Raw genomic sequence first — 112562 nt, 5'->3', positions numbered from 1 at the left:
GCCCTGGCACCCCTCGCGGACTACGGCTGGGCAGTGGGCCTCGGCACCTCCCTGGTGCTGTACCTGGCCCTCACCCTGGCCTCCGGGCGGCGCGCCGGCGGCTGAGCGGACCGGCACCCTGAGGGGGGCGCGGCGCCCGGGCAGTCGTCGACCGCGGTCAACGGCCTCGGCCCGGGCCGGCCGCGTGCGCCACGGCGACCCGCGTCGGATCAGGCCACCGGGGTCGCCGGCGGCCGGCTCAGCCCCCGCCGCCGTCCAGCGCGGCCACCGCGGACTTCGCCGCCTTGATGGCGCCCTTGTTGATCTCGTCCGTACCGGGGGCCTTCTTGTTCTCGAAGTCGCTGCCGTTGTAGGTGACGACGACGAGGGCGTTGGCGGCGCGGACCAGCACCACGCCCTCCCGGGTCTGCTGTCCGTCCTCCGTGGTGAGGTTGACGACGGAGTAGGCGCTGTCCCCGAGCCCGGGGACGGCCCCGCCGCCGCTCTTCTCGGCGACCCGCTGCTCGTACTCCTTCTTCGTCTGCTGGTCGGACTCGCCGATCTCGAAGGACACGTCGAGCCAGCGGTAGTCGTAGCCCTGGAGCGCGTTCCAGGAGCAGGTGCGGCGCAGCGCGGTGTCCGTGGACGGGATCTCCTTGCCGGCCGTCTTCGCCCCGGGCACCAGGGACTTGACGGTGCCGGCGGGCACGGCGGAGCAGGGGGCGGGCGCGGTGCCGTACGTCTTCGCCGCCGTGGTGGACGACGGGGCGGCGGTGGAGGACCCGGCGGGCGTCTTCTGGGCCGTCGGGTGTCCGGCGGAGGCCGGCGGCGCGGCCGGACCGGACGTCAGCGCCCAGCCGGCACAGGCGAGTACCGCGACCGGCGTCAGACGCGCGGTGAGAGCGAGCGGCAGAGGAAGGGAACGCACGGCGCACTTCTCGTGGGGGAGGGGTGCGGAAGGGGTCCGCATGGTGGACGGGGACGACAGTGTCACACGACTCCCTGTGCGGCGGAAGGGCCAACTCGCTGCGTACCCGGCCGGTCACGGCCGCACGTTCACGACGTACTGCTCTGCCCTTTATGCCCCGCCGCCCGACCCCGGGCACCACGATCCGCCGGCGGCGGCCGGCGCGACGCGGGTACGGCTACGGCACCCTCGCCGTCCACTCCGGCGACGAGAACTTGGTGCGGGCCAGCTCCTCGGCCAGGGCCAGCTCCTCGTCGGTGACCTTGCCCCGCTCCAGGCCGTACCGCGCGCGGAAGGAGGCGATCATCCGGTCGATGACGGCCTCGCGCGGCAGTCCCGTCTGCCGCCGCAGCGGGTCGACCCGCTTCTTCGCGCTCCGGGTCCCCTTGTCGGACAGCTTCTCCCGCCCGATCCGCAGCACCTCGACCATCTTGTCCGCGTCGATGTCGTACGACATGGTCACGTGGTGCAGTACGGCACCCGGGCCGCCGCCGGGGCCGACGATCCGCTTCTGCGCGGCGCCCGCGATCTTGCCCTGGTCCGTCGCGATGTCGTTCAGCGGCTGGTACCAGGCCCGGATGCCCATGTCGCCGAGGGCGCCCAGCACCCAGTCGTCCAGATAGGCGTAGCTGTCCTGGAAGGACAGGCCCTGCACCAGGGACTCGGGCACCGACAGGGAGTAGGTGATCGTGTTGCCAGGCTCCACGAACATCGCGCCGCCGCCGGAGATCCGCCGCACCACCTCGATGCCGTGCCGGGCGGCGCCCCGCGGGTCCACCTCGTTGCGCAGCGACTGGAAGCTGCCGATGATCACCGCCGGGGCGCCCCACTCCCACACCCGCAGCGTCGGCGGCCGCCGGCCCGCGGCCACCTCGGCGGTCAGCACCTCGTCCAGCGCCATGTGCAGGGCGGGCGGCTGCGGGGCCTCGTGGATCAGCTGCCAGTCGTAGTCCGTCCAGTCGGTGGCGTGCGCGAGCGCGCGGCGCACCGCGGTGCCGACGCCCTCCGGCGTCAGCCCGTACATCACCGTCCCCGCCGGCAGCGCCGCCTCGATCCGCGCAGCCAGTCCCGCCGCGTCGGTGTCCGCCGGGGCGCCCTCCAGCGCGCGGTCCACCGCCTCCAGCGCCTCGTCCGGCTCCAGGAAGAAGTCGCCCGCGACACGCACGTGCCGCAGCACGCCGTCCTCCACGTCCACGTCCACGACGACGAGCTTGCCGCCGGGCACCTTGTACTCACCGTGCACTGCCTGGGCCTCCGTTCCTCCGAAGGGGATCAACGCGGAGGCCGGCCCTGCTGTTCCCCCCTCGGCATCGCCGGCACCGGCCGGGCGCGCCGGTCACCCCCTCTTCGGTACGGGAGCGACCGCCGCCCGGGCGCGGCCCTCGCCGAAACGCCGCGGCGCCGGTTCGGCGACCGGTGTGCGGCCTCCCTGGCTGCGGTCGGCTACTCGTGCCCGTCCTGCGTCTGCTCGCCGACCGGTCAGAGCGCCTGGGGATTGAGGGCGCCGAGCATGCGCCGGAGGTGGGCGCGGACCTGTTCCTGTTCGTGGGGCGGGAAGGGCTCCAGGACCTCCTGTTCGCACGGCTGGACGGCGGTTTCGGCCCGCAGTGCGAGTTCCACGCCGGCGGCCGTGACGGACATCTCGACCATCTTCCCGTGCGTCGGACGGGCCTGCCGTTCGACAAGGCCGCGCTCCACCAGGTCCCGCAGCGCCGTGCCCATGGACTGTGCGGTGATGCCGCAGCGGCGGGCGAGTTCGGCGCTGCACAGGGCCCCGTCCCGGCTCAGCCGGACGAGGGCGCTGAACTGCGCCTGGGTCAGCTTGAGCGGGCGCAGTGCCTGGTCCAGGCGCTGGACGTACGCCTGCGAGAGCTGCCAGATCAGATAGCCGACGCGCTCGCCGGGGTCCTTCATCGTCATCCACGCCTCCGACGTCTCTGTTAACTTATATAAGTTACCTTACATAACGAGCGACGAGGGACCATGTCCGCTACCGCGTCCACCAGCCGAAGTCATCCCGCCGACACCGACCCGGGGCCGGGCCGGCACCGTCACCACCCGGGTCCCCAGACGGACGCTCCCCCCGAGCGCCGGGGACTGACCGGTCCGAAGGCGGTGCTCAAGCCCGTGATCACCGTGCTGACCATCGGTCTGGTCTTCGTCAGCGTCTTCCTCGCCGCCTTCCACACCCCCCAGGCGCACCGCCTGCCGATCGCCGTCGCCGCGTCCGACAAGACCGCGGCACTCTTCGACGTCCGGCTCCAGCGCGTCTCGCCGGACGCTTTCCAGGTCGACCGGTACCCGGACGACGCCTCGGCCCGCCGGGCGGTCGAACACCGCCGCGCGTACGCCGCGCTGCTGGCCGACGGCGGCAAGCCCGGCATCGTGTACGCGGGTGCCAACGGCCCCGCCGTGTCCGCGCTCGTGGCACCCCTCGGCAGTCTGTGCGCCCCCGCCTGCCACACCGCGGAGCAGAAGCTGCCCGTCACCGACATCCTTCCCCTGTCGCGGGGGGACAGCCGGGGTCTGTCGGTCTTCTACGCGTCTTTCGGCCTGGTGCTGGCAGGCTTCCTCTTCGGCCAGATGACCTACCAAGTGGCACCGCGGCTGTCCTTCGGCCAGCGCCTGTGCAGTCTGACGCTGTTCGCGGTCGTCGGGGGACTGGCGGCCACGCTGATCGCGAGCACGGCCTTCGGTGCCATACCCGGCCCCTTCCTGGGCATCGCCGGACTCGTGGTGCTGATGGCGGGGGCCGTGGCGGCGGCCACCGTGCTGCTGATCCGCGTCTTCGGCCCCGCCGGGGTTCCGCTGGCGTCGATCTTCATGCTGGTCATGGGGAACGCCACGAGCGGTGGGGTGCTGCCGCCCGAGTTCCTGCCGGGCTGGCTGAGGCCCCTCGCCTCGGTGATGCCCGCGGGCGTCGGCGTCCGCGCACTGGACGGGATCGCCTACTTCCACCACGACGGACTGACCAGCGGCATCCTGGTGCTGTCCGCCTGGATCGCCCTGTGCGTCACGGCGCTGTACTTCCTCGACCGGATCGCCGCGTCCGCCGCGATCATGCACGCGGTGAGACCGTGAGGCACGCCGTCCGGAACAGGATTCGGACGGCGTGCGGACCGGAACGGTGATCGCGGGACGTGCCGGCCCTTCCCGGATCTGCGCACGGCCGGTTTTGATGTCGGACATCGCCACCGAACCGCCGAACAACGAGGTGAGAGATGCAGTCCACGACCCGTCCCACACTCCAGGGCACCTTCGGCATGGTGTCCTCCACCCACTGGCTCGCCTCCCAGTCGGCGATGGCGGTGCTGGAGGACGGGGGCAACGCGTTCGACGCCGCCGTGGCCGGGGCGTTCGTGCTGCACGTCGTGGAGCCGCACCTCAACGGGCCGGCCGGCGAGGTGCCGATCCTGCTCGCCCCGGCGGGCGGCGCGGTGCGCGTGCTGTGCGGGCAGGGCGTGGCCCCGGCGGGCGCGACGGCGGCCCACTACCGGGGACTCGGGCTGGACCTCGTACCGGGCACCGGACCGCTCGCCGCCGCCGTGCCCGGTGCCTTCGACGCCTGGCTGCTGCTCCTGCGCGACCACGGCACCAAGTCGCTGGACGACGTCCTGAAGTACGCCATCGGCTACGCCGAACACGGGCACGCGCCCGTGGAGAACGTCGGCCTGACCGTCGAGAGCGTACGGAGGCTGTTCGAGACCGAGTGGACCTCCTCGGCGGAGCTGTACCTGCCGGGCGGCCGGGCACCCCGTCCGGGCGCCCTGCTGCGCAACCCCGCCCTGGCCGCCACCTGGAAGCGGCTGCTGGCCGAGACCGCCCGCGCGGGCGGCCGGGAGGCCCGGATCGACGCCGCGCGCGAGGTGTGGCGCTCCGGCTTCATCGCCGAGGCCCTGGTACGGCAGTCCCGCCGGCCCACCCTGGACACCAGCGGCGAGCGGCACACCGGCACCCTCACCGAGGCCGACCTCGCCGGCTGGTCGGCGGCCTACGAGACGCCGGTGACGTACGACTGGAACGGCTGGACGGTGTGCAAGGCCGGCCCCTGGAGCCAGGGCCCGGTGCTGCTCCAGCAACTCGCCCTGCTCCCGCCGGAGCTGCCCGCCTACGGTTCCGCCGACTACGTCCACCTGCTGATCGAGGGCTGCAAGCTCGCCATGGCCGACCGCGAAGCCTGGTACGGGGACGCCGCCGAGGTGCCCCTCGCGGACCTGCTGTCGGACGGGTACAACGCGGCCCGGCGCGCCCTCGTCGGGGAGAAGGCGGACCACGGGCTGCGCCCCGGCAGCCCCGGCGGCCGTACCCCGCGGCTGCCCGCACAGGCACGCGCGCGCGTGCGGGACGGCGCGGAACACGGCTTCGACCCGATGGGCGCCGGCGAACCCACCGTGGCGGGGCTGCCCGGCGATCTCGAGGTCGCCGCCGACGGCACGACCCGCGGCGACACCTGCCACCTGGACGTCGTCGACCGCTGGGGCAACATGATCGCGGCCACCCCCAGCGGCGGCTGGCTCCAGTCCAACCCCGTCGTCCCCGAGCTGGGCTTCCCGCTCGGCACCCGCCTGCAGATGACCTGGCTGGAGGAGGGCCTGCCGGGCACCCTCACCCCCGGCCGCCGCCCCCGCACCACCCTCACCCCGTCCCTCGCGCTGCGCGACGGCGTGCCGGTCATGGCGTTCGGCACGCCCGGCGGCGACCAGCAGGACCAGTGGCAGATGCACTTCTTCCTGGCCGCCGCCCTGCGCGCCCCCGTCCGCGGCGGCCTCGACCTCCAGGGCGCCATCGACGCCCCCAACTGGCACAACGACAACCACCCCAGCTCCTTCCACCCGCGCGGCCGGCATGCCGGGGGCGTCACCGTGGAGTCCCGCATGGACGCCGGGGTGATCGAGGAGCTGCGGCGACGCGGCCACGACGTCACCGTCGGCCCCGCCTGGTCCGAGGGGCGGCTGTGCGCGGTGGCCCGGGACCCGGAGACCGGCGTCCTGTCGGCGGCGGCCAATCCGCGCGGCATGCAGGGGTACGCCGTCGGCCGCTGACGGCCCTGCCCGGCCCCGCGGTGCCGGCCCTCGCTCTTCATCCCGAATCCACCCCGGGTACACCGGACGGGGGCCGGGATTGTCAGCGGGCCGTGCTCTCATGGGAGGCATGATCGAAGAGACGGAAACCATCGAGGAGTTTCTCGCCCGCTGCTCGGCCGACGTGGAGGAGGCGGTCCGCAAGGCCGCCGCGGCCGAGATCCTGCCCCGATTCCGCCGCCTGGCCGCGCACGAGGTCGACCAGAAGAGCGGCCCGCACGACCTGGTGACGGACGCCGACCGCCTCGCCGAGGTGCGGCTCACCGAGGACCTCGGCGCCCTGCTGCCCGGCTCGGTCGTCGTCGGCGAGGAGGCGGTGCACGCCGACCCGGCGGTGTACCGGGCGCTCCAGGACGACGGACCGGTGTGGATCGTCGACCCGGTCGACGGCACCCGCCAGTTCGTCCACGGTGACGACGGCTTCTGCACCCTGGTCGCGCTCGTCCGGCGGGGCACCGTGCTCGCCTCCTGGACCTACGCGGCGGCACGCGACCAGTTCGCCACCGCCGTCCGCGGCCAGGGCGCCCGCCTCGACGGCGAGCGGCTGTTCGCCGGGCCGCCCACGCCCGGCCGGGACCTCGTCGTCGCCACCTCCCACCCTGACTACACCACCGACGAGCAGAAGCGCGCGCTGCGCCCCCTGTGGACCGAGGGCATCGCCCCGCGCGCGTGCGGCTCGGCGGGCCTGGAGTACCTCGCCGTGGCCCGGGGCGAGCTGGACGCCGTGGCGTTCTCCTGGGAGGCCGCCTGGGACCACGCGGCCGGTCTGCTCCTGGTCGAGGAGGCGGGCGGTACGCACCTCACCCTGACCGGCGAGCCGTTCCGCGTCACCGGGGGCAACGCCCTGCCGTTCACGGCCGCCCGGGACGCCGCCACCGCCCGCCGGGTGGCGGACCTGCTGCGCACCGGGTCCTGACCTGCCGGGACCACCCGGGCCGGGGGAGTGTCAGACCCCCGGCATATCCTGATCCCGAATGGCCGTCGGCTGACGAAGGGGTCCGAAGGTGCCGTCGATGCTCGATGCGGTCGTGGTGGGTGCGGGACCGAACGGACTGACCGCAGCCGTGGAGCTGGCCCGCCGCGGCTTCTCCGTGGCCCTGTTCGAGGCGAAGCCCACCGTCGGCGGCGGCGCCCGCACCGAGGAGCTGACGCTGCCCGGCTTCCGGCACGACCCGTGCTCGGCCGCGCACCCCCTCGGCATCAACTCCCCGGCGTTCCGCGCCCTTCCGCTCGACCGGTACGGCCTGGAGTGGCTGGACGCCCCCCTGCCCATGGCCCACCCGTTCCCGGACGGCACCGCGGCCGTGCTCTCCCGCTCGGTCGCCCAGACCGCCGCCTCCTTCGGACCGCGCGACGCCGGGACGTACCGCAGACTGGTCGAGCCGCTCCTCGCCCACTGGGACACCCTCGTCCGGGACTTCATGTCCCTGCCGCTGACCGCGCTGCCCCGCGACCCCGTCACCCTGGCCCGCTTCGGCCTGGCCGGGCTCCCGCCGTCCACCTGGCTGATGCGCCGCTTCAAGGACGAACGGTTCAAGACCCTGTTCGCCGGTCTGGTCGGCCATGTGATGGCACCGCTGGGCGGCGTGGCCACCAGCGCCATCGGGCTCGTCTTCGCCCTCTCCGCCCACGCCCGCGGCTGGCCGGTGCCCCGCGGCGGCTCCCAGGCCATCTCCGACGCCCTCGCCGCCTACCTGACCGACCTGGGCGGCGCCGTGCACACCGACTACGAGGTCAAGCGCCTCGACGACCTGCCGCCCGCGCGCGCGTACGTCTTCGACACCTCGCCCTCCGCGCTCGCCCGGATCGCCGGCTTCGGCGACCACTACGCGGGCTACCGCTACGGCCCCGGCGTCTTCAAGATCGACTACGCGCTGGACGGCCCGGTGCCCTGGACCGCGCCCGAGGCCCGCACCGCCGGCACCGTCCAGATCGGCGCGAGCCACACCGAGATCGGCACCGCCCTGCGCGCCGTCTCCCGCGAGGGCCGCGCCCCCGACCGGCCCTTCATGATCACCGTGCAGCCCAGCCTGGTGGACCCCACCCGCGCCCCCGAGGGCAAGCACGTCTTCTGGGCCTACGGCCATGTGCCGAACGGCTGGTCCGGCGACCTCACCGACGCCATGGAACGCCAGCTCGAGCGCTACGCCCCCGGCTTCCGCGACCGCGTGCTCGCCCGCGCCACCGCCGGACCCGCCGAGATGGCCGCCCGCAACGCCAACTACGTCGGCGGTGACATCGCCTGCGGCGCGGCCTCCGGACTCCAGTTGCTGCTGCGCCCCAAGCCGACCCTGTTCCCGTACCACACCCCCCACCCGGCCGTCTTCATCTGCTCCTCGGCCACCCCGCCCGGCCCCGGTGTCCACGGCATGTCCGGACACAACGCGGCCAAGGCCGTCTGGCGGAGACTGAGACAGACCTGACGACCACCAGCCGAGGCAGACATGACCGTCATCACCCTCGTCCAGGGCGACATCACCCGGCAGCACGCCGACGCCATCGTCAACGCGGCGAACTCCTCCCTGCTCGGCGGCGGAGGCGTGGACGGCGCGATCCACCGCCGGGGCGGCCCCGCCATCCTCGAGGAGTGCCGCGCCCTGCGCGCCTCCCGGTACGGAAAGGGCCTGCCCACGGGCCGGGCGGTCGCCACCACGGCGGGCGAACTGGACGCCCGCTGGGTGATCCACACCGTGGGACCCGTCTGGTCCGCCACCGAGGACCGCTCCGACCTGCTCGCCTCCTGCTACCGCGAGTCCCTGCGCGTCGCCGACGAGCTCGGCGCCCGGACCGTCGCCTTCCCGGCCGTCTCCACCGGCGTCTACCGGTGGCCGATGCGGGACGCGGCCCGCATCGCGGTGGAGACCGTACGGAACACGCCGACGGCGGTGGAGGAGGCACGGTTCGTGCTCTTCGACGAACAGGCGTACGCGGCGTTCGCCCGGCAGGCCGGCTGACGCGCGCCGCCGCCGGCCGGCCCCGGCCGATCGACCGTGAGTCACCCGAACGGCGTACCCCTCGGTGCGCCCGGCGGCTGCCTGGCCAACGCTCGGAGTGCCCGCCCGCTCCCCGGGAGCGCGCGGGCATCCGGCGAACGGGGAGGCAGAAAGGACACGCTCATGAGCCAGGCAGCGCAGCCCACCGGACCGACCAGCCCGGGCGGCGAGTGGCCGCCGCGGCAACCCGGCGCCCGCGGCGGCGCCTGGGCGACCGGCGGCGTCACGTTCGCCGGCGTCCTGATGGTGTGCAGCGGCCTCCTCGCCCTCTTCCAGGGGATCGCCGCCGTCACCGCGGACGCCGTCTACTACCGCATCGGCAGCTACATCTACAAGATGAACCTCACCGGCTGGGGCACGATCCACATCGTCATCGGCGCCCTGGTCCTGGCGACGGGCGTGGGCCTGCTCATGCACGTGCCCTGGGCCCGCGTCGTCGGCATGGTCCTCGTCGCGTTCAGCCTCATCACCCAGTTCCTGTTCCTGCCGTACGCGCCCGTCTGGTCACTGGTCCTGCTGGCCATCGACGTCTTCGTGCTCTGGGCGCTGGCATCCGGTCACGAATCCCGTCAGGAAGCGGTGGGCTGAGACCCCGCCGGCATCCGGCCCGTCCCCCTCACCCCAGCTCACGCAGGGTCCTGCCGAGCAGTGCCACGCCCTGCGCCACGACACCCGGCGCGGTGGCCGCGTAACCGAGGACCAGACCGGGCGGGCCGGGCGTCTGCCGGTGCCAGGACAGCGGCTGGCACTTCACACCACGGGCGAGCGCGGCCGCCGCGAACTCCGTGTCGGGCACGTCCGGGGCGTACGTCACCGTCAGGTGCAGGCCCGCCGCGGCCCCGTGCACCCGCGCCCCCGGCAGATGCTCGGCGAGCGCGGCGATCATCGCGTCCCTGCGCCTGCGGTGGCGCCCGCGCAGCAGTCGCAGATGCCGCTCCAGTTCCCCGGACTCCATCAGCCGGGCGAGCACCAGCTGCGGCAGCACCGCGTTGCCGAGGTCGTTGAAGCGTTTGGCGTCGGTCAGCGCCATGCGGTACCGGGCCGGTGCCACCAGCCAGCCGATCCGCAGCGCCGGCGCGAGCAGTTTCGACACACTGCCCAGGTAGCAGACCCGGTCGGCCAGCAGGGCGCGCAGCGCGGGGATCGGGGGCCGGTCGTAGCGGTGTTCCGCGTCGTAGTCGTCCTCCAGGATCAGCCCCCCGTCCCGCGCCCACTCCAGCAGCTCCCGCCGGCGCTCGCCGCTGGTCACCACGCCGGTGGGGAACTGATGGGCGGGCGTGAGGAGGACGGCCCGGGCGCCGGTCGCCCGCAGCGCGTCGACGTGTACGCCCTCCTCGTCGACCGGTACCGGCGGGGTGGCGAGGCCACCGTTGCGCAGGTGCTGGCGGGCGCCCAGCGAGCCGGGCTCCTCCACCGCGACCGCGTGGACGCCGTCCGCCCGCAGCACCGGGTGCAGCAGGGTGAGCGCCTGGGCGGTGCCCGCGACGATCAGCACCGCGTCCGGCTCCACGCGCACCCCCCGCACCCGTGCGAGCCAGTCGGCGACGGCCCGCCGCAGCCGGGGCGCGCCGCGCGGGTCGCCGTAGCCGAGCTGCTCGGCGGAGAGTCCGGCCAGCACGGCCCGCTCGGCCCGCAGCCAGGCGGCGCGGGGAAAGGTGGTGAGGTCGGGCCGGCCGGGAGTGAAGTCGACGGCGGCCGGGGCGGCCCGCAACGCGTCGAACACGTCCGCGCCGGGGTCCCCGCCGAACAGCCCGCCGGGTCCGCCGTCCTCCGGACCACCGGCCTCAGGGGCGTACGGCCGGCCGCGCCCACCGGCGCCCGGACCGGGGGAGCCGGCGGTGGCCGGAACGGGGTACGGCCCGGCGGACCCGCCGGCGCGGTGACCGGCGCACGGCCGGGCGGGCCCGTCCGCGCCCTGACCGGCGTACCGCCCTCCCGGCCCGCCGGCGCGCCCACGCGCGGACGGCCCACCGGCGACTCCGGCGCCGGCACTGTCCCCGCCGCCGCGTGCGATCCCGCCGCCCACCCCACGCGCAGCCGGCGACCCGCTCGCACCCGCAGCGTCCACCGTCCCCGGCGAGCCCGCGGCCCCGGGCCGGGCACCGGCGGCCGGCGGGGGCACGGTGGTGAACGGCGCCGCCACCACCACCGTGCCGCCGCGGCGGCGGCCCGCCACCTGGCCGTCCTCGGCGAGGCGCCGGTACGCCTCGGTCACCACGCCCCGCGACACGCGCAGTTCCGCGGCGAGCACCCGGGTCGGCGGCAGTCTGCTGCCCACCGTCAGCCGGCCGTCGGCTATGGCCTGCCGCAGCCGTCCGGCCAGCCACTCCGCCTTCCCCCCGGCGGGCACGTCGGCGACCGCCAGTTGCAGGAAGTCCGAGCCGCGCGCCGGCATCTCCACCGTGTCCCGCCCCTCGTCCACCCCGCCCATACTGCCCCGGCCGGTCAGTCGCCGAAGACGAACTCCGCGGCGGCCGGGGTGAGGACGGCCGCCGCCGTGGTGGCCGCCCAGTGCGCCGCCACCTCCTCCTCGACCGTCTTCAGCACCTCGGCCACGCTCTCCGCGCCGCCCTCGTGCATCGCCTCCGTCACCACCAGCACCCGCCCGGTGTGCGTGCCGACCGCCGAGTGGCCGCTCTGCCGGTGCGTCCAGCGGCGGGCGTGGGCCCGGCCCGCGGAGTCGACGAAGGTCACCTCGCCGGGTGCCGGGTGCTCGACGGCGCCGCCGAACGCCGTGTACGTCTCGTTCCCGAGGGCGGGGCGCACCTCCAGCAGCGGCCCGGTGATCCGGTCGACGTCGAGGACGGCCACCGGAACGGCGTACGCCACCGAGATCGCGTTGCACAGGTCCACCAGCGGATGGATGCGCGGCAGCGCGCCCTCCTTCCGCAGCCGCCGCAGCAGTGACTCGGAGGCGGACCGGTACTGCGTCGGCTTCAGCCCCATCCGGGCGAAGGCCCGCCGCCAGGCCAGCACCTCGGGGAACTCGCCCTCGGTGGCTCCGGTCAGCCGTGCGGCGGCCCGGGAGATGTACGCGGCGGCGCGGGGCCCGGTGTCCACGGGGGCGCCGACGCCGGCGGCGTACAGCGCACCGGCGGACAGGTCGGGGAAGGCGGCCCGGACCGGTTCGGCATGCCGGAATCGCACGGTCACGCCACCACCGCCCGGGCAGCCGGGTTCGACGAAACGCTCAACGGGACCTCCTCGACGATCGGAACCCCCACCCTGCCCACCCCTTGGCCCGACGACCAGAACCAAACAAGGCCCGCTTCACCGGTCCATAACCCGGCGGGCCGAGAGGCCGGCCCGCCCGGGCGCGCGTTCCGTACGCAGGAACCCCGCGCGGGCCGGGGCACGGGCCCCCAGGGCGGAATGCCGCGTTCCGCCGTTCCCGGCCCCCCCGGCCTCGTCCCGCGCCCCAGCCCACCGGCCGTCCCCGCCCCCTGCCCCCTGAGACACCGCCCCCACGTGACATCATCGGCCGGGCCCGCACCCCGCCCGTGGCTACTGCGGTGCGCCGTGTCGCGGTACGAGGAGCACGAGGAGTACGAGGAACACGATGGACCCCGCGCTGCTGGACGACTTCTCACTGGAGATGACCGGCAAGGACGTGCCCGGGCTGGAGGAGGCGCGGGACGGCATCCCGCCCGGCACCCGGATCAACATCACGTTCCTGGCCGGCGAGGACACCGGGACCCGGCTGGCCGCCGCCCGCGCGGTCAGACGGCTCGGCTTCGTCCCCGTACCGCACATCGCCGCCCGCCGCCTGCCCTCCCGGTCCGCCCTGGAGGAGTTCCTCGCCGGGCTGGCGGCCGACGGCACCGCGGGGAACGTGTTCGTCGTCGGCGGCGACCCGGCCCGGCCCGAGGGTCCCTACGAGGACGCCCTCGCCGTCCTGCGCACCGGGCTGCTGCGGCCCCACGGCGTCCGGCACGTGGGTGTCGCAGGCTACCCGGAGGGCCACCCCGGCATAGCCGACCGGCTGCTGTGGCCGGCGCTCACGGACAAGGCGGCGGCCCTCGGGGCCGACGGGTTCACCGGCGACGTCATCACCCAGTTCGGCTTCGACGTCGACCCGGTGCTCGCCTGGCTGGAGGCCCTGCGCGCGCGGGGCGTCACCCTGCCCGTCCGCGTCGGCGTCCCCGGACCGGCGGGGGTGCGCCGGCTGCTGCGCTACGCGGGCCGGTTCGGCGTCGGCACCAGCGCCTCCGTGGCCCGCAAGTACGGCTTGTCGCTGACCAACCTCATGGGCACGGCCGGCCCGGACCGCTTCCTGCACGCACTGGCCGACCGCTACGACCCGGCACGGCACGGCACGGTGAAGGTGCACTTCTACACGTTCGGCGGCCTGCGGACCACCGCCGACTGGATCACCCGCTTCCGCCGTGCAACCGAACACCTCAGTGAGGCGCGACAGACCGCTCGATCATGAGATGAGCGACCCGGGGGCCCTGGCCAGGCCCACATTGATGTCGGATTCCCGCCAGCGGCCGGGCCGCGCGGTGGGCCATGCTGGTCGTATGCAGACAGGGATGCCCCTCGACCGGGAGCACTGCGTACGCGCCGTGCGGTCCAAGGACGCGCGCTTCGACGGATGGTTCTTCACAGCCGTCCTGACCACCCGGATCTACTGCCGGCCGAGCTGCCCGGTCGTGCCGCCCAAGCCGGAGAACATGACGTTCTACCCGAGCGCCGCCGCCTGCCAGAACGCCGGGTTCCGTGCCTGCAAGCGCTGCCGCCCCGACACCAGCCCCGGCTCCCCCGAGTGGAACGCGCGCGCCGACCTCGTGGCCCGGGCCATGCGGCTGATCGCCGACGGGGTCGTGGACCGCGAGGGCGTGCCCGGACTCGCCGCCCGGCTCGGCTACAGCACCCGGCAGGTGGAGCGGCAGCTCCTCGCCGAGCTGGGCGCCGGCCCGCTCGCGCTCGCCCGCGCGCAGCGGGCCCAGACCGCGCGGCTGCTCATCGAGACCACGGCCCTGCCGATGGCGGAGATCGCGTTCGCGGCCGGATTCGCCTCCGTCCGCGCCTTCAACGACACCGTGCGCGAGGTCTTCGCCCTGTCCCCGAGCGAGCTGCGCGCCCGGGCCCCGAAGGGCGGCGCGGGCACCCCCGGCGTGCTCTCCCTGCGGCTGCCGTTCCGTGCCCCGCTGAACCCGTCCAACCTTTTCGGCCACCTCGCCGCCACCGCCGTACCCGGCGTCGAGGAGTGGCGCGACGGCGCCTACCGCCGCACCCTGCGACTGCCGTACGGCCACGGCATCGCCGCGCTCGCGCCCCGCCCCGACCACATCGCCTGCCGTCTCACCCTGAGCGACCTGCGCGATCTGACCGTGGCCATCAGCCGCTGCCGCCGCCTGCTCGACCTGGACGCCGACCCGCTGGCGGTCGACGGCCATCTGCGCACCGACCCGTCCCTCGCGCCCCTGGTCGACCAGGGCCCGGGCCGCCGCGTGCCGCGCACGGTCGACGAGGCCGAGTTCGCCGTCCGGGCCGTACTCGGACAGCAGGTGTCCACGGCCGCCGCCCGCACCCACGCGGCGCGCCTGGTCACCGCGCACGGCAAGCCACTGGACGACCCCGAGGGCGGCCTCACCCACCTCTTCCCCTCACCCGAGGCGCTGGCCGCCGTCGACCCCGAGACCCTGGCGATGCCCCGGACCCGGCGCACCACCTTCACCACCCTCGTCCGTGAACTCGCCGACGGCCGACTGCACCTGGGCGTGGAGGCCGACTGGGCCGAGGCGAGGGCCCGGCTGCTCGCGCTGCCCGGCTTCGGGCCCTGGACGGTGGACGTCATCGCCATGCGCGCCCTCGGTGACCCCGACGCCTTCCTCCCCACCGACCTCGGCATCCGGCGCGCCGCGAAGGAGCTGGGCCTGCCGGCCACCCCGGCCGCGCTCACCGCCCGCGCGGAGACGTGGCGGCCCTGGCGGTCGTACGCGGTGCAGTACCTGTGGGCGACGGACAGCCACCCGATCAACTTCCTCCCGGCCTGAAGGGCTCCGATGAACCACCACACCGTGATCGACAGCCCCTACGGGCCGCTCACCCTCGTCGCCGACGCCGACGGCGCCCTGTGCGGCCTGTACATGGTGGACCAGCGGCACCGCCCCGGCGAGGAGCGGTTCGGCCCGCGCGACGACAGCCTGCCCGTCTTCGCCGAGACGGCCGAGCAGCTGACGGCGTACTTCGCGGGCGAGACCAAGGAGTTCACCGTCCGGCTCGGCCTGCACGGCACACCGTTCCAGCGCTGCGTCTGGCAGCAGCTGAGCGCCATCCCGTACGGCGAGACCCGCACCTACGGCGAACTGGCCGACGCCCTCGGCAACCCCCGGGCCTCCCGCGCCGTGGGCCTCGCCAACGGCCGCAATCCCGTGGGCATCATCGTCCCTTGCCACCGTGTGATCGGCTCCGACGGCAGCCTCACCGGCTACGGCGGCGGCCTCGACCGCAAGCGCCGCCTGCTGGACTTCGAACGGGGGGCCGTGCTGTTCTGACCCCCGCGCCGACGGCGCCGGCCGGGCGTCCTCAGCCGCTCAGCGTGCCCAGGAGCGCGGGCAGCGCGGTGCCGATCGGTTCCCGGACGACCTCGTCGGCCCGGTCGTCGTAGGGAGTCGGCTCGGCGTTCACGATGACGAGGCGTGCGCCGTGGTCGGCGGCCACGGCGGCGAGACCGGCGGCGGGCTGCACCTGGAGGCTGCTGCCCACGGCGATGAACACCTGGCAGGCCTTGGTGACCGCCACGGCCTGCCCGAGGACCACCGGATCCAGCCGCTCGCCGAACATCACCGTCGCCGGCTTCAGGATGCCGCCGCACTCCAGGCACGGCGGGTCCGCCTCGCCGGCCTCCACCCGGGCCAGGGCGTCCTCCATCGGCCCCCGGGCCCCGCACCCGGTGCACACCACGGCGCGGGCGCTGCCGTGGAGTTCGAGCACCTTGCGGGCGGGCATACCGGCGAGCTGGTGCAGGCCGTCCACGTTCTGCGTGATGACCCGGACCGGGACGCCGGACCTCTCCAGTTCGGCGACGGCCCGGTGCGCCGCGTTCGGCCGGGCCTGGAGCGTCCCGTTCTCGCGGCGCATCCGCCAGGACCGCCGCCGGATCTCCGGGTCCGTCATGTAGTACTCGTACGTCACGAGCTTCTCGGCCTCCGGATCGCGCCGCCACAGTCCGTTCGGCCCGCGGTAGTCCGGGATGCCGGAGTCGGTGGAGATACCGGCCCCGCTGAGCAGGGCGACGAGGGGCTTGGCCATGGCACCGAGGGTAGGGCGGGCGGCGTGGCCGCCGCGAGCGGATAACCACCGGCCGCACGGCGGGCCGGGCGGTCAGGCCACGCGGTGGCCGTTCTCCAGCTCCGCCGTGCCGGAGCCGTCCGCGAGGACGTCCAGCGCGGCCAGCACGCGACGGCCCAGCGCCCCGGGCAGATGGGCGGTGAGGTCCTCGCGGGCCACCAGGCGCCAGGAGAGCAGCTCCTCCTCCTGGAGCCGGATGGCCTTCAGCTCGTCCGCGGTCAGGACACCGCCGTCGTACAGGTACGCCACCAGCGGCGGCCGGCCCGCGCCGTGCACCCAGTCCACGGCCAGCAGCCTGCCGAGTTCCCGGTCGAGCCCGATCTCCTCCAGCGTCTCCCGGCGGGCGCCCTGGCGCGGCGTCTCCCCGGCGTCGGACTCGATGGTCCCGCCCGGAAGGGCCCAGCCGTCACGGTAGTTGGGTTCGACGAGCAGCACCCGCCCCTCGGCGTCCCGGAAGAGGGCGGCGGCCCCGGCGAGGACACGGGGCAGGCTCGCGATGTACGCGGCGAAATCCTGGGTCGTGGTCATTGGGGAAGGGTAACCAGCCGGCTGCCGGCTACGTCCCGCTCGTCACCAGGCGCAGGGTGCGTTCGGCCAGCGCGCTGATCCGTACGCCGTCGAAGCCGAACACCGCGCTGCGCACCGTGTCCTCCAGCGGGTCCCGCCAGCGCGCCGGAATGGCCCGCGCCCCGGTGAGGACCCCGGCCACCGACCCGGCCGTCGCCCCGTTGGAGTCGGTGTCCAGGCCGCCGCGCACGGTCAGGGCGATGGTCCGGGTGAAGTCCCCGTCGCCGTACAGCAGTCCGGCGGTGAGGACGGCGGCGTTCGGGACCGTGTGGATCCAGCCGAGCCCCGCGGTCTCGGCGGACACCGTGGCCAGGGTCTCCTCCCAGGGCAGCCGCGCCTCGTGCAGGCTCGCCACCCGCCGCACGGTCCGGGCCAGCCGGCTGCTCGCCGGGACGACCGAGAGCGCGGTGTCCAGGGCGTCCCGGACACCCGGGGCGGTGAACGCGGCCGAGATCAGCGCGGCGGCCCACATCGCGCCGTACACGCCGTTGCCGGTGTGCGAGAGCACCGCGTCCCGGCGGGCCAGACCGGCGGCCCGGACGGGATCGCCGGGACAGGTCCAGCCGTAGACGTCGGCGCGGATCAGCGCGCCGATCCACTCCTGGTAGGGGTTGTCGTACGTCGCCGTCAGCGGCGGTTTCAGCCCGTTGGCGAGGTTGCGGTACGCGGCCCGTTCCGCCGTGAAGGTCTGCAGGTACGGCAGTCTGAGCAGCCACAGGTCGCCGACCTGCTCGGTGCTGAAGCCGAAGCCGTGGGTCTCCAGCAGGTGCAGACCGAGGATCGCGTAGTCGACGTCGTCGTCCCGGCAGCTGCCGTGGATCCGGCCGCGTACGCAGGCGCGCCACTCCGGGCGCAGGACGGCGGCCTCCTCCGCGTCGGCAGGCTCGGGCAGGTAGTCGGTCAGCGGCAGGGCCGCGGCCCGGCGCAGGTAGCGGTCGATGCGGTCGCGCGTCCACACCTCGCCCTGCTCGACCGGCTTGCCGAGCATGTTGCCCGCGATCCGGCCGAGCCAGCCGCCGTGGACGCGGTCGGCCAGGTCCGGACCGCTGCGCTGCGTGCTCATGGCAGGGGTGTACCCACTTCGCCCGGCCGTCTCCCAGCGGCTCGACCACGGTCCGGGCGGGGCATGACGGCGGGGGTGTCCTGCGGTTATGGTCACAGCGGCGCGACTGGCCCTGGCGTGCCCGGGGCCCGGAGAGCAAGGGGAAGACAAGGTGGCGGACGCTGCAGGGAACGAGACCCGTCGGGTGCTCATCGCCGCGGACAAGTTCAAGGGCTCGCTGACGGCCGTGCAGGTCGCCGAGCGGGTGACGGCCGGGCTGCGCCGGGTCGTGCCGGATCTCCGGGTGGAGGCGCTGCCCGTGGCCGACGGCGGCGACGGGACCGTGGACGCTGCGGTCGCGGCCGGGTTCGAGCGCCGGGAGGTGCGGGTCGCCGGGCCGCTCGGCGAGGAGGTCACGGCCGCTTTCGCGCTGCGCGGCGGCACGGCGGTGGTGGAGATGGCCGAGGCGAGCGGCCTGCAACGGCTGCCGGCCGGGGTCTTCGCGCCGCTGACCGCCTCGACGTACGGCTCCGGGGAGCTGCTGCGCGCCGCGCTGGACGCGGGCGCGCGGACGATCGTGTTCGGCGTCGGCGGCAGCGCGACGACGGACGGCGGCGCGGGCATGCTGTCCGCGCTGGGCGCGCGGTTCCTCACCGAGGGGGGCGAGCCGGTGCCGCCGGGCGGCGGCGGACTCGCCGGCCTGGCGCGGGCGGACCTGTCCGGCCTCGACCCGCGGCTGTCCTCGGTCGAGCTGGTACTGGCCAGCGACGTCGACAACCCGCTGACCGGTCCGAAGGGCGCGCCGGCGGTGTACGGCCCGCAGAAGGGGGCCTCGCCGGACGACGTGGAGACGCTGGACGCGGCGCTGGCCCACTTCGCGAAGGTGCTGGAGGCGCAGACCGGGCCGCGGGCCGCCGAGTACGCTGCGGCGCCGGGTGCGGGTGCGGCCGGGGGCATCGGCTACGGCGCCCTGCTGCTCGGTGCGCGGTTCCGCCCCGGCATCGAGGTGATGCTGGACGTGCTGGGCTTCGCGCCCGCCCTGGAGCGGGCCTCGCTGGTGATCACCGGGGAGGGGTCGCTCGACGAGCAGACGCTGCACGGCAAGGCGCCGGCGGGGGTCGCCGCGGCGGCGCGTGCGGCGGGCAAGGAGGTCGTGGCGGTGTGCGGGCGGCTGGCGCTGCCGGCGGAGGCGCTGCTGCGGGCCGGCATCGCCCGGGCCTACCCCCTGACATCCGTCGAGCCCGACGTCGCCAGGTGCATCGCGGACGCGGGGCCGATCCTGGAACGGGTCGCGGCGCGGCTGGCCGAGGACCACTTGGCCCGAGGCCACTGATCGGCGGCACGAACGAGGGGCCCCCTACCCGACCCGGGTAGGGGGCCCCTCGTCCACGTACCGCTACGGCAACTGTGCCGCACGGGCCTCACGACGGTTGTCGCGGAAGTTGTTCACCCGCCGCGCGGTGGCGAACAGCGGAATCACCGCGCCCATCACCAGCTGCAGCGCGCAGCCCGTCTGGAGGAGCAGCTGTCCGCTGGGCGCGTCGAAGGCCCACGCCGCCAGCAGCCCCATCGACAGCACGATCCAGGAGAGCATCGCGCCCGCGAGACGGCCCCGCGGCTTCGGGTACTCCACCCGGCTCACCATCAGCCAGGCGGTCCCGAGGATCGCCAGCAGCGTCGCCACGAACGGCAGCTCCAGCAGCACGATCGAGACGACCGTCAGCGCGCCGAACGGCGAGGGCATGCCCTGGAACATGCCGTCCTTCATGGTCACGCAGCTGAAGCGGGCCAGTCTGAGCACCACGGCGAGCAGCACCACGATCGCGCCCACCGCCGCGACCCGCTGGTGCGCGTCGTCGGCGACCATGCCGTAGACGAGCACGAAGTACGCGGGCGCGAGGCCGAAGCTGATCAGGTCGGACAGGTTGTCCAGCTCCGCGCCCATCGGGGACGAGCGCAGCTTGCGGGCCACCAGCCCGTCGAACAGGTCGAAGACCGCCGCGCAGAGCATCAGGATGACCGCCGTGGCCGCGCTGTGGCGGGCCATGCCGGACTCCTGGCTGCCGGTGAGGTGCGGGATCAGGATGCCGGTGGTGGTGAAGTACACCGCCATGAAGCCGCACGTGGCGTTGCCCAGCGTCAGGGTGTCCGCTATCGACAGGCGGAGAGAAAGAGGCATCTCCTCCTCGTCGTCCACCTCGTCCGCCTCGGGCACCCAGCCCGCCTGGGTCTCCGGATCAATCACGGTCAATGCGAGTCACCCCAGCCACGGTCTTCTGGCCGACCTCGACCGCGACCTCCACGCCCTCGGGCAGGTAGAGGTCGACACGCGAGCCGAACCGGATCAGACCGATACGGTCGCCCTGCTCGACCTTCGTGCCCTGGGGGAGGTAGGGCACGATGCGGCGGGCCACCGCGCCGGCGATCTGGATCATCTCGATGTCGCCGAGTTCGGTGTCGAAATGCCAGACTACGCGCTCGTTGTTCTCGCTCTCCTTGTTGAAAGCCGGAACAAAGCCGCCGGGGATGTGCTCGACGGACGTTACGGTGCCCGCGAGGGGCGCGCGGTTGACGTGCACGTTGAGCGGGCTCATGAAGATGGCGACGCGGGTACGCCCGTCCTTCCACGGCATGATGCTCTGCACCACACCGTCGGCGGGCGAGATGACCCGGCCCGGGGCGATCTCGCGCTCGGGGTCGCGGAAGAACCACAGCATGCCCGCCGCGAGCGCGGTGGCGGGCACGGCGACGGCCTTGGCGACGCCCGAGCGGCGAGCGCGGGCCAGGCTGAGGGCTGCGGTGGCGACGGTCGGGAGAAGCCACGGCGATGCTCCGCGCGCGAGGCGTACGCCGGCTCGGCTGTCGCGAGGTGCAGAGGTTTGGCTGTGGGGCATGGATGACCTTCGTAGCGGATGATGCCGCGCTCTGACGGGGGACGGCGGCTTTCCCGGGATCGTACCGGTCGCGGGCCACAACTGGGCAAGCCAGGAAGCCGAGTCGGCGGCCGAAGAGTGTCTACGGGGTGTGATCTTCTTCTCGAAGAAAACACCCCGTACCCGGACAATCAGCCCTGGAATCGATACTCTTCGAGCAGCCTGCGCCCGATGATCATTTTCTGGATCTCGGCGGTGCCTTCACCGATGAGCAGCATCGGGGCCTCGCGGTAGAGGCGCTCGATCTCGTACTCCTTGGAGAAGCCGTAGCCGCCGTGGATCCGGAAGGCATCCTCCACGACCTCCTTGCAGTACTCGGAGGCGAGGTACTTCGCCATCCCCGCTTCCAGGTCGTTTCGCTCCCCGGAATCCTTTTTGCGTGCCGCGTTGACCATCATCGCATGCGCGGCCTCGACCTTGGTCGCCATCTCCGCCAGCTTGAACTGGATGGCCTGGTGCTGGGCGATCGGCTTGCCGAACGTGTGCCGCTGCTGGGCGTAGCGGACCCCCAGCTCGAAGGCGCGCTGGGCGACGCCGCAGCCGCGCGCCGCCACGTTGACGCGACCCACCTCGACGCCGTCCATCATTTGGTAAAAACCTCGGCCGGTGACCCCGCCGAGCACCCGATCGGCCGGAACGCGCAGTCCGTCCATGATCAGCTCGGTCGTGTCGACGCCCTTGTAGCCCATCTTGTCGATCTTGCCGGGGATGGTGAGGCCCGGGCGGACCTCGCCGAAGCCCGGCTCCTTCTCGACCAGGAAGGTCGTCATCGACTTGTGCGGCGCCGTGCCCTCGGGGTGTCCTTCGTCACTGCGGACCAGAACGGCCACGAGCGAGGACGTGCCGCCGTTCGTCAGCCACATCTTCTGGCCGTTCAGGACGTACTCGTCGCCGTCCCTGACCGCCTTCGACGTGATCGCCGACACGTCCGAGCCCAGCCCGGGCTCCGACATCGAGAAGGCGCCACGGATGTCGCCGGCCGCCATCCTCGGCAGGAAGTGGTCCTTCTGCTCCTGCGTGCCGTGCTGCTTGAGCATGTACGCGACGATGAAGTGGGTGTTGATGATGCCGGACACCGACATCCAGCCGCGGGCGATCTCCTCCACGCACAGCGCGTAGGTGAGCAGCGACTCGCCCAGGCCGCCGTACTCCTCGGGGATCATCAGGCCGAAGAGGCCGAGCTCCTTCAGGCCGTCCACGATCTGCTGGGGGTACTCGTCGCGGTGCTCCAGCTCGGTCGCGACCGGAATGATCTCTTTGTCGACAAAGTCCCGGACGGTGGAGAGGATCTCCTGCTGGACGTCGGTCAGACCGGCGGTCTGGGCGAGACGGGCCATGGCTACTTCTCCTGCTCCTCGAGCTCGGGGCGGCCCGGCTGCTCGCCGCCGCGCTCCTTGATGTACGTCTCGGTGGGCACCATCACCTTGCGGCGGAAGACGCACACCAGGGTGCCGTCCTGCTTGTAGCCCTTGGTCTCGACGTAGACGATCCCGCGGTCGCCCTTCGACTTCGACGGCCACTTGTCCAGCACGGTCGTCTCGCCGTAGACCGTGTCGCCGTGGAAGGTCGGCGCCACGTGCCTGAGCGACTCGATCTCCAGGTTGGCGATCGCCTTGCCGGAGACGTCCGGGACGGACATGCCGAGCAGCAGGGAGTAGATGTAGTTCCCGACCACCACGTTCTTGCCGAAGTCGGTCGTCTTCTCGGCGTAGTTGGTGTCCATGTGGAGCGGGTGGTGGTTCATGGTGAGGAGACAGAACAGGTGGTCGTCGTACTCCGTGACCGTCTTGCCCGGCCAGTGCTTGTACGTCGCCCCGACCTCGAACTCCTCGTACGTGCGTCCGAACTGCATCGCCGTCACGCCTCCGGGATCTCGAACGTGCTGGTGCGCCGCATGCCGGCGGCCCGGCCCTTGCCGGCGATGACCAGGGCCATCTTGCGGCTGGCCTCGTCGATCATCTCGTCGCCGAGCATCGCGGAGCCCTTCTTGCCGCCCGCCTCGGACGTGTAGTAGTCGTACGCGTCCAGGATCAGCTCGGCGTGGTCGTAGTCCTCCTGCGACGGCGAGAAGACCTCGTTGGCGGCGTCGACCTGGCCGGGGTGCAGCACCCACTTGCCGTCGAAGCCCAGCGCGGCGGCGCGGCCGGCGACCTCGCGGAAGCCGTCGACGTTGCGGATCTGCAGGTAGGGGCCGTCGATCGCCTGGAGGTCGTTGGCGCGGGCGGCCATCAGGATCTTCATCAGGATGTAGTGGTAGGCGTCCGCCGGGTAGCCGGGCGGCTGCTCGCCCACGACCAGGGACTTCATGTTGATGGAGGCCATGAAGTCGGCCGGGCCGAAGATGATGGTCTCCACGCGCGGGGAGGCCTGCGCGATCTCGTTGACGTTGTTCAGGCCCTGCGCGTTCTCGATCTGCGCCTCGATGCCGATCCGGCCGACCTCGAAGCCCATCGTCTTCTCGATCTGCGTCAGCAGCAGGTCCAGGGCGACGACCTGCTGGGCGTTCTGCACCTTCGGCAGCATGATGCAGTCCAGGTTCGGACCCGCGCCCTCCACCACCGTGACGACGTCCCGGTACGTCCATTCGGTCGTCCAGTCGTTGACCCGGACCACCCGCGTCTTGCCCGTCCAGTCGCCCTCGTTGAGGAACTTGACGATGGTGTGCCGCGCCTCGGGCTTGGCGAGCGGCGCGCACGCGTCCTCCAGGTCCAGGAAGACCTGGTCCGCGGGGAGGCCCTGCGCCTTCTCCAGGAAGCGCGGGTTGCTGCCCGGTACGGCCAGGCAGGAGCGCCGCGGGCGAAGGCGGTTGACAGGGGACGTCATGCGGGGACCTCCAGGGGGTCGAGCTTGTTCGCTGTGCGGATCTCGTCGACGATGCGGCCGATGATCCCGGTGATGTCGAAGTCCTTCGGAGTGAAGACGGCGGCCACTCCCGCTTCCCTCAGCTGCTCGGCGTCACCGCCTGGGATGATGCCACCGGCGATCACCGGTATATCTGTGGCACCGGCCACACGCAGCCTCTGGAGCACATCGGGGACCAGCCGGGCGTGTGAACCGGACAGGATCGACAGGCCCACGGCGTGCACGTCCTCGGCCAGGGCCGCGTCCACTATCTGCTCGGGCGTCAGCCGGATGCCCTGGTACACCACCTCGAAGCCGGCGTCCCGCGCGCGGACGGCGATCTGCTCGGCGCCGTTGGAGTGCCCGTCCAGGCCCGGCTTGCCGACCAGGAAACGCAGTTTGCCGACGCCCAGCTCTCGGGCGGTGGCGTCCACCCTGGCGCGGACCTCGGCGAGCGCCGAGCCGGCCTCGGCGGCGACGGCCACCGGCGCGGAGGAGACCCCGGTGGGCGCCCGGTACTCGCCGAACACCTCGCGCAGGGCGCCCGCCCACTCGCCGGTGGTGACCCCGGCGCGGGCGCACTCCAGGGTCGCCTCCATCAGGTTGTCGGTGCCCTTGGCGGCCTCCTTCAGCCGCTCCAGCGCCTTGCACGGACGCGGGTGGTTGAAGGGCGGCTGGTAGCGGGTGTCCCGCCAGTGCTGGAGCGACTCGATGACGCGGGCCTCCACCGCCGGATCGACCGTCATGATGGCCGTGTCCAGGTCGGCGGTGAGGGGGTTGGGCTCGGTGCCCTCGAAGACGTTGACGCCGACGATCTTCTCGTCGCCGGACTCGATCCGTGCCCGGCGCTCGGCGTGCGAGGCGACCAGCTGCGACTTGAGGTAGCCGGACTCCACGGCGGCCAGCGCGCCGCCCATCTCCTGGATGCGGCCGATCTCCGCCAGGGTGTCCTCGACCAGCTGGTCCACCTTGGCCTCGATCACCTTCGAGCCCTCGAAGATGTCGTCGTACTCCAGCAGGTCGCTCTCGTAGGCGAGGACCTGCTGGATGCGCAGGCTCCACTGCTGGTCCCAGGGCCGGGGCAGGCCCAGCGCCTCGTTCCAGGCGGGAAGCTGCACGGCACGCGCGCGTGCGTCCTTGGAGAGGGTGACCGCCAGCATCTCCAGCACGATCCGCTGGACGTTGTTCTCGGGCTGCGCCTCGGTCAGGCCGAGCGAGTTGACCTGGACGCCGTAGCGGAACCGGCGCTGCTTGGGGTCCTCGATGCCGTACCGCTCCCGGGTGATCTTGTCCCAGATGCGGCCGAAGGCGCGCATCTTGCACATCTCCTCGATGAAGCGGACCCCCGCGTTCACGAAGAAGGAGATGCGGGCGACGACGTCCCCCATGCGCTCCGGCGGCACCTGACCGGAGTCGCGCACGGCGTCGAGGACGGCGACGGCGGTGGACATCGCGTACGCGATCTCCTGCACCGGCGTGGCCCCGGCCTCCTGCAGGTGGTAGCTGCAGATGTTGATCGGGTTCCACTTCGGGATGTGGGAGACCGTGTACGCGATCATGTCCGTCGTCAGGCGGAGCGAGGGTTCCGGCGGGAACACATGGGTGCCCCGGGACAGGTACTCCTTGACGATGTCGTTCTGGGTCGTGCCCTGGAGCCTGGTGATGTCCGCGCCCTGCTCCTCCGCGACGACCTGGTAGAGCGCCAGCAGCCACATGGCGGTGGCGTTGATGGTCATCGAGGTGTTCATCTGCTCCAGGGGGATGTCCTGGAACAGCCGGCGCATGTCACCGAGGTGCGCGACGGGCACGCCCACCCGGCCGACCTCGCCGCGCGCGAGGATGTGGTCGGGGTCGTAGCCGGTCTGCGTCGGCAGGTCGAACGCCACCGACAGACCGGTCTGGCCCTTGGCGAGGTTGCGCCGGTACAGCTCGTTGGACGCCTCCGCCGTGGAGTGACCGGCGTACGTCCGCATCAGCCACGGCCGGTCCTTCTGACGCTCTGTCATCTGTGACCTCCCGGTTCTCAGACGTTCCGGAAGCGGTTGATGGCGTCGATGTGCTTGGCGCGCATCTCCTCGTCGCGCACGCCCAGGCCCTCCTCGGGGGCGAGGCACAGCACGCCGACCTTGCCCTGGTGCAGGTTGCGGTGCACGTCGTAGGCCGCCTGGCCGGTCTCCTCCAGGGAGTACGTCTTCGACAGCGTCGGGTGGATCCTGCCCTTGGCGATCAGGCGGTTGGCCTCGTACGCCTCGCGGTAGTTGGCGAAGTGCGAGCCGATGATCCGCTTCAGGGACATCCACAGGTAGCGGTTGTCGTACTCGTGCATGTAGCCCGAGGTGGACGCGCAGGTGGTGATGGTGCCGCCCTTGCGGGTGACGTAGACGGAGGCGCCGAAGGTCTCGCGGCCGGGGTGCTCGAAGACGATGTCGATGTCCTCGCCGCCGGTGAGTTCGCGGATGCGCTTGCCGAAGCGCTTCCACTCCTTGGGGTCCTGGGTGTGCTCGTCCTTCCAGAACTTATAGCCCTCGGCGTTGCGGTCGATGATCGCCTCGGCGCCCATCGCGCGGCAGATCTCCGCCTTCTGGGGCGAGGAGACGACACAGATCGGGTTGGCGCCGCCGGCGAGCGCGAACTGCGTGGCGTACGAGCCGAGGCCGCCGCTCGCGCCCCAGATCAGGACGTTGTCGCCCTGCTTCATGGCGGCGCCGTTGCGGGAGACCAGCTGGCGGTAGGCGGTGGAGTTCACCAGGCCCGGGGCCGCGGCCTCCTCCCAGCTGAGGTGCTTCGGCTTGGGCATCAGCTGGTTCGTCTTCACCAGGGCGATCTCGGCGAGACCGCCGAAGTTGGTCTCGAAGCCCCAGATGCGCTGCTCGGGGTCGAGCATGGTGTCGTCATGGCCGTCGGGCGACTCCAGCTCGACGCTCAGGCAGTGCGCGACGACCTCGTCACCGGGCTGCCAGGCGTTGACGCCGGGGCCGGTGCGCAGGACGACGCCCGCGAGGTCGGAGCCGATGATGTGGTACGGCAGGTCGTGGCGCTTGGTCAGCGGCGACAGCCTGCCGTAGCGCTCCAGGAAGGCGAACGTCGACACCGGCTCGAAGATCGAGGTCCACACCGAGTTGTAGTTCACCGAGGAGGCCATGACGGCCACCAGGGCCTCGCCCGGGCCCAGCTCGGGGACGGGGACCTCGTCCAGGTGGATCGACTTGCGCGGGTCCTTGTCGCGGGTCTCCAGGCCCGCGAACATCTCCGTCTCGTCCTTGTGGACGGTGATCGCCCGGTAGGAGTCGGGGAGCGGCAGGGCGGCGAAGTCGGCGGACGTGGCGTCCTTCGACTGGATCGCGTCCAGGATGTCCTTCACGGTCACGGTGTTGCCTCCGGCGGGTGAGCGCCCTGAGGGAAGGGCGCCTAAAGGATTCGTCGGTGCTGTCAGTGCTGCTGAGGGTGGTGAGGGTGTGCCGTCGGTTCGGCTCGGTGGTGCTTCGGCAGCGCTTTGTGGCGCGGGAGGTTGCCTGTGACGCAGGCGTCCGGGCGCGCAGGCCGTGGGCTTGCTGGGACAGCCGGCGAGCGAATGGTCTCTGCTCGCCGGCCGCCCGGACTCCTCCAACGTATGACACCGCGTGTCACCCCGCAAGGCACTGAGTGCCAGAACGTGCTCTCAGATGAAATCTTTACTTGACAGATGAGCGATGATCGATCGAACGGGCCTCCCGTGGCGCCTCAAAAAGGGCGCTGACATGCAAAAACGGCCACCCGGAGGGTGGCCGTTGTCACAGCGGGGAAGGGCGGGTCAGCGTTCCTTGAGAGCTTGTTCGATGGTGCGCATGACCTCTTCCAGGGGCGCGTCGGTGCGGGCGACGGTCACCAGCACCTCGCCCTCGACGGAGGCCGCCGCGGGCGCGGGGGCGGCCGGCCGGGGAGCCGTGCCGCGGCCCGCCCCGATCCCCGTACCGAAGGTCTTGCGCACGATGGCGAAGGCGTGGTCCAGCTGGGCCTCCACGTCGCCCTGCCCGCCCGCCCGCAGCCAGCGCCGGAGGACGTGGTTGTGCGCGGTGACGACCGCGGAGGCGGCGACCTCGGCCAGCAGCGGATCGTCGTTGGCGTCGTCGGCGTGCGCGTGCTCGTCGAAGTGGCCGAGCAGATACCGCGTGAACAGGCGCTCGTAGCGGGCCACGGAGGCGATCTCGGCCTCGCGCAGGGTGGGCACCTCGCGGGTGAGCTTGTAGCGGGCGACCGAGATCTCCGGCCGCGCCGCGTACATCTTCATGACCTCTTTGATGCCCCGGCACACGGTGTCGAGCGGGTGCTCGTGTGCGGGCGCGGCGTTGAGGACCGCCTCCGCGCGGATCAGCGTGTCGTCGTGGTCCGGGAAGATCGCCTCTTCCTTGGAGCGGAAGTGGCGGAAGAAGGTCCGCCGGGCGACTCCGGCGGCGGCGGCGATCTCGTCGACGGTGGTGGCCTCGTACCCCTTGGTCGCGAACAGCTCCATGGCTGCTGCCGCCAGTTCCCGGCGCATCTTGAGCCGCTGGGCGGCCGCGCGGCTGCCTGCGGCACTCTCCGGCGCGTCGGGCGTAGCTGGTGTACGTGAGGACTTGGCGGGCTGGGACATGACCCGAACGTACTGCATGCGCGCGGCCCGATGCGCAGGTCCGGGGTGTCCCCCGCCCCCGGGGGACGGGGGGCCGCCGCGCCGGGCGGGCGGGGCAGGGCCGCCCGGGTCGAGCAGCCCGCCCCACTCCGGCTCCGTCCGGGACCAGTCGCCGACGCCGTCAGCGGCGGGCATACTCGCGGAAGCCGCGGCCGGTCTTGCGCCCGAGGCAGCCCGCGGCCACCAGGTGCTCCAGCAGCGGTGCCGGGGCGAGACCGGGGTCGCGGAACTCCCGGTGCAGCACCTTCTCGATGGCCAGCGAGACGTCCAGCCCGACCACGTCCAGCAGCTCGAACGGGCCCATCGGGTAGCCGCCGCCCAGCTTCATCGCCGCGTCGATGTCGTCGAGGGACGCGTAGTGCTCCTGCACCATCTTGATCGCGTTGTTGAGGTACGGGAACAGCAGCGCGTTCACGATGAAACCGGCGCGGTCGCCGCAGTCCACCGCGTGCTTCCCGATCCTCGCGCAGACCTCGCGCACGGTCGCGTGCGCGTCGTCCGCCGTCAGCACCGTCCGCACGACCTCGACCAGCTTCATCGCCGGTGCCGGGTTGAAGAAGTGCATGCCGATCACGTCCTGCGGGCGCGAGGTGGCGCGGGCGCAGGCGACCACGGGCAGCGACGAGGTGGTGGTGGCCAGGACCGCGCCCGGCTTGCACACCTTGTCCAGCGCGGCGAACAGCTGCCGCTTGACCTCCAGGTCCTCGGCGATCGCCTCGACCGCGAGGTCGACCTCGGCGAAGGCGTCGTAGGAGCCGGCCGGCGTGATCCGGTCCAGGATCCCGGCGGCGGCCTCGGCGGTCAGCCGGCCCTTGTCGACGGAACGGGAGAGCGACTTGCCGATACGGGCCTTGGCGGCCTGCGCCTTCTCCTCGCTGCGGGCGGCCAGGACGACGTCGTAACCGGCCTTGGCGAACACCTCGGCGATGCCGGAGGCCATGGTGCCGGAGCCGGCGACGCCCACCGAGCGCACCTCGCGGCCCGCGACCGGCGAGGCGCCCGCCGCCGGGGTCAGCGCGTCCGGCACGACCGTCCCGCTGCCCGGCGCCTCGTAGGTGTAGAAGCCGCGCCCGGCCTTCCGGCCGGTCAGGCCCGCCTCGCTGAGCTGCTTGAGGATCGGCGCGGGGGCGTGCAGCCGGTCCCGGGACTCGGCGTACATGGCCTCCAGGACCGTCCGCGCGGTGTCGACGCCGATCAGGTCCAGCAGGGCGAGCGGGCCCATGGGCAGGCCGCAGCCGAGCCGCATGGCGGCGTCGATGTCCTCGCGGGAGGCGTACCTGGCCTCGTACATGGCGGCGGCCTGGTTGAGGTAGCCGAACAGCAGCCCGTCCGCGACGAAGCCGGGCCGGTCGCCGACCGCGACCGGCTCCTTGCCCAGCTCGATCGCGAGGTCGGTGACGGCGGCCACGGCCTGCGGCGCGGTCAGCACCGAGGAGACGACCTCCACCAGCCGCATCGCGGGCGCCGGGTTGAAGAAGTGCAGTCCGAGGACGCGCTCGGGACGGGCGGAGTCGGCCGCCAGCCGGGTCACCGACAGCGCGTTGGTGCCGGTCGCGAGGATCGTCTCCGGGCGGACGATGCCGTCCAGCTCGCGGAAGATCTGGTGCTTGATCTCGTACGACTCCGGGGCCACCTCGATGACGAGGTCGGCGTCGGCCGCCGCGGTGAGGTCGGTCGCGGTGCGGACCCGGGCCAGCGCGCGGGCACGCTCCTCCTCGGTGAGCCGGCCGCGGGCCACGGCGCGGGCGGTGGCGGCCTCCAGCGCGGCGAGGGCCTGCGCGGTCCGCGCCTCGCTGATGTCGATGCCGATCACCTCGCGGCCGGCCTTCGCGAGGACCTCGGTGATGCCGGTGCCCATGGTGCCGAGGCCGACCACGGCGATCGTCTTGAGCGGGGACAGAGCTGAGTCGGACAGGGGAGTGGCCATCGCGGGACTCCAGGAATGAGGTGACGACGAGGAGCGCGCCGGGTGCGCCGGAGGGCGCACCGCGGAGCGGGAGAGTGCGGGTGTTGCCGGGCTGCGAGCGCACACGCCCGGGGGCGCCGGCGCCACGGGCGTGCACACGCCCGGGAGCGGCGGAACTTCCGACCGGCTCTGTCCCGAAGCCGGGTCGTACTGCGGTACACACGGCGTACCGAACCGACCTGCTCGCTCGCGACGGCCGCGTCACCAAACCGTCGCCAGCGGAGATGCGAGAGGGTTACTCGCTCGTATGAGCTTAACCGGCGGGTAACGAGCGCGCTAGTCCCGCGCGGGAACCGACTTTGTGAGGTGGCTCCCCTCGTCCGCCGTCACCCGCCTACGCTGGACCTCGTGGACGAAGAGTTGCGATCGCTCACGGAGCGCTTACGGCAGGAGTCGGGCGGCTCGGCCGCGTTCGAGCACCTGCTGGCCACCGGGGACCACGGCGAACTGGCGGAGGTGCTCACCGCGCCCGGACAGCCCCTGTGGGCCAGGGAGCTGGCCGCGTTCCGCCTCGGCCGGGGCGGCGACCGGCGCGCCTTCGAGTCCCTGGTGCTGCTGCTCAACCACCGCGACCCGCCGCGCTGCGCCTCCGCCGCGCACGCCCTCGCCCGGCTCGGCGACCCCCGCACGGCCCGGGCCGCCGCGGCCCTCGCCACCAACGAACTCCGCGTCGCCTACGCCCTGCACCCGGTACGGCTCCTGGTCGCCCTGCGCGCCCCGGAGTCCGTGCCCGCGCTGATCACCACGCTGGAGCGGCGGCTGCGCCCGCACGACCCCTACCGCCGGGTGGCCCTCGCCTGCGTGGAGGGCCTGGGCGCGCTCGGTGACGCCCGCGCCCGGCGGGTCCTCGCCGAGGCCCTCGCGCACCCCGCGCTCGCCGAGGCCGCGGTGCACGCGCTGGCGCGGATACCGGAGCAGCAGCCGAGCTGACGTCCGGTCAGCCGCCCAGCGTCCGCACGTACCGCACCTCGGGCACCGCCACGCCGTCCACCTCGAAGGGCTCCTCGGCCCCGTCGGGCCGGAACCCCGCGCGCTCGTAGAAGCGGCGGGCGGAGGCGTTCTCCTTGAGGACCCACAGGAACATGCGGGGATACGCCCGGCACCGCTCGGCCGACTCGGTCAGCAGCGCCCGCCCGATCCCGCCGCCGAGCCGGGCGGGATCCACGTAGAGCGCGTACAGCTCGGCGTCGCCGGTGCGTCTCCCGCCGTCCCGGTACGGCCCGTACGCCGCCCACCCGACCACCGCGCCGTCCCGCTCGGCGACCAGGTTCACCACGGAGCCGTTGCCCTCGGCGAACCGGGCCCGGCGCCGCTCGGCGTCCGCGCCGACGCTGAGCCGGTCCAGGTACGGCTGCGGCATGAGCCCCCGGTAGGCGTGCTGCCAGCCGCGGACCCGTATCCCGGAGACACGGTCGCAGTCGGCCAGGGTCATCTCCCGGACCGTCAGGGCACCTGCCGGGGGGCCACCACCGCCCGGGGCGGGGGCGCGGAGCGGTCCATCCCCGCCGCGAGTCGTCTCGTCCATGACCCCCATGATGGCCCCTCCCACTGACAACGCCCCGAGCGGACGGCCCCGTTGCCGAAGCGTTCGCGCGGCCCTGGTGGCGGAGGCCCGCATCGTGGTGGCAGGGCCGGGCACGGCCCGGGCGTCCTCACAGGAGACTGAGCTGGACCGGCTCCTCCCCGGTGGGGGCCGGTGCCGGCTCGGCCGGGCGGATCCGCCGGGCCAGCCCCGCGCGCGCGGGCCCGATGCCGTACTCCTGCGCCAGCTCGTGCACCTGGCGGGTGATCCGGCGCTGGTACCACTTGGGCGCGTAGGCGCCCTCCGCGTACAGCCGCTCGTAGCGCCGCACCAGGTGCGGATGGTGCTGCCCGAGCCAGTGCATGAACCACTCGCGGGCGCCGGGGCGCAGGTGCAGCACCAGCGGTGTGACGGAGGTGGCCCCGGCCGCCGCGATGGCCCGTACCGTGGCCCGCAGCTGGGCCGGGTGGTCGCTCAGGAACGGGATCACCGGCGCCATCAGCACCCCGCAGCCGATCCCGTGCTCCCCGAAGGCGCGGACGACGTCCAGCCGGCGCTCGGGCGCGGGCGTGCCCGGCTCCACCGTGCGCCACAGCTCGGCGTCCAGGAAGCCCACGGACACCGAGACGCCCACGTCCGTCACCTCCGCGGCCCGGACCAGCAGGTCCAGGTCGCGCAGGATCAGGGTGCCCTTGGTGAGGATCGAGAACGGGTTGGCGTGGTCGGTGAGCGCCGAGATGATGCCCGGCATCAGCCGGTAGCGGCCCTCGGCGCGCTGGTAGCAGTCGACGTTGGTGCCCATCGCCACGTGGTCGCCCTGCCAGCGGCGGGAGCCGAGCTGGCGGCGCAGCACCTCGGGCGCGTTGATCTTGACCACGATCTGGGAGTCGAAGCCGATGCCCGTGTCCAGGTCCAGGTAGCTGTGCGTCTTGCGGGCGAAACAGTAGACGCACGCGTGCGTGCAGCCCCGGTAGGGGTTGACCGTCCACTCGAACGGCATGCGCGAGGCACCCGGCACCCGGTTCAGCACCGAGCGCGCCCGGACCTCGTGGAAGGTGATGCCCTGGAACTCGGGCGTGTCGAAGGTCCGGGTGGTGACGGCGTCCGCGCCGAACAGCGCGGTGTCGGCGGCCCGGCCGTGTTCGCTCTCGTCTGTGAGGTTCTCCCAGCGCATGACGCCTCCTCGCTCGCGCTGCCCACACAATAGAACAAACGTTCCCATGATCGTGCGAACCCCGATTTGGGCGGCCGGGCGCCGGGGTGGTTGGCTTGCCCCAACCCCGAGGAACCAGGTCGTGGAGGAACGCAATGGCGCAGGTCGAGGCCACTACGGAGCGGGTCGTCGCGGCGGACGCGGAGAAGGTGTTCGACGCCCTCGCCGACTACCGCGGCACGCGGCAGAGGCTGCTGCCCGAGCAGTTCAGCGAGTACGAGGTGCGTGAGGGCGGCGACGGCGAGGGCACCCTCGTCCACTGGAAGCTCCAGGCCACCAGCAAGCGGGTGCGCGACTGCCTGCTCGAGGTCAGCGAGCCCACCGACGGCGAGCTCGTCGAGAAGGACCGCAACTCCTCCATGGTCACCACCTGGCGCGTCACCCCCGCCGGCGAGGGCTCCTCGCGCGTGGTCGTCACCACCACCTGGCAGGGCGCCGGCGGCATCGGCGGCTTCTTCGAGAAGACGTTCGCGCCCAAGGGCCTCGGCCGGATCTACGACGCCCTGCTCGCCAGGCTCGCCGCCGAGGTCGAGAAGTAGCCCAAGCGCCCGTCGGTGAAGGGGGGTTGACCGCCGGTCGGCCCCTTCACCGGTTCGAGTGCATCTCCGGTCCGTAACGGATCGTGCCGTAACTCGCCGCAGTTGTTCGCAGTTGTCGCCTTACGCGGGAAATGTGAACGAGTGTGACGAGGGGAGCGGTACGTGGGCGGGACGACACTGGTGAAGCCCGAGCCGGTCGCGGCACCGGCCGCCGGCGAGGAGACCGCGGCCGCACCGCCGCCTCCCGCGCCGCCCGCGGGCATCGGGCCCCGCCGGGTGCGGCTGGTGTTCCTCGGGCTGATGCTGGCCCTGCTGCTGGCCGCCCTCGACCAGATGATCGTGGCCACCGCCCTGCCGAAGATCGTCGGTGAGCTGCACGGCCTGGACAAGATGTCCTGGGCGATCACCTCCTACCTGCTCACCTCCACCATCGGCCTGCCGGTCTACGGCAAACTCGGCGACCTGATCGGCCGCAAGGGCGTCTTCCAGTTCGCCATCGCCGTCTTCGTCCTCGGCTCCGCCCTCGCCGGCCGGGCCGGGACCATGGACCAGCTGATCGCCTTCCGCGCGGTCCAGGGCGTCGGCGCCGGCGGCCTCATGATCGGGGTGCAGGCGATCATCGCCGACATCGTGCCGCCCCGGGAACGCGGCCGGTACATGGGCCTGATCGGCGCCGTCTTCGGTCTCGCCTCCGTCGCCGGACCACTGCTCGGCGGCTACTTCACCGACCACCTCTCCTGGCGCTGGTGCTTCTACGTCAACGTCCCCTTCGGCCTGGTCACCCTGGCCGTCATCGCCGTCGTCCTCAAACTCCCGAGGCCGCGCACGCGCGCCCGGCTCGACGTCCTCGGCACCCTGCTGCTCGCCGCCGCCTCGACCTGCCTGGTCCTGCTCACCAGCTGGGGCGGCACCGAGTACGCCTGGGGCTCCCGGCAGATCCTCGGCCTCGGTGCCGGCGCCCTCCTCGCCACCGTCCTCTTCCTGGTCGCCGAGCGCTTCGCCGCCGAACCCCTGATCCCGCTCAGGCTCTACCGCGACCCCGTGTTCACCCTCAGCAGCCTGGTCGGCCTGGTGATCGGCGTCGCCCTGTTCGGCGCCGCCAGCTATCTGCCGACCTTCCTGCAGATGGTCGACGGCGCCAGCGCCACCGAGTCCGGGCTGCTGATGCTGCCGATGATGGCCGGGATCGTCGGCGCCTCCATCATCGGCGGACAGCTCATCAGCCGCACCGGCCGCTACAAGATCTACCCCGTGCTCGGCTGCGCCGTCGCCACCGTCGGCATGTGGCTGCTGTCCCGGCTTCAGACCGACACGCCCCGGCTGCACTACAGCGTCTGGATGGCCGTCCTCGGCACCGGGATCGGCCTGGTCATGCCCGTCCTCGTGCTCGCCGTGCAGAACTCCGTCCGCCCCGCCGACCTCGGCACCGCCACCAGCGCCAACAACTACTTCCGGCAGATCGGCGGCAGCGTCGGCGCCGCCGTCTTCGGCACCCTCTTCGCCGACCGGCTCACCTCCTCGCTGCGCGAGGAACTGCCCCCGCGCGCGGGCAGCGGACTGCCCGCCGCCGACTCGATCACCCCGCAGCTCGTCCACGCGCTGCCCCCGGCCCTGCGCGACGCCTACATCCGCGCCTACGCCGACGCGATGCCCCGGATCTTCCTCTACCTGGTCCCGGTGCTCGCCCTCGGCCTGCTCATCGCCTTCTTCCTCAAGGAGAAACCACTGGTGTCCCACAACACCGCCGAAACGGAGCCGCAGACCGTGACCGCCTCGATCCCCGGTGCCCGGGCGCCCTACGCCGCCGGGGTCCCGGTCTGCGGCACCGTGCAGCACCCCGACGGCACCGTGGTGCCCCGCGCGGCCCTCACCCTCATCGACGTCGCCGGACAGCAGATCGGGCGGGGCGCCAGCGGCGACGACGGGCGGTACGCGCTCAGCACGCCCGGCTCCGGGTCGTACGTGCTCATCGCCGCCGCCGGCGGGCACCAGCCGCAGGCCGTCTCCGTCACCGTCGGCGAACGCCCCGTCGAACTCGACGTCGTCCTCGGCGGCGCCGGCCGCCTCGCCGGCAGCGTGCTCACCGCCGACGGCAGCCCCGTCCGCGACGCCACCGTCACCCTCACCAACGTGCACGGCGAGGTCGTCGCGAGCACCCGCAGCGGGCGCGAGGGCGGCTACGTGATCACGGAACTGGTCGCGGGCGAGTACACCCTCGCCGCCAGCGCGCCCGCCTTCCGGCCCGCCGCGCTCCCGGTCACCGTGCAGGCCTCCCGGGAGACCCGGCAGGACGTCGAGCTCGCGGGCGGCGCCGTACTGAGGGGCACCGTCCGGGCGAGCGGCGGACGGCCCGTCGAGGACGCGCGCGTGACCCTGCTCGACGCCGCCGGCAACGTCGTCGACACCCTCACCACCGGAGCCGACGGAACGTTCCGGTTCGTCGATCTCTCCTCCGGCGAGTACACCGTCATCGCCGCAGGTTACCCGCCGGTCGCCACGGTGTTGCAGGTCGCGGGGGGTGGCCGGACGGAACGGGACCTCCAGCTGGGCCACGAGGACTGAGCGGGGCGCCCGCCGCCGCGCCGGAGCGATCCGCCGCGACCAATTACAGGATTGCCCCACATCGCGACCGGCGGTCGTCTTACCGTAGTGGCGGGCGGCACAGATCGTTTGCGGACAGCCGTGGGGAGAGAGGGCCTGGGCCATGGACCGTGGCAGCGAGCGGGACACACCTCCCGGGCGCGGCGTCGGCGACACCGCCGCGGGCCGGATTCCGCTGGCCGTGGTCGTCGTCGACCGAGCCGGACTGGTGTCCCACTGGAGCACCGGCGCACGGCGCCTGTTCGGCGTGAGCCGCGAGGACGCCGTCGGACAGCCCGCGGCCGACCTGCTGCCCGTCTCCGGCACCCTGCCGGAGGACCCCCAGGACGGTCCGGCGCCCGACGCGTTCGACGCGTGGGACGCGGGACCCGCCCGCGACCTGGAGACGTCGCTCGGCGGACACACCGGCTACGCCACGACCGGCCGCGCCCGCCTGCGTCCGCCCCCGCAGACGCCCGACGGCGAGCGGCTGGACGTGCTGTGGTGGGCCTACCCGCTGGTCGGCCCGGGGCCCGCCCGGCTGCTCGTGCTCGCCGCCGACGCCACCCGGCTGCGCGACGAACGCGGCTACGACGACGAGACCGCCGAACGCATCTCGCCCGGCCTGGCCCGCCACACCGAACTGCCCGCCCCGGAGGAACTCGAACGACGGCTGCCCGAGATCCTGCCCAACATGGGGCCGGGACTCAGCACCCGCATCGTCGCCCAGGTCCTCGAACTCGGTTATCCGGTGCTGGAGTTCAGCCAGTACGACCGGGTGCCCGTGACCCCGTACTGGGGCGTGCCCCGCCGCCCGGGCCGCACCCGCGCCGAGAAGACCGCGGTACCGCGCCAGCGGGCCGTGGCCGTGGTCCCGGCCGGCGCCGAGCAGGACCTGGAGTACGCCGCCGTCCGTGAGCGGCTGGAGTTCCTCAACGAGGTCAGCTCCGGCATCGGCTCCTCCCTGGACCTCGGCGAGACCATCCGCGAGGTCACCAGCGCCGCCGTGCCCCGGTTCGCGGACTTCGCCGGCACCCATCTGCGCGCCGCGGTGCTGGCGGGCGAAGGCTTCCCGGACGGCCCGCCGGACGCCAGCACCGTGATGTTCCGCGTCTGGGTGGAGCACAACGACGAACCGGGCCGCTGGGACGACACCGTGCCCGTCGGCGAGGCCTTCGCCTTCCCCGAGCACACCCCCTTCTACAAGTGCATGGTCACCGGCGAGCCGGTGCTCGTCCCGAGGGTCACCGAGGAGCTGTCCGAGCGGATCTCCGGCGAGTTCGAGAAGCGCGACCTGCGGCCCCTCATCCGCGGCCGGTCGCTGCTCATCGTCCCGCTCAAGGCGCGCAACGTCGTTCTCGGCTTCATGGTGCTGATGCGCCGCCCCGACCGGCCGCAGTTCGACGACATGGACCGCACCACCGGCGCCGAACTCGCCGCCCGCGCGGGCCTGGTGCTGGACAACGCCCGCATGTACACCTACCAGGAGAACGTCGCCGACACCCTTCAGGACAGCATGCTGCCGCAGGTCACCCCGCGGATGCCCGGCTGCGACATCGCCACCCGCTACCTGCCCGGCACCCGGCTCGGCCGGATCGGCGGCGACTGGTTCGACACCATCAAACTGCCCGGCTCCCGCACCGCCCTCGTGGTCGGCGATGTCATGGGCCACGGCCTCAACTCCGCCGCGATGATGGGCCAGTTGCGCACCGCCGTGCAGACCATGGCCGCGATGGAGACCCCGCCCGCCCAGCTGCTGCGCAACCTGGACGACCTGGCCCGCAGGCTCGGCGACACCTACCTCGCGACCTGCCTGTACGCCGTGTACGACCCGATCCGCGGCGAGCTGACCCTCGCCAACGCCGGCCACATCCCGCCCGTGCTGGTCCGCGCCGAGGACGGCAGCAGCGAACTCCTCGAACTGCCCACCGGAGCCCCGATCGGCGTCGGCGGCGTCCCCTTCGAGGTCAGGCGGGTCAAGGTCGCGCCCGGCGACCGGCTGGTGCTGTGCACCGACGGCCTGGTCGAGGTGCGCGGATCCGACATCGGCGAGGGCCTCGCCGCGCTCTGCGAGTCCGCCGCCCACCCCGCGGCCTCCATGGACGACGCCTGCGACACCATCATCCGCGCCCTGAACACCCGCGGCGGACGCAAGGACGACGTCGCCCTGCTCATGGCCCGCCTCAACGGCATCCCCGACGAGCACGTCGCCGAGTGGCGGCTCGACGCCGAGCCGCGCGAGGTGGCCCGGGCCCGCCGCCTGGTCCGTGAACGCCTCCTTCAGTGGGGCCTCTCGCATGCCGTTGAGACCGCCGAGCTCCTGGTCAGCGAGGTCGTCACCAACGCCGTCCGGCACGCGGAGAGCGACCGGATCGGGCTGCGTGTGGTCCGCACGGACGCCCTGCTGTTCGAGGTCACCGACGACGAACCCGCCCTGCCCGCCATGCTGAGCGCCGGCCCCCACGACGAGTCGGGCCGGGGCCTGCGCGTGGTCAGCCGGCTGGCCCGGGAGTGGGGCGCCAGCGCCAGCGGACACCGAAAGACCGTCTGGTTCGAGCAGACCGTCACCACCGGCCGCTGACTCCAGGCGCGACGCGCGGACCGCGCGCCGCCCGGGGCGACCGGGGACCGTACATCTCGTGAAGGTGGCCACCAGACCCTTGCCCCGCTCCCGGTCCCCGCGATATCCCGATCACGGAACCGACCCGTGGGGAGATCGCATGAACGTCTCGGAGAACTACCGCAACGCGTGGGAAAGTTACTGGAGTCAGACCGCCGACGGCCGGGGCGAGGCGATATGGGACGCCGACCCCTCCCTGAGCGCCGCACCGCACAGCGAACTGCTCCTGCCCCACGCCGACACCGGCCGGACGATCGTCGACCTCGGCTGCGGCAACGGCACCCAGACCCGCTACCTGGCCACCCGCTTCGCCCGCGCCGTCGGCGTGGACCTCTCGCACGCCGCCGTCGAGCACGCCCGGCGCGCCGCGAACGGCGAGACCGTCGAGTTCCGGCAGCTCGACCTCACCGACACCGACGCGGTCCGCGCCCTGCACCAGCGGCTCGGCGACAGCCACGTCTACATGCGGGCCGTCATCCACCAGAGCGAACCGGCAGCGCGCCCCGCGGTGGCCGCCGCCGTCGCCGAACTCATCGGCACCGAGGGCCGCGCCTTCGTGGTCGAGCTGACCTCCGGCTCCCGCGAGGTGCTGCGGCGGGCGGCGTCCGAGCCGGGCGGCCCGGGACCCAAGCTCCAGCGCGTCTTCCACCACGGCCTCAAGCCCGCCGACGCCTCCGACGAGGAGATCCCCCAGCTGCTCGCCAAGGCCGGCCTCGCCGTCCTGGACGAGGGCGAGACGACGCTGCCGCAGACCGAGCACCTCCGGGACGGCACCCGCATCGACCTGCCGGCCCGCTGGTTCGTCCTCGCCAGGGCCTGACCGGACCCGGAACCGCTTCGTCGGCGAGGTCGTAGCCTGTCCGCCGCTCGACGCGTAACGTGACGGTCCATGAAGATCCTCATCAGTGCCGACATGGAGGGTGCCACGGGCGTCACCTGGCCTGCCGACGTGCTGCCGGGGACGCCGCAGTGGGAGCGGTGCCGGTCGATGTTCACCTCGGACGTGAACGCCGCCGCGGAGGGCTTCTTCGACGGCGGCGCCGACCAGGTGCTCGTCAACGAGGCCCACTGGAGCATGCGCAACCTCCTCCTGGAGCATCTCGACGAACGCGTCGAGATGCTCACCGGCCGGCACAAGGCGCTGTCCATGGTGGAGGGCGTCCAGCACGGTGACGTCGACGGCATCGCGTTCGTCGGCTACCACGCGGGCGCCGGCATGGAGGGCGTCCTCGCCCACACCTACCTGGCCAACCAGATCACCGGGGTGTGGCTGAACGACGTCCGCGCCAGCGAGGGCCTGCTCAACGCGCGCGTCGTCGCCGAGTACGGCGTCCCCGTCGTCCTCGTCACCGGCGACGACGTGGCCTGCGAGGACGCCCTCGGCTACGCGCCCGAGGCGCTGAAGGTCGCCGTCAAGGACCATGTGTCGCGGTACGCGGCCGTGTGCCGGACCCCGGCCCGGACCGCGGCCGACATCCGCGCGGCGGCCAAGGAGGCCGCCCGGCTGGCGGTCCGTCACGGACCGGCCGAAGCCGGTCCGTTCACGGTCGCCGTCGAGTTCGACGCCGAGCACCTCGCGATGGCCGCGACCGTCGTGCCCGGCGTGGCGCGGACCGGGGAGCGGAAGGTGGCGTACACCAGCGCCACGATGTACGAGGGGATCAGGACGTTCAAGGCGGTCACCACGATCGTCTCTGCCGCCGTGGAGGAGCAGTATGGCTGACCAGCAGGCCGACGAACTGGCCCTGGCCGAGGTCGTGGAGTTCACCTCCGGACTGATCCGGATCGACACCAGCAACCGGGGCGGCGGGGACTGCCGGGAGCGGCCCGCCGCCGAGTACGCGGCCGAGCGGCTGGCCGGCGCGGGCCTGGACCCCCTGCTGCTGGAGCGCACCCCGGGCCGCACCAACGTGGTGGCCCGGATCGAGGGCACCGACCCGTCCGCCGACGCGCTGCTGGTGCACGGGCACCTCGACGTGGTGCCGGCCGAGGCCGCCGACTGGAGCGTGCACCCGTTCTCCGGCGAGGTCCGTGACGGCGTGGTGTGGGGGCGGGGCGCCGTCGACATGAAGAACATGGACGCGATGATCCTCGCCGTCGTCCGCTGCTGGGCCCGGCAAGGCGTACGGCCCCGCCGCGACATCGTCCTCGCGTTCACCGCCGACGAGGAGGCCAGCGCCGAGGACGGCTCCGGGTTCCTCGCCGAACGGCACCCCGAACTCTTCGAGGGCTGCACGCAGGGCGTCAGCGAGTCGGGCGCCTTCACCTTCCACGACGGCACCGGGCGGGAGATCTACCCGGTCGCCGCGGGGGAGCGGGGCACCGCCTGGCTGAAGCTCACCGCGCGGGGCCGCGCCGGGCACGGCTCCAAGGTGAACAGGGAGAACGCGGTGACCCGGCTGGCCGCCGCCGTCACCCGCATCGGCGAGCACGAGTGGCCGCTGCGGCTCACGCCCACCGTACGGGCCGCCCTCACCGAACTCGCCGCGCTGTACGGCATCGACCCCGACTTCACCGACGTGGACCAGCTGCTGGAGAAGCTCGGCCCGGCCGCCAGGCTGGTCGAGTCGACCGTCCGCAACAGCGCCAACCCGACCATGCTGGACGCCGGTTACAAGCTCAACGTCATCCCGGGCGAGGCGGTCGCCCACGTGGATGGACGCTATCTTCCGGGCGGGGAACAGGAGTTCACCGCCACGCTGGACGAGCTGACGGGACCGGACGTCGACTGGGAGTTCGCGCATCGCGAAGTGGCCCTCCAGGCACCGGTGGACGCGCCCGTGTTCGCGAGGATGCGGGCCGCGGTGGAGGCGTTCGCGCCGGGCGCGCACGTGGTGCCGTACTGCATGTCGGGCGGAACGGACGCCAAGCAGTTCTCCCGGCTCGGCATCACCGGCTACGGCTTCGCCCCGCTGAAGCTGCCGGCGGACCTCGACTACCAGGCGCTGTTCCACGGCGTGGACGAGCGGGTGCCCGTGGAGGCACTGCACTTCGGGGTCCGCGTCCTCGACCGGTTCCTGCGGACGGCCTAGACGATGGGGGAGCGGATGCGGAGCGCGCCGTACGGATCGTGGCCCTCGCCGATCGGCGCGGACCTCGCCGCCGCGCACGACGGGCGGCCGGACTGGGTGGCGTTCGTCGGGGACGAGGTCTGGTGGACCGAGCCCCGGCCGGCCGAGGGCGGCCGGCGGGCCCTGGTGCGGCGGCGGGCCGAGGGGGGTGAGGAATCCGTGCTGCCCGCGCCGTGGAACGTGCGCAGCCGGGTCATCGAGTACGGCGGCCGGCCCTGGACCGGGGTGGTCCACGACGGCCGGCCGCTGATCGTCTTCGTGCACTTCGCCGACCAGCGGCTGTACCGGTACGAGCCCGGCGGCGAGCCCGCCCCGCTCACCCCCCTCTCCCCGGTGGGCGGCGGCCTGCGCTGGGCCGAGCCCCGGATCGACCTCGCCCGCGGTGAGGTGTGGTGCGTACTGGAGGAGTCCACCGGGGACGGCCCCGACGACATACGGCGGGTCCAGGCCGCCGTACCGCTGGACGGTTCGGCCGCCGGTGACCGCGCCGCCGTCCGCGAGCTGACCGAGCCCCGGCACCGGTTCGTCACCGGCGCCCGGCTCTCCCCGGACGGCCGGCGGGCCGCCTGGCTGGCCTGGGACCACCCGCGGATGCCGTGGGACGGGACGGAGCTGCTGGTCGCCGACGTGGCGGAGGACGGCCGGCTGACGCACGCGCGGGCCGCCGCCGGCGGCCCGGACGAGGCCGTCGCCCAGGTCGAGTGGTCGGCGGACGGCCGCCTGCTCTACGCGAGCGACCGCAGCGGCTGGTGGAACCTCTACCGCGACGGCACCCCCCTGTGCCCGCGCGAGGAGGAGTTCGGCGGGCCGCTGTGGCAGCTCGGACTGCGCTGGTTCGCGCCCCTGGACAGCGGTCTGCTGGCGGTCGTCCACGGCCGGGGCGCGTCCGCGCTCGGGATACTCGACCCGGAGTCCGGCGAGATCGTGGACGCCGTCGGACCGTGGACGGAGTGCGCCGCGGGGCTCGCCACCCACGGCCCACGCGTCGTCGCGGTCGCCGCCGGCCCCCGCACCTCCTACGAAGTGGTCGAACTGGACACCGCCACCGGCCGCGCCCGGGTCATCGGCTCCCCGCACCGGGACCCCGTGGACCCCGCCTACTACCCCGAGCCGCGGGCCCGCACCTTCACCGGCCCCGGCGGCCGCGAGGTGCACGCCCACCTCTACCCGCCGCACCACCCCGCCCGCACCGGGCCCGACGGCGAGCTGCCGCCGTACGTCATCTGGGCGCACGGCGGCCCCACCAGCCGGGTGCCGCTCGTACTGGACCTGGAGATCGCCTACTTCACCTCGCGGGGCATCGGGGTCGCCGAGGTGAACTACGGCGGCTCCACCGGGTACGGCCGGGCCTACCGGGAGCGGCTGCGCGAACAGTGGGGCGTGGTCGACGTCGAGGACTGCGCGGCTGTAGCCCGGGCCCTCGCCGACGAGGGCACCGCCGACCCCGCCCGGCTGGCGATCCGGGGCGGCAGCGCGGGCGGCTGGACCGCCGCGGCCTCCCTGACCACGACCGACGTCTACGCCTGCGGCACCGTCATCTACCCGGTGCTCGACCTCGCCACCTGGGGCCCCGGCGAGACCCACGACTTCGAGTCCCGCTACCTGGAGTCGCTGATCGGCCCGCGCGACGAGGTGCCCGCCCGGTACGCCGAGCGCTCCCCGACCGCGCACGCCGACCGGCTCACCGCACCGTTCCTGCTGCTCCAGGGCCTGGACGACGTCATCTGCCCGCCCGCCCAGTGCGAACGCCTCCTCGCCCGGATCGCCGGCCGGGGCGTGCCGCACGCCTACCTCACGTTCGAGGGCGAGGGGCACGGGTTCCGCCGGGCCGACACCATGGTCCGCGCCCTGGAGGCCGAACTGTCCCTCTACGCGCAAGTGTTCGGGCTGGACCCGACACCGCCGGTACCGAAGGTGGAGCTGAACCAGTGAAGGAACTTCTGCGGCCGCGCCGGCTGGCGCCGGGCGCCCGGGTCGCCGTCGTCGCCACCAGCGGACCGGTGCCCGAGGAGCGGATCCAGGCGGGCCTCGACGTGCTGCGCGGCTGGGACCTCGAACCGGTGCTCGGACCTCACGTCCTGGACCGGCACCCGGAGTTCGGCTACCTGGCCGGCACGGACGCCGACCGCGCCGCCGACCTCCAGAACGCCTGGTGCGACCCTGCCGTCGACGCCGTGCTGTGCGCCCGCGGCGGCTACGGCGCGCAGCGCATGGTCGACCTGCTCGACTGGGACGCGCTGCGGGCGGCCGGACCCAAGGTCTTCGTCGGGTTCAGCGACATCACCGTCCTGCACGAGGCCTTCGCGACCCGCCTGGGCCTGGCCACACTGCACGGGCCGGTGGCGGCCGGTATCGACTTCATCAAGAACGCGCGGGCCCAGGAGCACCTGCGGGCCACGCTGTTCGCCCCCGAGACCGTCCGCACGATCGCCTCCGGCGGCACGGCCCTCGTCCCCGGCCGGGCCCGGGGCGTCACCCTCGGCGGCTGCCTGTCCCTGCTCGCCGCCGAACTCGGCACCCCGCACGCGCGGCCCTCCGCGCGCGGCGGACTGCTCTGCCTGGAGGACGTGCGCGAGGAGACGTACCGGCTGGACCGCTACCTCACCCAGCTGCTGCGCTCCGGCTGGCTGGAGGGGGTGCACGGGGTGCTGCTCGGCTCCTGGGAGGGCTGCGCGGACTACGCCGGGCTGCGGCCCCTGCTGGCCGACCGGCTCGGCGGACTCGGGGTCCCGGTCGCGGAGAACGTCGGATTCGGCCACGGGGAAGGGGCGTTGACGATCCCGCTCGGGGTCGCGGCCACGCTGGACGCGGAGACGGGCACGCTGACACTGGACGAGCCGGCCCTGCGCTGAGGGGCGGGCGGGCTGGTGCTGAGCGCGCCGGGGCTGTGCTGAGGTGGGCGGGCGGGCTGCCGCCCGACGCGGCGGTGCTGTGCGACGTAGGACCGGTGGGCTGACGCCCGACGCGGCGGTGCTGTGGTGACGGAGGAGCGGCGGGCTGACGCCGGACGCGGCGGTGCTGTGGTGACGGAGGAGCGGCGGGCTGACGCCGGGCGTACCGGAGCTGTGGTGACGTAGGAGCGGCGGGCTGACGCCGGACGCGGCGGTGCTGTGGTGACGTAGGACCGGTGGGCTGACGCCGGACGCGGCGGTGCTGTGGTGACGGAGGAGCGGCGGGCTGACGCCGGGCGTACCGGTGCTGTGGTGACGTAGGAGCGGTGGGCTGACGCCGGACGCGGCGGTGCTGTGGTGACGTAGGACCGGTGGGCTGACGCGGACGCGCCGGTGCTGTGGTGACGTAGGAGCGGTGGGCTGACGCCCGACGCGGCGGTGCTGTGGTGACGGAGGAGCGGCGGGCTGACGCCGGACGTGCCGGTGCTGTGCTCACGCAGGACCGGGGGGCCGGGGCCGGACGTACCCGTGCTGACGTGGGGGCGGCCGGGTGCGTCGGGGCCGGGAGGACGCCGTAGGCTGGGCGGATGCCGCACCCGCCGTCCCGCCCCCTCGCCGAGGGCCAGCGCGTCGCCATCCGTCCCTTCACCCTCGCCGACGGCCCCGAGTTCACCGCACGGGCCCGGGAGAGCAAGGACCTGCACCGGCCCTGGCTGTTCCCGCCAGACACCGACGAGGCGTACGCCGACTACGCCGGCCGGCTCATCGAGGACCCGGCGCGGGCCGGCTTCCTGGTGTGCGAGAAGGACAGCGGGGCCATCGCCGGCTTCATCAACATCAACAACATCGTGCGCGGCGGCTTCCAGTCCGGCGCCCTCGGCTACGGCGCCTTCGCGCACGCGGCCGGGCGGGGCCTGATGCGCGAAGGGCTGGAGCTGGTGATCGGGTACGCGTTCGGGCCGCTCGGCCTGCACCGGCTGGAGATCAACGCCCAGCCGGGCAACGCGGCCTCCCTCGCCCTCGCCCGGGGAGCCGGGTTCCGCCGCGAGGGCTTCTCACCCGACATGATCTACGTCGACGGGGCCTGGCGCGATCACGAACGCTGGGCGCTCACCACCGAGATGCGCGGCTGAGGGGTTCAGCCCCGCTGGTCCACGTACTCGAAGACGGAGCCGTCCGGGTGCACCGCCAGCAGGTTGCGGCCCACCGGCGTCGGCACCGGCCCCGCGACGATCGTGGCGCCCAGCCCGCTCAGCAGCCGGTGGGCCTCGTCGACGTCCTTCACCGCGATCGTCGCCGTCACCTTGCGCAGGATCTCCAGCTCCGACTCGGGACCGCTCATGAGCAGGAAGGAACCGACCGCGGCGACCTGGACGCCGCCGCGCTGGAAGCGCAGGGCCGAGCCGCCCGACAGGCTCTCGTAGAAGGGGACCGCGGCTTCGAGGTCGTCGACGCAGATGCGCAGCGAGGCGCCCAGAATCTCCATGCGCCCGAGCCTAGTTGGGGCGCCGGGCACGCGCAGGCCCCCGGCGTTACCCACTGTGCGCGGCGGGTACCCGCGGGGTATGGACCGTTTGGATCACCTGGAACATCTGGACAGGCACCTCGTCGAAGAGCTGGCACAGGTGGCACGCGAGACGGTACGCGAGGAGCTGCGCGAGCAGTCCCGCAAGCGGCGCCGCACCGCCGCGCTGTACGCCGCGTCGGGTGCCGCGGCTCTGTACGCGGGCGGCGCGGTGGCCCTCGCCGTGGGCCTGGCCCTGGCGATCGTCCTGCCCGGCTGGGCCGCGGCACTCATCAGCGCCGCGCTCCTCGGTGCGGTGGCCTGCCTGCTGCGCGGCGCCGCCCGCTCCGGGCACGGGCCCCACGCCCCGCACCGCGTGGCGGACGGCGCCCCGCCGAGCGGCGCGGGCCTGCCGTACCCGCCGGTGCCGGGGGCCCCTCCGATGCCGCAGACTCCGCCCGACACCCCGCGCCGCGGGGCCTGAGGACGAGGGGCGGGGCCGCCGGCCCCGCCCCTCACCGATCGACCCCCTCCCATCGACAGCGCCCCTCCGTCGACGCCCCCGCGTCGGCCGAGCCCCCCGCGTCAGGCGAGCTGCGGCAGCACCTTCGTGCGGTAGAAGTCGAAGAACCCCCGCTGGTCCGGCCCGATCTGGTTCACGTACACCCGGTCGAAGCCGGCGTCGGCGAACGCCTTCAGCGCCGAGACGTGCTCGTCCACGTCGTCCCCGCACACCGACTTCTCCCGCACCATGTCCTCGGTGACCAGCTCGTGCAGCTGCTCGAAGTGCCGCGGTGAGGGCAGCACCTGCCCCATCTCGCCGGGCAGCAGCTCGTTGTACCAGAGCCGGTGCACCGTACGGACGCACTCGTCGCGGTCGGTGCCGTAGCAGACCTTCGTGCCGCCGCTGACGAGCTTGGCCCCGCCGCCGCCCTTGCGGAACTGGGTGACCATCTCCTCCTCCGGCATCATCGTGATGTAGCCGTCGCCCACGCGGGCGGCCAGCGAGGTCGCCTTCGGGCCGAAGCCGGAGATGTCGATCGGGACGGGCTCCTCCGGGACGGTGTAGAGACGGGCGTTCTCCACGGTGTAGTGCGTGCCGTGGTGGTTGACCTCCTCGCCGGTGAACAGCCGGCGCATCACCTGGATCGCCTCCTCCAGCATCTCCAGGCGCACGTGCAGCGGCGGCCACGGATCGCCGAGGATGTGCTCGTTGAGCGCCTCACCGGTGCCGAGGCCGAGCCGGAAGCGGCCCTGCGTCATCACGGCGCTGGTCGCCGCGGCCTGCGCCACGACCGCGGGGTGCATCCGCACGGTCGGACAGGTCACCGCGGTCTCGATGGGCAGCGACACCGCCTCCGACAGCGCTCCGATCACCGACCACACGAACGGGCTCTGTCCCTGCGCGTCGTTCCACGGGTGGTAGTGGTCGGAGATCCACAGGGCCTGGAAACCGGCCTGCTCGGCCATCCGGGCCTGTTCGACGAGGGCTGCGGGGTCGTGTTCCTCGCTCGACAGGAAATAGCCGTACTCGGGCATGGGGGAACCTCCGCGCGGGCGCTGTGGGTGGGGTGATCCGGACCCGGTCCGGGTAACCGGGGCCGGGTGTGCGAAACGCCGCTGCCCGCCGGCGCGCGGCGTCCGGGGTGCTCCGACCGGCGTCCGGGTGACCCGTCCGGCGTTTGGGTGCCCCGGCCCCGGTTACGCGGAAGACCTCGGACGAGCCACATCCCCGGAGGCGCACCGTGAGCCGACCTCGCGTCGTGATCGTCGGCGCCGGTTTCGCCGGGTACCGGGCCGCGCGCACCCTGGCCCGGCTGACCCGGGACCGCGCCGACGTCACCGTTCTGAACCCGACCGACTACTTCCTGTACCTGCCGCTGCTGCCGCAGGTGGCCGCCGGGGTCCTGGAGGCCCGCCGGGTCACCGTGTCGCTGCCCGGCACGCTGCGCGGGGTGCGCCTGGTACTCGGCGAGGCGGATCGTGTCGACCTGGACACGCGGACCGTGCGCTACACGGACCCCGAGGGCCGTGCCGGCACCCTCGGCTACGACCGGCTGGTGCTGGCCGTCGGCAGCGTCAACAAGCTGCTGCCGATCCCGGGGGTCGCCGAGCACGCGCACGGCTTCCGAGGGCTGCCCGAGGCGCTGTACCTGCGCGACCACGTGACCCGGCAGGTGGAACTCGCCGCCACCGAGGAGGACCCGGGCAGCCGCGCCGCCCGGTGCACCTTCGTGGTGGTCGGCGCCGGTTACACGGGCACCGAGGTGGCCGCCCACCTGCAGATGCTCACCGACCGCCTGGTCCGCCGGCATCCGCTGCCCGGCGGGCCGCGCCCCCGCTGGATCCTGCTGGACGTGGCGCCGCGCGTGCTGCCCGAGATGGACGAGCGGCTGTCCCGCACGGCCGAGCGGGTGCTGCGGGCGCGGGGCGTCGACGTGCGGATGGGCACGTCGGTGCGGGAGGCCACCCGGGACGGGGTGGTGCTCACCGACGGGGAGTCCGTCGCGTCCCGGACGCTGGTGTGGTGCGTGGGCGTGCGGCCGGATCCCCTGGTGGAGGCCGTCGGGCAGCCACTGGAGCGCGGCCGGCTGATCGTCGACCCGTATCTGCGGCTGCCCGGCCGTGCCGACGTGTTCGCCTGCGGGGACGCGGCGGCCGTGCCCGACCTGGAACGTCCGGGGGAGTTCACCCCCATGACGGCCCAGCACGCCTGGCGGCAGGGCCGGGTGGCCGGGGAGAACGTGGCCGGCTCACTCGGCCTCGGCCGCCGCCGGCGCCCGTACCGCCACCGGGACCTGGGCTTCGCCGTCGACCTCGGCGGGGTCCGCGCCGCCGCCAACCCGTTCGGCGTCCCGCTGTCCGGTGCGGCGGCCGGTGCGGTCACCCGCGGCTACCACCTGGCGGCGCTGCCCGGCAACCGGGTCCGGGTCGCCGCCGACTGGCTGCTGGACGCCGTACTCCCGCGCCAGGGCGTCCAGTTGGGCCTGGTACGAGCGTGGTCGGTCCCGCTGGACACGGCCTCGCCGGAAGTGGCGCGGCTACCGGGCGGCCCGGAGCGGCCGGCCGCACAGACAGGGGAGGAACTCATGACGCACAAGCCGAGACCGGAGGAGCCGGTGAAGCCGGAGCCGGGCGGCGGGCCCGCGAGGAGTCGGCCCGGCGGCGAGCCGGCCAGGAACCAGCCGGGCGGAGAGCCCGCGAAGAACCAGCCCGGCGGCGAGCCCGCCGGCGGCGGGCCGGGCCATACGGCACCCGGACCCGTCGAGCGCGCGGACCCCGCCGGTCCCGCGGACCGCACGCGCGAAACCGACTGACCGCGACGGAGCGCCACCGAGCGCCCACCGCCGCGACCGAGCGCAAGGAGACCGAGAGACTCATGAACACCGACGAACTCGTCGAACTGGGACAGCAGTTGCGCGTGGACAGCGTGCGGGCGTCCGCCGCCGCGGGATCCGGGCACCCCACGTCCTCCATGTCCGCCGCCGACCTGCTGGCCGTCCTGCTCGCCAACCACCTGCGCTACGACTTCGAGCGCCCCGAGCACCCGGCGAACGACCGCTTCGTGCTGTCCAAGGGGCACGCCTCACCGCTGCTGTACGCCGCGTACAAGGCGGCCGGCGCCATCGAGGACGGAGAGCTGGTCACCTTCCGCAAGCTCGGCAGCCGGCTGGAGGGCCATCCGACGCCCCGGCGGCTGCCCTGGGTGGAGACGGCCACCGGCTCGCTCGGCCAGGGCCTGCCGGTCGGGGTCGGCATCGCGCTCGCCGGGAAGCGCCTGGACCGCACCGACTACCGGGTGTGGGTGCTGTGCGGCGACAGCGAACTGGCGGAGGGCTCGGTGTGGGAGGCCGCCGAGCACGCCGGCTACGAGAACCTGGACAACCTCGTCGCCGTCGTGGACGTCAACCGGCTCGGCCAGCGCGGCCCCACCCGGCACGGCCACGACCTGGACGCCTACGCCCGCCGCTTCAAGGCCTTCGACTGGCACACCATCGAGATCGACGGCCATGACGTCGACGCGATCGACCGGGCCTACGGCGAGGCGCTGTCCACCTCAGGTCAGCCCACCGTGATCCTCGCCCGCACCCTGAAGGGCAAGGGCGTGGCCGCCGTCCAGGACCGCGAGGGCCTGCACGGCAAGCCGCTGCCCGAGGCGGAGGACGCCGTCGCCGAACTCGGCGGGCCGCGCTCGCTGCACGTCCGCGTGGCCGAGCCGCAGGCCGCCGCCGCGCTGCGCTCGCTGACCACCGAGCCCGTCCAGCTGCCGCGTTTCGAGCAGGGTGAGGAGGCCGCGACGCGGGACGCCTTCGGCAAGGCGCTCGCCGCGCTCGGCACCGCCCGCGGCGACATCGTCGCCCTGGACGGGGAGGTCGGCGACTCCACCCGCACCGAGGAGTTCGGCAAGGCGCACCCCGACCGGTTCTTCGAGTGCTACATCGCCGAGCAGCAGCTCGTCGCCACGGCCGTCGGCATGGCCACGCGCGGCTGGGTGCCGTACGCCTCCACGTTCGCCGCGTTCCTGACCCGCGCCCACGACTTCGTGCGCATGGCGTCCATCAGCGGCTCCGGGATCAACCTGGTCGGCTCGCACGCGGGCGTCGCGATCGGGCAGGACGGGCCGTCCCAGATGGGCCTGGAGGACCTGGCGATGTTCCGGTCCGTCCACGGCTCCACGGTGCTGTACCCGTGCGACGCCAACCAGACCGCCCGGCTCGTCGCGACCATGGCCGGCCTGGACGGCATCCGCTACTTGCGCACCTCCCGGGGCAAGACACCGGTGATCTACGGCCCCGACGAGGAGTTCCCGGTCGGCGGCAGCAAGACGCTGCGCTCCAGCGAGGACGACCGGCTGACCGTCGTGGCCGCCGGGGTGACCGTGCCCGAGGCGCTGGCCGCCGCCGACCGGCTGGCCGCCGACGGCATCCGGGTCCGGGTGATCGACCTGTACTCGGTCAAGCCCGTCGACGCCGAGACCCTGCACCGGGCCGCCGAGGAGACCGGCTGCCTGCTCACGGTGGAGGACCACCACCCGGAGGGCGGCATCGGCGACGCCGTCGCCGAGGCGTTCGGCGACGGCAGGCCGGTGCCCCGCCTGGTCCGGCTCGCGGTGCGCACCATGCCGGGCTCGGCCGCGCCCGACGAGCAGCTGTACGCGGCCGGCATCGACGCCCTGGGCATCGCGGCGGCGGCCAGGATGCTGGTCGAGGAGGCGGTCGTGCGATGAGCGGCGACGACGCGCGGACCCTCCGCGCGGGCCGTCGCACGGTGGAGATCAAGCGGCCGGGGAAGGTGCTCTTCCCCGGCGGCGGGGGCGCGAAGGAGTACACCAAGGGCGACCTCGCCGACTACTACCGGTCCGTCGCGCCGTACATGCTGCCGCACCTGCGGGGCCGTCCGCTGATGCTGGAACGGTATCCGGACGGCCTGGACGGCCAGCGGTTCATGCAGAAGAACACCCCGGAGCACTACCCGGAGTGGATCGAGCGGACCGAGGTCGCCAAGGAGGGCGGCACGGTCACCCACGTCGTCTGCGACGACACCGCGACCCTGCTGTACCTCGCCGACCAGGCCTGCCTCACCCTGCACCGCTGGCTCTCGCGCACCGACCGGGCCGGCGGCCTCGACCACCCCGACCGGCTGGTCTTCGACCTCGATCCGCCCGGGGACGACTTCGGCGCCGTCCGCGAGGCCGCAGGCCGGCTGCGCGAGCTGCTGGACGAACTCGGCCTCGTCGCCGCCCCGATGACCACCGGCTCGCGCGGACTGCACCTCGTCGTCCCGCTCGACGGCCGCCAGGACTTCGACGCCGTACGGCAGTTCGCCCACGACGTCGCCGAACTCGCCGCGGCACGGCACCCGGACCGGCTCACCACCGCCGCCCGCAAACACGAGCGCGGTGACCGGCTGTACCTCGACGTGCAGCGCAACGGATACGCCCAGACCGTCGTCGCGCCCTTCACCGTCCGCGCCCGCCCCGGCGCCCCCGTCGCCGTCCCCCTCACCTGGGAGCAGCTCGACGACCCCGGGCTCGACGCCCGCCGCTGGACCATCGCCGACGCCGTCGACCAGGCCCGCACCGACCCGTGGGCCGGCCTGCCGGCCCGCGGGCGCTCCCTGGGCCCCGCCCGTCGCCGTCTCGCAGACATGCGCTCCTGAAGGTTTGGCCAAGGAATGAGGGGCCACCCGCAGGAAGAGGTGGCCATGTCGAACACACACAACACATCACAGTCACGGGATTCACAGAAATCCCAGAAGTCGGACAACACCGAGCAGACGCACGACACCGAACAGAACGAGCCGGCAGCCCGGCGTCCGCCCCTGATGGAGGTGCTGCGCGAAGCGCGCAGCCAGCTCGCCGAACTGACGGGACTCGTCCCGGAGACCGTGTCCTCCTTCGAGCAGACCGAGGACGGCTGGTCGCTGGAGGTCGAGGTGATGGAACTCGCACGGGTCCCGGACACCATGAGCCTGATGGCGAGCTACCAGGTCGAACTGGACCCCCAGGGGCAGCTCACCGGCTACCGGCGCGTCCGCCGGTACGAGCGCGGGCGGGCCGACGCACGCCGCGGCGGCTAGACCCCACCCGCGTCCGACGGGCCACGCCCCCCGGCGTGGCCCCGATCACCCACCACAGTCATGAGGAGGAGCGGAGGGCATGACCGTTGTCCCGGCACAGCAGTCCGGCGGCGGAGGCGGAAGCAGCGGCCTCTACGACGTCCTGGAGCTGGTTCTCGACCGGGGGCTCGTCATCGACGCGTTCGTACGGGTCTCCCTGGTCGGCATCGAGATCCTGAAGATCGACGTCCGGGTCGTCGTAGCCAGCGTCGACACCTATCTGCGCTTCGCCGAGGCGTGCAACCGCCTCGACCTGGAGGCAGGGCCCCGCAAGTCCCCCGGGCTGCCCGATCTCGTCGGCGAGATCACCGAGAGCGGAGCCCGTGGCAAGTCCAAGGGCGCCCTGTCCGGCGCCGCGCAGACCATATCCGACGCGTTCAAGCAGGCCCGCGAGGAAGGCGAGACCGAGTCCCGCCGCCCCCGTAAGACCGCGGCCCGCCGGAAGGAGGGAGACGAGTGAGCACCTACGTCTACGGCATCACCGCGCGCTCGCACCCGGCGCTCCCCGAGGGGATGACCGGGGTCGGCGAGCCGCCCCGGCCCGTCCGGATCCTCACGGCGGGAGAGCTCGCCGCCGTCGTCAGTGACGCCCCGGAGGGCCTGCGCCCCAAGCGCAGGGACCTCCTCGCGCACCAGAACGTGCTCGCCGAGGCGGGCGCGGCCGGCTGTGTGCTGCCCATGCGCTTCGGCAGCGTCTCCCCGGACGACGACACCGTCATGTCGGTGCTGACCGAGCGGGCGGAGCACTACCTGGAGCGGCTGGGCGAGCTGGACGGCAAGGTCGAGTACAACGTCAAGGCCACTCACATCGAGGAGGCCGTCCTGCACCGTGTGATGGCCGAGAACGCGGAGGTCCGCGCCCTCGCCGAGGCCAACCGGCAGACGGGCGGCGGCAGCTACGACGACCGGATCCGCCTGGGCGAGATGGTCGCCGCCGCCGTCAAGGCCAAGGAGGGCGAGGACGCCGCCGAGGTGCAGCGCCTGCTCCAGCCGTGCGCCGCGGCGGTCAGCGTGGGCCCCGAGTCCACCGGATGGCTGCTCAACGTCTCGTTCCTGGTCGCCCGGGAGACGGCCGAGGACTTCCTGGCCGCGGCCGAGCGGGTGCGCAAGAGCCACGCCCATCTCGAACTGCGGGTCAACGGTCCGCTGCCGCCGTACAGCTTCGTCGAACCCGGCCCGACGGCGCCCGCGGGCGTCACGGCCGGCGCCGACACCGGAGCGTCGTAGCGGCCGGGCCCGGACGGAAGGAGGAGATCCGTGGGACTGATCTCGGAGGTGCTGCTGCTGCCCTTCGCACCGGTGCGCGGCAGCGCGTGGGCGATTCGGCATGTGCTCCGGGAGGCGGAGCGGATCTACTACGACCCGGCCACCGTCCGGGCCGAGCTGGCCCGCCTCGAGGAGCAGCTTCAGGCGGGTGAGATCACCGAGGAGGAGTTCGACCGGCGCGAGGACGAACTGCTGGACCGGCTGGAGATCGCCCTGCATCACGGCGACACGACAGGCAATGGGACGTGACCATGAACCGAACCGCACTGGGCCTCGCCGTAGGGGCCGGATATCTGCTGGGACGCACCAAGAAGCTGAAGATGGCCCTCGCGGTCGGCTCGCTGGCCGCCGGGAAGAAGATGAACCTCAGCCCGCGTGCGCTCGCGGAACAGCTGAACCGGCAGCTGCTGGACAACCCGCAGTTCAAGGAGATCGGCGACCAGCTCCGCCAGGACCTGCGGGGTGTCGGCAAGGCCGCCACCGGCGCGATGGTGGAACGGCAGATGAACTCGCTCGCCGACCGGCTGCACGGCCGTACGGCGCAGGTGCGCGACCAGCTGTCCGGCGCCTCGCCGGCCGGCTCCGACGAGGAGCGCGACGAGGAAGAGGGCGAGGACGAGGAGCAGGAGGAGCACGAGGGGAAGCGGGGTGAGCGAAAACAGCCCAGGGGCGAGACCCGGGGCGGCGAGCGCGAGGCGCCCCGGAAGAAGACGGGCAAGAAGCCGGCGAAGCAGGCCCCGGCCAAGAAGGCTTCCGGCGGGACGGCGGCCGGCCAGGCCCCGGTCAGGAAGGCCCCGGCCAAGAAGGCGGCGGCCAAGAAGACGGACGCGGCCCGCAAGACGGCCGCGAAGAAGACGGCGGCGGTCGGCGGTGCCGCCCGGAGCGCCGTCTCCCGGCAGTCGAAGGGCGGCGATGACCGATGACCGAGACCCTCGGAAGAGCGACCTCCAAGGCCGGCGGGGCCGCCGGCGGCCTGACGGCCTCGCTGGGAGGTCTGGCCCACAGCGAGGCCGCCGACCGGCTGAAGGAAGAGGCCCAGGAGTACCTGAACGCCCAGGCCCAGCGGCTGCTGACCGGGATCGGCCGCAAGCTCGGCGAGACGACCGGCAAGCTGAACGACATCGCCGAGGGCAAGAGCCCGGGCTTCGCCAAGCTGGCGCTGGAGGGCGGGCGCAAGCTCGCCGAGGGCAAGGGACCGCTGCGTTCCGCGGTGGAGCTGGGCGCCTCCCACGCCAAGGACAAGGTGCTCGACACCGTGCGCAGCCTCGGCGGCAGCAAGGGCAAGAAGGGCGGCGCCGGCAAGAAGCCGACCGTCATCATCGAGTCCGTCGACGTGGGCGTGCCGCAGCGCACGGCCTACGACCAGTGGACCCAGTACCAGTCCTTCTCCACCTTCGCCAAGGGCGTCAAGAGCGCGAGCCGCTCCGACGACACCCACTCCGACTGGCGGGCCAAGGTCTTCTGGTCCACCCGCAGCTGGAAGGCGAAGACGACCGAGCAGATACCCGACTACCGCATCCAGTGGACCTCGGAGGGCGCCAAGGGCACCACCAGGGGCGTGGTCTCCTTCCACCGGCTGGAGGAGAACCTCACCCGGGTGCTGCTGGTCATGGAGTACTACCCGACCGGCCTCTTCGAGAAGACCGGCAACATCTGGCGCGCCCAGGGCCGCCGGGCCAGGCTGGACCTGAAGAACTTCGCCCGCTTCATCACCATCAAGGGGGAGGCGGAGGACAGCTGGCGCGGTGAGATCCGTGACGGCGAGGTCGTCCGCAGCCACGAGGACGCACTCGCGGAGGAAGAGGAGGCCCGGGCGGAGGAAGAGCAGGGCGAAGAGGGCGAGGAGCAGGAAGAGCAGGGCGAAGAGGGCGAGGAGCAGGAAGAGGGCGAAGAGGAGCCCGAGGGCCGGGAGCGCCCGGAGGAAGCGGAGGAAGGCGAAGAGGAGGAAGAGGAGGAAGAGGAGCCCTACGAGGACGAGTACGAGGGCGAGAACGAGGAAGAAGCCGAGGAGGGCGACGAGGAGGGCGACGAGGGCTCGTACGAGGACGAGGCCGAGGAGCCCGCCGAGGACGAGGAAGGCGCCGAGGAGGAAGAGGGCGAGGAAGGCGAGGAGGAGTACGAGGAAGAGGAGCCTGAGCACGCCGAGCGCGGGAGCCGTCGATGACGACACCCAGCCGCTTTCCCGAGCCCTATGGCCAGGGCTCGGGGGCGAACCTCGCCGACATCCTTGAACGTGTACTCGACAAGGGTGTCGTCATCGCGGGGGACATCAGGATCAACCTGCTCGACATCGAACTGCTCACCGTCAAACTGCGCCTCATCGTCGCCTCGGTCGACAAGGCCAAGGAGATGGGCATCGACTGGTGGGAGAGCGACCCGGCCCTCTCCTCCCGGGCCCGCCGTGACGAGCTGACCCGGGAGAACGCCGAGCTGCGAGAACGGCTCGCCCGGCTGGAAGAACTGGAGCCGGGCCGCGCCCCGAAGGAGGCACCATGACGACCGGACTGCGGTACGTGTACGCCGTCTGCCGCCCCTTCGGCACACCTCTGCAAGCACAACTGCGGGGCGTCGGCGGCGCCCCGCCGGCGCTGCTGCACCACCACGGCCTGGTCGCGGTGGTCAGCACGGTCCCGGAGGCCGACTTCTGCGAGTCGGCCCTGAAGGCCCACCTGGAGGACCTGGACTGGCTCGCCACGACCGCCCGCGCCCACCAGGGCGTGGTCGACGCCCTCACCACGGTCACCACTCCGCTGCCGCTGCGGCTCGCGACCGTCTTCCGTGACGACAGCGCCGTGCGCATGATGATCGAGGCCCGTGAGGAGGACTTCCGGGGCCTTCTCGACCGCCTGCACGGCCGTGTGGAGTGGGGCGTGAAGGTGTACCTGGAACCCGAGCCCGCCGAACCCGAGCCCGCCGAGGCGGCGCGGCCGGCCAGCGGGCGGGACTACCTGCGCCGGCGCCGTCTGCAAAGCCACGCGCAGGAGGAGAAGTGGCAGCGGGCCGAGCGGTTCGCCCACTCCCTGCACGAGCGCCTCGCCGAGCGCGCCGAGGACGTCCGGATGCATCCCCCGCAGAATTCCGCGCTCTCCGGAACGCCCGGACAGAACGTGCTCAACGCCGCCTATCTGGTGTCCCGGGCGCATTCCGAGGAATTCGTGGAACTGGTCGACCGGACCAAGGACGAGGCGCCCGGGATACGGGTGGAACTCACCGGTCCGTGGGCCGCCTACTCCTTCTCCGGTGAGGCTTCGGGAGCGGAACCGGCCGTGGGATCGGGGGAGGGGCGGTGACCGTAGTCGAACGCCGCGAGATCGCGCTGGTCGACCTCCTGGACCGGCTGCTGGCCGGCGGTGTCGTCATCACCGGCGACATCACCCTGCGTATCGCGGACGTCGATCTCGTCCGCATCGACCTCAACGCGCTCATCAGTTCCGTGAACGCGCAGGTCCCGTCGCCCTTCGAGGAGCTCCTATGACCGCGCGGCAGCGCCGCAAGCGGCTCGACCTGGAACCCGACACGGTCGAGCGCGACCTGGTGAAACTCGTGCTCACCGTGGTCGAGTTGCTGCGCCAGCTGATGGAGCGGCAGGCCGTGCGCCGCTTCGACACCGGTGAGCTGACCGAGGAGCAGGAGGAGCGGATCGGGCTCACCCTGATGCTCCTGGAGGAGCGGATGGCCGAGCTGCGGGACCGCTACGGGCTGCGGCCCGAGGACCTGAACCTGGACCTCGGGCCGCTCGGACCGCTGCTCCCGCGCGATGGGCACTGAGGGCGCGGACCCCGCCGGGCACTAGCGCGGCCGGCCGCTCACCAGAGGTTCCAGCGGCCCCCGCCGCCGCCCGCGGCCGGGCCGCGCACCGAGGAAGACGCCTCCGGCGGTCCGGGCCTACCGGATTGCGCGCACCAGGAAGGCACCTTCTGCGGGGCGGGTCTCCCGGATTGCGCGCACCGAGAAGGAACCTCCTGTGGTGCGGGCCTGCGGAACCCCGCGCATCAGGACTCTTTGCGGCACAGGACCTCCCCGTGCAGGACCGCGAACCAGCCGTCCTCCCGCCGCCCCCAGTCCCGCCAGGCCTCCGACACGGCCCGCAGCCGTTCCGCCGTCGCGTGACCGCCCCGCGTGGCCCGGTCGGCGTAGTCGGAGGCGAGGGTGCGGTCCGCCCACAGGCCGCTCCACCAGGCCCGCTCCTCGGGCGTGGCGAACGTCCAGGTGCTCGAGCCGGCCGTGACGTCTCGCAGGCCCGCGGCCCGCGCCCACGCCGCCAGCCGGCGCCCGGCGTCGGGTTCGCCCCCGTTGGCCCGGGCGACCCGCTCGTACAGCTCCAGCCAGTCGTCCAGGCCGGGCACGGCCGGATACCAGGTCATGGCCGCGTAGTCCGCGTCCCGTACGGCGATGAACCCGCCCGGCTTCGTCACCCGGCGCATCTCGCGCAGCGCCCGCACGGGGTCGCCTACGTGCTGGAGCACCTGGTGGGCGTGGACCACGCAGAAGGTGTCGTCCGGGTAGTCCAGGGCGTGGACGTCGGCCACCGCGAAGTCGACGTTCGTCAGACCGCGGCCGACCGCGGTGGCCCGGGCCTGTTCCAGGACGCCGGGTGCCCGGTCGACGCCGGTGACCCGGCCGTCGGGGACCAGTTCCGCCAGGTCGGCGGTGATGGTCCCGGGCCCGCAGCCGATGTCCAGGATCCTCATGTGGGGCTTCAGCACGCCGAGCAGGTAGGCCGCGGAGTTGGCGGCGGTCCGCCAGGTGTGCGACCGCAGCACCGACTCGTGGTGCCCGTGCGTGTAGACGGCGGTCTCCTGCGCTCTCGGCATGGCTGAACCCCTTCACCCTCGGCGGCGACACCGGCCGGACCCCGTCCGCCGGTACGGCCAACCGTACGCGGGCATGCCGAATGATGAGACCCGCATTTCATGATGTGGACAAGGGGTGCCGCGCGCGCCCTCAGCGGGCGGCCGCCGGGGGGCGGTAGACCGTCAGAGCCTCCGGGAGCTTCTCCAGGGTCAACTCGCCCGACACCGTCGTCACCTCGCCGTCGTACGCCAGCGGGGTGTCCGGCGCGATGCCGGTCAGCCGCAGCCGGTGCACCTGGACCGCCGCGTGGCCGGGCGAGCGGGTCAGCGGGCCCGAGACGGCGGCGGTGAGCAGCCGCAGCGCGGGCCTGCCGTTGCCGTGCACGACCCGCACGTCCAGCAGGCCGTCCGCCAGATCGGTGCGGCGGCCCGGTGTGAGGCCCATCCGGTGGTAGACGCCGTTGCCGACGAACAGCAGCCACAGGGGCCGCCGCTCACCGCCCAGCTCCACCTCCAGCGGGTGCCGGCCGGCGCGCAGCACGCGCAGCGCGCCGAGTACCCCGGCCCACCAGCCGCCGATCCGGCTCTCCCAGCTGTCCCGCGCACGCACCAGCTCCGGGTACACGCCCAGGCTCAGCGTGTTGAGGAAAAGCCCACGGGTCTTCGGGCCGGTGAACCGGACCGCGTCCACCCGGACCGCCTCGCCGTGCCGGACGGCCTGGGCCAGCTGGCGTTCGTCCTCCACACCCAGGTCGTACGCGAAGTGGTTGAGGGTGCCGCCCGGCAGTACCGCGAGCGGCAGACCGTGCCGCAGCGCGACCCCGGCCGCCGCGTTCACCGTGCCGTCGCCGCCGCACACCCCGAGCACCCGGGCGCGGGCCGCCGCCTTCTCCAGTTCGTCGCCGACCTCCTCGGGCGCGCACTCGACGATCTCGGCCGCCGGCAGCGCGTCGTGCAGTGCCCGCACCCGGTCCGCCGTCCCCGACGCCCGGTTGGCGACCATCACCAGACCGTCGCCCTCGGGCAGCGCGGGGGCCGCGGCTCGCGGCCGGTCGGGGCGCCGGATCTGGGAGCGGGTCGGTACCAGGCGCCGTACCAGGAAGGCGGCGCCCGCGCCGAGTGCCGCCCCGGCCAGTACGTCGCTCGGGAAGTGCACCCCCGTGTACACCCGGGACATCGCCACCGAGAACGCCACCGGTGCCACCGCCGCGCCCCACGCCGGGGACTCCAGGGCGACGCCGGTGGCGAAGGCGGCGGCGGACGCCGCGTGGCCGGACGGGAAGGAGGTCGTGATGGGCTGCCGCTTCAGCTGCCGCACCAGCGGGACCGGGTCCAGCACCGGCCGGGCCCGGCGCACCGAGCGCTTGCCGAGCGTGTTGATCGTCAACGAGGCCAGGCCGAGCGAGACCAGTCCGCGGGCCGCCGCCCGGCGGGCCCGGGGTGTGCGGCTCGCGGCCATCGCGGCGGCCGTCGCGAACCACAGCACCCCGTGGTTCGCGCTGCGGCTCAGGCGGGGCAGGACGCGTTCGGCGCCGGGCCAGTGCCGGGCGGCGGCGGCGTTGAACAGGCGGCCGTCGAGGTCGAGCAGCGTGCGCAGCGAGGTGCGGGCGGCGGCCGTGGGGGCAGTCAGGTCCACGTCTGGGCTCATGGGGTCCGCTTACCCGCAAGCGCCCGGTTCTTGTCCTCGCCCCGGTCCGCCGACCGGGTGAGAGAGGAGGTCCCGGCCGCCCCTGCCCGTGCTCCGGCGGGCCTGCCCGTCGCATCCGCCCGCCACCGGCCCGACCGCCCGCCACCGGCCCCGCCTGCCGCCGGACCGGCCGCCCGCCACCGGCCCCGCCTGCCGCCGGACCGGCCGCCCGCCACCGGCCCCGCCTGCCGCCGGACCGGCCGCCCGCCATCGGCCCCGCCCGCCATCGGCCCCGCCCGCCACCGGCCCGACCGCCCGCCGCCGGCCCGGCCGCCCGCCACCGGCCCGATCTCACAGGCCGGCCGTGGCGCCCCCGTGCCGGCCGGCGTCCCGGGGCGCCGCGTGGCCGGGCGGACCGGACCGGCGGGCCCGCGACCGCCGCCGTGAACAACCGCGGCACGGGCCCGCCGCCGCCGTGCGCCCCGCACCTCCTCTGGGGGCGCCGGGCCCCGGTCCCCGCAGCGGTCCGCTCCCGGCGCGTCGGGCCGCGGGCCGGGGTCGCGGATAACGGTTTGCCCCGGACGGGGGACGGCTCGGAGAATGCCTGGCCATGGGACATCTGGAAGCCGCGCACCTGGAGTACTACCTCCCCGACGGGAGGGCGCTGCTCGGCGACGTCTCCTTCCGGGTGGGCGAAGGGGCCGCCGTCGCCCTGGTCGGCCCGAACGGCGCGGGCAAGACCACCTTGCTGCGGCTGATCTCCGGCGAGCTGAAACCGCACGGCGGCAGTGTGACCGTCAGCGGCGGCCTGGGCGTCATGCGCCAGTTCGTCGGCTCCGTGCGGGACGAGACGACCGTGCGCGACCTGCTCGTCTCCGTCGCCCCGCCCCGCATCCGCGAGGCGGCGAAGGCGGTCGACGTGGCCGAGCACGCCATCATGACCGTCGACGACGAGGCGGCCCAGCTCCGGTACGCGCAGGCCCTCGCCGACTGGGCCGAGGTGCGCGGCTACGAGGCCGAGACCCTGTGGGACATGTGCACCACCGCCGCGCTCGGCGTGCCGTACGAGCGCGCCCAGTGGCGGCAGGTGCGCACCCTCTCCGGCGGTGAGCAGAAGCGGCTCGTGCTGGAGGCGCTGCTGCGCGGCACCGACGAGGTGCTGCTGCTGGACGAGCCGGACAACTACCTCGACGTGCCCGGCAAGCGGTGGCTGGAGGAGCAGCTCAAGGAGACCCGCAAGACGGTCCTGTTCGTCTCCCACGACCGCGAACTCCTCGCCCGCGCCGCCGAGAAGATCGTCTCCGTCGAACCGGGCCCGGCCGGCGCCGACGCCTGGGTGCACGGCGGCGGCTTCGCCACCTACCACGAGGCCCGCCGCGAACGCTTCGCCCGCTTCGAGGAGCTGCGCCGCCGCTGGGACGAGAAGCACGCCCAGCTGAAGAAGCTCGTCCTGACGCTCCGTCAGGCCGCGGCTGTCAGCCACGAGATGGCCTCCCGCTACCAGGCCGCCCAGACCCGCCTGCGCAAGTTCGAGGAGGCCGGCCCGCCGCCGGAGCCGCCCCGCGAGCAGGACATCACCATGCGGCTGAAGGGCGGCCGTACCGGCGTACGGGCCGTCACCTGCCAGGGACTCGAACTGACCGGGCTGATGAAGCCGTTCGACCTGGAGGTCTTCTACGGCGAACGGGTCGCCGTCCTCGGCTCCAACGGCTCCGGCAAGTCGCATTTCCTGCGGCTCCTCGCCGGCGAGGACGTCGCCCACACAGGGCAGTGGAAGCTGGGCGCCCGGGTCGTGCCCGGCCACTTCGCCCAGACCCACGCCCACCCCGAGCTCCAGGGCCGCACCCTCCTCGACATCCTCTGGAAGGAGCACGCCCAGGACCGGGGCGCCGCCATGTCCCGGCTGCGCCGCTACGAACTCACCCAGCAGGCCGAACAGAGCTTCGACCGGCTCTCCGGCGGACAGCAGGCCCGCTTCCAGATCCTGCTGCTGGAGCTGGCGGGCGCCACCGCGCTGCTCCTGGACGAGCCCACCGACAACCTCGACCTGGAGTCCGCCGAGGCCCTCCAGGAGGGGCTGGAGGCGTTCCAGGGCACGGTCCTCGCGGTCACCCACGACCGCTGGTTCGCCCGCTCCTTCGACCGCTTCCTGGTCTTCGGCTCCGACGGCCGGGTCCGCGAGACTCCGGAACCGGTCTGGGACGAACGGCGGGTCGAGCGGGCCCGCTGACCCGGGCCGGCCCGCCGGGTCGAGCGGGCCCGCTGACCCGGGCCGGCCCGCCGCGCCGCCCGGCCGGTCCCCGGGGCCGTCACCTCCAGCGCAGCAGCGCGCCCATGCCGCCCGCCACGACCTCGTCGCCGGCCTCCTCCAGCACCGGCGTCAGCGAGACGACCGGCGCGTCCGTCACCACGGCCGCCCGCACCAGCGCGTCATCGGCGCGGGCCGGCCAGGCGTGCTGCTCGCCGATGCTCTTCAGCTCCGTACGGCGGGCCGCCAGCTGGTCCGGGTCCTCGCCGATCCAGACCTCGCGGTGCGTGTCCGGCGCGTCCGGACGGATCAGCAGCTCGGCCAGCCGGTGCTCGCGCGCCGCCTCGATCAGCTGCGGCACACCCTCGACCGCCGCGGCCCGCCGCTCCTCGTCCGGTGCCCGGGCGGCCCGGTACCGGTCCACGTCGGCCAGCACCCGCTCGCGGACGTGCCGGGCCCGGATGTCCTCCACCTCCCGCGGCAGCAGCCTGCTGCCGATGCCGTGCGCGGCCTCGACGGCCCGCTCCCGCAGCGGCTGGGGCAGCTGCTCGTGCACCGACCGGCACTCGCGCTCCTCCCCGCACAGGATCAGCAGGTCGGCCCCGGTCTCGGCCTGGCACGCCGCGAGGGCCTCGGCGATCTCCCGGGCGTTGTGCTCCCAGGTGTTCTCCACCTTCAGCTGGAAGTGCCGCTCGGACCAGTCGGAGGCCTTCGCCCGGTGCATCGGCCACTGCCGGCTGCCGAACACGTGCCCGGCCTCCTCCTGGAGCACCGCGCTGCGCAGCTCGAAGTCGGCACCGGTGCGGTCGACGTACGCCACCAGCGACACCGGGTCCTCCCCGGCCAGGTCGAGCAGCGGCGTGACGTGCGGCAGCGTGCCCCAGTGCACCAGGTCCTGCGGTGGGGCCTGGGTCAGCGGCACCTGGAGCACGACCTCGCCGTCGCGGGCGAAGACGGCCCGCCCGTACGGCTCGGTGCTGTGCCGCAGCGCGTCCACGGTGTCGTACACAGCCCGGCAGGTGGCCTCGTCGGCGCCCTGCTCGCGCAGCTGCCGGGCCACCGCCTCCGCCGTCAGGTGCCGCCGGTGTGCCATGTCCTCGTCGTGCCGCGACAGGTCGACGTATGCGGAGGCCCAGGACCCCGGATGTTCGTACAGTGGACTCAGGAACGCGAGCTCCATGGATTCCTCCCGGAAATCGCTCGGGGGCAGTGCGTGCCGGGCGGGTACCCGTAGCCCATGAACGAACACGACGAGCGGGGCACCACCATGACCGGAGTCGACCCCAGCCGGCTGGACGACCAGCAGCTCATGAAGGAGCTGGAGACGATCCACCGCACGCGCCACGACACTCTCCTGTACGGCTCCAACGACGCACTGCGGGCCCACAACGAGCGCATGGCGCAGCTGGAGGGCGAGTACCTGCGCCGCAACCCCCGCCGCCTGGTGAGCGCCGCCCGCACCCGCGAGGGCGCCCGTGAGCGCGGCTGCGGCGAGGCGGCGACTCCGGGCACCACCGGCACCTGACGCCCGCGGGGGAAGCGGCACCCACACGAAAGGGCCGGCCCTTGCGGACCGGCCCCCTCTCGTCCCGCGGCCGCTCAGCCGGCCTCGCCGGCGAACACGTGCAGGAACGCGTCGCAGAACGCCTTCAGGTCGTCCGGCTTGCGGCTGGTCACCAGCTGGTTGGAGCCGTGGTCGCAGATCTTGACCTGCTCGTCCACCCAGGTGCCGCCGGCGTTCTCGATGTCCGTGCGCAGACTCGGCCAGGAGGTCAGCACCCGGCCGCGCACGACGTCCGCCTCCACCAGCGTCCACGGCGCGTGGCAGATCGCGGCGACCGGACGGCCCCGCTCGAAGAAGTCCTTCACGAACGCGACGGCTTTCTCGTCCATCCGCAGGAAGTCCGGGTTGGCCACCCCGCCCGGCAGGACGAGACCGCCGAACGACCCGGCCGACGTCTCACCCACCACCTCGTCCACGGGGAACGTGTCCGCCTTGTCCAGATGGTTGAACGCCTGGATCTTCCCGGACTGGGTCGACACCAGCACCGGCTCGTGCCCGGCGCCGGAGGCCGCCTCCCACGGCTCGGTCAGCTCGACCTGCTCGACGCCCTCGGGTGCCACCAGAAACGCGATACGCATGTCCTCAGCTTCCTTTCACTCTTTGTAGTACGCGCCGGTGGGCGCGGGCCCGGCGCTTTTCCGCCCGGGCCGCCCGCCGGCAGCGCATCAGTTCCTCCCCGTACGGCAGCAGCACGCACGCGCCGATCGCGAGGCCGATGCCCGCCAGGTAGCCGGCCGACAGCGGGCGCCGGCGCGGCACCAGACGCCACGCGTCCGGGTCCCCGCGCCCGCCGCGCAGCAGCGACCGCACCTGGTCGGCGTGCAGGCACATCAGCGAGGCCAGCCCGCCGAACGGCAGCGACTCCAGAAAGCTGTGGATGTGCTGCTCGAGGGGCTTGACCTCACGGTCGCTGTGGACGGCGGTCCGCACGTCCCACAGCGCCGTCGCCTCGTGCACCGCCGCCGCGCCCAGCTGCACGGACAGCAGCAGCGGATTGACCTCGTAGCGCAGGGTGAGCGCGATGGGCAGGCCCACCTCGGCCATCATCAGCGAATGGATCAGGGACTCCTTGGTCCCCGCCGTGTCCTCGATCCGGGTCCGCCGGTGCATCGCCCAGTCGGCGAGCCCCGGCACGAACCAGCCGGGCAGCAGCCCGTACAGCAGGAACCGCGTGGTCGCGTCCCCCACGTCGACCGTGGCACCGTGCGCGATGTCGGCCGCCTGGTCCTGGCTCATGCGCCGCCCACCACCGCCTCGGCCAGCTGCTGCACGTTCTCGTACCGGCCGCCGTGCGGCAGCGCGGCCACCGCGTCGATCAGCCCGCCGGGCGCGTTGCTCCGGCGCAGCGCCCGGGCCAGCTCGCCCGGCTTCGCGGGGAAGGCGTGCCGGCTCAGGTGCCGGGCCAGCTCCAGCCGGGTCCGCTCCAGCGACGCCGGAGATCCCAGACCGCCCACCGGTCCGCTCCACACCTCCGGATCGTCGTCCGCGGCCGGCTCCGGGTCGTGCCACTCCTCGACGCGCGTGGGATGGCCGGAGCGGAGCAGCCCCTTCAGTTCATGCTTCATCTCGTCGTCCCGGTGGACGCTCAGCCGGTCACTGCCTCGCTGCATGTCTCCCTCCAGAGGGTCGAAGGTCCGCACCGCGTACCCGGTACCGGACGTCCGACACGGGGTCGGTGCCGCCCGGCCACCACTCGGCCTAGTGCTTCTGCCGGCCCGGCAGGAACTCCTGCACCTTCGCCTTCAGCCCCTGCTTGACCATCGAGCCACGGTCGGCGTCGCCCTTGAGGATCGACGCGGCCGTGGCCTCCATCTGCTCCCAGCCGGCGTGCGGCGGGATCGGCGGTACGGCGGGGTCGGTGAGGAACTCGATCACCGCCGGTCCGTCCGCGTCCAGGGCGGCCCGCCAGCCCGCCTCCACGTCTTCCGGCTTCTCCACCCGGATACCGGTCAGACCGAGCGACCGGGCGAACGCCGCGTACTGCACGTCCGGGATCGACTGCGACGGCAGGAACGACGGGGCGCCCTCCATGGCCCGCATCTCCCAGGTCACCTGGTTCAGGTCCTGGTTGTTCCACACGGCCACCACGAGCCGCGGATCCGACCAGCGGTCCTGGTACTTCGCCGCCGTGATCATCTCCGCCAGGCCGTTCATCTGCATCGCCCCGTCCCCGACCAGGGCGACCACCGGCCGGTCCGGGTGCGCGAACTTCGCCCCGATCGCGTACGGCACGCCGGGGCCCATCGTCGCCAGCGTCCCGGACAGCGAACCGCGCATGCCCGGCCGCATCGTGATGTGCCGCGCGTACCAGTTGGCGACCGAACCGGAGTCGGAGGTGAGGATCGCGTTGTCCGGCAGCAGCGGGTCGAGTGCCCGGGCCACGTACTCGGGGTTGATCGGGTCGGCCGACAGCCCGGCCCGCCGCTCCATCGTCTCGTGCCAGCGCTTCACGTTCGCGCAGACCGTGTCGTACCACTCGCGCCCGCGCCCCTCCGCCTTCAGCAGCGGGATCAGCCGCCGCAGCGTGGCCTGGGCGTCGCCGACCAGGTTCACCTCGTACGGATAACGCATGCCGATCATGTGCGGGTCGATGTCGATCTGCACCCCCCGCGCCTTGCCGAAGTCCGGCATGAACTGCGTGTACGGGAACGACGAGCCGATCGTCAGCAGCGTGTCGCAGTCCCGCATCATCTCGTACGACGGCCGGCTGCCCAGCAGCCCGATCGGCCCGGTGACGTACGGCAGTTCGTCGCTCAGCACGTCCTTGCCGAGCAGCGCCTTCGCCACCCCCGCGCCGAGCATCTCGGCGATCTCGCGGACCTCGGCGACCGCGCCCGCGGCGCCCTGCCCGATCAGGATGGCCACCTTGTCGCCCGCGTTCAGCACGTCCGCGGCCCGGCGCAGCGCCTCGTCCGTCGGGGTCGCCGTGTAGTCGCTCATCCCCAGGCTGGAGGGCACCATCTTGAACTCGTGCGTGGGGGGCGAGTAGTCCAGCTCCTGCACGTCGCCGGGGATGATCAGCGCGGTCGGGCAGCGCCGGGCGTACGCCGTCCGGATCGCCCGGTCCAGCACGTTCGGCAGCTGCTCAGGCACGGTCACCGTCTCGACGAACTCCGAGGCGACGTCCTTGTACAGGGTGTGCAGGTCCACCTCCTGCTGGTACGAACCGCCCATCGCCGTCCGGTTGGTCTGCCCGACGATCGCCAGCACCGGCACATGGTCCAGCTTCGCGTCGTACAGGCCGTTGAGCAGGTGGATGGCCCCCGGTCCGGACGTCGCCGCGCACACCCCGATCCGGCCGCTGAACTTCGCGTACCCGACCGCCTCGAACGCGGACATCTCCTCGTGCCGGGACTGGATGAACCGCGGCTGGTCCTCGGCACGGCCCCAGGCGGCGAGCAGCCCGTTGATGCCGTCACCCGGGTAGCCGAAAACCTGTTCCACCCCCCAGGCGCGCAGGCGTTCGAGGATGTGGTCCGAGACCTTGGTGCTCATGGAGAGACCTCCCGGTGCAGTGCGAAGCGGACGATCCGGTCAGCGACTACCGAGTGACCTGGGCGGGGGGCGGAAAACCTCGGGGGCGGGTACCGGGGCGGGTTCCGGACGCCCGGCACGTGCCGTCGGCCGCACCGTCACCCGGCCGGCCCCGCCTGTCCCGCGAATGGGCTCCGGCCGCGCGCGGTACGGCGGCGCGCGGGCTGTCATGGCAGCGGGGGCACGGCCCCGTGTCCCCCCGTCACCCGGGCACCGCGCGGTGCCGCCGACGCCGGTGTACGGCGGCCTTCGCGCGCGAGCGGTACGCCTGCGGACGCCGTACCGCGTACCGGCGCCCGGCCGTCCCGCGCTGCCCGTTGTCCGCCGCCCGCCGTTCGCCGTCCGCCGAGGAGCCCCGCCCATGCGCCGCACCGCCCGCGCCCTGTCCGCCGCCCTCGCCGCCGGTGCCGTGCTCGCCCTCACCGGCCCGGCCGCCGTCGCCGGCCCCGCCCCCGGCACCCGCACGGCTCCCGCGTCCTGCGATCCCGCCGGCCGGCCGGTGCCGGTCGCGCTGTCCGCCGCCACCGGTCCCGCCGCCGCCCGGACGGCCGGCGGCCCCTGCCCCGCCCCGCCCCGGACACCGGGCAGGTCTTCGGCCGGCGGCCCCCAGCCCGTCACCCGCGGCGGCGAGGCCCCCACGGCCCCGGCCACGGCCTGCGTGGACGGCACACCGTGCGGCCCGGAGAGCCCGCTGACCGCCGGACGGCAGGGCGCGCAGACGGTACCCGGACCCCGGGACGGAGCCGCGGACCCCGGCCCGGAGAGTGGTCCGCGCCAAGGGTGGGACGGCATCGGGCCGGAAGGACTCGGCCAGGAGGGCCGTGGTGAAGAGGGCCTCGGCCAGGACGGTGCCGGCCGGGCCGGCGCGGGTGAGGTGGGGCCCGGACAGGTGACCGGACCGGACGGCGGGGGTCAGGACGGGGGCGGGGCCGGAACCGGGCGGGACGGTGTCGGGCAGGGCAGCGGTGAGCGGCAGGACGCCGGCCGGGACTCCGCCGGGCGGGAGAGCGGCGGCAAGGACCCCGCCGGGCAGGACGGTTCCGGGCGGGAGTGCGCGGGGGCGGGAGCCGGCGCGGGGGAGGACTCCTGCGGTCATGACGGCCACTGGTGCGCGGAGTCGGGGGGCGGGGGCTGCTCGGACGGCCGCGCCTGCCGCGAGTCCGACGGCTCCGACTCCTGCGCGCCCGCCGGCCTCCAGCACGGCGTGGACGCGGGACGGGGCGGCACCTTCGGCGACTCGGTTCCCGCCCTGGCCGCCGGCGCCGCCCTGATCGCCGCCGCCTGCGCGGGTGCCGTCTACCGGCTGTCCGGCCGGCGGCGGTTGCGGGCCGGCGCACACGAGGCGATGTGATCCGGGCAACTTCCGGCGCCGCCCATGGAGGCCCGTCCGGCGGGTACACACCTCCCGAGGACCCCGACGGGGGGACCCCACCGGAACCGCCCGCCGCACGAGCCGGTCCCGGACACCCCACCACGCGGCACGGCACGGACGACGAGGCGGACACCCGCCCGGGCAGGTCAGAGATCCACACGGCACACGCGGACGGCACAGCGGCCCCGACGACCGCGCGGCCCGAAGCGGGCGGCACGACGGCACCACGGACTGCGCGGAGGCGGACATGCGGCGGACGGACCCGGAGGAAGGCCACGGTCCCGTCCGGTACGGCCCGCCGCTCCCCGGCGACGGCCTGCCCGTGCTTCCCGAACTCTCCGCCGTGCTCTGTACCGCCGCGAGCCGCTCCGACGCCCATCCCGTCGGCGGCGCCCCCGCCCTGCTGGAGGCGGCCTGCGGTTACTGGACCCGCCGTGGCCTGCCCTGTGCCCCCGACCAGGTGGCCGCCGGACCCGGCGCCCCCGCCCTGCTGGTCGCCCTGACCGCCGCGCTCGCCGGCGACGGCGCCGACGTCCTCGTACCCCGGCCCTGCCCCGCCTGGTGGGCCCCGTACGCCCGCGTCCTCGGCCGGCCCGCCTACCACGTGCCGACCCCGGCCGAGGGCGGCGGCGTCCCCGACCCGTACGCCCTGCTGGAGACCGTCCGCCGGGTCCGCGCCGAAGGAGGCTCCCCCCGGCTGCTGGTGCTGTCCGTGGCCGACGACCCCACCGCCACCGTGACCCCGCCCGAACTGCTGCACGAGACCGTCGAGGCCGCCACCGCCGAGGGCCTGCACCTGGTCAGCGACGAGACCTGGCGGGACACCCTGCACGCCCCGCGCGACACCGTCCTGCTCAGCCCCGCCGAGATGTGGCCGGAGCAGGTCACCGTCGTCACCGACCTGGCCGGCTCCCTGCTGCCGCCCGGCTGGCCCGCCGCCGTCGCCCGCTTCCCGGCCACCGACGCCGGACGGCGCCTCCACGCGCGCGTGCTCGACATCCTCACCGCCCTCGGAGCCCGCCTGCCCGCACCGGTCGCGGCCGCCGCCGGCTACGCCCTGGACGAGCCCCCGCCCGTCGTCGGACGCCGCGAGGCCACCGTGCGGCTGCACGCGCGCGTGGCCGCCGCCGCGCACGCCGCCGTCGTGGCCGGCGGCGCGCTCGCCCGGCCCCCGCAGGCCGGCCGGCACCTGTACGTCGACCTCGGCCCGCTGCGCGAACCGCTCGCCGCCCAGGGCGTCACCGACGCACAGGAACTGGAGGACCTCCTCGGCGCACGGCTCGGGATGCCCGCACCCGGCGGGCACCGCTTCGGCGACGACCTCGCGGCGCTGCGCGTCCGGCTCGCCACCGGGCCGCTGCTGGGCGCCACGGACGAGGAACGCGCGGAATGCCTCACCTCACCCGAGCCGTTGGAACTGCCACACGTGCACCGTGCGTTGATCTCCTTGAGGTCGGCCTTCGCCGATCTCCGCGACGACGCTCAGCGATGGGAGCCCCCTCGATGACGCAGCAGACGCAGCAGACGCATGAGCCCGGCGCGGCCACGACGACGGCCGTGGCAGCCGGCGAACCCGCAGCGCCCGCCCCCCTCGCGCCCCCTCGCCCGCCTCTGGCCGAGCCCCGCCCGCTCGGCGAACACCGGGTCTGGCCCCGCACGTTCCACGACCGGCTCACCGCCCCGCTGCCCGGCCTGAAGGCCCTTGCCCGCTTCGCCCGCGAAGGCGCCGTGCGCCCCGGGCCCGAAGGCCTCGCCGACATCCCGCGTCTGCCCTACGCCCCGGCCCCGCTGCCCCGCGTCGACACCCGCACCCTCGCCGTCACCTGGGCGGGACACGCCAGCTGGATCGTCCGCGTCGGCGGCCTGACCGTCCTCACCGACCCCGTCTGGTCCCGCCGCATCCTCGGCACCCCGGCCCGCGTCACCCCCGTCGGCGTGCCCTGGGAGAGCCTGCCCCGCGTCGACGCCGTCGTCATCAGCCACAACCACTACGACCACCTGGACGCCCCCACGCTGCGCCGACTCCCGCGCGACACCCCGGTGTTCGCGCCCGCCGGCCTCGGCCGCTGGTTCCGCCGCCGCCGGTTCACCCGCGTCACCGAACTCGACTGGTGGGAGGGCGCCGAACTCTCCGGCGTACGCTTCGACTTCGTCCCCGCCCACCACTGGTCCAAGCGCACCCTCACCGACACCTGCCACAGCCTGTGGGGCGGCTGGGTCCTCACCGACCCCGACGGGCAGCGCCTCTACTTCGCCGGCGACACCGGCTACGGGCACTGGTTCTCCCGCATCGGCCGCCGCTACCCCGGCATCGACCTCGCCCTGATGCCCATCGGCGCCTACGACCCCCGCTGGTGGCTCAGCGACGTCCACTGCGACCCCGAGGAAGCGGTCCAGGCCATCCTCGACCTCGGCGCCCGCCGTATGGCCCCCATGCACTGGGGCACGTTCATCCTCGCCGCGGAACCGGTCCTGGAGCCGCTCACCCGGGTGCGGACGGCCTGGGAGAAGGCGGGGCTGGAACGCGAGGACCTGTGGGACCTGCCCATCGGCGCCTCAAGAGTGCTGGACTGACGCCGCGCCCCCGCGCGCCCTCACCCGGCGGCCCGGACCCGCCGCCACAGACCGGGCGCCGCGCTGATCACAACCGTCAGCACCACCGCGACCACCACCCCCTCCCACGGCTCGGCGAACAGCGAACCCCCCAGTATCCCGACCACCTGGTAGGTGGCCGCCCAGGCGAGACAGGCGGGCAGATTGCCGCGCGCGAACCGCCTCAGCGGCCACTCCGCCATCAGGCAGGCCAGCATCACCGGTATCCGCCCGGCCGGCACCAGCCGGGACAGCACCAGCACCGCGATCCCGTGCTCGGCCAGCTTCCCCCGCGCCTGCGCGAGCCGTTCCTCCGGCGCCCGCGACCGTATCGCCTCCAGCCACCGCGAGCCGTTCTTCGACCGCATCCCGCGCCGCCCCAGCCAGTACAGCGCCGCGTCCCCCAGGAACGCGGCCAGCGACGCCGTCAGGAAGACCAACGCCAGTGAGAGCGGGGCCGTCTGATGGAACGCCACCACAGCCGCGGAACTCACCAGCGCGCCCGTCGGCACGATCGGCACCAGCGCCCCGATCAGCACCAGCAGGAACAACGACGGATAGCCCATCACCTGCTGCGCAGGCCCGGGCGTCACCGCCCGCGACGCGTCGGCGAGCCACGTCACCGCGCGACCTCCAGCCGCACGCTCTCCCCGTGCCCCAGCTTGTGCACCGCCACCCCCGGCGCGGCCACCGCCGCCAGCCGCACGAACTCGTCACCCGGCGCGTGGAACTCGTGCGGGCGCACCGCGTCCATGCCGATCGGCCAGTACGTCCCGTAGTGCACCGGCACCGCCATCCGCGGACCCAGCCGGGCCAGCGCACGAGCCGCGCGGCCCGCGTCGAGATGGCCCTCCCCGAGGTACGGCCCCCAGCCGCCCACCGGCAGCAGCGCCACGTCCACCGGCCCCACCCGCTCGGCCATGCCGTCGAACAGCCCGGTGTCCCCGGCGAAGTACGTCCGCGCCTCACCCTCGACGACGTAGCCCAGCGCGGGCGAGCGGTGCGGACCCACCGGCAGCCGCCGCCCGTCGTGCAGCGCCGGCACCACACGCACCAGCAGCTCGCCGATCCGCACCTCGTCCCCGGGAACGACCTCGGTGATCCGCAGCTGCCGCAGCCGGCGCAGACCGGGTACCGCCCGGGGTGCGCCCCGGGGCACGAGCAGGCGCGTGCCCGGTCCGAGACAGGCCAGCGACGGCAGGTGCAGATGGTCGGCGTGCAGGTGGGAGACGAGCGCGGCGTCGGCGCGGCGGGCCCCGGGGGGCGGCACCGCACCCCGGCGGCGCCGCAGGTGCGCCAGCCGCCGGGCGAACAGGGGGTCGGTCAGCAGGCGTACGTTCGCATCCTCCAGCGCACAGGTGGCGTGACCCCACCACGTGATCTCCACCGGCACCTTCTTCGCCTCCTTCACGCGACTCCCCGAAGCCTACGGGCAGGAGTAGGGTCGGCGGCGAAACCCGGAGGTGAGGGGGACGCCATGGGACAGCCGCGGGGTGCCTTCGGGGCGCTCACGACCGTGCGGGTCACCGCGATCGCCAGCCTCACACCCCTGGAGGAGCTGGAGGCCGACCCCTTCCTGGTGGACTCGCGCAGCCAGCACGCGATGTGCGCCCGCTGGGCCGCCGAGCGCGGCCTGGTGGTCGCCCGGGAACTCCTCGTCGGCGGACTGCGTTTCGACCACTGCGCGCTCTGGGACGGGGTGCGGCCCGGAGTGGACGTGTTCGTCGCGCCCAGCCTCCGGGTGCTGCGCAGGGCCTTGTCGTCGGTGGAGGAGTTCACCGCCGAGTGCGCGCGCCGGGGCGTGCGCGTGGAGACGGTGGGGCGCGCCGAGCCGGCGTACGACGCGCAGATGAAGGCACGGGTGCACCGCCGGCTGTCCATGCCGACGGCCGGCTACGACGGACGGTGACCCCGCCCCGGCCCCCGCTGCCGCTGACCCGCCGGGGCGGACGGCCGCGCGTGTGACAAGGTGGAGCCGGGCCCGACCGGGCCGGTGAAGCGGGAGGAGGCCCCCGGCCACAGGGTGGGGGAGGGCCGGGACGTGAGGTGTGCGGGGCGTGGGCGGGGTGCGGTGGCGACGGATCGCCAGTCAGATCGGGCGCAGTGTCGCCGTGTGGGCGGTCTCCACGGTCACCATGCTGGTCCTCGCCGCGATCCTGCCCGACTTCCAGCTGCAGTCCGCCGACGGTGACAGCGCCACCCGCATCGCCGTGGCCGCCGCCTGCGGTGCCGGCGCCTTCGGCATCCTCTCGGCCGTGGTCTGGCCGCTCCTGGTCCGCCTGCTGCTGCTCGTCCCCGCCCTCGTCCTCGGCCTGCTGGTCTTCTTCCTCAACGGCTCCCTGCTGCTGCTCGCCCTGCGCATCAATCCCTCCGGGCGCGGCGAGGCCGCGCCCGAGACCGCCGTCATCGTGGCCGCCGTGATGTCCGCCGTCGCCTCCGCCACCGGCGCGGCCCTCGCCGTCCGCGACGACGAGACCTACCGGCGCCGCCTGCACCGCCTCGCCACCCGCAGCAGACGGGCCCACCCGCCCTGCCCCACCGCGCCCGGACTGCTGTGCGTGCAGCTCGACGGCGTCGGCCACGACGTCCTTCTCGACGCGGTCCGCAAGGGGCTGATGCCGACGGTGGGCCGCTGGCTGTCCGGCGGCGACGGCGTACGGCCGGCGAGCGGGGGCGAGCGCACACAGCCGGCGGACGGCACCCCGCGGCCGGCGGCCGGCCGGGTCCGGCCCACCCACCGCCTCACGCCCTGGCGCACCGACTGGTCCAGCCAGACCGGCGCCAGCCAGCTCGGCATCCTGCACGGCAGCACCTTCGACGTGCCCGCGTTCCGCTGGTACGAGAAGGACCGGGGCGAGGTGATGGTCTGCAACCGGCCGACGAGCGCCGCCGAACTGCAACGCCGGGCCGTCCGGCACACCGGCGACGGCGGACTGCTCACCGTCGACGGCGCCAGCCGGGGCAACCTGTTCAGCGGCGGCGCCGGCGAGCAGGCCCTCGTCCTGTCGATCGCCACCCGCCGCCGCGGCCCGGCGAACCGTTCCCGCGCCGGGTACTTCGCCTACTTCCGCGACCCGGCGGGCGCCGTCCGCACCGCGCTGTCGTTCGTCGCCGAGGTGGGCCGCGAGATCGGCCAGTCCACCCGCGCCCGGCTGCGCGGAGAGCGCCCGCGCGTCGGCCGGGGCGGCCTCTACCCCTTCGTCCGCGCCTTCGCCACCGTCGTCGAACGGGACGTCGTCGTCGCCGCGGTCATGGGCGACATGCTCGCCGGCCGCACCGCCGTCTACGCCGACCTCGTCGCCTACGACGAGGTCGCCCACCACTCCGGCCCGCGCAGCCGAGACGCCGAGAAGGTCCTGCAACGCCTCGACCGCTCCCTCGCCCTCCTCGAACGGGTCGCCGAACACGCCCCGCGCCCCTACCGGATCGTCGTCCTCTCCGACCACGGACAGAGCCCCGGCGAAACGTTCCGCGCCCGCTACGGCCTCACCCTCGGCGACCTGGTCCGGGCCGGCTGCGGACTGCCCGTCCCGCGCCGGGCCGAGCGCACCCGCAGCGGCGCCGAGGCCCGCGCCGCGGTCCGCGCCGCCCTGCGCCGGCCGGTCGAGGAGAAGGGCGAGCACCACCGCCCCTCCCGCCGCTCCGAGCCGATCGTGCTGGCCTCCGGCAACCTCGGCCTCATCTCCTTCCCGGACGTCCCGCACCGCATGACCAAGGAGGAGATCGACGCCCGCCACCCCGCCCTGCTCACCACCCTCGCCAACCACCCCGGCATCGGCTTCCTCCTCGTGCGCAGCGAGGAGCACGACGGCGTCGTCCTCGGCGCCTACGGTGCCGAGATCCCCCTGGCCGAACTGGACGACGACCCCGGCCCGCTGGCCCGCTTCGGCCCCGGCGCCGCCGACGCCGTCCGCCGCACCCACTCCTTCCCGCACACCGCCGACATCATGGTGAACTCCGCCTACGACCCCGCCGACGGCGAAGTCCTCGCCTTCGAGGAACAGATCGGCTCGCACGGCGGGCTCGGCGGCGCCCAGTCCCACCCGTTCCTGCTCTCCCCGCACGAACTGTCCGCACCGGCCGGGGGCGGGGAGGAACTGACCGGCGCCGAGCACGTCCACCATGTGCTGCGCCGCTGGCTGAGCGAGCTGGACGGGCCCCAGGTGCCGCTCACCGAGGCGGTGGAGGAGGAGCGGGCCGCCTGACATCCGGCCGCGCCCGCGGGGACGTCACCTGCCGTTCACGCCCCGTGGACCGGTCTGCGGAGTGCGACGGGCCCGGATGTGATCGGATAGGGGCATCCGGGAACCCCGGAACCGCGACACTCGCGAAAGGAAGCATCGTGGCAACCACGCGCACCGCGCACACCGTCTGGGAAGGCAACCTGCTCGAAGGCAACGGCATCGTCACCTTCGACTCCTCCGGCATCGGCCAGCAGCCGGTCACGTGGGCCTCGCGCGCCCAGGACGCGAACGGCAAGACCAGCCCCGAGGAGCTGATCGCCGCCGCCCACTCCAGCTGCTTCTCCATGGCCCTCTCGCACGCCCTGGCCGGCGCCGGCACCCCGCCCACCCGGCTGGAGACCAACGCCGACGTCACCTTCCAGCCGGGCGAGGGCATCACCGGCATCCACCTCACCGTGCGCGGCGAGGTGCCCGGCCTGGACGCGGACGGCTTCCGGTCCGCCGCCGAGGACGCCAAGAAGAACTGCCCGGTCAGCCAGGCCCTGACCGGTACGACGATCACCCTGACGGCCGAACTGGCCTGACGCCCGCCCGGCCCGGCTGCCGCGCCCCCCAGGGGCGCGGCACACGGTCACGGGGGCGTACCGGTGGACGCGGCCGGCAGGGTGGCGCAGACCGCGCCCAGCACGCCGGCGTACGGCGTGCCGTAGTCGGTCAGCCGCGCACGCAGCCGCTCCAGGCCGTCGCGGTACTCGGTCAGCAGGCCGGTGTCGCCGGTCCGCGCGGTGAACTCCAGCACCGCCGGCAGGAAGTCCGGCAGCTCCTCGCCGCTGCACTCCAGGCCGTGCAGGCGGTAGAGGTCCCGGAAGCGGACCGGGGACGTCCCGCGCCGCCCGGTGCCGCCGTCGTGCCACCGGCTCAGGTACAGGCTGTGCCGGTCCCCCAGGTCGAAGACCCGTACGTAGTGCGCGGCCAGCTCCCGTCGCGGGGTGACGGCCGCGTGGTCGGTGAACGCACGCAGCTGCGGGGCGGCCTCGCGCAGCAGCGGCAGCCGGGCGATCAGGTCGTCGTCCGGGTAGGTCAGGCACAGCGCCGCCGCCTGGTAGAGCACCGCGTCCGAGGGCATCGGGCCTCCTTCGCGTCGTCGGCACGGACCCGCCGGCCCCGTCGGGCCGCGCCCCCCGGGGCACTACTCAGAACCTAGGGGCGGCCCCGGGAACGCACCCGTCCGCAGACCCGTACGGGTCACGCCGGCCGGGGGAGGGCGGCACCAGCGGGCCCCTGCCTACGCGGGCCGGCCGGGACTCAGAGGCTCTCGCGGTGCTCCCGCAGCAGCTTCAGCGTGCGCTGGGCGGACGCGGCCCGGGCCGTCATGTGGTCCAGCACCTCCAGGTGCGCGCCCACCTCCTGGCGCGAGTCCAGATAGAGGGCGCCCGTCAGGTACTCGGTGAACACCATGTCCGGCAGCTCCGGCTCGGCGAACCGGAACAGCGTGAACGGCGCGTACGTCCCCGGGTGCGGGCCCGCCGCGAACTCGGCGATCTGCAGGGTGACGCGGTCCCGCCCGGCGTACTCCAGCAGCCGGTCCAGCTGGTCCCGCAGCACCGCGGGCCGCATGCTCACCGGGCGCCTGAGCACCGTCTCGTCCATGATGACCCACAGGTGGGGCGGGTCCTCCCGCTCCAGCAGCCGCTGCCGCTCCATGCGCAGCGACACGTGCCGTTCGACCGTCTCCGGCGAACTCTGCCCGATCGTCCCCGCCTCCAGCACCGCGCGCGCGTACTCCTCGGTCTGCAGCAGACCGGGCACGAAGTGCGGTTCGTAGGAGCGGATGACCCGGGCGGCCCCCTCCAGGCTGACGTACAGGCTGAACCAGTCCGGCAGCACGTCGTGGAACCGCTGCCACCAGCCCGGCTGGTTGGCCTCCTCGGCCAGCCGCACGAACGCGTCGGCCTCCTCCTCGGGCACCCCGTAGGTGGTCACCAGCACCTGCACGTAGGGGATCTTCAACGCGACCTCGGCCATCTCCATCCGCCGTACGGTCGCCGACGCCACCCGCAGGACCCGGGCGGCCTCCTCACGGCTGAGGCCCGCGGCCTCCCGCAGTTCCTGCAGCCGTTTGCCCAGCACCACCTGGCCCACGGTGGGCGCAGCCCGCCGCTCACTCACCGCCACGCCCTCCCCTGCGCACCGATTCACGCGGGGAGCAGTCTGTCACGTGTTGCCGTCTCGCACACGTGCCCGAGGCAAGGAGCCTTCAACCCGCCTGGGTGTGCAGGTACTTGGCGGTCGCCGGGTCCGCCGGCAGGAACGTCTCGATGGCGAGCTCGGCGACCGTGACGTCCATCGGCGTGTTGAACGTGGAGATCGAGGACACGAACGACAGGGTCCGCCCGGCGTGCTCGATGCGCAGCGGCAGCGCGAAGTAGGGCACGGGCTCGGCCGGTTCGCCGCCGGCCGGCTCCTCGGGCACCGGATAGGCCGCCACCTCCTCGTACAGGGCGCGGAGCCGTTCCGAGCGGTGCAGGGCGATCTCCCGCTCCATCTGGGCCAGCAGATGCCCGCGCCACTCCCGCAGGTTCCGGATGCGCGGTGCCAGCCCCCGCGGGTGCAGGGTCAGCCGCATCGCGTTCGGCGCCGGGACCATCAGCTCCTCCGGCACGCCGTCCAGCAGCAGGGCGATGCCCCGGTTCGCGGCGACCACCGTGTACCCGGCGTCGACCACCAGCGCCGGATACGGCTCGTAGCCCCGGATGAGCCGCTCCATGCCGTCGCGCAGCGCGTCCAGCGCCGGGTCGTCCAGCGGGGTCTCCGGATAGCGCGGCGCGTAACCGGCCGCCAGCAGCAGGGCGTTGCGCTCCCGTACCGGCACGTCGAGCTGCTCGGCGAGCCGCAGCACCATCTCCTCGCTGGGCCGGGACCGGCCGGTCTCGACGAAGCTGATGTGCCGTGCCGAGGAGTCGGCGCGCAGCGCCAGGTCCAGCTGCGAGATCCGCCGCCGCTCCCGCCAGGCGCGCAACAGCGGGCCGACGCCCTTGCCCGTGACGCCGCCGGAAGCGGTGGGAGCGGTGGGAGCGGTGGGAGCGGACGCGGGGAGAGGCATACGGCCGACCCTAGTCGAGCCCGGGGCGGGGCAACGAGCCGATCGCGCCCCCGGACCGCGCCGGTGTGCCGGGCCCCTCGCCGGCGTGGCAGGCTGAACCCGTACCCGCCACGCCCCGGAGGGGGCACGCCGCGAAGGGAGCCCGGGCCATGGCCGTCGAACCGCTGTCGCAGAAGGAGATCGAGGACCGGCTGGCCGAACTGCCCGGCTGGTCGGTGGACGGCGACCGCCTCACCCGCTCCTACCGGCTGGGCTCCCACTTCGCGGCGGCGGCCCTCGTCGTGCACGTCGCCGCCATTCAGGACGAGCTGGACCACCACTCCGACCTGACCCTGGGTTACCACACCGTCTCCCTCAGCGTGCACACCCACAGCGCGGGCGGCGCCGTCACCGCGAAGGACTTCGCCCTCGCCCGCAAGGTGGAGGACATCGCCCCGGGCCACGGAGCACACTGAGCGATGTGCTCGACTACGACAAGGAAGCCGGCACCTACGACGCCTCGCGCGGCGGCGAAGCCCGCGCCCACGAGGCCGCACGGGCCGTCCTCGGCCTGATACCCGCAAGTCCGGGCCGTCTCCTCGACGTCGCCTGCGGCACCGGGATCGTCACCCGGCGGCTCGCCGCCGCACGCCCGGGGCTGCGGGTGACCGGCGCGGACCTCAGCCCCGCCATGGTCCGCAGGGCGTCGGCCCGGCTGCCCGGCGCGGTCGTACGGGCCGACAGCCGCCGACTGCCGTTCCCCAGCGGCGCGTTCGACGCGGTCACCACCATCTGGCTGCTGCACCTGCTGCACGATCCCGAGGACGTGGGCGCGGTCGTCGGCGAGTGCGCCCGTGTGCTGCGGCCCGGCGGGGTGTACGTCACCACGGTCGACAAGGCCGCCGCGCACGACGTCGGCAGCGACATCGACACGGTCCTCGCCGCCCGGCCGCGCCGTCCGGCCGCCGACGCCCCGCGAGCCGTCACCGCCCACGCCGCCCGGCACGGACTCGCGCCCGCCGGACACGGCTCCTTCACCGGCACCGGGCAGGGCCGCAGCCCCCGCACCACCATCGCCGACCTGCGCCGCGGCTGGTTCACCCTGCTGCCGCCCGGGGAAGGGAGCACCGAGGAGCTGGCCGCCCGTCTGGCCGCGCTCCCCGACCAGGACCGCCCGCGCCCCGACCCGCGCTTCGCTCTGAGGGCCTTCCGCAAGCCGGCGCCGCCTCCCGCCGGGACACCGTGAACCGAGCGCGCGTAGTGCCCGCCTCAGCGCGACGAACGCCCCTCGAAGCCCGGCCGGCCGAGATGCGAGGCGAGGACCGCGGCCTGGACCCGGCGCTGCACGCCCAGTTTGGCCAGCAGGCGTGAGATGTGGTTCTTGACGGTCTTCTCGGACAGGTAGAGCCGCTTGCCGATCTCACGGTTGGTCAGTCCGTCCCCGATCAGCGCCAGGATGTCCCGTTCGCGCGGTGACAGGCCCGCCAACTCGGGCGGCAGGGACGGGTCCCCGCCCGGATCGGCCCGCAGGGAGCGCATCAGCCGGGCCGTGGTCGCCGGGTCCAGCATCGACTGGCCGGAGGCCACGGTGCGGACCGCCGACACCAGGTCGGAGCCCTTGATCTGTTTGAGGACGTAACCGGAGGCCCCGGCCATGATGGCGTCCAGCAGGGCGTCCTCGTCGTCGAACGAGGTGAGCATCAGGCAGGCCAGTCCCGGCATCCGGTCGCGCAGCTCCCGGCAGACCGTGATGCCGTCGCCGTCGGGCAGGCGTACGTCGAGCACGGCGACGTCCGGGCGAAGGGCGGGACCGCGGGCGAGCGCGTGCGCGGCGGTGTCCGCGTCACCGACCACACGGATGTCCGGCTCGGTGCCGAGCAGGTCGGCCAGGCCGCGCCGGACCACCTCGTGGTCGTCCACCAGGAAGACCCGGATCGGGGCCTGCTCCGTGAAGGTGCGTGTCTCGGGCATGGTGACCTCTTCTTCCCGGGGCGGGCGGGCTGCGGACCGTCCCTGAGCCCGATCATGACCCGCCGGTGGCGCACACACCAGGGCCGACCGGCCCCACTCACCCCGGCGCGCCGTGCGGGCCCGGGAGCCGGGGATGCACCTCGAAGACGTCCCCGAGGCCCGTCAAGCGCAGCATGCCCAGGAAGCGGGCGCTGTCCGTGACCAGTCGCAGCCGCCCGCCCCGGGCCAGGACGCGGTTGCGCGCCCGGCACAGGACGCCCAGCCCGGCGCAGTCGATGAACTCGGTCGGCCGCAGGTCCAGGACCAGGTCGGGGCGCGGACGGGCGGTGAGCGCGTCGAGCCGTGCCGACAGGGCGGGCGCGGTCAGCAGGTCGATCTCCCCGCGCAGGGCCAGCACCGTGGGGCCGGGGCCGTCCTCGTGCGCCGGTGCCGCGGCGGGCCCGGCGAGGAGTGCCGACCCGGGCGGCTCGTGGTTCTCGGGCATGAGACCCAGCGAACCGGTCCCGCCCGCCCCCCGGTAGGGCCGGACGGCCCCGATCCCGCCCCCCGCCCGGTCCCGGCACCCGGAGGAGCGGGACGGCTTTCATTCCGGGCCGCCGCCCGGCGGTCGTCGGGGCCCCTCGGCGGCCGGGTGATGCGGGGGAGCGGCACCGCGGGGGACCGGTGCCGCTCCTGGGGCCACTCTCGGCGAGGGCCGTCCGTGCCGCCAGGGCCGTACGGGCCAAGACCGGCGGCCGTCGGTCCCGGTCGCGGCCGGTGGCGGGGGCCGGTACCGCGCGCCGCCCCCCCGTGCCGGACCGGATACCGTGGAGACGACCCGTCGGCGCCGGGCCGGCGCGGCGAGGGGGACCTGGAGGCATGTGGTGGACCGCCCGGAGGAGCCCCGCGTACGCCTGCCGCAGCTGAGGCTGGACGAGCTGCTGGAGGAACTTCAGGCCCGGATCGACGCGGCGCGGGGTACCCGCGACCGGGTGCACAGCCTCCTGGAGGCGGTCCTCTCCGTCGGCCGCGAGCTGGAACTGGAACAGGCGCTCCGCTCCATCGTGGAGGCCGCCGCCGTGCTCGTCGACGCCGAGTACGCCGCCCTCGGCGTCATCGGACCCGACGGCAGGACCCTGTCGGCGTTCCACACCGTCGGCGTGTCCGAGGAGGAGATCGCCGTGATCGGCCCGTACCCACAGGGCCACGGCATCCTCGGCGAGCTGATCCGCCACCCCGAACCGCTGCGCCTGCCCAAGCTCTCCGAGCACCCCGCCTCGTACGGCTTCCCGCCCGGCCATCCGCCGATGAACAGCTTCCTCGGCGTCCCGATCCGGGTCCGTGACCAGGTCTTCGGCAATCTCTACCTGACCGAGAAGCGCGGGGGCGCGGACTTCGACGAGGAGGACGAGTCGGTGCTGTCGACGCTCGCCGTCGCCGCCGGCGTGGCGATCGACAACGCCCGTCTGTACGAGGAGTCCCGGCTGCGCGAGCGCTGGCTGCTGGCGCAGGCGGAGATCGGCCACCGTCTGATGTCCGGCAGCGAGCGCGCGGAGGCGCTGGAACTGATCGCGGAGCGCGCCCGGGAGATCACGGGGTCGGCCCTGGCGGCGGTGGCGCTGCCCATGGCGGGCACCGGGTCGCTCTCCGTGGAGATCGCCGTGGGCGCGGAGGCGGAGGCACACCGCGGGCTGGTGCTGTCCCCGCAGGACGGCCTGATGGGCCAGGCCTTCTCCGCCGCGGCCCCGGTCACCGGCGACCACGTCGGCCACGACTCCCGGATCGCGTCCGAACCCCCGCGCTCAGGCGGTCTGGGTCCCGCCGTGGCCGTGCCCATCGGCACCGGGGAGGGCGGGGTGCGCGGGGTGGTCCTGGTGGCCCGCGAGGCGGGAAGGCCGGTCTTCCTGGCGAAGGAGACCGAGATGCTCCAGGGGTTCGCCGCCCAAGCCGCGATCGCCATGGAACTGGCCGAGCGCCGGCGGGACGCCCAGCAGATCGCGGTGCTGGAGGAGCGCGACCGGATCGCCCGGGACCTGCACGACCTCGCCATCCAGCGGCTGTTCGCGACCGGGATGACCCTGCAGAGCGCGGGCCGCTTCATCGAGCACCCCGAGGCCGCCGAGCGGGTCCTGCGGGCCGTGGACGACCTCGACGAGACCATCAAGATCATCAGGTCGACGATCTTCGGGCTGCGGACCCGCGCGGGCGCCGCGAGCGGCGGTGGGCTGCGGGCCCGGGTCGTGCGCACGGTCGGCGAGGCGGCCCCCGTCCTGGGCCTCACGCCCAGCCTGCGCATGGAGGGCCTGGTGGACACGGACGTGCCGCCCGAGATCGCCGACCACGTCATGGCGGTGCTGTCCGAGGCCCTCACCAACATCGCCCGGCACGCGCGCGCCGACCGCGCCCGGGTGGTCCTGACGACCGACGGCCGCGAGGTGTGCCTGACCGTCTCGGACAACGGCGTGGGCATCGCACCCGACGGCCGCCGCAGCGGGCTGCGCAACATGGCCGAGCGCGCGGCGCAGCTCGGCGGCAGCCTGGACCTGGCCCGCCCCGACGGCGGCGGCACCACGCTCAGCTGGCGGGTCCCGCTGCCCGCCCGGTGACGGCCCGCGAGCCGCGGGCAGGCAGGACGGGAAGGGCGTCACCCGCTTCTCGCGGATCAGGATTGCGCGGTGCGCGGCTGCCGGCCGCTTCCCCGCGTCTGCAACGCGTCCTTCCCGTCACCTCCAGCACACCACGGGAACCACCGTCGCACCAGTGCCGCGGGGTCAGCCGCTCGCGCAGGTCCGGCCGTCCAGGGTGAACGCCGCCGGCCTGGTGTTCGCGCCCGACCAGCTGCCCGTGAAGCCGAAGCCGACCGAGGAGCCCGCCGTCACGATGGCGTTCCAGCTCACGTTCTTCGTCGTCACCGCCGGACCCGACTGCGTGTGGCCGGCGTTCCACAGGTGCGTGATCCTCTGGCCGTCCGGGAACGTCCAGCCCAGGGACCAGCTACTCCAGGCCGTCGTGCCGGTGTTGGTCAGATGTACGTCCGCCTGGAAGCCGTCGGCCCACTGGTTGGTGATCTCGTAGGTGACCGTGCAGGCGCCGGACGGAGGCGGATGCGTACCGCCGCCGCCGGGGCCGGAGGTGTCGCCGTAGACGACGCCCCGGCCGTTGGTCGCGACGTACACCCGGCCGTACACCCGCGGGTCGCCGGTGATCGCCGTGCCCGTCCGGCCCCACTGGTGGGCGTCGTCGTTGACGCGGGTCCAGCTCGCCCCCGTGTCCGTGGAGCGGAAGACGCCGCGCACTCCGCCGATCCTCGCGCTGGTGTAGAGGGTCTGGTACGTCGCTCCCGGCGCGGCCTTGCCGAAGCCGATCGTGTCGGCCTGCTCGACGTTCGGCAGCCGGGCGAAGCTCGCGCCGCCGTCCGTGGAGTGCCACAGGCCGTACGCGCCGTCGGCCGCCCCGCCGGCCAGCCAGATGTCGCCCTCCGTGCCGGGCAGCGCCTTGAAGCGCACGCTGTCCCCGGCCGGCAGCCCCGTCGCCGAGGACGCCGTGAAGGTCGCGCCGCCGTCCCTGCTGACGTAGAACCTCCCGGACCCGAAGCCGTAGAAGGTCCTGGGGTCGACGCGGTCCGACTCGACGAGCGCGCCGGCCGGGATGCCGCTCGACGCCGACCAGGACGTGCCGAAGCCCGTCGCGTACCGCACGCCCGTGCCGGCCGGGCTCCACACGAACCGGCTGCCGTCCGCCGCCGCGGCCACCGTGCCGCCGCCCGAGACGCCCGGGGGATCGGTGCCCGCGAACCAGTGGGCGCCGTTGTCCGTGGAGAACGCGATGTGCGGGCCGGAGTCCAGGTCACCGGCCCGGACCACCATGGCGGGGTCCGCCTCCGCGAAGTCCAGGCTCGTGGTCGTGGTGAAGGTGGGGGAGGTGTACATCATCGACGGCACCTCGGTGAGGTCCGTGTGCCGGAAGCCGCCGATGTCGCCGAGCGCGCTGAACAGCCGCGCGTCACCGGAGGGCGGCGCCGCGAGGTCGTTGACCGCCGTCTCCTCCAGGCCCCGCACCATCGGCTTCACGGTGAACCGGCCGCCGCTGTCCCACTCGGTGAGGTCCTCGGTGCCGTAGAGCGTGGCGCCCGTCCCGTACATCATCCGGGAGGAGTCGAACGGGTCGATCTCCAGGGCCTCCGTCAGCCACCCCAGTTTCGGCGTCTGTTCGGGCGGGGAGGGGTGCGCGCCGAAGGTCAGCCAGGGGGAGGAGGACACGTCGATGGTGTACCGGTTCGAGCGGTCGGGGTACGACGTGTAGTCCCAGGCCTTCGTCCAGGTGGCGCCGCTGTCGGTGGAGCGGAAGAGCTGGGTGTCCGGCCACCAGGAGCTGTACGCGGTCGCCATCACGGTGGACGGGTGCCGGCGGTCGACCGTCAGCCCGCTGAAGCCGTAGGAGGTGTCCGCCTCCGCGACCGGGCTGATGTCGGTCCAGGTGCCGGTCGCCGTCGCGTACCGCCACAGCCGGCCCTTGCCGCCGTCGTAGGGGCCGCCCTTGTCGCTGTAGGCGAGGTACAGGAACCCGTTCTCCGCGTCCAGCACGCCCTTGTGCGCCAGGTATCCGGTCGGCTGGCCGGCCAGCCGGGTCCAGGTGGCGCCCGCGTCGGTCGAGCGGTAGACCGCGTTGTCCTGGTCGGCGACCCCGACGTAGACGGTCTTCGTCGCGCTCCCGGAGGTCCCCGTGGACTCGTCGAAGGTGACCCAGACGATGCCCTGGTTGTCGCTCGCGTACCCGCTCGTGTCGTCCGGGTCCTGCCGGTAGGTGCCCGGGTTGGGGAAGCTCGTCACCTGCGACCAGGTCACCCCCGAGTCCGTCGACCGCCACAGGCCCCTGCCGCTGGGCGCGCCCAGGTACAGCACGCTGTCGCGGTTCGGGTCGACCGCCAGCCGCTCGCCCATGCCCCGGCCGGGCATGTTGCCGCCGAGCTTGAAGGGCAGGTCGGCCTTGCGCCAGCTGGCGCCCCGGTCGGCGGAGCGCAGCACCGCGCCGTTCGTCGGGTCCCAGCTGTTGGTGTACGTCCCGACGGCCGCGTAGACCTTGTCGGGGTCGACCGGGTCGGAGGCCAGGCTCACCACGCCGGTGTGGCCCCATTCGTCCCAGCCGACCGAGTCCAGCAGCGGCGTCCACGTCTTCGTCCGCTCCTGCCAGCGGTAGGCGCCGCCGATGTCGGTGCGGGCGTAGACCAGGTCCTTCTCGGAGCGGTTGAAGACGATCCCGGGGACGAAGCCGCCGCCGTCGATCCGGGCGTTCTTCCAGGTGTAGGTGTCCGCGGCGAGGGCCGTGCGCGGGGCGGGGCCGGCGAGTGCGGGCGGGGTGCCGGACAGCAGGCCGGCGGCGAGGGCCAGCACGGCGGTGAGGATGCGGGTTCTCCGCATGGCGGGGGTCCTCCCATGGCGGGGGCGGCCCCCCAGGGGAAAGGGGGCCGCCCGTGAAGAGGTGCCGGTCCTATTCCAGGAGCTCGGCGTACGAGCCCATGGCCAGGGCGATGTCCGCCTGGGCCCAGAAGCGGTGGTACGTGAAGACGGGAGCGGCGCCGCCCTTGAGGTAGGCCTCGACCTTCGACCAGTTCGGGTCGCTCTTGTAGAAGGACCGCAGTGAGGCGAACGTGGACGACGCGTTGATCGCGTCGCCGTTCGGCATCGTGCCGGTCCAGCCGTTCGGCACGTAGACGCTGTCGCCGAACCGGCTGTAGTCGGTGCGGGTCTCCGGGACGGCGATGCCGAGGCTGTCCTGGTAGTTGTCCCACATGCCGTCCAGCAGCGCCTTCGCCGTGGACTTGGCGGCGGCGTCACCGGACTTGGCGGCGTAGTACGTCAGTGTCTTGGCGTAGGAGGCGGCCACGCCGACGTCGTCGGTGTAGTCGGCGACGGTGACGTGCAGTCCGCTGTTGGAACCGGGGTTCGACGCGTTCCAGGTGTCGGGCTGGCCCGACCACTGGAGGGTGGAGGGGATGCGGTAGGTGCCGTCCGGGTTGACCGTGGTCTTGGACAGCGCCCACTTGACCCACTTGTCGAGGATGGCCTTCGCCGCGGCGTTCCCGGTCTGCTGGTAGTACTCGGCGACCCGCTCCATCGACCACGTCTGGAACCCGAACCACTGGTTGGACGGCGGGTCGTGGTAGACGGGCTGCCAGTCGTAGTACATGCCGTAGAAGGTGGACGCGCCGGCCGGCGGGGTGGCGTACCGGCCCAGCCAGCTGTTGGTCGCACCGCCCGCGATGGCGCCCTCGGACGACTGGAGCCACTGGTAGAACTCCAGCTGCCGCTGGAGCGACTTGCCCCAGTCCGTCGCGCCCGTCGCCGACTTGGGCTTCAGGTCGGCGACCGAGCTGAGCGCGTACGCGGCGAGCGGGTTCTGGTAGCCGCCGTGGACATGGCTGGAGCCGATCCGCCAGGCCCAGCCGGCGGAGGTGTCGGTGGCGCCGCCCCAGGCGTAGTACCAGGACAGCAGGTAGTGCGAGGCGTCCTTGCCGGTGCCGGCCGGGCAGGACGGGCTCGTGCAGTTGCCGATCTTCTTGAAGTACTTGTCGTACATCGCGTACCGCAGGTAGTCGCCCATCTTGGCGGCCTTGGCGACCGTCGCGGACACGTCGGCGCTCTTGCCCTGTGCCTTCGCCCACACGTCCGCCCAGTACGCGGCCTGCACGGCGCGGGAGTCCGCGTCCGGGGCGTCGGTGTACTTCCACTGCTTGGCGTAGGAGGAGTCGCCGGTGAACAGGTCCAGGTAGCCGTTCTTGCCGCCGTACTTGAAGGCGTCGCAGGTCGGCTGCGGGACCGTCTCCCAGACGGACTCCTGGGAGCCGCGCTGGAAGGTGTTGATGTACGACGGTCCGGTGGCCGTCGGACCGGCCTCGCACTTGCCGGGCTCGTTGCCGTAGCCGTAGACGTTGTCCACGTCCTGGATCCAGTGCATGCCGTAGACGTCGTCCGTGCCGTACGCCGACTTCAGCTCACCGGCGATCGGGTCCGGGCCGACGGACACCGACGAGTCGAGCTTCGCCGGGTACTCGTTCGGGGTGTCCAGCTCGGGCGCGTACGTGGCCGGCTTGGAGGCGTTGTAGGAGGAGTTCGTCGGCTGGTCGGCGTGGGTGGGGATCATGTACTTCTCCATGATGTCCCACGCGCCGTTGAACTTCGACCAGTCGCCGGTCACCTTGCCGTACATCGCCTGGAGCCACAGCAGATAGCTGTACGCCTCCGAGGTGGTCTCGTGCCCCTGGTCCGGGGCCTCGACGATCAGCGTCTCCACCGAGTGGTACGGGATGCCCTCGGGGGAGAAGTAGCCGTTCGCCGGGTTGGTGATCTTGCCGTAGAGGTCGAGGAAGCGGGCGTCGTACGCCTTCGACGCGGGCAGCTCCGTGACCGTGACCGTCGCCTTGGTGTGGCCGGTGGCCGACGCGGTGAAGGTCGCGCTGCCGGTGCCGGAGGAGTCCGCCGTCACGGTCACCGTCTGCGCGGTGTTCCAGTTCGACGGGGTGAAGGTCAGCGAGGAACCGCCCGTCACGGACAGGCCGGTGTTGCCGCTCGTGCGGCTCGTGCTCACCGTCACGTTCGCGCTCGGCTGCGTCGACAGCTTCACCGAGAACGTGCCCGACTTCCCCTGCTGGACGCCGAGTTGGGATGGCGAGGCGACCACGGCGGGTCCGGAGGCGACCGTGATGCCGACCGGGGTGGAGGCGGCGGACGCGCCCAGGCTGTCGTACGCCTTCGCCACCAGTGAATGACTGCCCACGGTCAAGCTGGAGACCGAGAGCGAGTAGGGCGCGCTGGTGTCGGTGCCCAGCAGCGTGGTGTCGTCGTAGAACTCCACCTTGCCGATGGTCGCGTTGTCGGCCGCCGCCGCGGTCGCGGCCAGCGGCACCGCCTCGCCCTGCGAGTACACCGCGCCCGCGCTCGGGCTGGTCAGCACGGTCACCGGGGGCTGGTGCGCGCCGGCGCAGGTGGTGCCGTTGACGGCGAAGGACGTGGGGGCGGCGTTGGAGCCGCTGTAGGTGAACTGGGCGCCGGTGGAGACGGCGGCCCCCGTCGCGATCGTGCCGTTGTACGAGGCGTTCTTCACGGTGACCGTCTGGCCCGACTGCGACCAGGTGCCGTTCCAGCCGTTGGAGAGCTTCTGGTTGCCGGTGTAGGCGTACGTCAGCGTCCAGCCGTCGATGGCGTCGGTGCCGCGGTTGGTGATCGTGAGGTCGGCGGTGAAGCCGGAACCCCAGTCGTTGGTCTTGTAGTCGACGCTGCACTGCACGGACGCCGCGTGCGCGGCCGGGGTGCCGGTGGCGAGCATCGTCAGGGGCAGGGCGAACGCGGCGGCCACCGCGGTCCACAGCCGGCGCACGGCTCTTCTCTTACGTCCGGGATCCATGTGCTGGTTCCTCCTTGCGGGCATGCGGCTCGGGGGAGGTCAAGGCTTGAACCAGTGGGAGCGCTCCCATAGTGGGGACGGGGCCCGGAGCGGTCAAGGTGCTTGAAGAGTCGAAAAGATTCGACGGATCCGGTCGAGGAAAAGTCGTACGGCTCCTCTGGGCAGACCGGCCGCTTGGCGCTACCTTCACTCGCACCAGTGGGAGCGGTTCCGTTCAGTCGACGCGTCCGTCACGGCGCGCCAAGCTGCAAGGAGTCGCTCATGCGACACCCCCCGCGTTCAGTACTTTTAGCCGTCACCGGTGCGGTCGCGCTCGTCGGGAGCGTGGTCGTACCGGTGGTGGCGGCCCAGGGAGCCACGCCCGCCTGCACGGTGGAGTACACCGTCACCAGCCAGTGGGACAGCGGCTTCCAGGGCTCGGTGAAAGTCACCAACAACCGGACAGCGCTGAGCGGCTGGAAGCTCACCTTCGACTTCGCCGGCGGACAGAAGGTCACTCAGGGCTGGAACGCCAAGTGGTCCCAGTCCGGCAGCACCGTCACCGCGGCCGGCGAGGACTGGAACGGCACGCTCGGCACCGGTGAGAGCGTCAGTGCCGGCTTCCTCGCCTCCCGGTCCGGGAGCGACCCCGCACCGGCCGTGTTCACGCTCAACGGCACGACCTGCAACGTCGACTCGGAGCCGACCACCCCGCCGCCGACGACCCCGCCACCGTCCGGCGGCACCCCGCCCGCGCTGCGGGTCTCCGGCAACAAGCTCGTGGACGCCGGCGGCACCACCCGCCGTCTGCTCGGCGTCAACCGCTCCGGCGGCGAGTTCATGTGCGTGCAGGGCTACGGCATCTGGGACGGACCGGTGGACGACGCGGCGGTCGAGGCGATCGCCGACTGGAAGGCCAACGCGGTCCGCATCCCGCTCAACGAGGAGTGCTGGCTCGGCCTGTCCAACGTCAAGCCCGAGTACGGCGGCGCCGACTACATCGCCGCCGTCAAGGAGCTGGTGGCCCGCGTCGAGGCGCACGGCATGACCCCGGTCCTCGAACTGCACTGGTCCTACGGCCAGTACACCGGGAACTCGGCCGGCTGCACCGACCCGCACGCCACCTGCCAGAAGCCGATGCCCGACATGCGCTACTCCCCGTCGTTCTGGTCGTCGGTGGCGAGCACCTTCAAGGACGACCAGGCGGCCGTGTTCGACCTGTTCAACGAGCCCTACCCGGACCGGGCGGCCTCCAGCGCCACGGACGCCTGGACGTGCTGGCGGGACGGGGGCACGTGCCCCGGGATCTCCTACGAGGTCGCCGGCATGCAGGACCTGGTGGACAGCGTCCGGGCCACCGGCGCCAGGAACGTCATCATGGCCGGCGGCCTGGCGTACTCGAACGACCTCAGCCAGTGGAACGCGTACAAACCGACCGACCCGGCGGGCAATCTCGCCGCCGCGTACCACGTCTACAACTTCAACTCCTGCGCGAGCGAGAGCTGCTGGAACTCCACCCTCGCCCCGGTGGCCGCCCAGGTGCCCCTGGTGGCCGGGGAGATCGGCGAGAACACCTGCGCGCACGGGTTCACCGACCGGGTCGTGAAGTGGTTCGACGACCACGACCTGTCCTACCTCGGCTGGACCTGGAACACCTGGGACTGCTCCTCCGGGCCGTCCCTGATCTCCGCCTACGACGGCACTCCCACCGCGTACGGCGCCGGGCTGCGTGACCACCTGCGCGCCCTCAACCCGTAGATCCCACCCGTAGATCCCACGGAACCCCGAAGGAACCCGCACTCATGAGTCGTACCAAGACAACACTGCTGGTGGCCCTGGGCCTCCTCGCCGGAGCCTCCGGAACGGCGTTCGCGGCCCTGCCCGGCGGCCCGGGCGCCGCCGCGGCCGCCGCGCCCTGCGCCGTCGACTACAAGATCCAGAGCCAGTGGGACACCGGCTTCACCGCCGCCGTGACCCTCACCAACAACGGCGCCGCCAAGACGGCCTGGTCGCTGAAGTGGTCGTACGGCGGCACCCAGAAGGTCACGAACGGCTGGAACGCGAAGATCAGCCAGAGCGGCACCGCGGTCACCGCGGCCAACGAGAGCTACAACGGCGCGCTCGCGACCGGTGGCACGGTCAGCTTCGGCTTCAACGGCACGTTCAGCGGCACCAACTCCGTCCCCGCCACCTTCACGCTCGACGGCGTCACCTGCAACGTGGACGGCGGCAGCGGCGGCACTGGCGGCGGCACCGGTGGGGACACCGGCGGCGGAACCGGCGGAGACACCGGCGGCGGCACGGGCGGAGACACCGGCGGGAGCACGGGCGGCGGGGGCGGTGACGGAGGCACCGGCAACCGCGTCGACAACCCCTACGCCGGGGCGAAGGGCTACGTGAACCCGGAGTGGTCGGCGCACGCCGCCGCCGAACCGGGCGGCAGCCGCGTCGCCAACCAGCCCACCGCCGTGTGGCTCGACCGGATCGCCGCCATCAACGGCGTGAACGGCGGGATGGGCCTGCGCGCCCACCTGGACGAGGCACTGAAGCAGAAGGGCTCGGGCGAACTCGTCGTCCAGCTGGTCATCTACGACCTCCCCGGCCGCGACTGCTCCGCCCTCGCCTCCAACGGCGAGCTGGGCCCCAACGACATCGACAAGTACAAGAGCCAGTACATCGACCCGATCGCGTCGATTCTGGCCGACGCCAAGTACGCGGGCCTGCGCATCGCCACCGTCATCGAACCCGACTCCCTGCCCAACCTGGTCACCAACGCGGGCGGCACCGCCGGCAGCACCGACGCCTGCGCGACCATGAAGGCCAACGGCAACTACGAGAAGGGCGTCAGCTACGCCCTCGACAAGCTGGGCGCCATCCCGAACGTCTACAACTACATCGACGCCGGCCACCACGCCTGGCTCGGCTGGGACTCCAACTTCGGTCCCACCGTCCAGGAGTTCTACAAGGTCGCCACCACCAACGGCGCGAGCGTGAACGACGTGACGGGCTTCATCGTCAACACCGCCAACTACAGCGCCACCAAGGAGCCGTACTTCAAGGTCACCGACAGCGTCAACGGGCAGACCGTGCGCCAGTCGAAGTGGGTCGACTGGAACCAGTACGTGGACGAGCAGTCCTTCGCCCAGGCACTGCGCGACAAGCTCGTCGCCTCCGGGTTCAACAGCAACCTCGGCATGCTGATCGACACCTCCCGCAACGGCTGGGGCGGCTCCGCCCGGCCCACCAAGTCCGGCCCGCTGACCTCCGTCGACGACTACGTCAACGGCAGCCGTGTCGACCGGCGCCTCCACGCCGGCAACTGGTGCAACCAGAGCGGTGCCGGCCTCGGCGAACGGCCGACCGCCGCTCCGGCGGCCGGGATCGACGCCTACGTCTGGGTCAAGCCCCCGGGGGAGTCGGACGGAGCCAGCTCCGCCATCTCCAACGACGAGGGCAAGGGCTTCGACCGGATGTGCGACCCGACCTACGGCGGCAACGCCCGCAACGGCAACAACCCCACCGGCGCGCTGCCGAACTCGCCGCTGGCCGGGCACTGGTTCTCCGCCCAGTTCCAGCAGCTGATGCAGAACGCCTACCCGCCGCTGCCGTAGCGGCGTGAGCGCCCGCCGGGGCCGGACCACCGCGGTTCAGACCGCACCGGCCAGGCCCCGGCGGATCGCGCGCTCCACCGGTGAGTACGCCCCGTCCGGCCGCTCCAGCTCGCAGGGCGCGGCCGGCAGCAGCGGCGGCTGCGCCAGGAAGCGGGGCCGGGTGCCGTGGTGCGGCTGGGCCGCGTGCACCAGGAACGGGTGACAGAGGTAGACGTCACCGGGGCGGCCCGTGGCGTGGGCGAGGGGGCGGTGGGCCGAGGCCGCCGCCACCCGGGGGCCCAGCTCGAGGAAGGACGCCCCCGCCTCGCCGTAAGGCCGCAGCACCGCGGGCACGTCCAGATGCGACCCCACCCGGATCCGGGTCGGGGCGTCGTCCAGCGTGACCTCGCTGAACAGGAACAGCATCAGCAGCGCGCGGTCCCGGGAGCGCAGGTTCGTGTGGTAGTGCTCCCGGCCCTCGGGGAGGTAGCTGCCCTCGATGTGCCATCCGGCGTCGTCCGGTTCCGCGGGGTGCGGGAAGCGCAGCGGGAAGGTGCCCAGCGAGTAGCGCGGCTCCCAGCGCCCGGCGCCCACCAGCGCGTCGAACGCGTCGTGCAGCACCGGGGAATTGGCCGCCGCCGCGAACGGACCCTGGGCCATGCCGCCCACCCACACCACCGGTTCCTTCCAGGTGGCGCGGTCCTCCGGGTCGTAGCCCGTCTCCCGCCACAGCAACCGCGCGCAGTCCGCGGCGACCCGGGGCGCGACGGCTCCTTCGATCTTCACGAACCCGTCCTCGACGAAGCGCGCTATGAGGTTGTCGTCCATGGGGCCATGGTCGCCGGTGACCTTGCCGGGACGCACCCGGTTTTTGCCGCACCGGCAACACCGCTGGCCTCCGTCCCGCGTGCCGTCGCACCCTGACCGCATCCGGAAGAGAGGCTGACCACCATGGCGCACGACCACCACCACGACACCGGGCACCGGCACGGCCACGGGCACCACGGCACGGACATCGACTGGAACGAGATGGGTCCCCTGCTGGAGGCGCAGGCGGAGCTGTTCGCCCCGGTGTACGAGCGGGCCATGGCGTGGCTCGCGCGGGAGGTGACCGGGCCGGGGCTGATCGTGGACGCGGGCAGCGGGCCCGGAGTGCTCTCCTGCCTGTTCGCCGAGGCGTTCCCCGGTGCCCGGGTCGTCGCCGTCGACGCCACCGCGCCCCTGCTGGAGCGTGCCCGCGCCCGGGCCGTCCGGCAGGGCGTCGCCGACCGTTTCGACACCCTCGCCGGCGAGCTCCCCGATGTGCTCGACAAGCTGGAGTACCCGGCCGACCTGCTGTGGGCCAGCCGCAGTCTGCACCACCTCGGTGACCAGCGGGCGGCGCTCGCCACGTTCGCCGAGCGGCTCGCCCCCGGCGGCACCCTGGCCCTGCAGGAGGGCGGTCTGCCCTCCCGCTTCCTGCCCCGGGACATCGGCATCGGCCGCCCCGGACTGCAGGCACGGCTGGACGCCCTGGAGGAGGAGTGGTTCGGCCGGATGCGCGCCGGCCTGCCGGGCTCCGTCGCCGAGACCGAGGACTGGCCCGGCCTGCTGACCGCCGCCGGCCTCGAGCACCCCCGGAGCCGCACCTTCCTGCTCGACCTGCCGGCCCCCGTCACCGACCGGGGCCGCGCCTACGTCGTCGCGCACCTGTCCCGGCTGCGCGAGGGCGTCGGCGACGCGCTGGACGCCGAGGACCGCGCCACCCTGGACCGGCTGCTCGACCCGTCCGACCCGGCGAGCGTGCACGTACGGCCGGACGTGTTCGTCCTGGCCGCGCACACCGTGCACACGGCGGTCCGCCGCGGATAGGTCCTTGCGGGGGGGCTTGACTTCGAGTGGTCTCCAAGTGATGGACTCCGGGCGTCTTCGACACCGCGGGACACACACACGACGCAGGGGGACCTCATGAACGACGCTCCGGTCGCGCTCATCACGGGCGGCGGCAGTGGTATCGGCGCCGCCGTGGCGCGGCAGTTGCTGGACGCCGGACACCGGGTCACCGTCACCGGGCGCACAGAGCGGCGGCTGCGGGAATTCGCCGGGAGCCTGGGCGATCCCGAAGGACTGCTGACGGTCGCCGGTGACGCGTCGGCGTACGACGACGTGCGGCACGCGGTCGACCGCACGGTCAAGGCGTTCGGGCGGCTGGACACCGTCGTCGCCAACGCCGGCGTCGCCACCCACGACTCCGTGGCGGAGGGCGACCCGGCCGGCTGGACCGAGATGGTCCTCACCAACGTCCTCGGTCCCGCGCTCCTCGTCCGCGCCTCCGTCGACGCGCTGAAGGAGAGCCGCGGCCGGATCGTCCTCGTCGGCAGCGTCGCCGGGTTCGTGAACACCCCGGGCAACCTCTACGGCGCCACCAAGTGGGCGGTGACCGGTCTCGCCGAGAACACCCGGCGCCAGGTCACGGAGTTCGGGATCGGTGTCACGCTGGTCGCCCCCGGCCGGGTGGAGACCCCCTTCTGGGACGGCTACGGCAGCCTGCCCCCGGGGCACCTCCTGACCGCCGGCCAGATCGCCGACTCGGTGGTGTGGGCGATCCGGCAGCCGGCCGGGGTCGACGTCAACACCGTCGTCATCCGTCCGCTGGGCCAGCCCAACTGACGGACGTGCCGGCTCAGTTGCCGGCGATGAACTGCTTGGCCAGCTGGTCGCCGAGGGAGACCGCCGCGCTGTGGCTCTCGATGGGCGAGACCTTGGAGTTCTTGAACAGGATGTAGGTCACGCCCGATTCGGCGCCGCCGGTGGCCGGGTCCGGGTCGATGCCGAGCGCCTTGGCGGTGGCGTACGACGCCTCGCCGATGATCTGCGTGGGACCGGTGTCGCCGACGACGGCGTACTCGACCTTGTTGTTGTAGATGACGGCGACCACACCGCCGCCCTTGATGCCGGCGTTCGAGTAGTTCCAGATGCTGCTGGTGCTGGGCACGACGACGTACGGCAGCGTCTCCGCCTTCAGCGGCTTGCCGTCGGACTGGTGGAAGGCGGTGTCGTCCTGGTACCAGGGGTCGCGGTCCTCGTTGCAGTTGGTGGTGCGCTGGCCGTCGCAGTCGATGTCCATGTCGGCCTTCCAGAACACCGCGCCGTTCTTGCCGCACACCGGGACCGTGGCCGAGGTCTCCTCGTCCGTCCGGTACTTGCCGTTGGAGATCTGCGAACAGGACGTCACCTTGGCGAGCAGGTCGGCGGCGCTGACCGTGCCCTCCTGCGCGGACTTGGGGGAGGCGGCGGAGGCGTGCGCGGGCAGGAGGCCGGCGGCGAGCAGGGCGGTGCCGGAGGCCACGGCGAGGCCGAGGGTACGGGAACGCATGTGGGGGACCCTTCTGTTAGGAAAGTTTCCTTACCGGGTGCCGTACACGGTGACCTGTTCGCCATGCTCCCGTCAACCCTGGTGTTGCGAACGGCCGAATCCTGTGCGTATTGCGGTCAGTTCCCTCGAAGGCGAGACTGGACGAGACGGATATGTCCTGCTCTGTCCGGCGCTGTCGGAGGTCCCCTTCCCCCGGAGGTGAGGCTCATGTTCGTCCGTGCGGTGTACGCGACCGGTGATCCGGCACTGCTGGACGCGGCCATCCGGTCGGTGAACAGCGAGGGGCGGGACCTGCTGGAGGAGCGCCCCGGGTACCGGGGCGCGGGCGTGTTCGCGGACAGGGAGCTCGGCAAGCTCCTCACGATGAGCTGGTGGGAGACCGAGGAGGCGCGGCGGAACAGCGACGAGGTCATGCGCGAGCGGCGCAAGGGGCTGCTGGAGCCCTTCGCCGGCACGATGGCGGTCGCCAACTACGAGGCCGCCGTGCTCCACGAGATCAGGCACCCGCGGCACGGCGGCGGACTGCGCGTCACCAGCATGGAGTTCGACCCGCGGGACGCCGATCTGGTCGTCGACACCTTCCGGGCCACGGTGGTGCCGAGGTCCGAGTCACTGCCCGGACTCGCCGAGACGGCCCTGCTGATCGACCGGGAACGGGGACGGGGCATGACCGGTTCCCTGTTCGTCGACCGCGCCTGCCTGGCCGCCTCGCGCGCGGCCGTCGCGGGCCTGCGGCACGCGGCGGCGGCCAAGGCGCACGCGGTCGTGGTCGGCCTGGAGGAGTTCGAGGTCGTGCACGCGGACGTGCGCTTCGGCTGAGCGGCGGGTCGTCGCCGGGCGCCGGGCGGTCCACGGCCGTGCGCCCCGCCGCGGTGCGGGGCGCACGGCCGTGCCGGTGGTGCGGGACGTCCGTTCGGACCCGGGAGTCAGCCCACGTCGATCAGCCCACGTCGAAGGTGGCCGGGTCGGGACCCAGGCGCCGGTCCTCGTTGAGCGCGCTGATCGCGGCGAGGTCCTCGTCGTCCAGGCTGAAGTCGAACACCTCGATGTTCTCCTTGATCCGGGACGGCGTCACGGACTTCGGGATCACGATGTTGCCGAGCTGGATGTGCCAGCGCAGCACGACCTGGGCCGGGGTGCGGTCGTGCTTCTGCGCGATGGCGACGATCGCCGGGACCTCCAGCAGGCCCTTGCCCTGGCCGAGCGGCGACCAGGCCTCGGTGGCGATGCCCTGCTCCGCGTGGAACTCGCGCGCCTCGCGCTGCTGGAGGTGCGGGTGCAGCTCGATCTGGTTCACGGCGGGGATGACCGAGGTCTCCTCGACGAGCCGCCGCAGGTGCTCGGGAAGGAAGTTGGAGACGCCGATGGCGCGGACGCGGCCGTCGGCGTGCAGCTTCTCGAACGCCTTGTAGGTGTCGATGTACGTACCCCGGGACGGCAGCGGCCAGTGGATCAGGTAGAGGTCGACGTAGTCGAGCCCGAGCTTCTCCAGCGACGTGTCGAACGCGCGCAGGGTGGAGTCGTAACCGTGGTCGCCGTTCCAGAGCTTGGTGGTGACGAAGACGTCCTCGCGGGGCAGGCCGGAGGCGGCGATGGCCTTGCCGGTGCCCTCTTCGTTGCCGTAGATCGCAGCGGTGTCGATGCTGCGGTACCCGGCCTCCAGCGCCGTGGCGACGGCCCGCTCGGCCTCGTCGTCCGGCACCTGCCAGACGCCGAAGCCCAGCTGGGGCATCTCGACGCCGTTGTTGAGGATGATCGGGGGGACCTTGCTGCTCACGAGCCTCTTGATCCTTCGGTTGTCGACAAGGTGGTACCTCCATGGTCAACGATCACGGGCCGCTTCGCATTCCTGACCGCGGAATCCGCCGCGACCGACCGGGGCACCGACCCGCTCAGCTCCGGTAGAGGGCCTCGACCTCGTTCGCGTACGCCTTCTCGATGGCCTTCCGCTTCAGTTTCAGCGACGGGGTCAGCAGGCCGTGCTCCTCGGTGAACGGCTGGGCCAGGATGCGGAAGGTGCGGATCGACTCGGCCTGGGAGACGAGGGTGTTGGCGGCGACCACCGCCCGCCGCACCTCCGTCTCCAGGTCCGGGTCGTGCACCAGCTCGGCCGGGGTCATCCTCGGCTTGCCGCGCATCTGGAGCCAGTGCTCGACCGCCTCCTGGTCGAGGGTGACCAGGGCCGCGATGTACGGGCGGTCGTTGCCGACGACGATGCACTGGTTGACCAGCGGGTGTTCGCGCACCCGCTCCTCCAGCACGCCCGGGGAGACGCTCTTGCCGCCGGAGGTCACCAGGATCTCCTTCTTGCGGCCGGTGATGGTCAGATAACCGTCCTCGTCCAGGGAGCCGAGGTCGCCGGTGGCGAGCCAGCCGTCGTGCAGGGTCTGGTCGGTGGCCTTGGGGTTGTTCAGGTACCCCTGGAAGACGTTCGCGCCGCGCAGCCAGATCTCCCCGTCGTCGGCGATGTGCACGGTCATGCCCGGGATGGCCTGGCCCACGGTGCCGTAGCGGGTGCGCTCGGGCGGGTTGGCGGTCGCCGCGGCCGTCGACTCGGTCAGGCCGTACCCCTCGTAGATCTGCACGCCCGCGCCCGCGAAGAACAGGCCCAGCCGGCGGTCCATCGCCGATCCGCCCGACATCGCGTTCCGGATCCGGCCGCCCATCGCGGCCCGGACCTTGGCGTACACCAGCTTGTCGAAGAGCTGGTGCTGCATCCGCAGTCCCGCCGACGGGCCGGGCCCGGTGCCCCATGCCTTCGCCTCGACCGCCTCCGCGTACCTGACAGCGATGTCGACGGCCTTCTCGAACGGCCCCGCCTTGCCCTCCTTCTCGGCCTTGCGGCGGGCCGCGTTGAACACCTTCTCGAAGATGTACGGCACCGCGAGGACGAACGTCGGCTGGAAGGCGGCCAGGTCGGGCAGGAGGGCGGCGGCGTGCAGCTGCGGCTGGTGCCCGAAGCGGACCCGGCCGCGGATCGCGGCGACCTCCACCATCCGGCCGAAGACGTGCGCCAGCGGCAGGAACAGCAGCGTCGACGCCTCGTCGCCCTTCTTCGAGTGGAACACCGGCTCCCAGCGCTGGATCACCGTGTCCGCCTCGAACATGAAGTTGCCGTGGGAGATCACGCAGCCCTTGGGGCGGCCGGTGGTGCCGGAGGTGTAGATGACGGTGGCCACCGACTCCGGGGTCACCGCCTCCCGGTGCCGGTGCACCACGTCGTCGTCCAGGTGCGCCCCCGCGTCGTACAGCTCCTGCACACAGCCCGCGTCCAGCTGCCACAGCCGGCGCAGCCGCGGCAGCCGGTCGATGACGGTGGCGATGGTCATCGCGTGGTCCTCGTGCTCGACGATCGCCGCGGCCACCTCGGCGTCGTACAGCATCCAGAAGCACTGCTCGGCCGAGGACGTGGGGTAGACGGGCACCACCTGGGCGCCGATGGTCCACAGGGCGAAGTCGAACAGGGTCCACTCGTAGCGGGTGCGGGACATGATCGCGACCCGGTCGCCGAAGCGGATGCCGGAGGCCAGCAGGCCCTTGGCGAGGGCCATGACCTCGTCGCGGAACTCGGCGGCGGTGACGTCCCGCCACTGCCCCGAGGCGTCCTTGCGGCCGAGTGCGATGTGCAGCGGGTCCGTCCGGGCATGGTCGAAGACGACGTCTGCCAGACCGCCCACCGGCGACGGCGACGCCAACGGAGGGTTGGTGAACTCGCGCAACCTCGCTCCCCGTGTTCGCGCCTCAGTGACGTTGGTCCACGCACCGCACAGCGCCGTGAAAGCTACCCCACCCGGTCGGCGTGCGGGAGGGGTGCGGAAACCGAGCAAACCTCACGTTCCGCCTGGAAGGCGGCCTCGAAATGCCCGCACATGGGGAAGGGCCGGACACAACTACTGACCAGTCAGTAAGTTTCGGTGCCGTAATCTCCACCGAATCTGTACGCGCCGGTTACGGCCCCGCGCGCGTGTGGACGCGGGGGGCCACGCCTCGGCCGAGGGCCGCCGTGACGTGGACTCCCGCGTCCGCGCGGGCCCGGCCGGTGTCCCCGGCGTGACACCGGCCGCGCACCGCGTCCGCCGTGAGCGCGCCGGGCCGACGCCGCGCCGCGTGACCGGCGCACCGGCCGGGGCCGGGCCGTGGGTCAGTCGCTCCTGCGGCGCAGTCGCTCGCCGCCCGCCAGGACCGCCGCCGCCAGGGCGTGCGCGGCGGCCCCGGCCGGGCCCCGGCGGTGACCGTGGACGAGGACGAAGTCGACCTTGCCCAGGTCGGGCAGGCCGGCCCGGTCGGGCAGCCGGAACAGCCCCGGCGGGATCAGCCGCCGGGAGTGGGCCATCACGCCGAGACCGGCGCGGGCCGCCGCGATCAGCCCGCTGAGACTGCCGCTCGTGCACACGATCCGCCAGTCACGGCCCTGCCGCTCCAGCACCTCCAGCGCGCGGGCGCGGGTGATGCCCGGTGGCGGGTACACGATCAGCGGAACGGGCCGGTCGGGTTCCAGCCGCAGCCGCTCGGCGCCGATCCACACGAGGTCGTCCCGCCAGACCAGCTCGCCGCGCGGATCCTGGGGGAGGCGCTTGGCGAGCACCAGGTCGAGCTTCCCGGCGGCCAGCCGCTCGTGCAGGGTGCCGGACAGCTCGACCGTGAGCTCCAGGTCGACCTCCGGATGGTCGTGGCGGAACGCCTCCAGGATCTCCGGCAGCCGGGTCAGGACGAAGTCCTCCGAGGCGCCGAAGCGCAGCCGGCCACGCACGCGCGTGCCCGTGAAGAACGCCGTCGCCTGCTCGTGCACCTCCAGGATGCGGCGGGCGAACCCCAGCATCGCCTCGCCGTCCTCGGTCAGCTCCACCGAGTGGGTGTCCCGGGAGAACAGCTGCCGGCCGGCCGCGTCCTCCAGCCGCCGCACGTGCTGGCTGACCGTGGACTGGCGCAGCCCCAGCCGCCGGGCGGCCTGCGTGAAGCTCAGCGTCTGGGCGACCGCCAGGAAGGTGCGCAGGTGGGTCGGTTCGTACACGACGCCGAGCCTAGGGTCTTTCGTCGGGATAGGGCCGGGCTCGCGGGGTCCCGGATCCGGCCCGGTCCGGACGAAGGGTCTCGGCGCGGTCATCGCCGGACGTGATGACAGTCAGAGCGGTATCCGGGATTCCCGATCAACGGGCGCAGGAGGACAATCGAGGGGGGCCCTGCGGGCCCGCGACCGCACGTCACCCACTGCAATCGGAGCACCGTGAAACGCCTGCGCCGGCCGACCTGGATGCCGATCGACCCGTACATCGTGCTGCTGCTCGGCACGGTCGGTCTCGCCGCGCTCCTGCCGGCCCGGGGCACCGCGGCCGACGTGACCTCGGGTGCCTCCACGGCCGCGATCGGGTTCCTCTTCTTCCTCTACGGTGCCCGGCTGTCCACCCGCGAGGCGCTGGACGGGCTCAAGCACTGGCGTCTGCACGTCACCGTGCTGACCTGCACCTTCGTCGTGTTCCCGGTGTTCGGGCTGGCCGCGCGCGGGCTGGTGCCGGTCCTGCTGACCCAGCCCCTCTACCAGGGCCTGCTGTTCCTGACGCTGGTGCCGTCCACCATCCAGTCGTCCATCGCGTTCACCTCGATCGCCCGGGGCAACGTGCCCGCCGCGATCTGCGCCGGCTCCTTCTCCTCCCTCGCCGGCATCGTCCTCACACCGCTGCTCGCGGCGGGGCTGCTCGGCGGTGAGGCGGTCGGGTTCTCCGCCGACTCGGTGGTGAAGATCGTGCTCCAGTTGCTGGTGCCGTTCCTCGCCGGGCAACTGCTGCGGCGCTGGATCGGCGGGTTCGTCACCCGGCACAAGAAGGTCCTCGGGCTGGTCGACCGCGGCTCGATCCTGCTGGTCGTCTACACCGCGTTCAGCGAGGGCGTGAACCAGGGCATCTGGCACCAGGCCGGCCCCGCGCGGCTGGCCGGGCTGCTCGGCGTCGAGGCCGTCCTGCTGGCGGTGATGCTGGCACTGACCTGGTACGGCGCCAAGGCGCTCGGCTTCGGCCGGGGGGACCGGATCGCCATCCAGTTCGCCGGGTCGAAGAAGTCCCTCGCCTCCGGGCTGCCGATGGCGAGCGTCCTGTTCGGCGCCCACGCCTCGCTGGCCGTGCTGCCGCTGATGCTGTTCCACCAGATGCAGCTGATGGTGTGCGCGGTCATCGCCAAGCGGCGTGCCCGTGACCCGGAGGCCGTGGACGCGGCCGGGGCGTCAGCCGCGCACGTGGTCCAGGGGCAGCCACAGGACGGTGTCCTGCGGTGAGCGCTGCACCTTCGGGTCGGCGAGTTCGGCGTCGGTGAGTGCCCGGTCCCAGACGCGTACCTCGTCCAGCGCGCCGGTGAGGAAGGCCCGGCTGTCCATGCGCTGACCGAGGTGCACGCCGAAGGGCGAGTTGCGGCTGACCGAGCCCGGCACGTCGGCGGCGGACGACAGCGCACCGTCGACGGAGAGCGACAGCAGGCCTCCGCCGCGGCGGAGCACCGCGTGGTGCCACCGGCCGTCGTTGTACGCGGTGTCGGTGCGCACGGCCGCGGTCTGCGGCGGGGCGGCCCCGTTCCGCACGGTGATCAGCCCCCGCACCCGGTGGTCCGCCGGCTCCCCGCGCAGCCACACCTGCGGCTGGCTGGTGCCGATCCCGCCCATCCACAGCAGCGGCTGCTCCCCGGCCGTCGCCGCGTACCGGAACCACAGCGACACCGTGAAGTCCTTCGTGCCCAGCGGCAGCCCGGCGCGGTACGGCAGTCGTACGGCGTCGTCGGTGCCGTCGAACTCCAGCGCGCCCCCGAACGCCCCGTCCGTCTCCCGCGGCCCGCCGAGCACCGCCGCCGGCCGGGCGTGCGGGGCGAGGTCGGCGGTGACCGGGTCGGGGCCGCGGCGCGGGGTCAGCCAGTCCTCGGTGAAGCGGGCGAAGCGGATCTCGTCGCGGGCGTCCACCGCGCCGCCCTCGTACAGCAGGCCGACCGTGCCGGAGCCGGCGCGCACCAGGTCGGAGTAGCCGGACCAGTCCGTGGTGACCACCGTGCCGCGGTCGACGCCGTCCCAGGTCCGGCCGCCGTCGTAGGAGGAGCGGATCATCATCGTGCGCCGCCGGTCGGGATCGCCGGGGCAGGCGAGCAGGAGGCGGTCGCCCAGCCGCAGCAGCGATCCCTGCACCTGCGGGGCGTACAGGTCCGGCAGGTCGCGGAAGGGGGCGGTGAAGCTGCTCCCGCCGTCGCGGCTGACGGCCTGGGTGCGGTGGCCGAGATCGGTGCCGTCCTGCTCCCGGCCGCTGACCAGGACCGAGCCGTCGCCGCGCTCGGCGAGCGTGAGCTCGGAGGGCTTCTGCCGGAAGGTGCCGTCGGAGGCGACGGGCCAGGTGTCGGTGGCGCCGGTCCGCCAGTGGCCGCCGTGGTCGTCGCTGACGATCAGGGCCGCGTGGTTGGCGGTGATCCGGCTGCCGTCCCAGGTCTCGGTGTTCACCCCGAACAGGAGGCGCCCGGCGTACCGGCCGCGGGTGAGCTGGATGCCGTGCACCGGGCCGGTGGCGTACCAGGAGTTCCAGTCGGCGGGGAGGATCTCGGGGCTCAGGTCGCGCGGCGGTGACCAGGTACGGCCGTCGTCGTCGCTGTACTGCAGGTGCGGGGTGCGGTCGCAGGGGACCGTGCAACTGGCGCTGTCCGTACGGCCGGTGTTGTACGTCTCCGCCAGCCAGACCCGCCCGGTGGCGCGGTCCACGACGGGCGCCGGGTTGCCGTGGGTGTCGCCGTCGCCCTCGTTGACCACCTGCAACGGACCCCAGGTGCGCCCGCCGTCGGTGGAGCGCTTGAGCACGATGTCGATGTCGGCCGCGTCCCCGCAGTTGAGGACCCGGCCCTCGGCGAACGCCAGCAGGGTGCCGCCGGCCGTCCTGACGACCGCCGGGATGCGGAAGCACGCGTACCCGGGGTCCTGGGCGGCCTTGAACAGCACCTGCTGCTCGAACACCGGGGAGCCGGCCGCCGGCTGGGCGTGCGCCGGATGGGCGGGGAGGAACGGCAGGACCAGGCCGGCGGCGGTGACGAGTGCGGCTCCGAGACGGGCGCGAAGACCTGACAGCACGGACGACCTGCCCTTCCTCCGCCGGACATACGGACATCCGGACATCCCATGTCCAACGAGTGTCCCCTGAACGGTAGTGGGCAGTGGCGCGGGTCACAAGAAGCGTGCGGCGGTCAGGGGCGCAGGACCACCTTGCCGAGGTTGGCCCGGCCCGTGACCACCCGGTGCGCCGCCGCCGCGTCCTCCAGGGCGAACTCCCCGTGCACGGCGGGCTTCAGGGCGCCCTCCGCGAACAGCCGCCACAGCTCCCGCCGCCACCGCTCGTACAGCTCCGGCCGGCCGCGGGCGATCAGCGCCATCTGGAAGCCGATCACCGACTTGGCCCCCACCAGCAGGTCGTACGCCCGCACGGTGCCGCCACCGGAGCTGTAGGCGACCAGGCGGCCGTGCGGGGCGAGCGCGGCGAGGGCCGGGGTGAGCAGGTCGCCGCCGACGGCGTCCAGGACGCAGTCGACGGGATCGCCCCAACCGGCGTCGCCGTACCGCACACAGCCGTCCGCGCCGAGCGAGCGCACGAAGTCCGCCTTGGTCCGGCCGGCCACGCCCTCCGTGTTCCCCGGCCCGGACACGGCCCCCACCACCCGCCCCGCGCCCAGCGCCCGCGCCAGCTGCACCGCGAGATGCCCCACGCCGCTCGCCGCGGCCGTGACGAGGGCCGACTCTCCCGGTGCGAGGCGGGCCGCCTCCAGCGCCCCTCGTGCCACCAGGCCGCTGCGCACCAGCGCCACCGCGGTCACGGCGTCGGCGCCGTCCGGCACCGGTGAGGTCATGGCCTCGTGCAGCAGGGCGTACTCGGCGTACCCGTGCCCGAAGCACAGTCCGGTCACGCGGTCGCCGGGGTGGAAGCGGGTCACGCCCTCGCCGGCCGCCACCACCTCGCCCGCGATCTCACCGCCCAGCGGCACGGGCTCCGCGGCCTCGGTGACCTTGCGGACCATCGGCAGCGTGACGCCGACGGCCGCGCAGCGCACGAGCAGCTCTCCGGGGCCGGGCGCGGGGACGGGCGCCTCCTCGACGAACAGGGGACCGCCGGTGGACTCGTACCGGACGCGACGCATCGCAACCTCCCAGGCCGGGCGTAGCCGGCGCCGGCGATCGTTGGGGACACCCATGAAATCGTTGGGAGGTCCAACGGTAGAGGACAATTCATGGGGAAGTCCAATGATTCTTCGGTTAGGCTGCCGCCATGGCCGAAGCACCCCTGCCCGCGATCCGCTCCCTGCCCAGCTGGCTCCTCGGCCGGGCCGCGGCGCGCGGCCGCGCCCTGGTCGCCGAGGCGCTCGCGTCGGAAGGGCTGAAGATGTGGCACCACGTCGTGCTCTCCGCCGTCCGCGACCTCGCCCCGGTCGCCCAGGCGGACCTCGGCCGCGGCGTGCGCCTCGACCCGAAGGACGTGGTCGGCATCCTGAACGACCTGCAGTCCGCCGGTCTGGTCGAGCGCGCCCCCGACCCCCGCGACCGGCGCAAGAACGCCGTGTCCCTCACCGAGGAGGGCGCCCGCCTCCTCGTGCGCTGCGAGAAGGCCGCCCGCGAGGCCAACGACGAACTGCTCGCCCCGCTGTCGGCCGCCGAACGGGATCAGTTCATGGGCCTGTTGATCCGGATTTCCGGCACGGACGGCTGACGACGGCTAACGTTCCGTCATGACCGCAGCTCCCGTGCTGGAACCGCAGCGCACCGCCCTCCTTCTCGTCGACCTGATGGACCGCATCGTCGCGCTGCCCCTGGAACCCCGCGAAGGCACCGAAGCGCTCGCCGCCGCGAAGGAGTTGGCGACCACCTTCCGTCGCGCCGGCGCCCTCGTCGTCCTCGTGCGGGTCGAGCGTCCCGCGGTCGCCGAACAGCCGCCCGGCAGCGGGCTGGTGCCCGGCCTGCGCCGGGACGGCGACCTGGAGGTCGTCAAGCGGACCCTCGGCGCCTTCCAGGGCACCGGCCTGGACGAGCGGCTGCGCGAACGCGGCGTGACCACCCTGGTGCTCGGCGGCATCGCCACCAACCTGGGTGTCGAGTCCACCGCCCGCGCCGCCGCCGACCTCGGCTACGACCTGGTCTTCGCCGAGGACACCATGGCGGCGTTGACCGCGGCCGAACACGAGGCATCGGTACGCCTCGACTTCCCGAGACTGGGCACGGTGACGAGGTCGACGGACATCACCTTCGGCTGAACAGCCCCGGACGAACGGCAAGGGCCCACCAACGTCCACTGTCCCCAGGCGTCGGCCGCGAAGAGAGCCGCTGAGGCGCCCCCGGAGGCGAACGAAGCAAGTAGTGACGGAGCCCCGCGGGCGCAGGGGGCGCTCCCCGCCGGGCGGGGCCCCGCCGCCGTGCCGCGGGGGGCCGGTCAGCCCTGGGCGGCCGCCTCCCGCAGGGCGATCCGGTCCTGGCCCGCGTACACGTTCATCGAGCTGCCCCGGAGGAAGCCCACCAGGGTCAGCCCCGTCTCCGCTGCCAGGTCGACCGCCAGCGACGACGGCGCCGACACGGCCGCGAGCACCGGGATGCCCGCCATCACGGCCTTCTGCGCCAGTTCGAAGGAGGCCCGGCCGGAGACCATGAGGATCGTCCGGGACAGCGGCAGGGCGTCGTTCTGCAGGGCCCGGCCGACCAGCTTGTCGACCGCGTTGTGCCGGCCCACGTCCTCCCGGGTGTCCAGCAGCTCCCCGTCCTCGCCGAACAGGGCCGCCGCGTGCAGGCCCCCGGTCCGGTCGAACACCCGCTGGGCCGCCCGCAGCCGGTCGGGCAGGCTCGCCAGCAGCTCGGGCGTGATCCGCAGCGGGGGAGTGTCGGCGATGGGCCAGCGCGCGGTCGTACGGACGGCGTCCAGGCTGGCCTTGCCGCACAGCCCGCACGAGGAGGAGGTGTAGACGTTCCGCTCCAGCGTGAAGTCCGGGAGCGTGACGCCCGGCGCGGTCTTCACGTCGACCACGTTGTAGGTGTTCGAACCGTCCGCCGTCGCACCGGCGCAGTAGACGATGTTCTGCAGGTCGGACGCCGTGGCGAGGACCCCTTCGCTCACCAGGAAGCCGGCCGCCAGCGGGAAGTCGTCGCCGGGGGTGCGCATGGTGATCGCGAGCGGCTTGCCGTTCAGCCGTATCTCCAGGGGTTCCTCGGCGACGAGCGTGTCCGGCCGGGTGGAGACCGCCCCGTCGCGGATGCGGAGGACCTTGCGTCGTTCCGTGACTCGTCCCATGGTCTGATCAGCCCCGGTTCTGTACGTGCTGGTAGCCGAAACGGCCCTTGATGCAGAGGTTGCCGTGGGTCACCGGGTTGTCGTGCGGCGAGGTGACCTTCACGATCTCATTGTCCTGCACATGGAGGGTGAGTGTGCAGCCGACCCCGCAGTACGCGCAGACGGTGGTCGTCTCCGTCTGCCGTGACTCGTCCCAGTCGCCGGCCGCCCGCAGGTCGAACTCGCGTTTGGCGGACAGCGCCCCGGTCGGGCACACCTCGACGCAGTTGCCGCAGAACACGCAGGCCGAGTCGGTCAGCGGCGCGTCGTGCTCCACGGCGATCCGCGCGTCGAAACCGCGCCCGGCGACCGAGATGGCGAAGGAGTTCTGCCACTGGTCGCCGCAGGCGTCGACGCACTTGTAGCACAGGATGCACTTGGCGTAGTCGCGTACGTACAGCTCGTTGTCGATCCTCGGTTCGTCGTTCAGGCGGGCCGCGCCGGGGCCGAAACGGTCCGGCTTCGCCTCGTACTCCTTGATCCACTCGGCGGCCCGGGGTGTCGTCGACAGGTCGGCCGAGGAGGCCAGCAGCTCCAGGACGATCTTGCGGCTGTGCCGGACGCGCTCGGTGTCCGTGCGCACCTCCATGCCGGGCTCGGCCCGGCGCGAGCAGGCCGGCACCAGCGTCCGCGACCCCTCGACCTCCACGACGCACACCCGGCAGGCGTTCTTGGGGCGCAGGGTGTCGCCCTGGCACAGCGTCGGGACGTCCTTGCCCGCGGCCCGGCAGGCGTCGAGGACGGTGGCGCCCTCGGGGACCCGGGCCTCCCGCCCGTCGAGCGTGAACTCGACCAGCCGGCGCGGCACCCCGAGCGGTATCGCGGTCATGTCCATGCCCCCAGACGGTCGATGGCGGATTCCACGGCGTTCCACGCGGTCTGTCCCAGGCCGCAGATCGAGGCGTCCCGCATCGCCTGGCCGACCTCCCGCAGCAGGGCGATGTCGTCCGCGGCGCCGGCGCCGGTGCGGTCCGCGATCCGGCGCAGCGCCTCCTCCTGGCGCACGGTGCCGACCCGGCAGGGCACGCACTGCCCGCAGGACTCCTCCCGGAAGAACTCGGCGATGCGCAGCAGCAGCCTGGGCAGCGGCACGGTGTCGTCGAAGGCCATCACCACCCCGGAGCCCAGCGTGGTGCCCGCCTCCCGGGTGCCCTCGAAGGTGAGCGGGAGGTCCAGCTCGTCGGGCCGCACGAACCCGCCGGCCGCCCCGCCGAGCAGTACCGCCCGCAGCCCCGCGCGCACCCCGGCCAGGTCCAGCAGCTCGCCGAGCGTGGCACCGAACGGCAGCTCGTACACCCCGGGCCGGTCGACGCTGCCGGAGACGCAGAACAGCTTCGGTCCGGTGGACCGCGCCGTGCCGATCGCCGCGTACGCCGGGGCGCCCATGGCCAGGACCGGCAGGACGTTGACCAGCGTCTCCACGTTGTTCTCGGCGGTCGGCTTGCCGAACAGGCCCTTCTCCACGGGGAAGGGCGGTTTGCTGCGGGGCTCGCCGCGGTAGCCCTCGATGGAGTTGAACAGGGCGGTCTCCTCGCCGCAGATGTAGGCGCCGGCACCGCGCCGGATCTCGATGTCCAGGTGGTAGCCCTGGCCGAGGATGTCGTCGCCGAGCAGCCCGCGGGCCCGGGCCTGGTCGATCGCGTGCTGGACCCGGCGGACCGCGCGGGGGTACTCACCGCGGATGTAGACGAAGGCCCGGTGCGCGCAGACCGCGTAGGAGGCGATGGTGATCGCCTCGACGAGCGCGAACGGATCGCCCTCCATCAGCACCCGGTCCTTGAAGGTGCCGGGCTCGGACTCGTCGGCGTTGCACACCAGGTAGTGCGGGTGGTCCGGCTGGGACGCCGTGGCCTGCCACTTGCGGCCGGTGGGGAAGGCAGCGCCGCCGCGCCCGACCAGGCCCGCGTCCGTCACCTCCCGGATCACCCCGGCCGGGCCGAGCGCGAAGGCGCGGCGCAGCGCCGTGTAGCCGCCGTGCGCCCGGTAGTCGTCCAGCGAGGACGGGTCCACCACACCGATCCGGCGCAGCAGCGTCAGCGAGGGGTCTCCCGCCTGCGGCACCGCCGCCACGGCCGGCGGCTCCTCGGGCGCCGCGTCCGGCGCGCCCGACGTGTCGACGGCCTCCGCCACGGACGCGGGCGCCGACACCGCCGTGCGCACCGGGTCGCCCGCCCGGACCGCGAGCGCGGCCGGGGCGCGTTCGCACAGGCCCAGGCAGGGGCCGCGCTCGACGCCCACCCCACTGCCGGGGCCGAGCCTCGCCTCGATCCCGGCGCACACCTCCTCGGCGCCGGCGGTCACGCAGGCCAGGTCGGTGCAGACGTGCAGGACCGTCGCGGGGCGCGGCCGGACGGAGAACAGGGCGTAGAAGGTGGCCACCCCGTACGCCTCGGCCGGCGGCACGGTCAGCCTGCGGCACAGGTAGCCGAGGCCGCCCTGGCTGATCCAGCCGACGCGGTCGTTGAGGGCGTGCAGCCCCGGCAGCAGCAGATCGCGCCGGTCGCGGGCCGCCCGTCCGCCGCGCGCCCACCGCAGGTCGGCGTCGGTGCGGTCGGCGCCCTCCCAGGCGGATTCCGGGGGGCCCAGCAGCGCGTCCACGGCCGCGCGTTCCTCGTCCGTCGGTTTGCCGTCGCCGAAGTGCAGGTCCACGAAGGTCACCTCACATAGGTCACTGCGGGCAGCTTCTCGATCCGGATCGCCGACGCCTTGAACTCCGCCGTCCCCGCGATCGGGCAGTTGGCCTCGATGGTCAGCCGGTTGGTGTCGACCTCGTCGGGAAAGTGCATGGTCATGAAGGCGAGGCCGGGACGCAGGGCCGTGTCGATCCACACGGGGGCCACGACCGAGCCCCGCCGTGAGGACACGCGCACCTCCTCGCCGACGACGACCCCGTACCGCTCGGCGTCCTCCGGGCACAGCTCGACGTACTCGCCGCGCCGCAGCGGGGACGCGAAACCGCCGCTCTGCACTCCGGTGTTGTAGGAGTCCAGCCGGCGGCCGGTCGTGAGCCGGAGCGGGTACTCCTCGTCGGTGAGGTCCACCGGCGGATCGTGCCGCACCAGCCCGAACGGCGCCGGCCTGCCCCGCCGTCCGGGGTCCGGCTCCCACAACCGCCCGTGCAGGAAGGGCGGTTCGAGTTCCTCGGTGCTCGGGCAGGGCCACTGGATGCCCTGGTGCTCCTCCAGCCGGCGGTACGTCATCCCGTAGTGGTCCGGGGACACCGACCGCAGCTCGTTCCACACGGCCTCCGCGCCGTCGTACTTCCAGTCGTGGCCCAGCCGGGCGGCCAGTTCGCAGATGATGTCGATGTCCTCGCGGGCCTCACCGGGCGGGGTGACGGCCCGCCGCACCCGCTGCACGCGCCGCTCGCTGTTGGTGGTGGTGCCCTCGGTCTCCGCCCAGCCGGCGGTCGCGGGCAGGACCACGTCCGCCAGTTCGGCGGTCTTCGTCAGGAAGATGTCCTGCACGACGAGGAAGTCCAGGGCCCTCAGGCGGCGTACGGCCTGTTCGCCGTCGGCCTCCGACTGGGCCGGGTTCTCCCCGACGCAGTACACGGCGCGCAGCCTGCCGTCCTCCATCGCCTCGAACATCTCCGTCAGGTTCAGCCCGTAGTGCGGCGGGATGACGGTGTCCCAGGCCGACTCGAACCTCAGCCGGACGTCCGGGTCGAGGATGTCCTGGAAGCCGGGCAGCCGGTTGGGGATGGCGCCCATGTCGCCGCCGCCCTGCACGTTGTTCTGCCCGCGCAGCGGCTGGAGCCCGGAGCCGTAGCGGCCGACGTGGCCGGTGAGCAGGGAGAGGTTGATCAGCGCGCGGACGTTGTCGGTGCCGTTGTGGTGCTCGGTGATGCCGAGGGTCCAGCACAGCTGGGCCCGCTCGGCGCGGGCGTAGGCGTGGGCCAGCTCCCGGATGGCGCCGGCCGGTACGCCGGTCACCTTCTCGGCCAGGGACGGGGTCCAGGGCTCCACCAGCTCGCGGTACTCCTCGAAGCCGGTGGTCGCCCGCGCGACGAACGCCTCGTTCACCAGCCCGGCGTGGATGATCTCCCGGCCGATCGCGTGCGCCATCGGGATGTCGGTGCCGACGTTCAGCCCGAGCCAGCTCTCCGCCCACTCGGCGGTGGAGGTCCGGCGCGGGTCGACGGCGTACATCCGGGCGCCGTTCCGGATGCCCTTGAGGACGTGCTGGAAGAAGATGGGGTGCGCGAAGCGGGCGTTGGAGCCCCACATCACGATGACGTCGGTGTGCTCGATCTCCTCGTACGACGACGTGCCGCCGCCGGAGCCGAACGCGGCCGACAGCCCCGCGACGCTGGGCGCGTGACACGTCCGGTTGCAGGAGTCGACGTTGTGGGTGCCCATCACCACCCGCGCGAACTTCTGCGCCACGTAGTTCATCTCGTTGGTGGCGCGGGCGCAGGAGAACATCCCGAACGCGCCCCGGTTGCGCTCCAGGCCCCGGGCGGCGCGGTCCAGCGCCTCCTGCCAGGTCGCCTCCCTGAACGGTTCGTCACGGCCGTCGCGCACCAGGGGGCGCGTCAGCCGGGTGTAGGTCTTCGGTTGCCGGTTCCTCATGCGGCGCTCCTCAGGGCGAGCAGGTCCGAGATGGCGTGCACGGTGCGCAGGGTGGGCACCTCCACGCCGGTGATCTCCGCGAGTTCGACCACGGCGGCGAGCAGCGCGTCCAGTTCCAGCGGCTTGCCGCGCTCCAGGTCCTGGAGGGTGGAGGTGCGGTGGTCGCCGACGCGTTCCGCACCGGCGAGCCGGCGTTCGATGGAGACGCCGACCTCGCAGCCGAGGGCCTCGGCGACGCAGAGCGTCTCGCGCATCATCGTCTCGATGACCCG

General features: G+C 73.4%; 103 protein-coding genes (2 of these 103 running past the window's edge). 54 read left to right on the top strand and 49 right to left on the bottom strand.

The genetic code is table 11. The annotated features are described in order from the left end of the window. Positions 1-105 carry the 3' portion of an NCS1 family nucleobase:cation symporter-1 gene (locus tag LG395_RS01200; protein WP_225808094.1) on the top strand. The gene continues 1419 nt to the left of window position 1, outside the view, so the window shows 105 of its 1524 coding nt (coding positions 1420-1524); the start codon falls outside the window, past its left edge; it ends in the stop codon at positions 103-105. A 133-nt stretch (positions 106-238) separates the two neighbouring features. On the opposite strand, the gene LG395_RS01195 is transcribed toward LG395_RS01200, so the two are convergent. The 3 genes from LG395_RS01195 to LG395_RS01185 all read right to left on the bottom strand — a co-directional run bounded on the left by LG395_RS01195 (position 239) and on the right by LG395_RS01185 (position 2866). Continuing rightward, positions 239-907 (bottom strand): hypothetical protein, encoded by a 669-nt coding sequence (locus tag LG395_RS01195; RefSeq protein WP_225808093.1) that lies wholly within the window; start codon positions 905-907, stop codon positions 239-241. Positions 908-1124: 217 nt separating this feature from the next. Then, positions 1125-2189, bottom strand: a complete 1065-nt coding sequence (gene lplAB / locus LG395_RS01190) for a lipoate-protein ligase LplAB (protein WP_171151325.1) — start codon at positions 2187-2189, stop codon at positions 1125-1127. A gap of 236 nt (positions 2190-2425) precedes the next feature. Then, entirely contained in the window at positions 2426-2866 is a 441-nt protein-coding gene (locus tag LG395_RS01185) for a MarR family winged helix-turn-helix transcriptional regulator (protein WP_171151323.1), read from the bottom strand. Between the two features lie 63 nt (positions 2867-2929). On the opposite strand from LG395_RS01185, the gene LG395_RS01180 reads away from it, so the two are divergent. The 6 genes from LG395_RS01180 to LG395_RS01155 all read left to right on the top strand — a co-directional run bounded on the left by LG395_RS01180 (position 2930) and on the right by LG395_RS01155 (position 9608). Next, entirely contained in the window at positions 2930-4027 is a 1098-nt protein-coding gene (locus LG395_RS01180) for an ABC transporter permease (RefSeq protein WP_171151321.1), read from the top strand. 140 nt (positions 4028-4167) lie between these two features. Then, positions 4168-5988 carry a gamma-glutamyltransferase family protein gene (locus LG395_RS01175; RefSeq protein ID WP_225808092.1) on the top strand — a complete coding sequence of 607 codons (1821 nt, stop codon included), beginning with the start codon at positions 4168-4170 and terminating at the stop codon, positions 5986-5988. A gap of 109 nt (positions 5989-6097) precedes the next feature. Continuing rightward, on the top strand, positions 6098-6943 hold the full coding sequence (locus tag LG395_RS01170) for an inositol monophosphatase family protein (RefSeq protein ID WP_225808091.1): 846 nt from the start codon (positions 6098-6100) through the stop codon (positions 6941-6943). 88 nt (positions 6944-7031) lie between these two features. After that, the gene (locus tag LG395_RS01165; protein ID WP_171151194.1) at positions 7032-8450 is read left to right on the top strand and encodes a phytoene desaturase family protein; all 1419 of its coding nucleotides are present in this window, start codon (positions 7032-7034) and stop codon (positions 8448-8450) included. A 21-nt stretch (positions 8451-8471) separates the two neighbouring features. Further along, a complete protein-coding gene (locus LG395_RS01160) occupies positions 8472-8981 on the top strand; it encodes an O-acetyl-ADP-ribose deacetylase (RefSeq protein WP_225808090.1) in 510 nt (169 codons plus the stop codon). Between the two features lie 162 nt (positions 8982-9143). Next, entirely contained in the window at positions 9144-9608 is a 465-nt protein-coding gene (locus tag LG395_RS01155; RefSeq protein ID WP_171151189.1) for a DUF7144 family membrane protein, read from the top strand. Positions 9609-9636: 28 nt separating this feature from the next. Here the strand turns inward: LG395_RS01155 and LG395_RS01150 are convergent, their stop codons facing one another. Together LG395_RS01150 and LG395_RS01145 are read right to left on the bottom strand one after the other, a co-directional pair. Beyond that, complete coding sequence (locus tag LG395_RS01150) at positions 9637-11451, bottom strand: aminotransferase-like domain-containing protein (RefSeq protein WP_225808089.1); 1815 nt, start codon at positions 11449-11451, stop codon at positions 9637-9639. A gap of 14 nt (positions 11452-11465) precedes the next feature. Further along, entirely contained in the window at positions 11466-12173 is a 708-nt protein-coding gene (locus LG395_RS01145) for a B3/B4 domain-containing protein (RefSeq protein WP_225808088.1), read from the bottom strand. A gap of 406 nt (positions 12174-12579) precedes the next feature. Here LG395_RS01145 and LG395_RS01140 point away from each other — a divergent pair, with 406 nt between their 5' ends. From LG395_RS01140 to LG395_RS01130, 3 genes are all read left to right on the top strand, one after another. Beyond that, on the top strand, positions 12580-13452 hold the full coding sequence (locus LG395_RS01140) for a methylenetetrahydrofolate reductase (RefSeq protein WP_171151187.1): 873 nt from the start codon (positions 12580-12582) through the stop codon (positions 13450-13452). Between the two features lie 88 nt (positions 13453-13540). Further along, positions 13541-15019, top strand: coding sequence for an AlkA N-terminal domain-containing protein (locus LG395_RS01135; protein ID WP_308071160.1), 1479 nt, complete (start codon positions 13541-13543; stop codon positions 15017-15019). 9 nt (positions 15020-15028) lie between these two features. Beyond that, positions 15029-15520 carry a methylated-DNA--[protein]-cysteine S-methyltransferase gene (locus LG395_RS01130; RefSeq protein WP_225808087.1) on the top strand — a complete coding sequence of 164 codons (492 nt, stop codon included), beginning with the start codon at positions 15029-15031 and terminating at the stop codon, positions 15518-15520. Positions 15521-15551: 31 nt separating this feature from the next. Here LG395_RS01130 and LG395_RS01125 read toward each other — a convergent pair whose 3' ends face one another. The 3 genes from LG395_RS01125 to LG395_RS01115 all read right to left on the bottom strand — a co-directional run bounded on the left by LG395_RS01125 (position 15552) and on the right by LG395_RS01115 (position 17946). Continuing rightward, positions 15552-16277 carry an SIR2 family NAD-dependent protein deacylase gene (locus LG395_RS01125; protein WP_225808086.1) on the bottom strand — a complete coding sequence of 242 codons (726 nt, stop codon included), beginning with the start codon at positions 16275-16277 and terminating at the stop codon, positions 15552-15554. 72 nt (positions 16278-16349) lie between these two features. Next, positions 16350-16844: an NUDIX domain-containing protein gene (locus LG395_RS01120; RefSeq protein WP_171151181.1), complete on the bottom strand. Its 495-nt coding sequence runs from the start codon at positions 16842-16844 to the stop codon at positions 16350-16352. A 28-nt stretch (positions 16845-16872) separates the two neighbouring features. Next, a complete protein-coding gene (locus LG395_RS01115; protein WP_171151179.1) occupies positions 16873-17946 on the bottom strand; it encodes an ADP-ribosylglycohydrolase family protein in 1074 nt (357 codons plus the stop codon). A gap of 151 nt (positions 17947-18097) precedes the next feature. On the opposite strand from LG395_RS01115, the gene LG395_RS01110 reads away from it, so the two are divergent. Next, positions 18098-19258, top strand: a complete 1161-nt coding sequence (locus tag LG395_RS01110; RefSeq protein ID WP_225808085.1) for a glycerate kinase — start codon at positions 18098-18100, stop codon at positions 19256-19258. A 63-nt stretch (positions 19259-19321) separates the two neighbouring features. On the opposite strand, the gene pssA is transcribed toward LG395_RS01110, so the two are convergent. The 9 genes from pssA to LG395_RS01065 form a co-directional block, all read right to left on the bottom strand. Then, entirely contained in the window at positions 19322-20140 is an 819-nt protein-coding gene (gene pssA, locus LG395_RS01105; RefSeq protein WP_014675980.1) for a CDP-diacylglycerol--serine O-phosphatidyltransferase, read from the bottom strand. Between the two features lie 22 nt (positions 20141-20162). Further along, entirely contained in the window at positions 20163-20819 is a 657-nt protein-coding gene (locus LG395_RS01100; protein ID WP_171151175.1) for a phosphatidylserine decarboxylase, read from the bottom strand. 170 nt (positions 20820-20989) lie between these two features. Then, positions 20990-22195, bottom strand: a complete 1206-nt coding sequence (locus LG395_RS01095; protein WP_030346775.1) for an acyl-CoA dehydrogenase family protein — start codon at positions 22193-22195, stop codon at positions 20990-20992. Between the two features lie 2 nt (positions 22196-22197). Continuing rightward, complete coding sequence (locus LG395_RS01090; RefSeq protein WP_171151173.1) at positions 22198-22710, bottom strand: MaoC family dehydratase; 513 nt, start codon at positions 22708-22710, stop codon at positions 22198-22200. Between the two features lie 5 nt (positions 22711-22715). Continuing rightward, complete coding sequence (locus LG395_RS01085) at positions 22716-23681, bottom strand: HpcH/HpaI aldolase/citrate lyase family protein (RefSeq protein WP_171151171.1); 966 nt, start codon at positions 23679-23681, stop codon at positions 22716-22718. Then, positions 23678-25705, bottom strand: a complete 2028-nt coding sequence (locus tag LG395_RS01080) for an ethylmalonyl-CoA mutase (RefSeq protein ID WP_171151169.1) — start codon at positions 25703-25705, stop codon at positions 23678-23680. Before LG395_RS01080 ends, LG395_RS01085 begins: the two co-directional genes overlap by 4 nt. Positions 25706-25722: 17 nt before the next feature. Beyond that, positions 25723-27060: a crotonyl-CoA carboxylase/reductase gene (gene ccrA, locus LG395_RS01075; protein ID WP_225808447.1), complete on the bottom strand. Its 1338-nt coding sequence runs from the start codon at positions 27058-27060 to the stop codon at positions 25723-25725. 429 nt (positions 27061-27489) lie between these two features. Beyond that, positions 27490-28308, bottom strand: a complete 819-nt coding sequence (locus LG395_RS01070) for a TetR family transcriptional regulator (RefSeq protein WP_225808084.1) — start codon at positions 28306-28308, stop codon at positions 27490-27492. Between the two features lie 160 nt (positions 28309-28468). Beyond that, positions 28469-30274, bottom strand: coding sequence for a 3-hydroxyacyl-CoA dehydrogenase family protein (locus LG395_RS01065; RefSeq protein WP_225808083.1), 1806 nt, complete (start codon positions 30272-30274; stop codon positions 28469-28471). A gap of 387 nt (positions 30275-30661) precedes the next feature. On the opposite strand from LG395_RS01065, the gene LG395_RS01060 reads away from it, so the two are divergent. Further along, entirely contained in the window at positions 30662-31243 is a 582-nt protein-coding gene (locus tag LG395_RS01060; protein WP_225808082.1) for an adenylosuccinate lyase, read from the top strand. A 7-nt stretch (positions 31244-31250) separates the two neighbouring features. Here the strand turns inward: LG395_RS01060 and LG395_RS01055 are convergent, their stop codons facing one another. Then, the gene (locus LG395_RS01055; RefSeq protein ID WP_225808446.1) at positions 31251-31745 is read right to left on the bottom strand and encodes a GNAT family N-acetyltransferase; all 495 of its coding nucleotides are present in this window, start codon (positions 31743-31745) and stop codon (positions 31251-31253) included. Between the two features lie 220 nt (positions 31746-31965). Next, entirely contained in the window at positions 31966-33009 is a 1044-nt protein-coding gene (locus LG395_RS01050) for an Rv2578c family radical SAM protein (protein ID WP_225808081.1), read from the bottom strand. A gap of 134 nt (positions 33010-33143) precedes the next feature. On the opposite strand from LG395_RS01050, the gene LG395_RS01045 reads away from it, so the two are divergent. The 9 genes from LG395_RS01045 to LG395_RS01005 all read left to right on the top strand — a co-directional run bounded on the left by LG395_RS01045 (position 33144) and on the right by LG395_RS01005 (position 45882). Beyond that, positions 33144-33587: an SRPBCC family protein gene (locus LG395_RS01045; protein ID WP_171151158.1), complete on the top strand. Its 444-nt coding sequence runs from the start codon at positions 33144-33146 to the stop codon at positions 33585-33587. A 162-nt stretch (positions 33588-33749) separates the two neighbouring features. After that, positions 33750-36149, top strand: coding sequence for an MFS transporter (locus LG395_RS01040; protein WP_171151156.1), 2400 nt, complete (start codon positions 33750-33752; stop codon positions 36147-36149). Positions 36150-36291: 142 nt separating this feature from the next. After that, positions 36292-38748 carry an ATP-binding SpoIIE family protein phosphatase gene (locus tag LG395_RS01035; protein WP_225808080.1) on the top strand — a complete coding sequence of 819 codons (2457 nt, stop codon included), beginning with the start codon at positions 36292-36294 and terminating at the stop codon, positions 38746-38748. A gap of 139 nt (positions 38749-38887) precedes the next feature. Then, on the top strand, positions 38888-39607 hold the full coding sequence (locus tag LG395_RS01030; protein WP_225808079.1) for a class I SAM-dependent methyltransferase: 720 nt from the start codon (positions 38888-38890) through the stop codon (positions 39605-39607). Between the two features lie 69 nt (positions 39608-39676). Continuing rightward, on the top strand, positions 39677-40510 hold the full coding sequence (locus tag LG395_RS01025) for a M55 family metallopeptidase (RefSeq protein WP_171151150.1): 834 nt from the start codon (positions 39677-39679) through the stop codon (positions 40508-40510). Then, entirely contained in the window at positions 40503-41819 is a 1317-nt protein-coding gene (locus LG395_RS01020; protein ID WP_225808078.1) for a M20/M25/M40 family metallo-hydrolase, read from the top strand. Before LG395_RS01025 ends, LG395_RS01020 begins: the two co-directional genes overlap by 8 nt. A gap of 3 nt (positions 41820-41822) precedes the next feature. Beyond that, positions 41823-43790: a S9 family peptidase gene (locus LG395_RS01015; protein WP_225808077.1), complete on the top strand. Its 1968-nt coding sequence runs from the start codon at positions 41823-41825 to the stop codon at positions 43788-43790. Beyond that, positions 43787-44710, top strand: a complete 924-nt coding sequence (locus LG395_RS01010) for a S66 peptidase family protein (RefSeq protein ID WP_171151143.1) — start codon at positions 43787-43789, stop codon at positions 44708-44710. Before LG395_RS01015 ends, LG395_RS01010 begins: the two co-directional genes overlap by 4 nt. Positions 44711-45336: 626 nt before the next feature. Beyond that, the gene (locus LG395_RS01005; protein ID WP_171151142.1) at positions 45337-45882 is read left to right on the top strand and encodes a GNAT family N-acetyltransferase; all 546 of its coding nucleotides are present in this window, start codon (positions 45337-45339) and stop codon (positions 45880-45882) included. A gap of 5 nt (positions 45883-45887) precedes the next feature. On the opposite strand, the gene LG395_RS01000 is transcribed toward LG395_RS01005, so the two are convergent. Then, positions 45888-46235: a VOC family protein gene (locus LG395_RS01000; protein ID WP_171151140.1), complete on the bottom strand. Its 348-nt coding sequence runs from the start codon at positions 46233-46235 to the stop codon at positions 45888-45890. A 79-nt stretch (positions 46236-46314) separates the two neighbouring features. On the opposite strand from LG395_RS01000, the gene LG395_RS00995 reads away from it, so the two are divergent. Next, positions 46315-46737: a phage holin family protein gene (locus tag LG395_RS00995; protein WP_171151138.1), complete on the top strand. Its 423-nt coding sequence runs from the start codon at positions 46315-46317 to the stop codon at positions 46735-46737. A 101-nt stretch (positions 46738-46838) separates the two neighbouring features. Here LG395_RS00995 and LG395_RS00990 read toward each other — a convergent pair whose 3' ends face one another. Continuing rightward, positions 46839-47792, bottom strand: a complete 954-nt coding sequence (locus LG395_RS00990; protein WP_225808076.1) for an LLM class F420-dependent oxidoreductase — start codon at positions 47790-47792, stop codon at positions 46839-46841. Between the two features lie 206 nt (positions 47793-47998). Here LG395_RS00990 and LG395_RS00985 point away from each other — a divergent pair, with 206 nt between their 5' ends. From LG395_RS00985 to LG395_RS00925, 13 genes are all read left to right on the top strand, one after another. After that, complete coding sequence (locus tag LG395_RS00985) at positions 47999-49570, top strand: NAD(P)/FAD-dependent oxidoreductase (protein WP_225808075.1); 1572 nt, start codon at positions 47999-48001, stop codon at positions 49568-49570. Between the two features lie 62 nt (positions 49571-49632). Beyond that, complete coding sequence (locus tag LG395_RS00980) at positions 49633-51480, top strand: transketolase (RefSeq protein ID WP_372463191.1); 1848 nt, start codon at positions 49633-49635, stop codon at positions 51478-51480. Next, a complete protein-coding gene (ligD, locus tag LG395_RS00975; protein ID WP_225808074.1) occupies positions 51477-52412 on the top strand; it encodes a non-homologous end-joining DNA ligase in 936 nt (311 codons plus the stop codon). The genes LG395_RS00980 and ligD overlap by 4 nt, the downstream gene beginning before the upstream one ends. 45 nt (positions 52413-52457) lie before the next feature. Continuing rightward, positions 52458-52832, top strand: a complete 375-nt coding sequence (locus LG395_RS00970) for a gas vesicle protein GvpO (RefSeq protein ID WP_225808073.1) — start codon at positions 52458-52460, stop codon at positions 52830-52832. A gap of 79 nt (positions 52833-52911) precedes the next feature. Further along, positions 52912-53331: a gas vesicle structural protein GvpA gene (locus LG395_RS00965; protein ID WP_171151126.1), complete on the top strand. Its 420-nt coding sequence runs from the start codon at positions 52912-52914 to the stop codon at positions 53329-53331. Continuing rightward, entirely contained in the window at positions 53328-54098 is a 771-nt protein-coding gene (locus tag LG395_RS00960; RefSeq protein ID WP_171151125.1) for a GvpL/GvpF family gas vesicle protein, read from the top strand. The genes LG395_RS00965 and LG395_RS00960 overlap by 4 nt, the downstream gene beginning before the upstream one ends. Before the next feature lie 30 nt (positions 54099-54128). Then, entirely contained in the window at positions 54129-54386 is a 258-nt protein-coding gene (locus tag LG395_RS00955) for a gas vesicle protein GvpG (protein ID WP_171151123.1), read from the top strand. A gap of 2 nt (positions 54387-54388) precedes the next feature. Then, entirely contained in the window at positions 54389-55060 is a 672-nt protein-coding gene (locus LG395_RS00950; protein WP_225808072.1) for a DNA primase, read from the top strand. Further along, positions 55057-56301 (top strand): SRPBCC family protein, encoded by a 1245-nt coding sequence (locus tag LG395_RS00945; protein ID WP_225808071.1) that lies wholly within the window; start codon positions 55057-55059, stop codon positions 56299-56301. Before LG395_RS00950 ends, LG395_RS00945 begins: the two co-directional genes overlap by 4 nt. Further along, positions 56298-56633, top strand: a complete 336-nt coding sequence (locus tag LG395_RS00940; RefSeq protein ID WP_030983990.1) for a gas vesicle protein — start codon at positions 56298-56300, stop codon at positions 56631-56633. The genes LG395_RS00945 and LG395_RS00940 overlap by 4 nt, the downstream gene beginning before the upstream one ends. After that, entirely contained in the window at positions 56630-57427 is a 798-nt protein-coding gene (locus tag LG395_RS00935; RefSeq protein WP_225808070.1) for a GvpL/GvpF family gas vesicle protein, read from the top strand. The genes LG395_RS00940 and LG395_RS00935 overlap by 4 nt, the downstream gene beginning before the upstream one ends. Then, positions 57424-57612, top strand: coding sequence for a gas vesicle protein (locus tag LG395_RS00930; RefSeq protein WP_103813386.1), 189 nt, complete (start codon positions 57424-57426; stop codon positions 57610-57612). Before LG395_RS00935 ends, LG395_RS00930 begins: the two co-directional genes overlap by 4 nt. Beyond that, positions 57609-57905: a gas vesicle protein K gene (locus LG395_RS00925; RefSeq protein WP_171151115.1), complete on the top strand. Its 297-nt coding sequence runs from the start codon at positions 57609-57611 to the stop codon at positions 57903-57905. The genes LG395_RS00930 and LG395_RS00925 overlap by 4 nt, the downstream gene beginning before the upstream one ends. A 224-nt stretch (positions 57906-58129) precedes the next feature. Here LG395_RS00925 and LG395_RS00920 read toward each other — a convergent pair whose 3' ends face one another. Both LG395_RS00920 and LG395_RS00915 read right to left on the bottom strand, forming a co-directional pair. Then, positions 58130-58951, bottom strand: coding sequence for a class I SAM-dependent methyltransferase (locus tag LG395_RS00920; RefSeq protein WP_225808069.1), 822 nt, complete (start codon positions 58949-58951; stop codon positions 58130-58132). A 130-nt stretch (positions 58952-59081) separates the two neighbouring features. Beyond that, a complete protein-coding gene (locus LG395_RS00915; protein WP_225808068.1) occupies positions 59082-60578 on the bottom strand; it encodes a bifunctional phosphatase PAP2/diacylglycerol kinase family protein in 1497 nt (498 codons plus the stop codon). A gap of 589 nt (positions 60579-61167) precedes the next feature. Here LG395_RS00915 and LG395_RS00910 point away from each other — a divergent pair. After that, entirely contained in the window at positions 61168-62787 is a 1620-nt protein-coding gene (locus tag LG395_RS00910) for an ABC-F family ATP-binding cassette domain-containing protein (RefSeq protein WP_225808067.1), read from the top strand. 79 nt (positions 62788-62866) lie between these two features. Here LG395_RS00910 and LG395_RS00905 read toward each other — a convergent pair whose 3' ends face one another. Beyond that, complete coding sequence (locus LG395_RS00905) at positions 62867-63985, bottom strand: baeRF2 domain-containing protein (protein ID WP_225808066.1); 1119 nt, start codon at positions 63983-63985, stop codon at positions 62867-62869. 57 nt (positions 63986-64042) lie between these two features. Here LG395_RS00905 and LG395_RS00900 point away from each other — a divergent pair, with 57 nt between their 5' ends. Further along, positions 64043-64330, top strand: a complete 288-nt coding sequence (locus tag LG395_RS00900; RefSeq protein ID WP_103813381.1) for a DUF6158 family protein — start codon at positions 64043-64045, stop codon at positions 64328-64330. A 74-nt stretch (positions 64331-64404) separates the two neighbouring features. On the opposite strand, the gene LG395_RS00895 is transcribed toward LG395_RS00900, so the two are convergent. From LG395_RS00895 to LG395_RS00880, 4 genes are all read right to left on the bottom strand, one after another. Further along, a complete protein-coding gene (locus LG395_RS00895) occupies positions 64405-64947 on the bottom strand; it encodes a type 1 glutamine amidotransferase domain-containing protein (protein WP_225808065.1) in 543 nt (180 codons plus the stop codon). A gap of 4 nt (positions 64948-64951) precedes the next feature. Further along, a complete protein-coding gene (locus tag LG395_RS00890) occupies positions 64952-65605 on the bottom strand; it encodes a diguanylate cyclase (protein ID WP_225808064.1) in 654 nt (217 codons plus the stop codon). Continuing rightward, positions 65602-65979, bottom strand: a complete 378-nt coding sequence (locus LG395_RS00885) for a DUF2795 domain-containing protein (RefSeq protein ID WP_225808063.1) — start codon at positions 65977-65979, stop codon at positions 65602-65604. The genes LG395_RS00890 and LG395_RS00885 overlap by 4 nt, the downstream gene beginning before the upstream one ends. Positions 65980-66067: 88 nt before the next feature. Beyond that, on the bottom strand, positions 66068-67864 hold the full coding sequence (locus tag LG395_RS00880) for a thiamine pyrophosphate-requiring protein (protein WP_225808062.1): 1797 nt from the start codon (positions 67862-67864) through the stop codon (positions 66068-66070). A 400-nt stretch (positions 67865-68264) separates the two neighbouring features. Here LG395_RS00880 and LG395_RS00875 point away from each other — a divergent pair, with 400 nt between their 5' ends. The 3 genes from LG395_RS00875 to LG395_RS00865 all read left to right on the top strand — a co-directional run bounded on the left by LG395_RS00875 (position 68265) and on the right by LG395_RS00865 (position 71849). Then, on the top strand, positions 68265-69254 hold the full coding sequence (locus tag LG395_RS00875) for a hypothetical protein (RefSeq protein WP_225808061.1): 990 nt from the start codon (positions 68265-68267) through the stop codon (positions 69252-69254). 268 nt (positions 69255-69522) lie between these two features. Then, positions 69523-70782, top strand: coding sequence for an aminotransferase class I/II-fold pyridoxal phosphate-dependent enzyme (locus LG395_RS00870; RefSeq protein WP_225808060.1), 1260 nt, complete (start codon positions 69523-69525; stop codon positions 70780-70782). After that, positions 70779-71849 (top strand): MBL fold metallo-hydrolase, encoded by a 1071-nt coding sequence (locus tag LG395_RS00865; protein WP_225808059.1) that lies wholly within the window; start codon positions 70779-70781, stop codon positions 71847-71849. The genes LG395_RS00870 and LG395_RS00865 overlap by 4 nt, the downstream gene beginning before the upstream one ends. Positions 71850-71869: 20 nt before the next feature. On the opposite strand, the gene LG395_RS00860 is transcribed toward LG395_RS00865, so the two are convergent. Then, positions 71870-72433 carry a DedA family protein gene (locus LG395_RS00860; RefSeq protein ID WP_263982016.1) on the bottom strand — a complete coding sequence of 188 codons (564 nt, stop codon included), beginning with the start codon at positions 72431-72433 and terminating at the stop codon, positions 71870-71872. A 53-nt stretch (positions 72434-72486) separates the two neighbouring features. After that, entirely contained in the window at positions 72487-73260 is a 774-nt protein-coding gene (locus LG395_RS00855; protein ID WP_225808444.1) for an MBL fold metallo-hydrolase, read from the bottom strand. Positions 73261-73344: 84 nt separating this feature from the next. Between LG395_RS00855 and LG395_RS00850 the strand changes: the two genes are divergently transcribed. From LG395_RS00850 to LG395_RS00840, 3 genes are all read left to right on the top strand, one after another. Continuing rightward, positions 73345-73776 (top strand): hypothetical protein, encoded by a 432-nt coding sequence (locus tag LG395_RS00850; protein ID WP_171151089.1) that lies wholly within the window; start codon positions 73345-73347, stop codon positions 73774-73776. A 148-nt stretch (positions 73777-73924) separates the two neighbouring features. Further along, positions 73925-76072, top strand: coding sequence for a phage holin family protein (locus tag LG395_RS00845; protein WP_308071156.1), 2148 nt, complete (start codon positions 73925-73927; stop codon positions 76070-76072). A gap of 137 nt (positions 76073-76209) precedes the next feature. Beyond that, a complete protein-coding gene (locus LG395_RS00840) occupies positions 76210-76635 on the top strand; it encodes an OsmC family protein (protein ID WP_014676038.1) in 426 nt (141 codons plus the stop codon). Positions 76636-76682: 47 nt separating this feature from the next. On the opposite strand, the gene narJ is transcribed toward LG395_RS00840, so the two are convergent. From narJ to LG395_RS00825, 3 genes are all read right to left on the bottom strand, one after another. Further along, a complete protein-coding gene (gene narJ / locus LG395_RS00835; RefSeq protein ID WP_171151084.1) occupies positions 76683-77177 on the bottom strand; it encodes a nitrate reductase molybdenum cofactor assembly chaperone in 495 nt (164 codons plus the stop codon). A 179-nt stretch (positions 77178-77356) separates the two neighbouring features. Next, positions 77357-78220 (bottom strand): Sco1979 family transcriptional regulator, encoded by an 864-nt coding sequence (locus LG395_RS00830; RefSeq protein ID WP_225808056.1) that lies wholly within the window; start codon positions 78218-78220, stop codon positions 77357-77359. Between the two features lie 88 nt (positions 78221-78308). Further along, positions 78309-79154, bottom strand: a complete 846-nt coding sequence (locus tag LG395_RS00825; protein ID WP_225808055.1) for a helix-turn-helix domain-containing protein — start codon at positions 79152-79154, stop codon at positions 78309-78311. Positions 79155-79303: 149 nt separating this feature from the next. Between LG395_RS00825 and LG395_RS00820 the strand changes: the two genes are divergently transcribed. After that, on the top strand, positions 79304-79609 hold the full coding sequence (locus LG395_RS00820; protein ID WP_171151078.1) for a 4a-hydroxytetrahydrobiopterin dehydratase: 306 nt from the start codon (positions 79304-79306) through the stop codon (positions 79607-79609). Positions 79610-79614: 5 nt separating this feature from the next. After that, complete coding sequence (locus LG395_RS00815; RefSeq protein ID WP_225808054.1) at positions 79615-80379, top strand: class I SAM-dependent methyltransferase; 765 nt, start codon at positions 79615-79617, stop codon at positions 80377-80379. 23 nt (positions 80380-80402) lie between these two features. Here LG395_RS00815 and LG395_RS00810 read toward each other — a convergent pair whose 3' ends face one another. Beyond that, positions 80403-81104, bottom strand: a complete 702-nt coding sequence (locus LG395_RS00810) for a response regulator (RefSeq protein ID WP_225808053.1) — start codon at positions 81102-81104, stop codon at positions 80403-80405. A gap of 97 nt (positions 81105-81201) precedes the next feature. Then, positions 81202-81588, bottom strand: coding sequence for an STAS domain-containing protein (locus LG395_RS00805; protein WP_171151073.1), 387 nt, complete (start codon positions 81586-81588; stop codon positions 81202-81204). A 379-nt stretch (positions 81589-81967) separates the two neighbouring features. Here LG395_RS00805 and LG395_RS00800 point away from each other — a divergent pair, with 379 nt between their 5' ends. Next, on the top strand, positions 81968-83689 hold the full coding sequence (locus LG395_RS00800) for a sensor histidine kinase (protein ID WP_225808052.1): 1722 nt from the start codon (positions 81968-81970) through the stop codon (positions 83687-83689). Positions 83690-83854: 165 nt separating this feature from the next. Here LG395_RS00800 and LG395_RS00795 read toward each other — a convergent pair whose 3' ends face one another. Both LG395_RS00795 and LG395_RS00790 read right to left on the bottom strand, forming a co-directional pair. Next, positions 83855-86500, bottom strand: coding sequence for a cellulose-binding domain-containing protein (locus LG395_RS00795; RefSeq protein WP_225808051.1), 2646 nt, complete (start codon positions 86498-86500; stop codon positions 83855-83857). A gap of 70 nt (positions 86501-86570) precedes the next feature. Next, positions 86571-89483 (bottom strand): glycoside hydrolase family 48 protein, encoded by a 2913-nt coding sequence (locus LG395_RS00790; protein ID WP_225808050.1) that lies wholly within the window; start codon positions 89481-89483, stop codon positions 86571-86573. 261 nt (positions 89484-89744) lie between these two features. On the opposite strand from LG395_RS00790, the gene LG395_RS00785 reads away from it, so the two are divergent. Next, positions 89745-91220, top strand: a complete 1476-nt coding sequence (locus tag LG395_RS00785; protein WP_225808049.1) for a cellulose binding domain-containing protein — start codon at positions 89745-89747, stop codon at positions 91218-91220. 44 nt (positions 91221-91264) lie between these two features. Continuing rightward, complete coding sequence (locus LG395_RS00780; RefSeq protein ID WP_225808048.1) at positions 91265-93073, top strand: glycoside hydrolase family 6 protein; 1809 nt, start codon at positions 91265-91267, stop codon at positions 93071-93073. A gap of 36 nt (positions 93074-93109) precedes the next feature. On the opposite strand, the gene LG395_RS00775 is transcribed toward LG395_RS00780, so the two are convergent. Further along, positions 93110-93880, bottom strand: a complete 771-nt coding sequence (locus LG395_RS00775; protein ID WP_171151062.1) for a phytanoyl-CoA dioxygenase family protein — start codon at positions 93878-93880, stop codon at positions 93110-93112. A 123-nt stretch (positions 93881-94003) separates the two neighbouring features. Here LG395_RS00775 and LG395_RS00770 point away from each other — a divergent pair, with 123 nt between their 5' ends. Both LG395_RS00770 and LG395_RS00765 read left to right on the top strand, forming a co-directional pair. Further along, a complete protein-coding gene (locus LG395_RS00770; protein ID WP_171151060.1) occupies positions 94004-94903 on the top strand; it encodes a class I SAM-dependent methyltransferase in 900 nt (299 codons plus the stop codon). A gap of 96 nt (positions 94904-94999) precedes the next feature. Beyond that, a complete protein-coding gene (locus LG395_RS00765; RefSeq protein WP_171151057.1) occupies positions 95000-95701 on the top strand; it encodes an SDR family oxidoreductase in 702 nt (233 codons plus the stop codon). Between the two features lie 13 nt (positions 95702-95714). Here LG395_RS00765 and LG395_RS00760 read toward each other — a convergent pair whose 3' ends face one another. Further along, entirely contained in the window at positions 95715-96407 is a 693-nt protein-coding gene (locus LG395_RS00760) for a glycoside hydrolase family 75 protein (protein ID WP_225808047.1), read from the bottom strand. A gap of 207 nt (positions 96408-96614) precedes the next feature. On the opposite strand from LG395_RS00760, the gene LG395_RS00755 reads away from it, so the two are divergent. Beyond that, positions 96615-97226: a hypothetical protein gene (locus tag LG395_RS00755; RefSeq protein ID WP_225808046.1), complete on the top strand. Its 612-nt coding sequence runs from the start codon at positions 96615-96617 to the stop codon at positions 97224-97226. A gap of 121 nt (positions 97227-97347) precedes the next feature. Here LG395_RS00755 and LG395_RS00750 read toward each other — a convergent pair whose 3' ends face one another. The 3 genes from LG395_RS00750 to LG395_RS00740 all read right to left on the bottom strand — a co-directional run bounded on the left by LG395_RS00750 (position 97348) and on the right by LG395_RS00740 (position 101418). Continuing rightward, positions 97348-98184, bottom strand: a complete 837-nt coding sequence (locus LG395_RS00750) for an aldo/keto reductase (protein WP_171151052.1) — start codon at positions 98182-98184, stop codon at positions 97348-97350. A gap of 115 nt (positions 98185-98299) precedes the next feature. After that, positions 98300-100126 (bottom strand): AMP-dependent synthetase/ligase, encoded by a 1827-nt coding sequence (locus LG395_RS00745; RefSeq protein ID WP_171151050.1) that lies wholly within the window; start codon positions 100124-100126, stop codon positions 98300-98302. A gap of 422 nt (positions 100127-100548) precedes the next feature. Continuing rightward, the gene (locus LG395_RS00740) at positions 100549-101418 is read right to left on the bottom strand and encodes a LysR substrate-binding domain-containing protein (RefSeq protein WP_171151048.1); all 870 of its coding nucleotides are present in this window, start codon (positions 101416-101418) and stop codon (positions 100549-100551) included. Positions 101419-101631: 213 nt separating this feature from the next. On the opposite strand from LG395_RS00740, the gene LG395_RS00735 reads away from it, so the two are divergent. Beyond that, the gene (locus tag LG395_RS00735) at positions 101632-102672 is read left to right on the top strand and encodes a bile acid:sodium symporter family protein (protein WP_372463190.1); all 1041 of its coding nucleotides are present in this window, start codon (positions 101632-101634) and stop codon (positions 102670-102672) included. On the opposite strand, the gene LG395_RS00730 is transcribed toward LG395_RS00735, so the two are convergent. Both LG395_RS00730 and LG395_RS00725 read right to left on the bottom strand, forming a co-directional pair. Then, entirely contained in the window at positions 102622-104487 is a 1866-nt protein-coding gene (locus LG395_RS00730) for an exo-alpha-sialidase (protein ID WP_225808045.1), read from the bottom strand. The two genes, LG395_RS00735 and LG395_RS00730, sit on opposite strands and share 51 nt — an antisense overlap. Before the next feature lie 113 nt (positions 104488-104600). Beyond that, complete coding sequence (locus LG395_RS00725) at positions 104601-105545, bottom strand: quinone oxidoreductase family protein (protein ID WP_225808044.1); 945 nt, start codon at positions 105543-105545, stop codon at positions 104601-104603. A gap of 128 nt (positions 105546-105673) precedes the next feature. On the opposite strand from LG395_RS00725, the gene LG395_RS00720 reads away from it, so the two are divergent. Then, positions 105674-106111, top strand: coding sequence for a MarR family winged helix-turn-helix transcriptional regulator (locus LG395_RS00720; RefSeq protein ID WP_225808043.1), 438 nt, complete (start codon positions 105674-105676; stop codon positions 106109-106111). A gap of 19 nt (positions 106112-106130) precedes the next feature. After that, positions 106131-106652 (top strand): isochorismatase family protein, encoded by a 522-nt coding sequence (locus LG395_RS00715; RefSeq protein ID WP_225808042.1) that lies wholly within the window; start codon positions 106131-106133, stop codon positions 106650-106652. A 176-nt stretch (positions 106653-106828) separates the two neighbouring features. Here the strand turns inward: LG395_RS00715 and fdhD are convergent, their stop codons facing one another. The 5 genes in view from fdhD to LG395_RS00690 are tightly spaced (at most 7 nt apart) and all read right to left on the bottom strand, a layout consistent with a single transcriptional unit that may run on beyond the window. Next, positions 106829-107677 carry a formate dehydrogenase accessory sulfurtransferase FdhD gene (fdhD, locus tag LG395_RS00710; protein WP_171151041.1) on the bottom strand — a complete coding sequence of 283 codons (849 nt, stop codon included), beginning with the start codon at positions 107675-107677 and terminating at the stop codon, positions 106829-106831. A gap of 7 nt (positions 107678-107684) precedes the next feature. Beyond that, entirely contained in the window at positions 107685-108545 is an 861-nt protein-coding gene (locus LG395_RS00705) for a 2Fe-2S iron-sulfur cluster-binding protein (protein ID WP_171159543.1), read from the bottom strand. Beyond that, positions 108542-110365, bottom strand: a complete 1824-nt coding sequence (locus tag LG395_RS00700; RefSeq protein WP_225808442.1) for an NADH-ubiquinone oxidoreductase-F iron-sulfur binding region domain-containing protein — start codon at positions 110363-110365, stop codon at positions 108542-108544. The genes LG395_RS00705 and LG395_RS00700 overlap by 4 nt, the downstream gene beginning before the upstream one ends. Before the next feature lie 5 nt (positions 110366-110370). Continuing rightward, positions 110371-112290 (bottom strand): molybdopterin oxidoreductase family protein, encoded by a 1920-nt coding sequence (locus LG395_RS00695; RefSeq protein ID WP_225808041.1) that lies wholly within the window; start codon positions 112288-112290, stop codon positions 110371-110373. Further along, positions 112287-112562 carry the end of a 2-dehydropantoate 2-reductase gene (locus tag LG395_RS00690; RefSeq protein WP_225808040.1) on the bottom strand. 696 nt of this gene lie beyond the right edge of the window, so the window shows 276 of its 972 coding nt (coding positions 697-972); its start codon lies off the right edge, out of view; the stop codon is at positions 112287-112289. The genes LG395_RS00695 and LG395_RS00690 overlap by 4 nt, the downstream gene beginning before the upstream one ends.

This window comes from Streptomyces spinosus, from assembly GCF_020400655.1.
Taxonomy (GTDB): Bacteria; Actinomycetota; Actinomycetes; order Streptomycetales; family Streptomycetaceae; genus Streptomyces; species Streptomyces argyrophylli.
The sequence above is the reverse complement of the archived record's forward strand: the minus strand, read 5'-3'. Positions and strand labels throughout refer to the sequence as shown.

What these genes read in the sequence shown, in the direction of transcription:
- LG395_RS01185 (WP_171151323.1), bottom strand. Translation starts at nt 2,866, where the DNA reads ATGACGATGAAGGACCCCGGCGAGCGCGTCGGCTATCTGATCTGGCAG.
- LG395_RS01180 (WP_171151321.1), top strand. Translation starts at nt 2,930, where the DNA reads ATGTCCGCTACCGCGTCCACCAGCCGAAGTCATCCCGCCGACACCGAC.
- LG395_RS01175 (WP_225808092.1), top strand. Translation starts at nt 4,168, where the DNA reads ATGCAGTCCACGACCCGTCCCACACTCCAGGGCACCTTCGGCATGGTG.
- LG395_RS01170 (WP_225808091.1), top strand. Translation starts at nt 6,098, where the DNA reads ATGATCGAAGAGACGGAAACCATCGAGGAGTTTCTCGCCCGCTGCTCG.
- LG395_RS01160 (WP_225808090.1), top strand. Translation starts at nt 8,472, where the DNA reads ATGACCGTCATCACCCTCGTCCAGGGCGACATCACCCGGCAGCACGCC.
- LG395_RS01155 (WP_171151189.1), top strand. Translation starts at nt 9,144, where the DNA reads ATGAGCCAGGCAGCGCAGCCCACCGGACCGACCAGCCCGGGCGGCGAG.
- LG395_RS01150 (WP_225808089.1), bottom strand. Translation starts at nt 11,451, where the DNA reads ATGGGCGGGGTGGACGAGGGGCGGGACACGGTGGAGATGCCGGCGCGC.
- LG395_RS01140 (WP_171151187.1), top strand. Translation starts at nt 12,580, where the DNA reads ATGGACCCCGCGCTGCTGGACGACTTCTCACTGGAGATGACCGGCAAG.
- LG395_RS01135 (WP_308071160.1), top strand. Translation starts at nt 13,541, where the DNA reads ATGCAGACAGGGATGCCCCTCGACCGGGAGCACTGCGTACGCGCCGTG.
- LG395_RS01130 (WP_225808087.1), top strand. Translation starts at nt 15,029, where the DNA reads ATGAACCACCACACCGTGATCGACAGCCCCTACGGGCCGCTCACCCTC.
- LG395_RS01125 (WP_225808086.1), bottom strand. Translation starts at nt 16,277, where the DNA reads ATGGCCAAGCCCCTCGTCGCCCTGCTCAGCGGGGCCGGTATCTCCACC.
- LG395_RS01120 (WP_171151181.1), bottom strand. Translation starts at nt 16,844, where the DNA reads ATGACCACGACCCAGGATTTCGCCGCGTACATCGCGAGCCTGCCCCGT.
- LG395_RS01115 (WP_171151179.1), bottom strand. Translation starts at nt 17,946, where the DNA reads ATGAGCACGCAGCGCAGCGGTCCGGACCTGGCCGACCGCGTCCACGGC.
- LG395_RS01100 (WP_171151175.1), bottom strand. Translation starts at nt 20,819, where the DNA reads ATGCCCCACAGCCAAACCTCTGCACCTCGCGACAGCCGAGCCGGCGTA.
- LG395_RS01095 (WP_030346775.1), bottom strand. Translation starts at nt 22,195, where the DNA reads ATGGCCCGTCTCGCCCAGACCGCCGGTCTGACCGACGTCCAGCAGGAG.
- LG395_RS01090 (WP_171151173.1), bottom strand. Translation starts at nt 22,710, where the DNA reads ATGCAGTTCGGACGCACGTACGAGGAGTTCGAGGTCGGGGCGACGTAC.
- LG395_RS01085 (WP_171151171.1), bottom strand. Translation starts at nt 23,681, where the DNA reads ATGACGTCCCCTGTCAACCGCCTTCGCCCGCGGCGCTCCTGCCTGGCC.
- LG395_RS01080 (WP_171151169.1), bottom strand. Translation starts at nt 25,705, where the DNA reads ATGACAGAGCGTCAGAAGGACCGGCCGTGGCTGATGCGGACGTACGCC.
- LG395_RS01070 (WP_225808084.1), bottom strand. Translation starts at nt 28,308, where the DNA reads ATGTCCCAGCCCGCCAAGTCCTCACGTACACCAGCTACGCCCGACGCG.
- LG395_RS01065 (WP_225808083.1), bottom strand. Translation starts at nt 30,274, where the DNA reads ATGGCCACTCCCCTGTCCGACTCAGCTCTGTCCCCGCTCAAGACGATC.
- LG395_RS01055 (WP_225808446.1), bottom strand. Translation starts at nt 31,745, where the DNA reads ATGACCCTGGCCGACTGCGACCGTGTCTCCGGGATACGGGTCCGCGGC.
- LG395_RS01050 (WP_225808081.1), bottom strand. Translation starts at nt 33,009, where the DNA reads ATGCGCTGGGAGAACCTCACAGACGAGAGCGAACACGGCCGGGCCGCC.
- LG395_RS01045 (WP_171151158.1), top strand. Translation starts at nt 33,144, where the DNA reads ATGGCGCAGGTCGAGGCCACTACGGAGCGGGTCGTCGCGGCGGACGCG.
- LG395_RS01035 (WP_225808080.1), top strand. Translation starts at nt 36,292, where the DNA reads ATGGACCGTGGCAGCGAGCGGGACACACCTCCCGGGCGCGGCGTCGGC.
- LG395_RS01030 (WP_225808079.1), top strand. Translation starts at nt 38,888, where the DNA reads ATGAACGTCTCGGAGAACTACCGCAACGCGTGGGAAAGTTACTGGAGT.
- LG395_RS01025 (WP_171151150.1), top strand. Translation starts at nt 39,677, where the DNA reads ATGAAGATCCTCATCAGTGCCGACATGGAGGGTGCCACGGGCGTCACC.
- LG395_RS01020 (WP_225808078.1), top strand. Translation starts at nt 40,503, where the DNA reads ATGGCTGACCAGCAGGCCGACGAACTGGCCCTGGCCGAGGTCGTGGAG.
- LG395_RS01015 (WP_225808077.1), top strand. Translation starts at nt 41,823, where the DNA reads ATGGGGGAGCGGATGCGGAGCGCGCCGTACGGATCGTGGCCCTCGCCG.
- LG395_RS01005 (WP_171151142.1), top strand. Translation starts at nt 45,337, where the DNA reads ATGCCGCACCCGCCGTCCCGCCCCCTCGCCGAGGGCCAGCGCGTCGCC.
- LG395_RS01000 (WP_171151140.1), bottom strand. Translation starts at nt 46,235, where the DNA reads ATGGAGATTCTGGGCGCCTCGCTGCGCATCTGCGTCGACGACCTCGAA.
- LG395_RS00995 (WP_171151138.1), top strand. Translation starts at nt 46,315, where the DNA reads ATGGACCGTTTGGATCACCTGGAACATCTGGACAGGCACCTCGTCGAA.
- LG395_RS00990 (WP_225808076.1), bottom strand. Translation starts at nt 47,792, where the DNA reads ATGCCCGAGTACGGCTATTTCCTGTCGAGCGAGGAACACGACCCCGCA.
- LG395_RS00980 (WP_372463191.1), top strand. Translation starts at nt 49,633, where the DNA reads ATGAACACCGACGAACTCGTCGAACTGGGACAGCAGTTGCGCGTGGAC.
- ligD (WP_225808074.1), top strand. Translation starts at nt 51,477, where the DNA reads ATGAGCGGCGACGACGCGCGGACCCTCCGCGCGGGCCGTCGCACGGTG.
- LG395_RS00970 (WP_225808073.1), top strand. Translation starts at nt 52,458, where the DNA reads ATGTCGAACACACACAACACATCACAGTCACGGGATTCACAGAAATCC.
- LG395_RS00965 (WP_171151126.1), top strand. Translation starts at nt 52,912, where the DNA reads ATGACCGTTGTCCCGGCACAGCAGTCCGGCGGCGGAGGCGGAAGCAGC.
- LG395_RS00950 (WP_225808072.1), top strand. Translation starts at nt 54,389, where the DNA reads ATGAACCGAACCGCACTGGGCCTCGCCGTAGGGGCCGGATATCTGCTG.
- LG395_RS00945 (WP_225808071.1), top strand. Translation starts at nt 55,057, where the DNA reads ATGACCGAGACCCTCGGAAGAGCGACCTCCAAGGCCGGCGGGGCCGCC.
- LG395_RS00940 (WP_030983990.1), top strand. Translation starts at nt 56,298, where the DNA reads ATGACGACACCCAGCCGCTTTCCCGAGCCCTATGGCCAGGGCTCGGGG.
- LG395_RS00935 (WP_225808070.1), top strand. Translation starts at nt 56,630, where the DNA reads ATGACGACCGGACTGCGGTACGTGTACGCCGTCTGCCGCCCCTTCGGC.
- LG395_RS00925 (WP_171151115.1), top strand. Translation starts at nt 57,609, where the DNA reads ATGACCGCGCGGCAGCGCCGCAAGCGGCTCGACCTGGAACCCGACACG.
- LG395_RS00920 (WP_225808069.1), bottom strand. Translation starts at nt 58,951, where the DNA reads ATGCCGAGAGCGCAGGAGACCGCCGTCTACACGCACGGGCACCACGAG.
- LG395_RS00915 (WP_225808068.1), bottom strand. Translation starts at nt 60,578, where the DNA reads ATGAGCCCAGACGTGGACCTGACTGCCCCCACGGCCGCCGCCCGCACC.
- LG395_RS00910 (WP_225808067.1), top strand. Translation starts at nt 61,168, where the DNA reads ATGGGACATCTGGAAGCCGCGCACCTGGAGTACTACCTCCCCGACGGG.
- LG395_RS00905 (WP_225808066.1), bottom strand. Translation starts at nt 63,985, where the DNA reads ATGGAGCTCGCGTTCCTGAGTCCACTGTACGAACATCCGGGGTCCTGG.
- LG395_RS00900 (WP_103813381.1), top strand. Translation starts at nt 64,043, where the DNA reads ATGAACGAACACGACGAGCGGGGCACCACCATGACCGGAGTCGACCCC.
- LG395_RS00895 (WP_225808065.1), bottom strand. Translation starts at nt 64,947, where the DNA reads ATGCGTATCGCGTTTCTGGTGGCACCCGAGGGCGTCGAGCAGGTCGAG.
- LG395_RS00890 (WP_225808064.1), bottom strand. Translation starts at nt 65,605, where the DNA reads ATGAGCCAGGACCAGGCGGCCGACATCGCGCACGGTGCCACGGTCGAC.
- LG395_RS00885 (WP_225808063.1), bottom strand. Translation starts at nt 65,979, where the DNA reads ATGCAGCGAGGCAGTGACCGGCTGAGCGTCCACCGGGACGACGAGATG.
- LG395_RS00880 (WP_225808062.1), bottom strand. Translation starts at nt 67,864, where the DNA reads ATGAGCACCAAGGTCTCGGACCACATCCTCGAACGCCTGCGCGCCTGG.
- LG395_RS00875 (WP_225808061.1), top strand. Translation starts at nt 68,265, where the DNA reads ATGCGCCGCACCGCCCGCGCCCTGTCCGCCGCCCTCGCCGCCGGTGCC.
- LG395_RS00870 (WP_225808060.1), top strand. Translation starts at nt 69,523, where the DNA reads ATGCGGCGGACGGACCCGGAGGAAGGCCACGGTCCCGTCCGGTACGGC.
- LG395_RS00865 (WP_225808059.1), top strand. Translation starts at nt 70,779, where the DNA reads ATGACGCAGCAGACGCAGCAGACGCATGAGCCCGGCGCGGCCACGACG.
- LG395_RS00860 (WP_263982016.1), bottom strand. Translation starts at nt 72,433, where the DNA reads ATGGGCTATCCGTCGTTGTTCCTGCTGGTGCTGATCGGGGCGCTGGTG.
- LG395_RS00850 (WP_171151089.1), top strand. Translation starts at nt 73,345, where the DNA reads ATGGGACAGCCGCGGGGTGCCTTCGGGGCGCTCACGACCGTGCGGGTC.
- narJ (WP_171151084.1), bottom strand. Translation starts at nt 77,177, where the DNA reads ATGCCCTCGGACGCGGTGCTCTACCAGGCGGCGGCGCTGTGCCTGACC.
- LG395_RS00825 (WP_225808055.1), bottom strand. Translation starts at nt 79,154, where the DNA reads ATGCCTCTCCCCGCGTCCGCTCCCACCGCTCCCACCGCTCCCACCGCT.
- LG395_RS00820 (WP_171151078.1), top strand. Translation starts at nt 79,304, where the DNA reads ATGGCCGTCGAACCGCTGTCGCAGAAGGAGATCGAGGACCGGCTGGCC.
- LG395_RS00810 (WP_225808053.1), bottom strand. Translation starts at nt 81,104, where the DNA reads ATGCCCGAGACACGCACCTTCACGGAGCAGGCCCCGATCCGGGTCTTC.
- LG395_RS00805 (WP_171151073.1), bottom strand. Translation starts at nt 81,588, where the DNA reads ATGCCCGAGAACCACGAGCCGCCCGGGTCGGCACTCCTCGCCGGGCCC.
- LG395_RS00795 (WP_225808051.1), bottom strand. Translation starts at nt 86,500, where the DNA reads ATGCGGAGAACCCGCATCCTCACCGCCGTGCTGGCCCTCGCCGCCGGC.
- LG395_RS00790 (WP_225808050.1), bottom strand. Translation starts at nt 89,483, where the DNA reads ATGGATCCCGGACGTAAGAGAAGAGCCGTGCGCCGGCTGTGGACCGCG.
- LG395_RS00785 (WP_225808049.1), top strand. Translation starts at nt 89,745, where the DNA reads ATGCGACACCCCCCGCGTTCAGTACTTTTAGCCGTCACCGGTGCGGTC.
- LG395_RS00780 (WP_225808048.1), top strand. Translation starts at nt 91,265, where the DNA reads ATGAGTCGTACCAAGACAACACTGCTGGTGGCCCTGGGCCTCCTCGCC.
- LG395_RS00775 (WP_171151062.1), bottom strand. Translation starts at nt 93,880, where the DNA reads ATGGACGACAACCTCATAGCGCGCTTCGTCGAGGACGGGTTCGTGAAG.
- LG395_RS00770 (WP_171151060.1), top strand. Translation starts at nt 94,004, where the DNA reads ATGGCGCACGACCACCACCACGACACCGGGCACCGGCACGGCCACGGG.
- LG395_RS00765 (WP_171151057.1), top strand. Translation starts at nt 95,000, where the DNA reads ATGAACGACGCTCCGGTCGCGCTCATCACGGGCGGCGGCAGTGGTATC.
- LG395_RS00760 (WP_225808047.1), bottom strand. Translation starts at nt 96,407, where the DNA reads ATGCGTTCCCGTACCCTCGGCCTCGCCGTGGCCTCCGGCACCGCCCTG.
- LG395_RS00755 (WP_225808046.1), top strand. Translation starts at nt 96,615, where the DNA reads ATGTTCGTCCGTGCGGTGTACGCGACCGGTGATCCGGCACTGCTGGAC.
- LG395_RS00725 (WP_225808044.1), bottom strand. Translation starts at nt 105,545, where the DNA reads ATGCGTCGCGTCCGGTACGAGTCCACCGGCGGTCCCCTGTTCGTCGAG.
- LG395_RS00720 (WP_225808043.1), top strand. Translation starts at nt 105,674, where the DNA reads ATGGCCGAAGCACCCCTGCCCGCGATCCGCTCCCTGCCCAGCTGGCTC.
- LG395_RS00715 (WP_225808042.1), top strand. Translation starts at nt 106,131, where the DNA reads ATGACCGCAGCTCCCGTGCTGGAACCGCAGCGCACCGCCCTCCTTCTC.
- fdhD (WP_171151041.1), bottom strand. Translation starts at nt 107,677, where the DNA reads ATGGGACGAGTCACGGAACGACGCAAGGTCCTCCGCATCCGCGACGGG.
- LG395_RS00705 (WP_171159543.1), bottom strand. Translation starts at nt 108,545, where the DNA reads ATGACCGCGATACCGCTCGGGGTGCCGCGCCGGCTGGTCGAGTTCACG.
- LG395_RS00695 (WP_225808041.1), bottom strand. Translation starts at nt 112,290, where the DNA reads ATGAGGAACCGGCAACCGAAGACCTACACCCGGCTGACGCGCCCCCTG.